General features: G+C 62.4%; 98 protein-coding genes, 1 tRNA gene and 1 other RNA gene (1 of these 100 running past the window's edge). 54 read left to right on the top strand and 46 right to left on the bottom strand.

What is annotated here, in order from left to right; translation table 11 throughout:
• Positions 1-678, top strand: the 3' portion of a protein-coding gene (locus tag ACJO2E_RS09790) for a 16S rRNA (uracil(1498)-N(3))-methyltransferase (protein WP_406963693.1). Its footprint begins 42 nt before the window's first position; only the last 678 of its 720 coding nucleotides appear in the window; its start codon lies beyond the left edge, outside the window; its stop codon occupies positions 676-678.
• Here the strand turns inward: ACJO2E_RS09790 and ACJO2E_RS09785 are convergent.
• Positions 650-1,834 (bottom strand): MFS transporter, encoded by a 1,185-nt coding sequence (locus ACJO2E_RS09785; RefSeq protein WP_406963692.1) that lies wholly within the window; start codon positions 1,832-1,834, stop codon positions 650-652. The two genes, ACJO2E_RS09790 and ACJO2E_RS09785, sit on opposite strands and share 29 nt — an antisense overlap.
• Positions 1,835-1,933: 99 nt before the next feature.
• Between ACJO2E_RS09785 and ACJO2E_RS09780 the strand changes: the two genes are divergently transcribed.
• The 8 genes from ACJO2E_RS09780 to ACJO2E_RS09745 all read left to right on the top strand — a co-directional run bounded on the left by ACJO2E_RS09780 (position 1,934) and on the right by ACJO2E_RS09745 (position 13,786).
• Positions 1,934-3,715 (top strand): IucA/IucC family protein, encoded by a 1,782-nt coding sequence (locus tag ACJO2E_RS09780; RefSeq protein WP_406963691.1) that lies wholly within the window; start codon positions 1,934-1,936, stop codon positions 3,713-3,715.
• Positions 3,693-4,664 carry a GNAT family N-acetyltransferase gene (locus ACJO2E_RS09775; protein ID WP_406963690.1) on the top strand — a complete coding sequence of 324 codons (972 nt, stop codon included), beginning with the start codon at positions 3,693-3,695 and terminating at the stop codon, positions 4,662-4,664. The genes ACJO2E_RS09780 and ACJO2E_RS09775 overlap by 23 nt, the downstream gene beginning before the upstream one ends.
• A 19-nt stretch (positions 4,665-4,683) precedes the next feature.
• Entirely contained in the window at positions 4,684-6,420 is a 1,737-nt protein-coding gene (locus ACJO2E_RS09770) for an IucA/IucC family protein (RefSeq protein WP_406963689.1), read from the top strand.
• Entirely contained in the window at positions 6,413-7,759 is a 1,347-nt protein-coding gene (locus ACJO2E_RS09765; RefSeq protein ID WP_406963688.1) for a lysine N(6)-hydroxylase/L-ornithine N(5)-oxygenase family protein, read from the top strand. The genes ACJO2E_RS09770 and ACJO2E_RS09765 overlap by 8 nt, the downstream gene beginning before the upstream one ends.
• 44 nt (positions 7,760-7,803) lie before the next feature.
• Positions 7,804-9,981 carry a TonB-dependent receptor gene (locus tag ACJO2E_RS09760; protein WP_406963687.1) on the top strand — a complete coding sequence of 726 codons (2,178 nt, stop codon included), beginning with the start codon at positions 7,804-7,806 and terminating at the stop codon, positions 9,979-9,981.
• A 4-nt stretch (positions 9,982-9,985) separates the two neighbouring features.
• Positions 9,986-10,921 carry an ABC transporter substrate-binding protein gene (locus ACJO2E_RS09755; RefSeq protein WP_406963686.1) on the top strand — a complete coding sequence of 312 codons (936 nt, stop codon included), beginning with the start codon at positions 9,986-9,988 and terminating at the stop codon, positions 10,919-10,921.
• Positions 10,918-12,927: a Fe(3+)-hydroxamate ABC transporter permease FhuB gene (gene fhuB / locus ACJO2E_RS09750; protein ID WP_406963685.1), complete on the top strand. Its 2,010-nt coding sequence runs from the start codon at positions 10,918-10,920 to the stop codon at positions 12,925-12,927. Before ACJO2E_RS09755 ends, fhuB begins: the two co-directional genes overlap by 4 nt.
• 91 nt (positions 12,928-13,018) lie before the next feature.
• On the top strand, positions 13,019-13,786 hold the full coding sequence (locus tag ACJO2E_RS09745; RefSeq protein ID WP_406963684.1) for an ABC transporter ATP-binding protein: 768 nt from the start codon (positions 13,019-13,021) through the stop codon (positions 13,784-13,786).
• A 28-nt stretch (positions 13,787-13,814) separates the two neighbouring features.
• Here the strand turns inward: ACJO2E_RS09745 and fhuF are convergent, their stop codons facing one another.
• The 6 genes from fhuF to ACJO2E_RS09715 all read right to left on the bottom strand — a co-directional run bounded on the left by fhuF (position 13,815) and on the right by ACJO2E_RS09715 (position 20,207).
• Complete coding sequence (gene fhuF / locus ACJO2E_RS09740) at positions 13,815-14,576, bottom strand: siderophore-iron reductase FhuF (protein WP_406963683.1); 762 nt, start codon at positions 14,574-14,576, stop codon at positions 13,815-13,817.
• A 151-nt stretch (positions 14,577-14,727) separates the two neighbouring features.
• Positions 14,728-15,630 (bottom strand): DUF808 domain-containing protein, encoded by a 903-nt coding sequence (locus ACJO2E_RS09735; RefSeq protein ID WP_406963682.1) that lies wholly within the window; start codon positions 15,628-15,630, stop codon positions 14,728-14,730.
• 111 nt (positions 15,631-15,741) lie between these two features.
• Positions 15,742-16,965: a UbiH/UbiF/VisC/COQ6 family ubiquinone biosynthesis hydroxylase gene (locus ACJO2E_RS09730; RefSeq protein ID WP_406963681.1), complete on the bottom strand. Its 1,224-nt coding sequence runs from the start codon at positions 16,963-16,965 to the stop codon at positions 15,742-15,744.
• Positions 16,962-18,236, bottom strand: a complete 1,275-nt coding sequence (gene ubiH, locus ACJO2E_RS09725) for a 2-octaprenyl-6-methoxyphenyl hydroxylase (RefSeq protein WP_406963680.1) — start codon at positions 18,234-18,236, stop codon at positions 16,962-16,964. Before ubiH ends, ACJO2E_RS09730 begins: the two co-directional genes overlap by 4 nt.
• 18 nt (positions 18,237-18,254) lie before the next feature.
• Positions 18,255-19,574, bottom strand: coding sequence for a Xaa-Pro aminopeptidase (gene pepP / locus ACJO2E_RS09720; RefSeq protein WP_406963679.1), 1,320 nt, complete (start codon positions 19,572-19,574; stop codon positions 18,255-18,257).
• A 21-nt stretch (positions 19,575-19,595) separates the two neighbouring features.
• Positions 19,596-20,207, bottom strand: a complete 612-nt coding sequence (locus ACJO2E_RS09715; protein ID WP_406963678.1) for a UPF0149 family protein — start codon at positions 20,205-20,207, stop codon at positions 19,596-19,598.
• Between the two features lie 150 nt (positions 20,208-20,357).
• Between ACJO2E_RS09715 and ACJO2E_RS09710 the strand changes: the two genes are divergently transcribed.
• Positions 20,358-20,942 carry a ZrgA family zinc uptake protein gene (locus tag ACJO2E_RS09710; RefSeq protein ID WP_406963677.1) on the top strand — a complete coding sequence of 195 codons (585 nt, stop codon included), beginning with the start codon at positions 20,358-20,360 and terminating at the stop codon, positions 20,940-20,942.
• 56 nt (positions 20,943-20,998) lie between these two features.
• On the opposite strand, the gene ACJO2E_RS09705 is transcribed toward ACJO2E_RS09710, so the two are convergent.
• Complete coding sequence (locus tag ACJO2E_RS09705; protein WP_406963676.1) at positions 20,999-21,520, bottom strand: DUF3299 domain-containing protein; 522 nt, start codon at positions 21,518-21,520, stop codon at positions 20,999-21,001.
• A gap of 182 nt (positions 21,521-21,702) precedes the next feature.
• Between ACJO2E_RS09705 and ACJO2E_RS09700 the strand changes: the two genes are divergently transcribed.
• From ACJO2E_RS09700 to ACJO2E_RS09675, 6 genes are all read left to right on the top strand, one after another.
• On the top strand, positions 21,703-22,377 hold the full coding sequence (locus tag ACJO2E_RS09700; RefSeq protein ID WP_406963675.1) for an ATP-binding cassette domain-containing protein: 675 nt from the start codon (positions 21,703-21,705) through the stop codon (positions 22,375-22,377).
• Positions 22,374-23,657, top strand: coding sequence for an ABC transporter permease (locus tag ACJO2E_RS09695; protein WP_406963674.1), 1,284 nt, complete (start codon positions 22,374-22,376; stop codon positions 23,655-23,657). The genes ACJO2E_RS09700 and ACJO2E_RS09695 overlap by 4 nt, the downstream gene beginning before the upstream one ends.
• 434 nt (positions 23,658-24,091) lie before the next feature.
• Positions 24,092-24,298, top strand: a complete 207-nt coding sequence (locus ACJO2E_RS09690) for a TIGR02449 family protein (RefSeq protein WP_328187523.1) — start codon at positions 24,092-24,094, stop codon at positions 24,296-24,298.
• The gene (locus ACJO2E_RS09685; protein ID WP_406963673.1) at positions 24,298-24,618 is read left to right on the top strand and encodes a cell division protein ZapA; all 321 of its coding nucleotides are present in this window, start codon (positions 24,298-24,300) and stop codon (positions 24,616-24,618) included. Before ACJO2E_RS09690 ends, ACJO2E_RS09685 begins: the two co-directional genes overlap by 1 nt.
• A gap of 58 nt (positions 24,619-24,676) precedes the next feature.
• Positions 24,677-24,857, top strand: a non-coding RNA gene (ssrS, locus tag ACJO2E_RS09680) — 6S RNA.
• 24 nt (positions 24,858-24,881) lie between these two features.
• Positions 24,882-25,514, top strand: coding sequence for a 5-formyltetrahydrofolate cyclo-ligase (locus ACJO2E_RS09675; protein ID WP_406963672.1), 633 nt, complete (start codon positions 24,882-24,884; stop codon positions 25,512-25,514).
• A 417-nt stretch (positions 25,515-25,931) separates the two neighbouring features.
• On the opposite strand, the gene ilvA is transcribed toward ACJO2E_RS09675, so the two are convergent.
• Positions 25,932-27,461: a threonine ammonia-lyase, biosynthetic gene (gene ilvA / locus ACJO2E_RS09670; protein WP_406963671.1), complete on the bottom strand. Its 1,530-nt coding sequence runs from the start codon at positions 27,459-27,461 to the stop codon at positions 25,932-25,934.
• A gap of 203 nt (positions 27,462-27,664) precedes the next feature.
• On the opposite strand from ilvA, the gene rpiA reads away from it, so the two are divergent.
• Both rpiA and ppa read left to right on the top strand, forming a co-directional pair.
• Positions 27,665-28,342, top strand: coding sequence for a ribose-5-phosphate isomerase RpiA (rpiA, locus tag ACJO2E_RS09665; RefSeq protein ID WP_406963670.1), 678 nt, complete (start codon positions 27,665-27,667; stop codon positions 28,340-28,342).
• A 120-nt stretch (positions 28,343-28,462) separates the two neighbouring features.
• On the top strand, positions 28,463-28,993 hold the full coding sequence (gene ppa, locus ACJO2E_RS09660) for an inorganic diphosphatase (protein WP_328187513.1): 531 nt from the start codon (positions 28,463-28,465) through the stop codon (positions 28,991-28,993).
• A gap of 66 nt (positions 28,994-29,059) precedes the next feature.
• Here the strand turns inward: ppa and ACJO2E_RS09655 are convergent, their stop codons facing one another.
• On the bottom strand, positions 29,060-30,121 hold the full coding sequence (locus ACJO2E_RS09655) for a DUF2333 family protein (RefSeq protein WP_406963669.1): 1,062 nt from the start codon (positions 30,119-30,121) through the stop codon (positions 29,060-29,062).
• Between the two features lie 82 nt (positions 30,122-30,203).
• A complete protein-coding gene (locus ACJO2E_RS09650; protein WP_406963668.1) occupies positions 30,204-32,171 on the bottom strand; it encodes a bifunctional diguanylate cyclase/phosphodiesterase in 1,968 nt (655 codons plus the stop codon).
• Positions 32,172-32,462: 291 nt separating this feature from the next.
• Here ACJO2E_RS09650 and ACJO2E_RS09645 point away from each other — a divergent pair, with 291 nt between their 5' ends.
• From ACJO2E_RS09645 to ACJO2E_RS09595, 11 genes are all read left to right on the top strand, one after another.
• Entirely contained in the window at positions 32,463-34,097 is a 1,635-nt protein-coding gene (locus tag ACJO2E_RS09645) for a diguanylate cyclase (RefSeq protein ID WP_406963667.1), read from the top strand.
• Positions 34,098-34,394: 297 nt separating this feature from the next.
• Entirely contained in the window at positions 34,395-34,838 is a 444-nt protein-coding gene (gene aroQ, locus ACJO2E_RS09640; RefSeq protein WP_406963666.1) for a type II 3-dehydroquinate dehydratase, read from the top strand.
• Positions 34,839-34,865: 27 nt separating this feature from the next.
• Positions 34,866-35,324, top strand: coding sequence for an acetyl-CoA carboxylase biotin carboxyl carrier protein (accB, locus tag ACJO2E_RS09635; protein WP_406963665.1), 459 nt, complete (start codon positions 34,866-34,868; stop codon positions 35,322-35,324).
• Positions 35,325-35,341: 17 nt separating this feature from the next.
• The gene (gene accC / locus ACJO2E_RS09630; RefSeq protein ID WP_504362694.1) at positions 35,342-36,691 is read left to right on the top strand and encodes an acetyl-CoA carboxylase biotin carboxylase subunit; all 1,350 of its coding nucleotides are present in this window, start codon (positions 35,342-35,344) and stop codon (positions 36,689-36,691) included.
• A gap of 1 nt (position 36,692) precedes the next feature.
• Positions 36,693-37,589: a 50S ribosomal protein L11 methyltransferase gene (prmA, locus tag ACJO2E_RS09625; protein WP_406963663.1), complete on the top strand. Its 897-nt coding sequence runs from the start codon at positions 36,693-36,695 to the stop codon at positions 37,587-37,589.
• 57 nt (positions 37,590-37,646) lie between these two features.
• Positions 37,647-38,897, top strand: a complete 1,251-nt coding sequence (locus ACJO2E_RS09620; protein ID WP_406963662.1) for a DUF3426 domain-containing protein — start codon at positions 37,647-37,649, stop codon at positions 38,895-38,897.
• Positions 38,898-39,135: 238 nt separating this feature from the next.
• On the top strand, positions 39,136-40,131 hold the full coding sequence (dusB, locus tag ACJO2E_RS09615) for a tRNA dihydrouridine synthase DusB (RefSeq protein ID WP_406964126.1): 996 nt from the start codon (positions 39,136-39,138) through the stop codon (positions 40,129-40,131).
• Positions 40,128-40,445 (top strand): DNA-binding transcriptional regulator Fis, encoded by a 318-nt coding sequence (gene fis, locus ACJO2E_RS09610; RefSeq protein ID WP_328187498.1) that lies wholly within the window; start codon positions 40,128-40,130, stop codon positions 40,443-40,445. The genes dusB and fis overlap by 4 nt, the downstream gene beginning before the upstream one ends.
• A gap of 70 nt (positions 40,446-40,515) precedes the next feature.
• Positions 40,516-42,096 carry a bifunctional phosphoribosylaminoimidazolecarboxamide formyltransferase/IMP cyclohydrolase gene (purH, locus tag ACJO2E_RS09605; RefSeq protein ID WP_406963661.1) on the top strand — a complete coding sequence of 527 codons (1,581 nt, stop codon included), beginning with the start codon at positions 40,516-40,518 and terminating at the stop codon, positions 42,094-42,096.
• A gap of 42 nt (positions 42,097-42,138) precedes the next feature.
• A complete protein-coding gene (purD, locus tag ACJO2E_RS09600; protein ID WP_406963660.1) occupies positions 42,139-43,425 on the top strand; it encodes a phosphoribosylamine--glycine ligase in 1,287 nt (428 codons plus the stop codon).
• 103 nt (positions 43,426-43,528) lie between these two features.
• On the top strand, positions 43,529-45,088 hold the full coding sequence (locus ACJO2E_RS09595) for a cation:proton antiporter domain-containing protein (RefSeq protein ID WP_406963659.1): 1,560 nt from the start codon (positions 43,529-43,531) through the stop codon (positions 45,086-45,088).
• A gap of 52 nt (positions 45,089-45,140) precedes the next feature.
• Here ACJO2E_RS09595 and ACJO2E_RS09590 read toward each other — a convergent pair whose 3' ends face one another.
• The 3 genes from ACJO2E_RS09590 to rho form a co-directional block, all read right to left on the bottom strand.
• On the bottom strand, positions 45,141-46,142 hold the full coding sequence (locus ACJO2E_RS09590) for a 2Fe-2S iron-sulfur cluster-binding protein (RefSeq protein ID WP_406963658.1): 1,002 nt from the start codon (positions 46,140-46,142) through the stop codon (positions 45,141-45,143).
• A 1-nt stretch (position 46,143) separates the two neighbouring features.
• The gene (ubiD, locus tag ACJO2E_RS09585; protein ID WP_406963657.1) at positions 46,144-47,631 is read right to left on the bottom strand and encodes a 4-hydroxy-3-polyprenylbenzoate decarboxylase; all 1,488 of its coding nucleotides are present in this window, start codon (positions 47,629-47,631) and stop codon (positions 46,144-46,146) included.
• Between the two features lie 305 nt (positions 47,632-47,936).
• Positions 47,937-49,199, bottom strand: a complete 1,263-nt coding sequence (rho, locus tag ACJO2E_RS09580; RefSeq protein WP_328187491.1) for a transcription termination factor Rho — start codon at positions 49,197-49,199, stop codon at positions 47,937-47,939.
• 401 nt (positions 49,200-49,600) lie between these two features.
• Between rho and moaB the strand changes: the two genes are divergently transcribed.
• From moaB to moaE, 4 genes are read left to right on the top strand one after another with little or no spacing between them, the layout of a single operon-like run.
• Positions 49,601-50,173, top strand: coding sequence for a molybdenum cofactor biosynthesis protein B (gene moaB, locus ACJO2E_RS09575; RefSeq protein ID WP_406963656.1), 573 nt, complete (start codon positions 49,601-49,603; stop codon positions 50,171-50,173).
• Positions 50,173-51,387 (top strand): molybdopterin molybdotransferase MoeA, encoded by a 1,215-nt coding sequence (locus ACJO2E_RS09570; RefSeq protein WP_406963655.1) that lies wholly within the window; start codon positions 50,173-50,175, stop codon positions 51,385-51,387. The genes moaB and ACJO2E_RS09570 overlap by 1 nt, the downstream gene beginning before the upstream one ends.
• A gap of 4 nt (positions 51,388-51,391) precedes the next feature.
• Positions 51,392-51,652, top strand: a complete 261-nt coding sequence (gene moaD, locus ACJO2E_RS09565; RefSeq protein ID WP_406963654.1) for a molybdopterin converting factor subunit 1 — start codon at positions 51,392-51,394, stop codon at positions 51,650-51,652.
• A 2-nt stretch (positions 51,653-51,654) separates the two neighbouring features.
• Positions 51,655-52,113 (top strand): molybdopterin synthase catalytic subunit MoaE, encoded by a 459-nt coding sequence (gene moaE, locus ACJO2E_RS09560; RefSeq protein ID WP_406963653.1) that lies wholly within the window; start codon positions 51,655-51,657, stop codon positions 52,111-52,113.
• Positions 52,114-52,264: 151 nt separating this feature from the next.
• On the opposite strand, the gene mobA is transcribed toward moaE, so the two are convergent.
• Both mobA and trxA read right to left on the bottom strand, forming a co-directional pair.
• Positions 52,265-52,849 carry a molybdenum cofactor guanylyltransferase MobA gene (gene mobA, locus ACJO2E_RS09555; protein ID WP_406963652.1) on the bottom strand — a complete coding sequence of 195 codons (585 nt, stop codon included), beginning with the start codon at positions 52,847-52,849 and terminating at the stop codon, positions 52,265-52,267.
• A 98-nt stretch (positions 52,850-52,947) separates the two neighbouring features.
• Complete coding sequence (gene trxA, locus ACJO2E_RS09550) at positions 52,948-53,274, bottom strand: thioredoxin TrxA (protein ID WP_328187483.1); 327 nt, start codon at positions 53,272-53,274, stop codon at positions 52,948-52,950.
• Between the two features lie 362 nt (positions 53,275-53,636).
• On the opposite strand from trxA, the gene ppx reads away from it, so the two are divergent.
• Positions 53,637-55,151 carry an exopolyphosphatase gene (gene ppx, locus ACJO2E_RS09545; protein WP_406963651.1) on the top strand — a complete coding sequence of 505 codons (1,515 nt, stop codon included), beginning with the start codon at positions 53,637-53,639 and terminating at the stop codon, positions 55,149-55,151.
• 15 nt (positions 55,152-55,166) lie between these two features.
• Here ppx and ACJO2E_RS09540 read toward each other — a convergent pair whose 3' ends face one another.
• Positions 55,167-57,098 (bottom strand): ATP-binding cassette domain-containing protein, encoded by a 1,932-nt coding sequence (locus ACJO2E_RS09540; protein WP_406963650.1) that lies wholly within the window; start codon positions 57,096-57,098, stop codon positions 55,167-55,169.
• An 85-nt stretch (positions 57,099-57,183) separates the two neighbouring features.
• On the opposite strand from ACJO2E_RS09540, the gene ACJO2E_RS09535 reads away from it, so the two are divergent.
• From ACJO2E_RS09535 to bamJ, 3 genes are all read left to right on the top strand, one after another.
• Positions 57,184-57,729 (top strand): DUF2390 domain-containing protein, encoded by a 546-nt coding sequence (locus ACJO2E_RS09535; protein ID WP_406963649.1) that lies wholly within the window; start codon positions 57,184-57,186, stop codon positions 57,727-57,729.
• Positions 57,726-58,115 carry a DUF4124 domain-containing protein gene (locus tag ACJO2E_RS09530; RefSeq protein ID WP_406963648.1) on the top strand — a complete coding sequence of 130 codons (390 nt, stop codon included), beginning with the start codon at positions 57,726-57,728 and terminating at the stop codon, positions 58,113-58,115. Before ACJO2E_RS09535 ends, ACJO2E_RS09530 begins: the two co-directional genes overlap by 4 nt.
• Positions 58,116-58,244: 129 nt before the next feature.
• The gene (gene bamJ, locus ACJO2E_RS09525) at positions 58,245-58,967 is read left to right on the top strand and encodes a BamJ family beta-barrel-assembly machinery protein (protein ID WP_406963647.1); all 723 of its coding nucleotides are present in this window, start codon (positions 58,245-58,247) and stop codon (positions 58,965-58,967) included.
• A 103-nt stretch (positions 58,968-59,070) separates the two neighbouring features.
• On the opposite strand, the gene rsd is transcribed toward bamJ, so the two are convergent.
• Together rsd and ACJO2E_RS09515 are read right to left on the bottom strand one after the other, a co-directional pair.
• Positions 59,071-59,553 (bottom strand): sigma D regulator, encoded by a 483-nt coding sequence (gene rsd, locus ACJO2E_RS09520; RefSeq protein WP_406963646.1) that lies wholly within the window; start codon positions 59,551-59,553, stop codon positions 59,071-59,073.
• A gap of 179 nt (positions 59,554-59,732) precedes the next feature.
• A complete protein-coding gene (locus tag ACJO2E_RS09515) occupies positions 59,733-60,233 on the bottom strand; it encodes a disulfide bond formation protein B (protein ID WP_406963645.1) in 501 nt (166 codons plus the stop codon).
• Positions 60,234-60,347: 114 nt separating this feature from the next.
• Here ACJO2E_RS09515 and ACJO2E_RS09510 point away from each other — a divergent pair, with 114 nt between their 5' ends.
• The gene (locus tag ACJO2E_RS09510) at positions 60,348-60,791 is read left to right on the top strand and encodes a flagellar basal body-associated FliL family protein (RefSeq protein WP_406963644.1); all 444 of its coding nucleotides are present in this window, start codon (positions 60,348-60,350) and stop codon (positions 60,789-60,791) included.
• Between the two features lie 15 nt (positions 60,792-60,806).
• On the opposite strand, the gene gshA is transcribed toward ACJO2E_RS09510, so the two are convergent.
• The 3 genes from gshA to ACJO2E_RS09495 form a co-directional block, all read right to left on the bottom strand.
• Positions 60,807-62,360 (bottom strand): glutamate--cysteine ligase, encoded by a 1,554-nt coding sequence (gene gshA / locus ACJO2E_RS09505; protein WP_406963643.1) that lies wholly within the window; start codon positions 62,358-62,360, stop codon positions 60,807-60,809.
• 164 nt (positions 62,361-62,524) lie between these two features.
• A complete protein-coding gene (locus tag ACJO2E_RS09500; RefSeq protein ID WP_406963642.1) occupies positions 62,525-64,855 on the bottom strand; it encodes a Tex family protein in 2,331 nt (776 codons plus the stop codon).
• Between the two features lie 90 nt (positions 64,856-64,945).
• Positions 64,946-66,661, bottom strand: coding sequence for an EAL domain-containing protein (locus tag ACJO2E_RS09495; RefSeq protein ID WP_406963641.1), 1,716 nt, complete (start codon positions 66,659-66,661; stop codon positions 64,946-64,948).
• Between the two features lie 377 nt (positions 66,662-67,038).
• Here ACJO2E_RS09495 and rep point away from each other — a divergent pair, with 377 nt between their 5' ends.
• A complete protein-coding gene (rep, locus tag ACJO2E_RS09490) occupies positions 67,039-69,057 on the top strand; it encodes a DNA helicase Rep (protein ID WP_406963640.1) in 2,019 nt (672 codons plus the stop codon).
• Between the two features lie 52 nt (positions 69,058-69,109).
• Here rep and ACJO2E_RS09485 read toward each other — a convergent pair whose 3' ends face one another.
• Complete coding sequence (locus ACJO2E_RS09485; RefSeq protein WP_406964125.1) at positions 69,110-69,520, bottom strand: c-type cytochrome; 411 nt, start codon at positions 69,518-69,520, stop codon at positions 69,110-69,112.
• Between the two features lie 188 nt (positions 69,521-69,708).
• On the opposite strand from ACJO2E_RS09485, the gene ACJO2E_RS09480 reads away from it, so the two are divergent.
• Both ACJO2E_RS09480 and ACJO2E_RS09475 read left to right on the top strand, forming a co-directional pair.
• On the top strand, positions 69,709-70,041 hold the full coding sequence (locus ACJO2E_RS09480; protein WP_406963639.1) for a hypothetical protein: 333 nt from the start codon (positions 69,709-69,711) through the stop codon (positions 70,039-70,041).
• 106 nt (positions 70,042-70,147) lie between these two features.
• Positions 70,148-71,134, top strand: a complete 987-nt coding sequence (locus ACJO2E_RS09475) for a phospholipase A (RefSeq protein WP_406963638.1) — start codon at positions 70,148-70,150, stop codon at positions 71,132-71,134.
• 70 nt (positions 71,135-71,204) lie between these two features.
• Here ACJO2E_RS09475 and ACJO2E_RS09470 read toward each other — a convergent pair whose 3' ends face one another.
• The 3 genes from ACJO2E_RS09470 to ACJO2E_RS09460 all read right to left on the bottom strand — a co-directional run bounded on the left by ACJO2E_RS09470 (position 71,205) and on the right by ACJO2E_RS09460 (position 73,620).
• Positions 71,205-72,557 carry a phosphohexomutase domain-containing protein gene (locus ACJO2E_RS09470; RefSeq protein ID WP_406963637.1) on the bottom strand — a complete coding sequence of 451 codons (1,353 nt, stop codon included), beginning with the start codon at positions 72,555-72,557 and terminating at the stop codon, positions 71,205-71,207.
• A 227-nt stretch (positions 72,558-72,784) separates the two neighbouring features.
• A complete protein-coding gene (gene bfr, locus ACJO2E_RS09465; RefSeq protein ID WP_406963636.1) occupies positions 72,785-73,261 on the bottom strand; it encodes a bacterioferritin in 477 nt (158 codons plus the stop codon).
• Positions 73,262-73,413: 152 nt separating this feature from the next.
• Positions 73,414-73,620: a bacterioferritin-associated ferredoxin gene (locus ACJO2E_RS09460; RefSeq protein WP_328187455.1), complete on the bottom strand. Its 207-nt coding sequence runs from the start codon at positions 73,618-73,620 to the stop codon at positions 73,414-73,416.
• Between the two features lie 162 nt (positions 73,621-73,782).
• On the opposite strand from ACJO2E_RS09460, the gene ACJO2E_RS09455 reads away from it, so the two are divergent.
• Positions 73,783-74,325: a YaeQ family protein gene (locus tag ACJO2E_RS09455; protein ID WP_406963635.1), complete on the top strand. Its 543-nt coding sequence runs from the start codon at positions 73,783-73,785 to the stop codon at positions 74,323-74,325.
• Between the two features lie 24 nt (positions 74,326-74,349).
• On the opposite strand, the gene ACJO2E_RS09450 is transcribed toward ACJO2E_RS09455, so the two are convergent.
• Positions 74,350-74,859 (bottom strand): DUF2244 domain-containing protein, encoded by a 510-nt coding sequence (locus tag ACJO2E_RS09450; protein ID WP_406963634.1) that lies wholly within the window; start codon positions 74,857-74,859, stop codon positions 74,350-74,352.
• A gap of 149 nt (positions 74,860-75,008) precedes the next feature.
• Here ACJO2E_RS09450 and ACJO2E_RS09445 point away from each other — a divergent pair.
• From ACJO2E_RS09445 to ACJO2E_RS09430, 4 genes are all read left to right on the top strand, one after another.
• Positions 75,009-75,085, top strand: a tRNA-Arg gene (locus tag ACJO2E_RS09445).
• Positions 75,086-75,622: 537 nt separating this feature from the next.
• Positions 75,623-76,576 (top strand): cyclase family protein, encoded by a 954-nt coding sequence (locus ACJO2E_RS09440; RefSeq protein ID WP_406963633.1) that lies wholly within the window; start codon positions 75,623-75,625, stop codon positions 76,574-76,576.
• A 259-nt stretch (positions 76,577-76,835) separates the two neighbouring features.
• A complete protein-coding gene (locus tag ACJO2E_RS09435; RefSeq protein ID WP_406963632.1) occupies positions 76,836-77,240 on the top strand; it encodes a PilZ domain-containing protein in 405 nt (134 codons plus the stop codon).
• A 243-nt stretch (positions 77,241-77,483) separates the two neighbouring features.
• Complete coding sequence (locus ACJO2E_RS09430) at positions 77,484-78,857, top strand: sodium:solute symporter family transporter (RefSeq protein ID WP_406963631.1); 1,374 nt, start codon at positions 77,484-77,486, stop codon at positions 78,855-78,857.
• Here ACJO2E_RS09430 and ACJO2E_RS09425 read toward each other — a convergent pair.
• From ACJO2E_RS09425 to ACJO2E_RS09400, 6 genes are all read right to left on the bottom strand, one after another.
• Positions 78,854-80,587, bottom strand: coding sequence for an AMP-binding protein (locus ACJO2E_RS09425; RefSeq protein ID WP_406963630.1), 1,734 nt, complete (start codon positions 80,585-80,587; stop codon positions 78,854-78,856). The genes ACJO2E_RS09430 and ACJO2E_RS09425 overlap by 4 nt on opposite strands.
• A 57-nt stretch (positions 80,588-80,644) precedes the next feature.
• The gene (locus ACJO2E_RS09420) at positions 80,645-81,436 is read right to left on the bottom strand and encodes an enoyl-CoA hydratase-related protein (RefSeq protein WP_406963629.1); all 792 of its coding nucleotides are present in this window, start codon (positions 81,434-81,436) and stop codon (positions 80,645-80,647) included.
• Positions 81,437-81,482: 46 nt separating this feature from the next.
• Positions 81,483-82,229 (bottom strand): GntR family transcriptional regulator, encoded by a 747-nt coding sequence (locus ACJO2E_RS09415; RefSeq protein WP_406963628.1) that lies wholly within the window; start codon positions 82,227-82,229, stop codon positions 81,483-81,485.
• 176 nt (positions 82,230-82,405) lie between these two features.
• Positions 82,406-83,602 (bottom strand): acyl-CoA dehydrogenase family protein, encoded by a 1,197-nt coding sequence (locus ACJO2E_RS09410; RefSeq protein WP_406963627.1) that lies wholly within the window; start codon positions 83,600-83,602, stop codon positions 82,406-82,408.
• Between the two features lie 9 nt (positions 83,603-83,611).
• Positions 83,612-84,751: an acyl-CoA dehydrogenase family protein gene (locus ACJO2E_RS09405; protein WP_406963626.1), complete on the bottom strand. Its 1,140-nt coding sequence runs from the start codon at positions 84,749-84,751 to the stop codon at positions 83,612-83,614.
• A gap of 11 nt (positions 84,752-84,762) precedes the next feature.
• Positions 84,763-85,533 carry a VOC family protein gene (locus tag ACJO2E_RS09400; protein WP_406963625.1) on the bottom strand — a complete coding sequence of 257 codons (771 nt, stop codon included), beginning with the start codon at positions 85,531-85,533 and terminating at the stop codon, positions 84,763-84,765.
• 294 nt (positions 85,534-85,827) lie between these two features.
• Here ACJO2E_RS09400 and ACJO2E_RS09395 point away from each other — a divergent pair, with 294 nt between their 5' ends.
• A complete protein-coding gene (locus tag ACJO2E_RS09395) occupies positions 85,828-86,976 on the top strand; it encodes a C4-dicarboxylate TRAP transporter substrate-binding protein (protein WP_406963624.1) in 1,149 nt (382 codons plus the stop codon).
• A gap of 74 nt (positions 86,977-87,050) precedes the next feature.
• Here ACJO2E_RS09395 and ACJO2E_RS09390 read toward each other — a convergent pair whose 3' ends face one another.
• The 4 genes from ACJO2E_RS09390 to ACJO2E_RS09375 all read right to left on the bottom strand — a co-directional run bounded on the left by ACJO2E_RS09390 (position 87,051) and on the right by ACJO2E_RS09375 (position 91,153).
• On the bottom strand, positions 87,051-88,220 hold the full coding sequence (locus ACJO2E_RS09390) for an acyl-CoA dehydrogenase family protein (RefSeq protein WP_406963623.1): 1,170 nt from the start codon (positions 88,218-88,220) through the stop codon (positions 87,051-87,053).
• Positions 88,217-89,401, bottom strand: a complete 1,185-nt coding sequence (locus tag ACJO2E_RS09385) for an acyl-CoA dehydrogenase family protein (RefSeq protein ID WP_406963622.1) — start codon at positions 89,399-89,401, stop codon at positions 88,217-88,219. Before ACJO2E_RS09385 ends, ACJO2E_RS09390 begins: the two co-directional genes overlap by 4 nt.
• 77 nt (positions 89,402-89,478) lie before the next feature.
• Positions 89,479-90,303 (bottom strand): enoyl-CoA hydratase, encoded by an 825-nt coding sequence (locus ACJO2E_RS09380; protein WP_406963621.1) that lies wholly within the window; start codon positions 90,301-90,303, stop codon positions 89,479-89,481.
• Positions 90,304-90,358: 55 nt separating this feature from the next.
• Positions 90,359-91,153, bottom strand: a complete 795-nt coding sequence (locus tag ACJO2E_RS09375; RefSeq protein WP_406963620.1) for an enoyl-CoA hydratase — start codon at positions 91,151-91,153, stop codon at positions 90,359-90,361.
• Positions 91,154-91,404: 251 nt separating this feature from the next.
• Here ACJO2E_RS09375 and ACJO2E_RS09370 point away from each other — a divergent pair, with 251 nt between their 5' ends.
• Positions 91,405-92,100 carry a GntR family transcriptional regulator gene (locus ACJO2E_RS09370; protein WP_406963619.1) on the top strand — a complete coding sequence of 232 codons (696 nt, stop codon included), beginning with the start codon at positions 91,405-91,407 and terminating at the stop codon, positions 92,098-92,100.
• Between the two features lie 39 nt (positions 92,101-92,139).
• Positions 92,140-93,216, top strand: coding sequence for a phosphotransferase family protein (locus tag ACJO2E_RS09365; protein WP_406963618.1), 1,077 nt, complete (start codon positions 92,140-92,142; stop codon positions 93,214-93,216).
• Positions 93,217-93,243: 27 nt separating this feature from the next.
• On the opposite strand, the gene ACJO2E_RS09360 is transcribed toward ACJO2E_RS09365, so the two are convergent.
• From ACJO2E_RS09360 to ACJO2E_RS09325, 8 genes are all read right to left on the bottom strand, one after another.
• Positions 93,244-94,899 carry an AMP-binding protein gene (locus ACJO2E_RS09360; protein ID WP_406963617.1) on the bottom strand — a complete coding sequence of 552 codons (1,656 nt, stop codon included), beginning with the start codon at positions 94,897-94,899 and terminating at the stop codon, positions 93,244-93,246.
• Between the two features lie 7 nt (positions 94,900-94,906).
• The gene (locus ACJO2E_RS09355; protein ID WP_406963616.1) at positions 94,907-96,553 is read right to left on the bottom strand and encodes an AMP-binding protein; all 1,647 of its coding nucleotides are present in this window, start codon (positions 96,551-96,553) and stop codon (positions 94,907-94,909) included.
• Positions 96,554-96,588: 35 nt separating this feature from the next.
• Complete coding sequence (locus tag ACJO2E_RS09350) at positions 96,589-97,479, bottom strand: ABC transporter permease (RefSeq protein WP_406963615.1); 891 nt, start codon at positions 97,477-97,479, stop codon at positions 96,589-96,591.
• Complete coding sequence (locus ACJO2E_RS09345) at positions 97,476-98,411, bottom strand: ABC transporter permease (protein ID WP_406963614.1); 936 nt, start codon at positions 98,409-98,411, stop codon at positions 97,476-97,478. The genes ACJO2E_RS09350 and ACJO2E_RS09345 overlap by 4 nt, the downstream gene beginning before the upstream one ends.
• A 119-nt stretch (positions 98,412-98,530) precedes the next feature.
• A complete protein-coding gene (locus tag ACJO2E_RS09340; RefSeq protein WP_406963613.1) occupies positions 98,531-100,114 on the bottom strand; it encodes an ABC transporter substrate-binding protein in 1,584 nt (527 codons plus the stop codon).
• Between the two features lie 75 nt (positions 100,115-100,189).
• Positions 100,190-101,194 carry an ABC transporter ATP-binding protein gene (locus ACJO2E_RS09335; protein WP_406963612.1) on the bottom strand — a complete coding sequence of 335 codons (1,005 nt, stop codon included), beginning with the start codon at positions 101,192-101,194 and terminating at the stop codon, positions 100,190-100,192.
• On the bottom strand, positions 101,191-102,264 hold the full coding sequence (locus tag ACJO2E_RS09330; protein ID WP_406963611.1) for an ABC transporter ATP-binding protein: 1,074 nt from the start codon (positions 102,262-102,264) through the stop codon (positions 101,191-101,193). The genes ACJO2E_RS09335 and ACJO2E_RS09330 overlap by 4 nt, the downstream gene beginning before the upstream one ends.
• Before the next feature lie 68 nt (positions 102,265-102,332).
• A complete protein-coding gene (locus ACJO2E_RS09325; RefSeq protein ID WP_406963610.1) occupies positions 102,333-102,983 on the bottom strand; it encodes a TetR/AcrR family transcriptional regulator in 651 nt (216 codons plus the stop codon).
• Between the two features lie 224 nt (positions 102,984-103,207).
• Between ACJO2E_RS09325 and ACJO2E_RS09320 the strand changes: the two genes are divergently transcribed.
• The 5 genes from ACJO2E_RS09320 to ACJO2E_RS09300 all read left to right on the top strand — a co-directional run bounded on the left by ACJO2E_RS09320 (position 103,208) and on the right by ACJO2E_RS09300 (position 113,035).
• Positions 103,208-106,504 carry a carboxyl transferase domain-containing protein gene (locus ACJO2E_RS09320; RefSeq protein ID WP_406963609.1) on the top strand — a complete coding sequence of 1,099 codons (3,297 nt, stop codon included), beginning with the start codon at positions 103,208-103,210 and terminating at the stop codon, positions 106,502-106,504.
• 47 nt (positions 106,505-106,551) lie between these two features.
• Positions 106,552-108,270, top strand: coding sequence for an AMP-binding protein (locus ACJO2E_RS09315; protein ID WP_406963608.1), 1,719 nt, complete (start codon positions 106,552-106,554; stop codon positions 108,268-108,270).
• 78 nt (positions 108,271-108,348) lie between these two features.
• Entirely contained in the window at positions 108,349-111,639 is a 3,291-nt protein-coding gene (locus ACJO2E_RS09310; RefSeq protein ID WP_406963607.1) for an acetyl-CoA carboxylase family protein, read from the top strand.
• Positions 111,640-111,720: 81 nt separating this feature from the next.
• Positions 111,721-112,185, top strand: a complete 465-nt coding sequence (locus tag ACJO2E_RS09305) for an acyl-CoA thioesterase (RefSeq protein ID WP_406963606.1) — start codon at positions 111,721-111,723, stop codon at positions 112,183-112,185.
• A gap of 79 nt (positions 112,186-112,264) precedes the next feature.
• Positions 112,265-113,035, top strand: a complete 771-nt coding sequence (locus ACJO2E_RS09300) for a VOC family protein (RefSeq protein WP_406963605.1) — start codon at positions 112,265-112,267, stop codon at positions 113,033-113,035.
• Positions 113,036-113,183: 148 nt separating this feature from the next.
• Here ACJO2E_RS09300 and ACJO2E_RS09295 read toward each other — a convergent pair whose 3' ends face one another.
• Positions 113,184-114,491 carry a TRAP transporter large permease gene (locus tag ACJO2E_RS09295; protein ID WP_406963604.1) on the bottom strand — a complete coding sequence of 436 codons (1,308 nt, stop codon included), beginning with the start codon at positions 114,489-114,491 and terminating at the stop codon, positions 113,184-113,186.
• Positions 114,492-114,674: the final 183 nt, after the last annotated feature.

The raw sequence follows: 114,674 nt of genomic DNA, 5'->3' as shown, positions 1-114,674 counted from the left end.
AATCACGCAAAACTCACGGGCCGGCGTCGGGATCACCTGGTCTCGGTACTCCGTGCCGGCGAGGGTGACACCCTGCCGGTCGGGCTGGAAGACGGCCCCATGGGCACCGGCACGGTGACCCGCCTGACTGATACCGTCGCGGAACTCCACCTGGAACTGGACCGGTCGCCGCCCTCCCCCCTGCCACTGACACTGGTCCTCGCCATGCCCCGCCCCAAGATGTTCCGCCGTGTCCTGCAGACGGTTGCGGCCCTGGGCGTGAAGGACATCTGGCTGATCAACAGCTACAAGGTGGAGAAGAGCTTCTGGCAGACACCCTGGCTACAACCGGAGCACCTGCGGGAGAACCTGACCCTGGGCCTGGAGCAAGCCATGGATACCCGCATGCCCCGGGTCACCATCCGCCAGCTTTTCAAACCCTTCGTGGAAGACGAGCTGCCGTCACTGCTGCAGGACCGGCCCGGCCTGGTGGCCCACCCGGGTACGAACACCCCGTGCCCGACGCATATCCGGAACCCGGCCACCCTCTGCATCGGCCCCGAAGGCGGCTTCATTCCCTACGAAGTGGACAAACTGGTGGAAGCCGGATGTCAGTCGGTCCATCTGGGGCCCCGCATCCTCAGGGTGGAGACCGCAGTACCCGTGCTGATCAGCCGACTTTACGATCTCTGCGGGTAAAGCCGCCAGCCCGCCATGCCAGCATGACCAGAGCGGGTGCAATCAGTAGCAGAGCGAGCAGCGGTTGCCCCGGGCTGGTCTCCAGCAGCCAGCCACCGGCCAGGGTCCCGATGATGTACCCCAGGGTATGGGTGCTGGTCAGCCTGCCCGCCACCTCGCCCTGTGCATCGGGATGGCACTGGCGTAGCAGACTGCCATACCAGGGCGTTAGCACCGCCGCCCCAAAGGCCAGCGCCGCAATACCGCCAAACATCGCCGACAGATTCTGAGCGTAGGCCAGCAGGGTTCCGCCCACAAGAAGGGAACTCCCCCAGATGGCCCCCAGTATCGGACTTCCCCGGACCCGCGAATGAACCAGGGGCCCGAACACAAGCCCGATCAAGGAAGCCAGGATCAGTGCCGCTGCCGTCAGGGAAGCACCGACTTCCGCAGAGACGCCCGCCAAAGCCGTGAGCCGGGGCCCCAGTACAAACTGAACAGCCCCCACCGCCACCGTCAGCACCAGCGCCATCAGATAGTAGGGCCACCCGGCCCGCCACGGCGGACGGCGATCACCACCGGAATCGCCCCCAGCCGCAAACTCACCCTCCGGTTGCTGCCCCCTCTGCCAGCGAAGGCCGGACACCAGTAGCAAGGCCAACACACCGGTCAGCGTAAGTACCGTCATCATGCCCAGCCAGACCGCCAGTGCGATCAGGGTCGGGCCAGCCAGACGCCCCGCATGAACCGACATCTGCAGACGGGACAGGCGATAGCTCCATTCCCCGGGATCGGCATCCGCCACCGCCAGCCGCTGGGCCGCGGGGAAAACGCCTCCTGCGCCAATGCCATGGGCCAACCGGGCTACCAGCAAACAGCCAAGGCCAATCGCTCCCTGCAGGCCGGCCCCAAGCGCCAGCAAAAACAGCCCGAAGCCAGCCAGCACCATCGCAGAGGCAATAAGGGACACCCGTTGGGCGCCCCTTCGATCCACCAACTGCCCCCATAGCGGGGCCCCCAGAAGAACCGGAATCATGCCGGCTGACAGGATCATCGACCAGAGTCCGGCGGAAAGTCCCGTACGCTCAATCAACCACGGCAGGGCGGCCACCATGGCCGACTGCAGCACCCCCATCATCAATACCGGGCCCCAGGCCTCCCTTCCCCGAATCGTCATCCTGTTCAGATTTCCTGATCTGCGTCACACGAAATGTAATTGCGAATCATTATTATTTATTTTACAGTTATTTGCAATTCGCCGACAAAGGATATTGCCATGATTCCAGTGATGGAAGCGTTAGACCCGTCAGTGAACGCCTATTTCAATGCCCTGTTGCGGGAAACCGGCCCCTGGCCATGGCACCCCGTACCAGGCCACTACTCGATCACCCATGACATAACCGGGGAAATCCTGCTGATTCCCTGCCGGTTTCACAGTCGGGGTGGCCGGCACCTGCTGGGACCGGACCTCTGGCTTGATCGGGGTGACGGCCTGCACCGGATGAACTTTCTGGCGGCCGTGGAATGGACCCTGTCGCTGCCCGAGATCGTCAGCCAGTCATCGGTGCAGGATCGGGAGAATCTGCTTAAGCGCGTGCGAAACAGTCATGACAACCTCCAGCTTGCCGTAGCCTATCGCTCCACATATCAGGCCCCGGCGGGGCTGGCGCCACAGACTTTTATCGACTCGGAGCAGGCCCTGATCAATGGGCACTCCATCCACCCCTGCCCCAAGGACCGCGGCAACATGACGGCTGAAGAAGCCGCCGCCTTTGCCCCGGAATTCACCGGTCGGTTTCCACTGATCTGGTACAGCGTGGCCCGTGACCAGCTGCAATGTCATGGATCCGCTCTCACCTCCCTGTCCGGCGCCATTGAGACACTGCTGCAGCAGGAGTCTCCCACCGTGCGACAGGCTGCGGAGGCCGCTGCCGCAACTGGCCATACCGTGCTCCCCTGCCATCCGTTCCAGCACCGTCACTGGCAGGCCCATCCTGAGTTGCGGGAACTGCAGTCAACGGGACGGCTGCGCCGGCTGGGCATGGGGGCCAGCCGATGGCGAGCCACGTCGTCATTGCGGGCAATCTGGGCGGAAGATCAGGACTGGATGCTGAAGTTTTCCCTGTCCGTGCGCCTCACCAATTCCCTGAGGCACCTGCAGCCCCGGGAAGCCGTCCGCGGGCCGGGACTGGCCGACCTGCTGACCACCACACCGGCCCGGGACTGGCTGAATCGTCACCGGAATTTCCGCATTCTCAATGAACCGGTGACCGTCGCCATCCGCGACCGCCAGGGGCAGCCACTGGCCGAAAGCACGGTGGTCTTCCGCGACAATCCGTTCCGCAACCAAACCGGCCATAATTGTGAGCTACTGGCGTCACTCCTTCAGGACGCACCGGAAACAGGACTTTCACGCCTGGCCACCTGCCTTCGGGCCCGGAGCGCCAGCGAGACAGACGCGGCTGACTGGTTCCACGCCTACCTGGAGCTGGCGGTCAAGCCACTACTGGACGCCCAGAGCAACCTGGGACTGCTGTTCGGGGCCCACCAGCAAAACCTGATCCTGCGGCTGGACGACCATTTCCAGCCGGTGTCCGCCTGGTTCCGGGACTGCCAGGGCACCGGCTTCTCTTCCCTGGCCCACCACCGCTTCGGCCCCGGGCTGGCAACATCGATACAGGCGGGGGAGAACGAGCTGCCTGAGACCCTGGGCGTGCGGCTGTTCTGCTATTACCTGTTCATCAACAGCACCTTCAATGTCATCACCTCGCTGGCAGCCGCCGGGCTGTGTCCGGAAAACCGGCTATGGCACCAACTGCGGCAATGGCTGCAGCAACAACTCAGGCAGGAACCGGCAGACACCAGCGCCTTCCGCTACCTGCTGGGCAGCCCGTCACTGTATGCCAAGAACAACTTTCTGTGCTCCCTGCGAGCCCTGAACGAGAACACCCTCGAGGATCTCGAATCCATCTATCACCCCATGCCCAACCCATTGCGGATTGAACAGCCAGAGACACACAAGGACAGCAACCACCATGAAACACTTGTCTCCCATTGAACTGACACCGTCATCAGACCACCAGCAGTTACAGATCACCCTGGACCGTGAGCATTGGCAGACGAAACGGCAGAGCAGTCCCGCCGGCGAACGACTGCTGGAGTGGGAGGGACCGACCCTCGACCCGACCACCAGCCAGCGCCTGCTCGATACCCTTTTTCATGAACTGGATACGCCACGGATCGAACTGGGGAGGAACGCCTGCGAAGCCTTTGACACCCACCATCCCGCCTGGGAGCACACGGCAGACGGCATCGCCATCGAGCGGGTCGCCTTCTACCAGATCCGCGAGCACTGGCTGGATCCCGGCCTGTGGCCGGTCATGCCCGAGATCTCCGTGCGGACAGACGACGTGCGCCATCCCCGTCGTCCGTCGGTAGGCGACCAGATCCTTTACTGCCGGTTCGCGCCGAGTACGGGCAAGACCATCACGCTGCGCCAGGCGACGGTGGACCAGGATGGCGAACGTTTTCACCGATGGCAGAACGATCCCCGAGTGGCCAGGTTCTGGGAGTACCCCTGGAGTCGCGAGCGGCTGGACGCAATGCTGGAGGACCGCCGGGCCGACCCGCACTCGCTGCCGCTGATCCTTGAAGCCGATGGCGAGGCCGTTGGCTATTTCGAAACCTACTACGTGCAGGAAGACCGACTGGGCCCCTACTGCAAGGCCGGGCCTTTCGATCAGGGCATGCATGTACTGATCGGCGAACGGCGGTTCCTCGGTGAAGGCCTGACCAACTTGTGGCTCAACACCGTCAGCCACTTCCTGTTTCTGTCGGAACCACGAACCCGCTGCCTGTGGGGCGAGCCAAGGTCGGATAACCGGGCGATGCTGCGCTATCTCCGGACCACCACCTGGGAAAACCATGGTGAGTTCGACTTTCCCCACAAGCGCTCAGCGCTGTTGTGCAATCCCCGCCACCGGTTCTTCGCCGACACCCGACTGTAAACCAACAGGAATGACCGAGATGGAACATGCCAACCACTGGCAACTCGTCAACCAGCGGCTGATGGCCCGGATACTGGCTGAATGCAGCTATGAAGGGCTGATTACGCCTCAGAACAAGGGCCAGGACCGGTTCGAGCTGGACACCGGCGAGCACCGTTATCAGTTCCAGGCGCGCCGGACACCCTGGGACTTCCTGTGGATACGCCCGCAGACCCTGCTCCGCAACGGTTTTCCCAGCAGTGACGCCATCCAGCTTGTGCTGGACTGCCGCCAGGCCTTTGCCATGGGCGATATCACCCTGGGTAACTTCATCGAGGAACTGAACAATACCCTCGCCGGTGATCTGCTTCGCCAGCGGGCCCTGGCGGGCCGGACAGCCGCACAACTCCTCGACCTGCCACCCGTCAGGCTGGAGACGCTGCTGGACGGCCACCCGAAAGTACTGGCCAATCGCGGTCGCCTTGGCTGGGGCATGGATGACCTGCACCGTTACAGCCCGGAGGCCAGCCAACCGGTAAGCCTGCACTGGCTGGCCGCGCACCGGGCCACCGGGTTAAGGGTTTATGGTCAACCTGCCCCCGAGCAGTGCCTGACGACCGACGACCGGGAGGAACTGGCACCCTACCTGCAGTCCCGGGACTGGCAACTGGTACCGGTTCATCCCTGGCAATGGCAGCACCATATCCAGCCGCAGTATGCCGCCATGCTGGAGGGCGGCAACCTGGTGGACCTGGGACCCCGGGGGCACCATTACCTGCCCCAGCAGTCGATCCGAACGCTGTCGGATCTCGATGCCCCCGGAGCCTGCGACCTGAAACTGTCGCTGACCATCCTGAACACCTCCTGTTACCGGGGTATTCCGCCGGAACCCATGGCGCTGGCACCGGAACTGTCCGCCTGGCTGGCAACCACCGCCAGCACTGACCCGCTCCTTGCCGCCACCGGACTGACGGTGCAGCGGGAACTGGGTGGGGTGCATCTGCCCCACCCTCACCAACAGCAGGTTGCCGGCACGCCCTATCGCTACCGGGAAATGCTCGGGGCAGTATGGCGCGAGAGCCTGGCCGGCAAGAGCGCCGAAGGTGAACAGGCCTGGATCTTCGCCATGCTGATGCAAACCGATGCGGACGGCACCCCCCTGGTCGCCGAGATGATCCGCCGCTCGGGCTGGTCCGTGGAACGCTGGCTGACCCGGCTGTTCGACCGGGTCACCATACCGCTCTACCACCTGCTTTGTCGCTATGGCGTCGGTCTGGTGGCCCACGGCCAGAACCTGGGCGTCATCTTCCGTCAGTGGCAACCGGAACGGGTGGTGGTCAAGGATTTCCACGGAGACCTGCGCCTGGTGGAGGGCGACCACCCCATGCAGGCCGGGATGCCGGACTCCCTGGCCGGCGCACTACCACGACTGCCGGCCGCCCATCTGTTTCATGACCTGTATACCGGCCACCTGGTCACCGGTCTTCGCTTCCTGTCGCCGTTGCTTGAAGACTACCTTGGCTATCCGGAACGGGATTTCTACCGGCTACTCCACGACCGGATTGTCCAGTACCAGAAGGCGTACCCGGACCTTGCGCATCAGTTCCGCACATTCGACCTGTTTCGGCCCGTGATGGAACGGGTCTGCCTCAACCGCGTGCGCTTCCGGATCGGCTATGGCGATGATGCGGCCCGCCCCACCCCAACCCTGGGGCCGGAATTGCCCAACCCCCTTCACCCGACGAATCATCAGACCCTGGAGACCTGCGATGAGTAAGGATATTCTCGACCTGGCCGGCATCGGTATTGGCCCCTTCAACCTGAGCGTGGCGGCCCTGCTGGACCAGCACCAGGACGTGGACTCTGCCTTTTTTGACAGCAAACCCCGGTTCGACTGGCACCCCGGCATGCAGTTGCCGGGGGCACGGCTGCAGACCTCCTGCCTCAAGGACCTGGTCACCGGGGCGGATCCCTGCAACCCCCACAGTTTCCTGAACTATCTGGTGCAGCACCGGCGCTTCTACCCGTTCCTGAGTGCCGGGATGACGGCCATCAGCCGCCGTGAGTTCGCCGATTACCTAGGTTGGGTCGCGGGTCGCCTTTCCAGCCTGCATTTCGGCCATGGCGTGGAGTCGGTGACCTTTGAGGACGGCCTGTTCCGGCTGACTTTTGAGACGGGACAGAATCCGGTCCGTGCCCGTAACCTCTGCATTGGCACGGGCATCCAGCCTCACATTCCACCCGCCTGCGAGGCGCTCCCATCCACCCGCAGCCTGCACTGCATCCACCTTATGCAAAAGGACAGGGATTTCACCGGCCAGCAGGTAGCAGTAATCGGCGGCGGCCAGTCCGGTGCCGAGGTAGTACTGGGCCTACTCGACGGTCTCTGGGGGCAGCCCGCCAGCATCCGCTGGTTCTCCCGCCGCCCCAACTTCGAACCTCTGGACGAGACCCCCTTTACCAACCTGTATTTCTCTCCCGGTTATGTGGATACCTTCCGCAAACTGCCGGAGCAACGTCGCCGGGAGCTGGTTCACTATCAGAAGCTGGCGTCCGACGGCATTTCCCCGGACACCCTGCAGGCGCTCTATCAGCGGCTGTACGAATACCCACTGGAAAACCCCGGGCACCCGTTGCCCGAGCTGTTGCCGGGGCGGTCCGTCTATGCGGTCACCGATGGCACGCCCATGAACCTGTTGACCCGCAACCGTATGGATGACCAGTTTGAAGAGTTCCAGGCTGACCGGCTGCTGCTGTGTACCGGGTTTGATCACGGCCTTCCACCCTGCCTGACCCCCATCAAAAACCGGCTCCGCGAGGACAGCACCGGTCGTCCACGGCTTCAGGCGGCATTCAATCTGGACTGGGACGGCCCCGATGACCGCGCCATCTACACCGTCAATCAGGGCCGTTTCAGTCACGGCATTGCCGAATCCCAGCTCAGCCTGACCTGCTGGCGCTCTGCCGTGATCGTCAACCACCTGCTCGGCCAAGAGCACTACCCGGTTTCAGAGGAGGGCCTGTCGGTCCACTGGGGCAGCAGCACAACCCGAAAAATCTCACATAACCGGGAGGCTCCCCGCAAAATGGCTCAAACGGGAATTGAATCATTTTGATAATCGTTTACACTTTCGCCTTATTTTCATAGGGAGAAACACCGATGGCAGTTCGAACGCGCTTTCCAGGAGCCCTGTTTTCACTGGCGCTGGCCGCCCCGCTGGCAGCAAACGCAGCCTCGCAGTCACTGGATGAGCTGGTAGTGGTCGGCAGTCGTGCACCAGCCCAGATCAGCCAGATCCCGGGTACCGTCTGGATTCTGGACGGTGAAGAACTGGAGCAGCAGTTCCAGTCCGGGCAGGATCTGAAAACGGTGATCGGGAAGCTGGTTCCGAGTATGGACCTGGCCCCGGAGACCCGCACCAACTACGGCCAGAACATGCGCGGTCGCAGCGTGCTGGTCATGATCGACGGCGTTTCCCTGAATGGTTCCCGGGGGCTGAGCCGTCAGTTCGACTCCATTGACCCGTTCAATATCGAGCGCATTGAAGTGCTGTCCGGCGCAACCGCCATCTATGGCGGCGGCAGTACCGGCGGCATCGTCAATATCATCACCAAGAAAGGCCAGGAAGGCGACGCCCGGTTCAGTACCGAATTGGGCGCCTCCAGTGGTTTCAACAACACCGAAGACCGCACCTTCCGGGTCGGCCAGTCCATCGCAGGCGGCAATGACACCATCAAGGGACGGCTGGCCATCGCCGCCCAGGACAACGGCGCCATGTACGATGGCAATGGCGATCGCATCATGATCGACATTTCCCAGACCGACCTGCAGTACAACCGAAGTGTCGACGTGCTGGGCAGTACCCAGATCCGCATTGATGACAACCAGAGCCTGGACCTCACGGCACAGTACTACCGGTCCCGCTACGAGGGCGATGAGGGCGTCTGGCTCGGCCCCTTCCTCACCGAACTTGATAATCCGGAAGTTCGTGACGGTTACTCCAGTGACCGGGATCCCGCAACCGAACGCTATATGTTCAACCTCGCCTACCAACACCGGGACTTACTGGGACATACCGCCTATCTGCAGGCGTCGATGCGTAACGAGGAGTCCAGTTTTCACCCTTACCCCTACCAGCGCGCGACCATACCGCAAAGTTACTTCGGCGCCTCCCGCCAGGATACCCGCCAGTACCTGATCAAGGGACTTCTGGCCAAGGACTTCGGCAGTGTCAACCTGAACTACGGCATCGACCTGGACCGGGAGGATTTCTCCGCCAGCCAGATGATCTTCGACAACAACACATCCCTGCCCAGCGGCGGCCTGGTCTTTGATGAGGAATTCGTGGTGCCCCGCTACCCGGACTACCGTGTGGAAGGGGTCGCCGCGTTCATCCAGGCTGGCTGGCAGGTCACTGACCGACTCCAGCTCAATGCCGGCATCCGACAGCGCTATGCCCGCCTGGAAATGGAAGACTTTGTGGGCACCCAGCAGGCGGTTGAATCCGGACGCGGCCTGGTGACCGGCGCGGACGCCATTCCCGGCGGTGAAAGCGACTACGACGTGACCCTGGTGAACGCTGGCGCCATCTACAAGCTCACCGATGACCACCAGATCTGGGCGAACTTCAGCCAGGGTTTTGAAATCCCGGACCCGGGCAAGGCGGCCGGGCGCGGCAATTACGAGCTGGACGGCGGACGCTACGTCCTGACAGACTCCCTGAACATTGACGACAACCCCATTCCCGGTCTGGAGACCAACCAGGTGGAACTCGGCTGGCGTACCTATCAACCGACATGGGATGCCCAGGTAGCCGCCTACTACACCTGGTCCGACAAGGAAGCCCAGACCAATCGTGAAAGCCTGACGGTCGACGTTGTGGACCGCAAGAGCCGGGACTACGGCCTCGAGGGCGCCCTGACCTGGTACGCCAATGATCAGTGGTCCCTGGGTGGCACCGGCCACTACGTGCGCTCGGAAGTGGAAGACGACGATGGCGACTGGCAGAAGAACGTGGTCACCGCGGCCAGCCTGCCCAACGCAACCGCTTTCGTCCGCTGGCAGGACCGCCTGACATCCGTACGCCTGCAAGGCTCCAAGGCGTTTGATATTGATGACGACGCCGGTGATGAAATCGAGGGTTACACCACCTTTGATCTGATGGCCGCACGCAACCTGCCCCTGGGTCGACTCAACTTTGCCGTGACCAACCTGCTGGACGAGCAGTACGACACGGTGTGGGGCCAACGCGCCCAGCTGTTCTATGGCTACGAAGAACTGTTCGACTTCAAGGGCCAGGGCCGCACCTACTCCCTGACCTACTCCGTGGACTACTGATGGCATGCTGACACGCTATCGACCAGGGCCTGCACTGCGGGCCCTGGTGCTCTTCCTGTTCTGCAGCACAGGCAGCGCCGGCACCGTGGTCACCCACGATGCCGGCGAACTGCGTTTTGAGGAGCCGCCCCAACGGATTGTGGCGCTGAACTGGTGGCAGGTGGAGCATCTGCTCGCCCTCGGCGTAATCCCGGTCGGGGTGGCGGATGCGGAAGGTTACCGGGAATGGGTAGCACAACCGCCCCTGCCGGATACCGTGAAATCCGTCGGTGCCCGGCAGTCCCCAAACCTGGAAGCCATCCGCTCCCTGAACCCCGACCTTATCCTGGTCAGTGGGCACCTGATGGCGGCGGTCCCGGCCCTGGAAACCATTGCACCGACCCTGGCACAGACCATCTACGAAGCTGACTCAAACCCCTGGGTCCGCGCTCGCCAACACCTGATCACCCTGGGCAGGGTACTCGACCGGGAAGAACGGGCCGAAAACGTCCTACAGCAGGCTGAGCAGGAACTGGCCGACACCCGACGCCGGCTTGCGGACGCCGGTCTGGAAAACCAGAACGCCTTTCTCGTCCGCTTCCTGGACGATCGCCGTCTGCGCATTCATGGCAACAACTCCATGCTCCACCAGGCCCTGGAGCAGGCCGGGCTCAACAATGCCTGGCAGCGCTCCACCAACCTGTGGGGCTTCACACCCGGCACCCTGGCAGACCTGGGCGGCCACCCTGATGCATGGCTGATCTATATCCGGCCATGGCCCGAGGCCGACCGGCAACGGCTGCTGGCCAGCAATCTCTGGCCTTACCTGCCCATGGCCCAAAGTGGCCGTATCACAGGCGTGGGGCCGGTATGGACCTTTGGCGGCGTACTGAGTGTTCCGCTCATGGCCCGCATGCTGGCGGACCAGCTGACTAACGTCGACGGGGAGGCCACTGAATGAGTCAGTTCATGGCACATCAGCACCCCTGGGCACGGCTGACACTACTGGCCCTGCTACTGCTGGCCACCGGCCTGTTCCTATCACCTCTCGCCAGTCCGGACAGCCTCGCCCGTTTGCCTGGTGCTCTGTGGCTGTCCGCATCTGCCAGCTTCGAACAGGCGGTACTGCATTACACGCAACTGCCGCGACTGACCATGGCCCTGCTGACCGGGGCGGCCCTGGGTTTTGCCGGCACGCTGGTGCAACAGGTCCTGCGCAACCCCCTGGCCGCGCCCACTACCCTGGGTGTTGCCGCCGGGGCCCAACTGGTGCTCGGCCTGGTGATGCTGCTGGCTCCTGCCCTGCTCGCCTGGCGAGAGGCCTGGGCCATGGTCGGTGGCATGGCCGCCCTTGGCCTGGTCCTGCTGATGGGTGCCCGCCGTGGTTTTGACCCGCTGACACTGACCCTTTGCGGGTTGATCGTGAGCCTCTACCTCGGCGCCATCAACACCGTCATCCTGCTGTTCAATCAGGAGCAACTGGCCGGGTTATTTATCTGGGGGGCCGGTGAACTCAGCCAGAACGACTGGCGCAGCACCCTGGAGCTGCTGCCCCGACTGCTGGCAGCCACCGGCGTCACCCTGCTGCTATGGCGCCCCCTTCAGGCCCTGGACCTAGGCACCGAAAGTGCCCGTTCCCTGGGCCTGTCGCCGGGTGTCACACGGGTGCTGGCCCTGTCGCTGGCGGTCTACCTGACCGCACTGACGGTCAGCCATGTCGGCGTGGTGGGCTTTATCGGCCTGGCTGCGCCCGCCATTGTGCGACTGCTGGGCGCACGCACCCTGCGTCAGCGCCTGCTGGCCAGCGCCCTTTCCGGTGCCCTGCTCTGCCTGGTGGCCGACGGCATTGCGCAACAGCTGACCATGGCCTTTGGTTACCTGCTGTTCCCCACCGGCGCGGCGTCCGCATTGATTGGGGGCCCGGTTCTGCTCTGGGTACTGACCCGCACCCGCCTGATCCCCGCCCGTCCGTCTGAAACCCTGTCGGTAAGTTCAGCGCGACGGAAAACCGGGGTACCGCTCATCGGATTGGCCGTTCTATGCCTGGCGACCCTGGCCAGCCTCACCGTCACCCTGAACCTGGGCCCCACCTGGGATGGCTGGCAATGGACCGGCCTCAGCGGGGACCCGGCAATAATGGCCATGCGACTGCCACGCATGGTCACCGCCTTGCTCGCTGGCGGCCTGTTGGCGGGCGCCGGTGTGATCGTGCAGAGACTGACCCGCAATCCCATGGCAAGCCCCGAACTTCTGGGCATCAGCACCGGTGCCGCCCTGGGCATGGTGATACTGGTGCTGACCCTGGGCACCAGCAGTCGACCGTTGCAGATCCTGGCCGGTGGACTGGGCGGCACTCTGGTGTTGCTGACGCTACTGTTACTGAGCCGACGCAACGGCTTTTCTCCCCAGCGGCTGCTGCTGGGAGGGATTGCCCTGTCAGCCTTGCTGGATGCGGGTATCCGCATGGTGCTTGCCATGGGCGATGCCCAGTCGGTCACCCTGCTGAACTGGCTGTCCGGCTCCACCTGGCTGTCCGGAGACACCGATGCGCTGGTGCTGCTGGTGGTGACACCACTGCTCATGCTGCTGACACTGTTGTCGATACGGTGGCTCGACCTGCTCCCTCTGGGCGACAGCACCTCACAGTCACTGGGATTACCGCTTGCCCCGGTACGCCTCGCGCTATTACTGCTGGCGGCCCTGATGACGGCAGCTGCCACACTGGTGGTGGGACCGTTGTCGTTCGTTGGTCTTATGGCGCCACACCTGGCTCGACTGCTGGGCTACCAGCGAGCACTGCCACAGTTGCTGGCGGCCTTTGTGATCGGCAGTCTGCTCATGCTATGGGCGGACTGGCTGGCCCGCTCTGTCGTGTATCCCTATGAACTGCCCGCCGGCCTGGTCGCCACACTGATTGGCGGGGGCTATTTCCTGGTGCGGATGATGCGACTGCCGGCAGCCCGTTAGCCGGCCCTGGCTGCGACCCGGCAACGGCGGTTATTGATAACCATTTACACTTGAATTAGTATCTGATCTTTCAAACAACAGGTCTGCTTCCATGTTCACACTGGACGCCGTCAGCTATCGGCTACCGGAGAAAACCCTTCTGCATCCCATTGATCTCACCATTGAGCATGGTCAGGTCGTGGGACTGATCGGCCACAACGGTTCCGGCAAATCGACGTTACTGAAACTGCTGGCCCGCCAGCTACACCCCTCCGCCGGTCGGATCTTCCTGGAGGGCAAGGACCTGCACCGCTGGGGGGACCGCCCCCTGGCCAGGCAGGTCGCCTATCTGCCCCAACAACCACCGGCCACTGACGGCCTGACGGCCCGGGAACTGGTGAGTTTTGGGCGCTACCCCTGGCACGGAGCCCTGGGTCGATTCTCCCGGGAGGACCAGGAACAGGTGGAGCGGGCCATGGCCCTGACAGACACCGAACGCTTTGCCGACCGCAGCGTGGATGAGCTGTCGGGCGGCGAGCGTCAGCGTGTATGGCTCGCCATGCTGCTTGCCCAGAACGCCCGTTACCTGCTACTGGATGAACCGACATCGGCGCTGGACGTCGCCCATCAGGTGGAGGTCCTATCGCTGGTGCGCAAACTGGGCAAGGAACTGAAAATGGGCGTGGTCGTGGTACTCCACGACATCAACATGGCCGCCAGCTACTGTGATCACCTGGTCGCACTCCACAGCGGACGACTGTTGACTGAGGGCACCCCCGACCAGTTGATGAACCAGGATACCCTGAAAGATATTTACGGCATCCCCATGTCGATCCTGGCTCACCCGAGGCAGGATGGTGCCCGAATCGCGGTGGTCTGAGCCTCGAGAAACGGTGTGACTACAGGCGCTATGCCTCTTCAGGTAACCGCGCGCCCTTGGGGGGCCGGTCAATGTGGGGACAGTTCCTGCACAGGGGAAGATCGGGCAGGCGGTAGCGGATACAGCAGTGGCGTCGTTGCCGCAGGGGCTCACAGCCTTCCCCGCGCTCCACGTAACGTACCGGATTGGCCATGGGGTTGGGCCCGCCATCGGGGCGTCGCTCCCGCTCAATGATCCCACGCCCATCCACGAGCATTGCCTCTGGCACGCCGCCCGCAGCCATGGTTTCAATGAGCCAGTCAAAGTAATTGGCGGCGTTGTTCCAAAGCACCCGACGCGACAGCTTGACCTGACCACACCAGCCCTCGATCAGCGGCTCGAAGTTGCCCTCCAGCAATTCCCGGAAACGCTCGAACGGCCCCGCCGGAGACACCTCGAAGGGGTGCCCTTCGTCTGGCAGGCGGAAGGCCTCCGGCACCCCGCCCTCGCCCAGGATGACCTCGATACGGTCGAGGGCAACCGGCAACTCCCGCCCCAGCACCAGATTGGCGGCGACCACCGGCACGGTGAGTTTCACGAAGTAATACCGGGACCAGAGTGACAGCAGGGCCCGATCGTCATCACCGGACTGGGATCGTCGATACTCGGACAGCAGCCACGACAGGCCGTCGCCGGAAATCAGGTCCCTGGCCGGTATGCCCGGGCGCTGGTCCTGGCCCGGCAGAACCAGCATATCCCGATAGTATTCGAAATCCCCGATAAACAGGGGAGCAAGGGCAGGAATCGTCATGAGGTATCCGCACCGTGGTTCGTTCAGGCTCCGGCATGAACCCAGTATGAGTACCGGCAATCCTGGTGAAAACGGTTCTCATTATACGCAACACAACACAGATAACGAGGGTATCCGGCCACCGACGGTGAGGCCGATACCCCGGACAGAATCAGGCTCTCAACCGCTGGGCCCCGGATATCACCGCCACCAGCACCGCCCCGGCCAGCACCCCAATCAGGCCATCAATCAACATTGGGCCCACGGTCGCCATTATGGAACCCAGGCCAGCAGTGAACTCACGGATCCATTCGTACAGGGGATGGATACCGTGCACCAGGATTCCACCGCCCACCAGGAACATGGCGGCGGTACCGACGATGGACAGGGTTTTCATCAACCAGGGAGCGGCCCGCAGTATGCCGGCGCCCATTGACTGGGAGAATGACGACTCGCGCTCTGTAAGGTGCACGCCCAGGTCATCCAGTTTGACGATGGCCGCCACCATGCCATACACGCCCACCGTCACCGCCACCGCGATCACCACCAGTACCGCCAGTTGCATTGTGATGGGCTCGGCACTCACGGTGCCCAGGGTGATGGCGATGATCTCGGCGGAGAGGATAAAGTCGGTGCGGATGGCCCCCTTGATTTTGTCCTTCTCCAGCGCCTTGAGGTCCTTCTGCGGGTCCGCCATGGCCTGTCGCAGGTCCTCACGATGGGCCTCCTCCTGTTCCCGGTGCAGCCACTTGTGGACCAGCTTCTCGAAGCCCTCATAACAGAGGAAGGCGCCCCCCAGCATCAGCAGGGGCGTGATCAGCCATGGCAGGAAATAACTGATGGCCAGGGCCAGGGGTACCAGGATCACCTTGTTGATGGCCGAGCCCTTCGCCACCGCCCACACCACTGGCAGCTCCCGGGCCGGCCTGACGCCGGTCACCTGCTGGGCGTTCAGGGCCAGGTCATCCCCCAGGACACCGGCGGTTTTCTTGGCCGCCACCTTGGTCATCACCGAAACGTCGTCAAGAACGACACTGATATCATCAAGCAGGGTAAGCAGGCTGGCGCCGGCCATGGCATAGGACTCCTATTCAACAACTTCCGGGACAGTGAAAACTATCGGGCACTATATAGCGTCCCGGGACGAATGTAATGGCTTTTGCCCACGGTTACTCTGGCGAACCGGTCACAGCCCCATTGCCTGTGCGGCTACCCGGTTCTTGAGCGGAGTAGCCCGGTCCAGCCAGCGCATGCCGGTGCTGCGCAGCCATTTCAGTGGCAGTTCATCCCGGGCAAAGAGTTGTCTGAATCCTTCCATGGCGGCCATCATCGACAGGTTCTCACCCTTGCGTCGGCGCTGGTAGCGCTGGAGGAGCAGCAGGTCGCCCGGTGACTGCCCTCGCTGGAAGGCGGTTTCCAGTTCCGCCAGCAGGGCTGAGACATCGCCATACCCGAGATTGGCCCCCTGCCCCGCCAGGGGATGGATGGTGTGGGCCGCATCCCCCACCAGGGCCAGACCTGGCTGGACGTACTGCTTGCTGTGACGCTGCCGCAGGGGGAACGAGAAGCGGCGGGAGACGGCTTCCACGGGGCCCAGTCGTCCCTCCAGGGCACTGGTCAGCTCCGCCATGAAGGCATCGGCATCCAGGGCCAGCAGGCGGCGGGCCTCCGGCGTATCCTGGGACCAGACAATGGAGCAGAACCGTTCGCCCTGCTCACCCTCTTCACCAGGGTCAGGCTGCAGCGGCAGGAAGGCCAGGGGCCCGGTGGCGGTAAAACGCTGCCAGGCGGTGTGCTGGTGGGACTGCGCGGCCTGCACGGTGCAGACGATGGCTTCCTGGTCATAGTCCCACTCCCGGGTGGGCAGGCCCACCCACTGGCGGATACGGGAATGGCCACCGTCGGCGCCCACCACCAGGGAGGCGGTAAACTTCTCGCCACCGGACAGGGTCAGTTGCCAGCCTTCCCCGTCCTGTTCCAGGGCATCCACCGACTGGCCATCCAGGCAGGTAAGGTCGCTGTCCCGGACCGCCTCGAACAGGCTGCGGACCAGGTGACGGTTCTCGATGATGGTGCCCAGGGCAGGCACCCCCAGCTCGGCGGCGTCGAAACGGATGCGGCCGATGGCCTCACCGTCCCAGACATCCATGGCGATGTAGGGGCAATGGCGGGATTGCGTCGCCCGCTGCCAGGCCCCGAGGCGCTCCAGCAAGCGCTGGCTGGCCACGGAGATGGCACTGACCCGGGGCTCGAAATCATCCACCGTGCGGGCCGGTAATGGCGACTCCACCAGTTTCGCCACCGGCGCGGCTTCCACCAGCGCGACCCGCCAGCCCTGTTGAGCGGCCCCAAGGGCCAGGGCGCTTCCGGTCATGCCACCACCAACCACGACAATATCAAAATCACTCATTGCCAATACTCCCGGTCGCGGTCCGATGGCTGCCTGGGCGTGCCCCCCGTCACCATCCCCATGGCCCGTCGGGCAAACCACTGCTTGGCACCGGGCATGATGTCCAGCCCCGCCAGTCCGGCGTTGCGGGCCGGCCCCAGGGCGGGGTAGCCGCCACCAAACAGGCGCACCAGGGAATCGGAGAACCCGATGGTCTGCCGCTGATCCGGGGCATGCTGCCGCCGGTAACGCTCCAGCACCCGCAGATCCCCCGGGGACAGGTCGTTGTCATGGGCATACCGGAAGGCATCCACCAGCGCCATCAGCCCCCGCAGGGCCAGGTTGAACCCCTGCCCGGCCACCGGATGGAGGGCATGGGCAGCATTGCCCACCAGGGCCACACCGGGACGAATGCACTCGTTGGCGGTGGTCAGCGCCAGGGGATAATGGTGGCTCTCACCAAACCGGGTGAACCGCCCCAGGCGCCAGCCGAATACCCGCTGCAGACGGGCACAACGGCCAGCCTCGTCCAGGGCCAGCACGTCATCCAGGTCGTCCGGCGACAGGGTCCATACCAGGGCGGAGCGATGACCGTCCTCCGGACCGCCCACCTGTGGCAGCAGGGCCATGGGCCCCCGCTCGGTGAAGCGCTCCCAGGCGATACCCTGGTGGGGCTGTTCGGTACTGACATTGGCGATCAGCGCGTACTGGCCGTAATCCTCCTGCCGGACGCCGATCCCCAGGGCCTCCCTCAAGCCGGAACGGCCTCCGTCCGCCACCACCAGGCAACGGCTGGTGAGGCTGTGTTCCTCGCCATCCTGCCGGATCGCCACGCGCACGCCGCCCCGCAGGCTGGTCACGCCCTCGGCCCGGGCCGGTGCCAGCCAGCGGATGTTCGGCTGCCGTGCCAGGGACTCCATCAGGCACAGGCCCAGCCAGCGGTTGTCGGCGACATAACCCAATGCTGGCTGCTGGTGCTCCGATGCATCCAGGCGGGTAACGCCGAAACGGCCTCTCTCGGAGACGTGGATATGCCGGATAGCCGCCGCCTGCCCACTGATGGACGACCACAGGCCCAGGCGTTCGAAGATCTGGCGGGAGCCCCAGGACAGGGCCGTGGAGCGGGCATCGTAGCTGGGCTGGTAGTCGCTGGGGGCGGGGTCACCGGACAGGGGGAAAGCCTCCACCACGGTCACGCGGTAGCCGGGCACCAGCCGGCAGATGGCCAGGGCCAGGGTCGCCCCCGCCAGTCCACCACCGGCAATCAGTATGTCCGTGTCCCACGCCTGCATGTCAGCCACCTGTCCGGGTCATTCCGCCATTAAGGCTTCCACCTCGGCGATGTTCTTGGGCACCGCGTCCGTAAGCACCTTGCAGCCCTCTTTGGTGACCACCACATCGTCCTCGATGCGCACGCCAATGCCCCGCCACTTCGGGTCCACATCCATGTTATCCGGAGCGATGTAGAGCCCCGGCTCCACGGTCATCACCATGCCCGGTTCCAGCACCCGCCAGGCGTCGCCCACCTTGTAGTCGCCCACATCGTGGACATCCATGCCCAGCCAGTGGCCGGTGCGGTGCATGAAGAAGGGGCGGTAGGCTTCCGTCTCCAGGGCCCGGGTCAGAGGCCCCTCTATTATACCCAGATCGATCAGCCCCTCGGTCAGCACTTCCAGCGCCGCCTCGTGGGGCATGTTCCAGTGGTGGCCGGGCTGCACCGCGTCGATGGCGGCGTACTGGGCCTCCAGCACCACTTCATAGATGGCCCGCTGGGCCTCGCTGAAGCGACCACTGACCGGGAAGGTACGGGTGATGTCGGAGGCGTAGCAGTCCACCTCGCAACCGGCGTCAATCAGTACCAGGTCCCCTTCCCGCAGCGGCGCACTGTTCTCGATGTAGTGCAGCACGCAGGCATTGGCGCCGCTGCCCACGATGGAGGGATAGGCGGTATTACGGGCACCGTGCTCCATGAAGGTGTGGATCAGCTCCGCCTCGAGCTGGTACTCGTAGCCCCCCTTACGGGCCCGTTTCATGGCCCGGCAGTGGGCCTCGGCACTGATTCGGCCGGCCTCGGCCATGACCTTGATTTCCTTCGGGCTCTTGTACAGGCGCAGGTCGTGGAGCAGGTGCTCCAGGGCCACGAACTCGCCGGGGGGCTGGGCACCCGCCCGCACCTTGCTGCGGATCAGCTTGACCCAGTCCATAACCCGGGCATCGAAGGCCTGGTCGCGGCCCAGGGGATAGTATACCCGGCTGCGGCCCTCGATCATCCCCGGCAGGATGTCGTCGATATCCGCGATGGGAAAAGCGTCGTCCAGCCCGTAGGTTTCAATCGCCCCTTCCGGGCCGGTGATGGAACCGTCCCACTGCTCCTTCTCCGGGTTCCGTTCACGGCAGAACAGTACCGATTCACCATGTTCCCGGCCGGGAATCAGCACCACCACGGCTTCCGGCTCATTGAAACCGGTCAGGTACTGGAAGTCACTGTCCTGCCGGAACGGGTAGAGCACATCCCGGTTGCGGGTGCGTTCCGGGGCCGCGGGCAGGATGGCAATGCTGTCCTTTGCCATCACATCCATCAGCCGGCGACGGCGCTCGGCGTGTTCACTCATCGGAATCCACGGGCTCATAGGGTCTCCTGATCATCAAACTCAGTGCAGGGTCTGGCCTGCGGAAGGTGTCGGCGGCTCCGGGGGATTGAATTCCGTGAATACGGAAATCACGCCCAGGCGGACGTACTCGGTAATGTCGATAAGCTGCACTTCCGCTGCCTCGTCACCCTCATCGGATTCTTCCACCTGACTGATGGCCACCATGTCCTCGATCAGTTCCCGGATCTCATCCGGAGCCTGACCCAGTTTCTCGCCGGCCGCCAGCGCCATGCCCTCGAGGAAGCCACGCACCCAGGCCGCCAGGGCCTGCAGGCGTTGCTCGAACGCATAGTCATCTTCCGGCAGCAGGGGCTCGAAGGCCATGTCAGAGGCCCGCAACTGGTCCAGGGTCTGCTGGTAGGCCTCGGCCATGAACTCCGGCAGTTCCGCCGGCAGGTCGTCGCCCTGTTCCAGGGTTTCCGGCGCGATGCCGATATGCTCGCACACCACTTCCAGCCATTGCTGCTGGTTCAGGCGGGCGCCGGCGGCAAGCCGGCCACAGAGTCCGCCGTGTAGCTCGGAGGGATGACTGAACGCCCGGCAGCGGGTAAACAGGTTCGCCCAGCCCTCGAAATCACCAGCGCTGGCACCGGGTTCTGCGTTGTCGGTCATGAAGTCGCTGTACCTGTCAGTTGAATGGGCCTCCAATCCTAGCATTTCCGGCGTGGCAGCGGCATATCCATCCGCCGAAAGACATCATGCTTGACCTGGCAACGGATTCAGGTAACTTACGTTATAACATATCAAAAGGAGATCAATTCCATGGCTACTCCAGGCATCTACAGAGCCTCCCTGCTCGCCCTGGCCTGCGCGGGGTTTGCTACTACCGCTACTGGTGACGAGCACGGGCACCATCAACAGGCCCATGTCCATGGCGATGCAAAACTCCAGGTCGCTGTCGATGGCCGGACCGCCGAACTGATCCTGCAATCACCGGCAGCCAACCTGCTGGGGTTCGAGCACAAGCCAAAGAACGCCGAACAGGAAGCCGCGGTCATGGAAACCCGGGAGTGGCTGACCGCGAATCCGCTGGTGCAGACCACCAGCAACGATTGCACCGTGACCGCTGGCAGCATCCATCACAAGGGGGGCGTTGAGGGTGAGCACGAGCACGAGCACGAGCACGAGCACGAGCACGAGCACGAGCACGAAGAAGAGGGTAACCACAGCGATTTCGAAGTCACCCAGAGAATCGAGTGCGACAGCGAACTGACCGATCCCCTGGCCACCTCCCTGATGACCCGGTTCCCCGGTATCGAACACCTGTCCGTGGACTGGCTGGGTTCCGGCGGCCAGGGGCATACCGAGCTGCACGCGGGGGAGGACGAGATCCATCTCGACCACTGACCGGGACAAACCATGGGGCGGCGTGACGGAACCTTGGATCCCGTCGCGTCGGCCCATCAGCCCTCGTAGGGCTCCACGTTCTCGCTGATAAGGGTATAGGAGGCGGCACCGATATCGTTCTCCACCGACTCCGTCTTCAGGGTGCCCTGGACCCAGACAGGTTCGTAGAGGGCGTTCAGGGTGAAGCCGGGCTTGTAGGTCACATGGATAATCTGGTTCGGCGGCGGTGGCGGCACGTGGATGCAGGCACCGTAGTAGGGCACCAGGAAGAATTCGACAATGCGCTGATCACCCACCGTCTTCAGGGGTACCACGAAGCCGGGGATCCTGGCCCGGGTGCCATCCATTTCCGGCACCACCCGACCGGTGAGGATCTCATCCGGCAATGCGGCGGGGCCACTGCCCTCATGCTCCACCTCCGGCAGGTTCTCAAGCAGTCGCAGATCCTCCTCGGGCATCAGTTCCAGCCAGTCCAGCTCGCGCCATTGTTCGTCGGCAAGGCTGGTGCTGGCGATCATCACCAACAGGCAGGCCACCAGGACCTGTTTTGTCGGCGCACGAAGGGATGTTATGGACATTGATGGTCTCCAGGTATTCGGGGAGGCACCTGACGGACGATAGCCGGGGCCGGTCACGATGATTCAGGTTATCATGCCACGACCCGAATCGGCTTCACAGACTACGACGATTACCATTTTGACGCACACTACAGCTCCCATAGCCCGATACTCCGGACATCCATCACAGGCACGATCAGACCATGGTGATTCATACGACAAACCTGAGCTGGCACTGGCCCGACCAGGGTGGCAGCCTCCACTTTCCAGACATCCGGCTGCAGGCGGGGGACCACCTGTTTATCCGCGGCCCCAGCGGCAGCGGCAAGAGCACCCTGCTCAGCCTTCTGAGCGGCCTCAACCGAGCGGTGGACGGGCACATTGAAGTCCACGGCCAGGACTTGAAACGGCTGGGCGGCGGCGCCCGGGACCGACTGCGGGCCGACTGCACCGGCGTTATCTTCCAGCAGTTCAACCTGGTGCCCTACCTCAGTGCCCTGGACAACGTAACGCTGCCATGTCGCCTCTCCACCACCCGGTGGCGGAATGCCGGACACCCCGAAGACACCGCCCGACGCCTGTTGCGGGCACTGGACCTGCCCGATGACAGCCTGGGGCGCAAACCCGCGGCCCTGAGCACCGGCCAGCAACAACGGGTGGCCGCAGCCCGGGCGCTTATCGGCGCGCCGCCACTGATCCTGGCGGACGAGCCCACCTCCGCCCTGGATACAGATAACCGCGACCGGTTTATCGACCTCCTGCTGGCACGGGCGGCCGACCATGGCACCAGCGTCGTCTTCGTCAGCCATGACCCCGGGCTTGCGGCCCACTTCCCTTATCACCTGGAGCTGGCCGCCGGCGGGGAGGTGCAGCCATGAGACTGCCCCTCGCCCTGTCACTGGCGGCCGCCAGCCTCTGGCACCGCCGCCGGGTCCTGCTGCTGGTCACCCTGACTCTGACTCTGAGTGTCACCCTGCTGCTGGGCGTGCAATACCTGCGCACCGAGGTCCGCCAGTCCTTCAACCAATCGGTGTCCGGCACCGACCTGATCATCGGCGCCCGCAGCGGAGAACTAAACCTGCTGCTCTACTCCGTGTTCCACATTGGCCATGCCACCAACAACCTGCGCTGGTCAACCTTCCAGGATCTTGAACAGGATCAGCGCATCGACTGGCTGGTCCCTCTATCGCTGGGAGACAGCTACCAGGGTTACCGGGTGGTAGGCACCGACCGGCGCTTCCTGGAACATTACCAGTACGGGGATGAACAGGCCCTGGCCATGGACGAAGGCCAATGGTTCAGCGACCTGTTCGATGTGGTGCTCGGATCCCAGGTGGCCCGCAAACTCGAACACGGTATCGGCGACGAGGTCATCCTGTCCCATGGCGGCGGACGTACCAGCTTTGTCAGCCACGACCAGCACCCGTTCCGGGTCAGCGGCGTCCTGGCGCCCACCGGCACGCCGGTGGACCGGGGCGTCTATGTCAGCCTGGAGGGACTGGAGGCCATCCATGTGGGCTGGGAGGCCGGTGTGCCCTCGCCGGGCCGGACACTGTCCGCCGATGCCGCCCGTGAGCGCGGCCTGACACCACAGACCATCACTGCGGCCCTCGCCGGCGTGGAACGACAGATCCTCACCTTCCGCATCCAACGGGATATCAACCAAATGTCAGCGGAACCCCTGTCCGCGATCCTGCCCGGTGTTGCCCTGTCACAGCTCTGGCAGGTGCTGGGCCAGTTCGAGTTCATCCTGCTGGGCATCACCACCTTCGTGGTGATCACCAGCCTGGCGGGGCTGGTCACCGTGCTACTGACCCTGCAATCCCACCGTCACCAGGAAATTGCGGTACTGAGGGCCAACGGCGCCTCCCCCGCCCTGATTGCCGGCCTCTACCTGCTGGAGTGTACCGGGCTGGCCCTGCTGGCGGCGGTGCTGGCCAGCGGCCTGTGGTACCTGGCCGTGGCCATCCTCGCCCCCTGGCTGCTGGAAGTGTGGGGCGTGGCCATCGCCTTGCGGCCACCCACACTGGCGGAATGGGGCCTGCTGGCGGCGGTGCCTGTGGCCGGGCTGCTGGTGGGGCTGATACCCGCCGTCAGGGCCTGGCGAATGGGCAGCCGTCCGGGTGGATGGGGAGCCACGGAGGATATGACAAGCTAGCCCGTCGTCTCCGCCCCCTGGTGCCGGGTGATTGCCAGACGTGTGGCGCCGACTTACCAGGTTGGGACAGGAGTCACAGCAAGATGACAGACTGGCAAATTGACCCTTTCCCATCGCCCACTTATAGTGATTGCAGGCGGTCGCCACGGTGGCCAGTGTGCCGTGCGGCTATCAACGCTCTCAGTGGCTCCCGAAGGGCGCGACGCTGGGGCCTCTGGCCGGTGTTGCCAGCCCTTGATGTGGAACCACCACACCGGCGGACTGGCGCCTTGGCCAGAGGCCCCAGCGTCACGCAGTAGGTCAGCGAATTAACCGCACGGCACACTAGGGTCCTTGCCGACCCGGGCCATTACAAACCAGAGTGCCAGACCGCGAACTGTAAGACCGAAAGGGGCCGCCGGTGTCAGACGGCCCCGCCAAGTACCGGAATGTCTATGGAACAGTCAGAATTGCAGGCCATGGCGGAGAAACTGGACCGCCTGATCGAGCGCTGTCGCAAACTGGAGCAGGACAACGCTGCCATGAGGGAGCTTCAGGACGAATGGAACCGGGAACGGGCCCAGCTACTCCAGCGCAACGACCAGGCCAAGAACCGGATTGAAGCCATGATCGGCCGGCTCAGAGCCCTGGAGCACCACTGATGTCTAGATCCCCCACCACGGTTGAAGTCACCATCCTCGACAAGGACTACCTGGTTGCCTGCCCTGAGGACCAACAGGATGCCCTGCGCCGGGCCGCCCGCCACCTGGACAGCAAGATGCGGGAAATCCGCACGACGGGTAAAGTCCTGGGCACCGAGCGCATTGCAGTCATGGCCGCCCTCAACATCACCCACGAATTGCTGGAGGACAGCAATGTCTCCGGGGCTGCGGACCAGGTGCTCCGCTCGATGGACGACAAACTGGACATGGCCCTGGGCGGCTCGCACCCCGGCCCCGGGAACAGTCAAGGCACCGAGTAACCGAAAAGTCACACACGGCGGTTGCAAAGGCCCCGGCCAATGCCCGTATAATGAAGCCAACTTCCTGGGCTGTTCGCTGGTCGGATACGTCCTCGAGCCGATGCGCAACACCCAGGTGGCTACTTCAGGGCATTGTGAGCAAGTCCCCCGCGAAGGGGAAAGCCTAATGTGTCACAGCGGCCACCACCTTGAACTTTGGGTTCAAGGGCCACATCCGATAACGGCAGCCCGGGAAGCTTATTCCACCTGATCCCTGACCCATCGTGAGTCACACGTTCCAGAATCTCTCAGAATTCGAGCCGGAATCCGCCAGGGACCGTAAGGCCCTCAGACGGAACCTCCGTGACGCCAGGCGGGCGCTCAACCCCGAGCAACAGACCCTCGCCGCCATCAACCTGGCTAACGCCCTGCGCCGACACCCCAGGGTCATGGGTGCCCACAACATTGCGCTCTACCTGCCCAATGACGGCGAAATCGATCCGCGGACGTTCATGGAGCAAAGCCGTCGTCGGGGGGTTCACTTCTACCTGCCGGTCCTGCATCCCATACATTCCGGGCAACTGGCTTTCTGCCGCTATGACGACCACACACCTATGGCGCCCAACCGCTTCGGCATCCCGGAGCCGGTATTCCATCATCGCCTGATACGACCGGCCTGGTCGCTGGATGTGATCCTGATGCCCCTGGTGGGATTCGATGAACAGGGCGGGCGCCTGGGGATGGGCGGGGGATTCTATGACCGCACCCTGGCCTTTACCCGGGTGCGCCCACGGCTGCGCCCCACCCTGATCGGGCTGGCTCACGAACTGCAACGGGTAGAAAGGCTGCCGACGGAGCCCTGGGATGTGCCGCTGGATGCGGTAGTAACGGACAGAAGGATAGTCCGGACCGGCTGACTCAGCCTTCGTTGCGCGGATCCTGACTGCGCTGGGCCTGAAACCACTGGCCCTGGGAACTGATATCGGCGGGCACCGCGCGAGGCTCATCCTCCGACGCCTGGAGTGATGTTAATCCGGTCACCGCCAACCCAATGAAAAATAACAGGACGACCGTCCGAAGTGTATCCGGCCTGCGCCTCATTGCTTCTCCTCCATTGGTAACCCCTGCCGCTTGTTATTTTCGTTTAAAACGATCACTTTGCTTTCAAAAACAGCTGGATGTTGCCGTTTCCCAGAATTGACAAAAAGCGTAACACGTATCTGGCCATTTACAATTTTTTATAATTAAAATTTGTAAAGGCTATGGGCCGCCGCATTACCTTTGGTAACACGGCGTAACCCGGAGGCACCCTGGAAAGACATCCTGACAGGCGATCAGTGCCCGTTGCCCGCCCCCAGGAACAGGCGATAAGCCTCGTTGTCGGTCTCGTTGGTGTAGCTGAATCCCACCTGGTCCAGCATAGCCTCGAAGTCCGCCAACTCCCCGTCCTCCACCTGGGCCCCCATGAGGACCCGGCTGTAAGCAGCGCCGTGGTTGCGGTAGTGGAACATGGAAATGTTCCAGCGTGTTCCCAGGGACAGCAGGAACTTCAGCAGTGCGCCAGGGCGTTCGGGGAACTGGAACTGGAACACCTTCTCGTTATGCACCGACGGCGCATGACCACCCACCATATGCCGGATGTGCTGCTTGGCCAGGTCACTGTCGGTGAGGTCCATCACCTGGTAGCCGGTTTCCCGCAGACTCTGCACCAGGTCCTCGCGGCCATGGCCGCCGGCCTGGATCTGGATGCCCACGAAGATGCTGGCGGATTCCGGGTCGGAGTAGCGGTAATTGAACTCGGTGATGTTGCGCTTGTGCAGAGCGTTGATGAAAGTCTTGAACGCCCCCGGCTTCTCGGGGATGGTCACCGCCAGGATGGCCTCACGCTTCTCCCCGATCTCAGTGCGTTCGGAGATGTAGCGCAACCGGTCGAAGTTCATGTTGGCACCACTGAGGATACCCGCCAGGTTCTCCCCTTCCAGTTGTTCCCGCTCCACGTACTTCTTGATACCGGCCACGGACAGGGCCCCGGCAGGCTCGCAGATGGAACGGGTATCCTCGAAGATATCCTTGATGGCCGCGCAGATCTCGTCGGTGCTGACGGTGATCACCTCATCCACATGGTCCTTGCAGATCTCCCAGGGCGCTTCCCCGATCTGTTTCACGGCGACACCGTCGGCGAAGATGCCCACCTGGTCCAGCACCACCCGCTCACCGGCCGCCATGGCCGCCTGCAGGCAGTTGGAATCCGCCGGCTCCACCCCGATCACCCGGATCTCCGGGCGCAGGTACTTGATATAGGCCGCCATGCCGGCAATCAGGCCACCACCGCCCACGGGGATGAACACCGCATGCAGGTTATGGGAGCATTGCCACATGAGCTCCATGGCCACGGTGCCCTGGCCGGCGATCACGTCCGGGTCGTCATAGGGCGGGATATAGGTGTAACCGTGTTTGGCAATCAGTTCCTGGGCATGGGCGGCGGCCTCATCGAAGGCATCGCCCCGGAGCACCACCTTCGCGCCCCGGTCCCGCACCGACTTCACCTTGATGTCCGGTGTGGTCTGGGGCATGACGATGACCGCCTTGATGCCCAGCTTCTTCGACGCCAGCGCCACGCCCTGGGCATGGTTGCCGGCTGAGGCGCAAATCACGCCTTTTGCCTTCTGCTCATCGGAGAGCTGGGCAATCCGGTTGTAAGCACCACGAATCTTGAAGGAAAACACCGGCTGCAGGTCTTCACGCTTGAGCAGGATGTTATTGCCCAGGCGTTTGGTGAGACTGCGTGCTTCGGTCAGCGGGGATTCGATGGCCACATCGTATACCCGCGCATCAAGAATCTTTTTGATGTAGCGTTGCGGCATGGTGCTGGAGTCCAGTTCTGGGTGATTGGGCTAGTGTTCCGTCTGGGCATTGACCGCCCCGGTGTGCGAGGCAAACGCACAGTGTAGAAAGTTTGCACGGTCCGCGTCTATAACTGGGCTCCGCAGGAAGGGTATAATACGTCGTCTCGCGCCGCCCAGGCGCCTTCCTTTTACGACCAATGACGACCTAACCGGAGGCCAGCATGACGCAGGACGAACTCAAGCAGGCGGTGGCCAGGGCCGCCCTGGATCATGTTGCCCCCCGCCTGGACCGGGACAGCGTGATCGGCGTGGGCACGGGCAGCACCGCCAATTTCTTTATCGACTACCTGGCCGACATCCGCAATGACTTCGACGGCGCCGTGGCCAGTTCCGATGCCACGGCCGAACGGCTGAAGCAGCACGGCATTCCGGTGTACGACCTGAACAGCGTCAACGAGCTGGAATTCTATGTGGACGGCGCCGACGAGACCAACGATCACCTGGAACTGATCAAGGGCGGGGGCGCCGCGCTGACCCGGGAAAAAATCGTCGCCGCCGTGGCCCGGACCTTTATCTGCATTGCCGACGACTCCAAGCGAGTGGACATCCTCGGTGACTTCCCGCTGCCGGTGGAGGTGATTCCCATGGCCCGCAGCCACGTCGGTCGCGAGATCGTCAAGCTGGGCGGCGACCCTGTCTACCGGGAGGGGGTCACTACCGATAATGGCAACATCATCATCGACATCCACCACATGGACCTGTCGCGCCCCATCGAGATGGAAGAGCGCCTCAACCAGATTGTCGGCGTGGTCACCAACGGCCTGTTTGCCCGCCGGCCTGCGGACCTGCTGCTGCTTGGCACGAGCGACGGCGTGCGGACCATCGAGCGGCCGGCATAGGCCAACGTTACGGACGGGCAACTCACCCGACGTTGGTTGAGTTTCGGATGTGGCCGCTTGCCCGTATAATAGCGCGCACTTTTTCCGAGTTACTCCAATTACCGCAGAAAAGGAACCGCCATGAACTTTGATCATATCCCGGCCGGCAAGAACCCGCCCGAAGACATCTACGTGGCCATCGAGATCCCGGCCAACAGCTCGCCGGTCAAGTACGAGATCGACAAGGACATGGGCGCCGTCATGGTGGACCGCTTCATGACCGCTCCCATGTTCTACCCGGCCAACTACGGCTTCATCCCCCACACCCTGGCGGATGACGGCGACCCCCTGGACGTACTGGTAGTCACCCCGTACCCGGTGCAACCCGGCTCGGTTATCCGCTGCCGCCCGGTGGGCATCCTGAACATGGAAGACGAAGCCGGCGGCGACGCCAAGCTGGTGGCCGTTCCCCATGACAAGCTCACCAAGGCCTACACCGACATCAAGGATGTCGACGACCTGCCGCAACTGCTGCGGGACCAGATCCAGCATTTCTTCGAGAACTACAAGACCCTGGAGCCCGGCAAGTGGGTGAAGGTCCAGGACTGGGCCAACGCCGATGCCGCCCGCAAGGCCATCGAGGATTCCGTGGCCAACTACCAGGGCAAGTGATCTCGCCCTGAAACAGAAAACCGGGCTCAAGGGCCCGGTTTTTTGTGTCTGACGATCAGCCACGCCCTACCCCTGGGACAGCAGCTCCCGCAGATCCGAGATGGCCGAGTTGGCCCTCGCCAGGTACGCCGCCATGGTCAGGGAGTGGTTGGCCAGCACCCCGAAACCACTGCCGTTCAGGATGACGGGGCTCCACATCTGGGCCTGGGATTCCTCCAGTTCGATAATGATCTGCCGCACGCTGGCCTGGGCATTCTTATCCATCAGCACCTTGCGGAAATCCACCTCAATGGCCCGGAAGATATGCAGCAGGGCCCAGGAGGTACCACGGGCCTCGTAGAACACGTTGTCGATCTGGGTCCAGGGAGTCTTCACATCCGCCCCCCGCTCTTCCTCTTTTAACGGGTCAAGGTCGTCGATACCGGCCAGGGCCTCGGTGACCTCCGGCTTGCCGACGCTTTCACTCAGGGTCCGTGACAGGCTGCCCAGACGGGTCTCCAGATCCGCCAGCCAGTTGTTCAGGTTATCGGCACGGGCGTAGAAGTGCGCCTCCGGGCCCTCCGGGGCGGACAGACGGTCAAGGTAGCTTTCCAGTGCCCGGATGCCACGGCGATATTCGCCCTCGGTGGAGGGCAGCGCCCAACTGTCGCTGTTGAAGTGGAACTGGGGCTCCGCCACCGTCAGGTCCGGATCTTCCGCGGACTGGCTCTGGGAGCGGCTGATGTTCTGGCGCATGGCCCGGGACAGGTCCCGGAGCTGAACCAGTACGCCGTATTCCCAGGCCGGCATATTGTCCATCCACAGCCCCGGGGGAAAGATATCGTTGGAGATGTAACCACCGGGTTTATCCAGCAGGGTCTCTGCGACCCGGATCATGGTCGCCGTGGTGGCGAAGCCGGTGACCGGCTCCCGTCCCATGTCCTGCGCCACGGTGCGGGTATGTTCACGCACGGAGAACGTATCCGGCTCACTGCTCCAGATCATGCCCAGGATGATGGTGACCAGCAGGTAGAGCAACACCACAACTGCAATAATCCTGCCGATGGGGCGGGATTTTCCGGAGCTGGCCGATGAACCCTGGTAGCCGGATCCGCTACCGGAGAAAACGGATTTGAGTCGGTTAAACATATGCGCCTGTCCTTTGCCGATAAACCGGAAGCCGGTCTCAAAGATGAATGATTTGTCAGATTTATGCAACGCCGCCAGTAGCTTAACTGGTTGGCGGATCGCCAACCGGGCCCGGCCTGCCCAGGTGATAGCCGGTGGCCCCATCAATGCCGATGGACTGGAGGACCTGCCATTCCGACTCCGTTTCCACGCCGGCGGCCAGCACCTTCACACCACGACCATGGGCGATGGTGATCACGGATTCCAGGTAGAAGCGGTTTTCATCGTGCCGGTCAATACCATGGATAAAGCTGGAATCAATACGCAACGCCTGGATAGACAGATTCTTCAGGTAACTGAAGGGAATCCCCCCCACCCCGAAACGATCCACCAGCAGGCGAGCACCGGTCCGCCGTAGCTGCCGGATAAAAGTCTGGGCCTCCTGCCGATGGTAGTGCAATGCCTGTTCCGGAACACCGATCCAGAGCCGTCGCATATCGGTGCCGGCCGCCCCGGCCAGCTCCAGGATATGCTCCGGAACCCCCGGCAACACCACGGAGGAAGCTCCCAGTGAGAACCCGATCTCCACCGTGGGGTCCTCCCTCAGCCTCTGCAGTGCCCGCTGGAGCACCATCAGATCCAGCCTTCCGATCAGCCCGAAGCGCTCGGCCAGGGGCGCAAAGACATTACCACGCACCCAGTCCCGTTCGATCAGTAGACGGGAGAACACCTGATGGTATAGCGGGGAACCGGTCGCTGCGGTCATGACCGGCTGCTCCCACAACCACACTGCCTCCCGGTCCAGGGCATGTTCCAGCAATCGCCGCCAGTCTTCGGCACCGTGATGGACATCGGCACCGCTGTCCGCCAGCTCACAATGGGGCACGCCCTCGGTCTGGGCGCGCCGGAGGGCGGCATCCGCATATTCGAACAGGGTCCGCACCGAGATCCCTTCACCTGTGCCCGCCACACCACCGTGGACCGCCATTTCCACCAGGGCATCGCTGCCCTCACCGGCAAACTCGGCACAGATGGACTGCAGGGCATCCACCAGTTCCCGCCCCCAGATCAGGGCATCGGCCGGCGCCCCACCAGGAATGAAGAGGGCAAACTCGGCACCACTGCGCCGACCGGCAAAACTGCCGGCATGAATATCCACAAACTCATGCAAATCTTTCGACAGCCGCACCAACAGGGCATCGGCCTCCAGCCGCCCTGCCCTCTGGTTAAAGTCGGCAAAGCCGGTTATCTGCACCAGTATCAGCCCCCCCGGGCGGCGACCTTCCTCGGTGACAGCTTCCACCGCCAGCCGCTGGTCAAAGGCACTGCGGCTGGCCAGGCCGGTCAGGGCATCCTCGTTGTTCAGCTTGCGGAGGTGGGCAATCAGTGCCGCCTGGCCCGCAAACAGCTGCTCCAGGTCATCAGTCATCTGGTTCATGGCCCCGGTGACCTCGTTCACTTCACGGGTCGAACGGACATGGGTACGCATACGGAAATCCCGGCGACCGATAGCCTTGGCCTGTAGCTCCAGGGCCTGCAACGGACGCAACAGCCGTCCCAGCAGAAAATAGAGCACCAGTATGGCAACAACACCAATCGCCACGGAGGCCAGGGTCAGCCACTGGGTTATCCGCCACAGGTCCTGGTAGGCATTGCCCGGGTGGCCCACCACCCGCACCTCTCCCAACCACTGCCAGCCGCTCATAACGGACGCCGTACCCACCGGCCGGGGCAGATCAACGGCGCGCACGAACCACAACGGCACATCCAGATCGGTCAGGGCCTGGGAGCGGCCGGCCACCTGGCTGCCATCGTGGTCCAGAAACTCCACCACCAGGTACTCTCCACTATCGAATACCGAGTCGATCAGGGAGCTCACCGCCACGGTGTCAGTGGCATCAACGGCATTGGACAGGGACAGCCCGATGGCAGTGGCCGCATCCCGGGTCCGGCCCTCCAGTTCCTCCACCAGGTAGTGGTGGAATCGACTGAAACTGATCGACATGCTGACCACCAGCAACAGCAACACCAGGCCGCCGGTGAAGATCAGCAACAGGGTGCGCAGTGTCACGGCGCGGTCTGGACGGTTCTTTTGGCTTTCCTGCTGCATCCGTGCCATACCTTGGGCTTGGAACGTTTTAGCCACCAAATTCCCGGCCTGGATCGTACCCAGGTCTCAGGTTCACAAAGATTTACAGTTCGCTGCCTGCGTCTTCGGTTACAAACACTATAGACTGCAGCAACAGAGACATCCTGCATTCCATGGCAAAGGAGCCAGAAAAACAGGCCGATTCTTCCGCCAGGGAGGCTCGGTGCGGTTCTTTTCGGCATTCCAGAAAAATCAGGACAGACTGACAACACCATGACTGACGAGTCCCAAAAAGAAAAACTGCGCCAGCACTTCGCCCGACGGGTGACCAACCAGGCCCGGGTCGTGCTGGACACCTGGCAGAAAATCCATGCCGACCCGGCAGCCTCGGCGCCTTTCCGCGATGACCTCTATTCCGCCGCAGACAAGCTTGCGCGTTATGCCGGCCGCTTTGAAATGACCGCCTACGTGGAGGCCGGCAAGGCCATCATGAACGCCATCCGGCAATGGCCGGAGGGACAGGCGCCGGACAGCGACGCCATACAGGCCCTCCGGGAAGCGGTCATATCCCTGGAACAGAGCACCCAGCGCCGATCCGACCGCCAGAGCAGCGAACCTCCCCGGGTCTATCGCAAAACCCCGATCTACGTGGCCCTGAGCAGTAACGAGCTGGCAACCCGACTGGTCCGGCAACTGGAGTTTTTCGGCTTCCGGGCGGAGGCCTTCGACACCCCCGAAGGCCTGATGGACGCCTGTGGCCTGCACAAACCGGAAACCATCCTCATGGATATCGCCTTCGGGGGCGAGCCGGACAGCGGCCTGGCCACGGTCGAGACCCTGCAGCAGCGCCACGACACCCCCATCCCCATCATCTTCGTCAGTGATGAGGACGGCACCATCGAAACCCGCCTGCGGGCATCCCGCTGTGGCGGCGAAGAATTCTTCTACCCGGCGGTGGATCCGGGCCAACTGATCGAGAAGATCGAGACCTACACCCACAACAACGCGGTGGAACCCTACCGGGTACTGGTGCTGGACGATTCCCGGGCCCAGGCCAAGTTCATGGAAACGGTGCTCAAGAAGGCGGGCATGACCGCCCACATCATCACCGACCCGATGCAGATCATCATGGCGCTGGAAGAGTTCAACCCGGAAATCATCATCCTGGACATGTACATGCCCGGCTGCACCGGCATGGAAATCGCCCGGGTGATCCGCCAGCAGGACCGTTTCCACAGCGTTCCCATTATCTACCTGTCCGCCGAGGACGACGTCCAGAAGCAGCTCCATGCCATGAGCCTGGGGGGCGACGACTTCCTGACCAAGCCCATCGACCCCAAGCACCTGGTGGCCACTATCCACAACCGGGGACGACGGGCCCGCTCATTGCTGGCCCTGATGATTCGCGACAGCCTTACCGGCCTGTACAACCACACCCACACCCTGTACCTGCTGGAACAGGAAATCATGAAGGCGCAGCAGAAGGATCAGCCCCTGTGCTTCGCCATGATTGACGTGGACTATTTCAAGAAGGTGAACGACACCTTCGGCCACCCCATCGGCGACCGCATCCTGCGGGCGCTGTCCATGTTCCTGAAGCAGCGGCTGCGCAAGACCGACCATATCGGTCGTTACGGTGGCGAGGAGTTTGCCATCATTATGCCTGACACCCGGGAAAGCGACGCCCGTGCGGTGATCAACGATATCCGGGAACGCTTTTCGGAACTCACCCAGTCCGCGGGCGACCGGGAATTCCACGTCACCTTCAGTTGCGGGGTCGCCCACTGGCGGGGGGAAGCGGCATCCGCCTTCTGCGAACGGGCCGACCAGGCCCTGTACCAGGCCAAGGCATCAGGCCGCAACTGCGTGATCGGAGCCGAGGATTACGACACGTCACGTTCCCTCTGACCTATAGTAAGGGAGGAGGGAAACCCCGGCATCGGAGTCCGTTGCGTAACCGTCATCCGCGCGCTGCGAACTGGCTGGCATTTTTCTCCTTTCGTCGATGAAACCATCGTCTTATGGACGGATCTCCCGCCAACATCGAGAATATGGCGCAAGACGCAACGAATCCTGCCCGCGGCCCGGAATTCATACGGTCGTTTGTCAAAAACTGTTGAACCAACAGCGTTCAAGACGCATTATGGGCACAAAATTCGACAAAATACGGCATTTTTACAAAACACCAGCAAGGCAAGACTGAACATGGCCACCATACTCGTTCTCCACGGGCCCAACCTGAATATGCTCGGCGTCCGCGAGCCTGACGTCTATGGTCATGAAACCCTCCAGGACATCAATGACCGGCTGCATGCCACCGCATCCGATCGTGGTCACCACCTGCTGCACCTGCAATCCAATGCCGAATATGAACTGATCGAGCGACTCCACGATGCCCGGGCAGAGGGCATCGACTACCTGATTTTCAATCCTGCGGCCTTCACCCACACCAGTGTGGCCCTGAGGGACGCGGTACTGGCCTCGGGCATTCCGTTCATCGAGGTGCACCTGTCCAACGTGCACTCCCGGGAGCCCTTCCGGCACCATTCCTATTTTTCCGATATCGCCGACGGCGTTATCTGCGGTCTTGGCAGTCAGGGATACGACCTGGCGCTTGACGCCGCCCTGCGAAGAATCAACTCCAACTGATACCGATAAGACGGGACGTTAAACACCATGGATATTCGCAAAATCAAGAAGCTGATCGAACTCCTCGAGGAATCCGATGTTGAAGAACTGGAGATTCAGGAGGGTGACGATTCCGTTCGTATTTCCCGCCGTCGCGAGCACGCCGGTGTAACCTACGCCGCGCAACCCATGCCGGCACCCCAGCCCCAGGCAGCCGCCCCGGCGCCGCAGGCTGCGCCGGAAGCCGCGCCGGCTGAACCCGAGGCACCCAAGGGCCATGCCGTGAAATCGCCCATGGTCGGCACCTTCTACCGTGCGCCATCCCCAAGCGCTGCCGCCTTCGTTGAAGTTGGCCAGACCGTCAAGGCCGGGGATGTTGTCTGCATCGTCGAAGCCATGAAGATGATGAACCAGATCGAAGCCGACAAGAGCGGTACCGTTTCCGAGATTCTGGTGGAAAACGGTCAGCCCGTGGAATTCGACCAGCCACTGGTAATCATTTCCTGAGCAACAGGTGACACGACATCATGGCCATGATTGAAAAAGTTCTGATCGCCAACCGCGGCGAGATTGCCCTGCGGGTGCTCAGGGCCTGCAAGGAGCTGGGCATCCGGACGGTTGCCGTGCACTCCCAGGTCGACCGCGACCTGATGCATGTGCGACTGGCGGATGAGTCCGTCTGCATCGGCCCCAACAGCGCCTCCGACAGCTACCTGAACATTCCCACCATCATCAGCGCGGCGGAAGTGACCGACAGCGTCGGCATCCACCCGGGCTACGGCTTCCTGGCTGAGAACGCCGACTTCGCCGAGCAGGTGGAGAAAAGCGGCTTTACCTTTATCGGCCCCCGGGCGGACACCATCCGCCTGATGGGCAACAAGGTCTCCGCCATCAACGCGATGATAAAGGCCGGTGTGCCCACTGTACCCGGCTCCGACGGCCCCATCGACAACGACGATGAACGGACGCTACGCATCGCCCGTGAAATCGGCTACCCGGTGATTATCAAGGCCGCCTCCGGTGGTGGAGGCCGTGGCATGCAGGTGGTTCACTCCGAAGCCGCTCTGCTCAAGGGTATCCAGGTCACCCAGAGTGAGGCCAGGAACTCTTTCGGCGACGCCACCGTGTACCTGGAGAAATATCTGGAGCGCCCGCGCCACGTGGAAGTCCAGGTGCTGGCGGACACCCACGGCAATGTTATCCACCTGGGGGACCGGGACTGCTCGATGCAGCGCCGTCATCAGAAGGTTCTGGAAGAAGCCCCGGCGCCGAACATTGACCCGGAAGCCCGGGAAAAGACCCTGAAGGCCTGTGTCGACGCCTGCAAGGAAATCGGCTACGTGGGTGCCGGCACCTTCGAGTTCCTGTACCAGGACGGTGCCTTCTACTTCATCGAGATGAACACCCGGGTCCAGGTGGAGCACCCGGTCTCCGAGATGGTGACCGGTGTCGATATCGTCCGCGAGCAGCTTCGTATCGCCAGCGGTCTGCCCCTGCAATACAGCCAGGATGACATCCGCATTTCCGGTCATGCCCTGGAGTGCCGGATCAACGCCGAAGACCCGAAAACCTTCGTGCCCAGCCCCGGCAAGGTGAAGCATTTCCACGCCCCCGGCGGCAACGGCATCCGCGTGGACTCCCACCTGTACAGCGGCTACACGGTTCCGCCCTACTACGACTCCCTGGTGGCCAAGCTGATCACCTGGGGCGACGACCGGGAAATCGCCCGCCGGCGCATGAAAAATGCCCTGGACGAGCTGGTCGTGGAAGGCATCAAGACCAATCAGCCCCTGCACCGTAACCTGGTGCGGGACGGCGGCTTCAAGAGCGTGGATTTCACCATCCATTACCTCGAAAAGCTGATGCGGGACTGACATGCCCTGGATCCAACTGCAGATCCCGGCTGATCCGGATAACGCGGATCAGCTGGAAGATCTTCTCATGGAGATGGGCGCCGATGCCGTCTCCATGGAAGATGCCGCCGACCAGCCCATCTTCGAACCGGACCCGGGCACAACGCCCCTGTGGAGCGACACCCGGGTGACCGGCCTGTTCGATGCCGACCAGGATATCGAACGCATCTGTGCCGATATCCGCGATGCGTGGCACCAGCAGACCCAGCAGGAGTTACCCGGCATTGAGGTCACCCTGGTGGAGGACAAGGACTGGGAACGGGCCTGGATGGACGATTTCAAGCCTCTGAAGTTCGGCGAGCGCCTGTGGATTGTCCCCAGCTGGCATGACGCCCCCGCCCCCGATGCCGCCAACCTGCTTCTGGACCCGGGCCTGGCCTTCGGCACCGGCACCCACCCCACCACGGCCCTGTGCCTGGAGTGGCTGGACGGCGCCCGGGTGGAAGGCACGCAGGTCATCGACTATGGCTGCGGCTCCGGCATCCTGGCCCTGGCGGCCCTGTTGCTGGGTGCCGACCATGCCATTGGCGTCGACACCGATGCTCAGGCCCTGGAGGCCAGCCGCGACAACGCCCGTCGCAACCAGGTGGAAGACCGTCATCTGGACCTGTACCTGCCAGGGGACGATCCGGACACCCGCGCGGATATCCTGCTGGCCAACATCCTCGCCGGACCACTGGTGGAACTGGCACCCACGCTGGCGGGCAAGGTCAGGCCCGGTGGCCACCTGGTACTGTCCGGCATCCTGGCCCAGCAGGCCCGCGAAGTGATGGCCGCCTACGAGCCCTGGTTTGTCATGGATGAGCCGGAACAACGCGAAGAGTGGATACGCCTCACAGGTCGCCGGATTGACGGATGACGAACGACACCCGTGTCGCTAAACTGCTGAGAGTCTGACACCTTACAGGATTTAGGGATGGCCGATACCTCCAGTCTGTTGACCCGCTGCCCGCACTGCGATACCCGCTTTCGGGTAACCGATGGACAGCTCAGTATAGCCAACGGCAGGGTGCGTTGTGGCCACTGCATGGAAGTGTTCGATGCACGCTCTCATGCCGATTCCGGCGAGGGGCCGGACACCGCTCCCGATACCGCCGAAACCCATGAGAGTTTCAGTGCCTCGGCGCCGGAAGACGACCTGATCTTCCAGGACAACCCCGAAGAAGATGCCGCCGAAGGCCACTATGCCGGCCAGAAGACCAGCTTCGCCGACGACGAGCTCAGCGACAGCTTCCGGGATGCTGGCATCCACGACGGCAGCCTGGATCCCATGGATGAGGACGAGGACAGCGAGGTGGACGAAAGCTGGGCCGAGGCCATGCTCCAGGAGGAGTTGCCCGATACCACCCCCGCTCGCACCAAATCCCGCTCCCCCGATCATGGAACCGGACCGGAAACCCCGCAGGAACCACCGACCTACCCCACACGCCCGGAACCAGAGCCGGAGCGGGGCAACCCGGCTGAGGTGCCTGACCGAGACCATCATGCCACGCCATATTCCACCGACGACCTGGAAATGACCGAGATCACCGCTGCACCACCTCCCAACGAGGCTCCGGCGGGACCGGGCCGCCAGCAGGATGGCGTTACCGGTGGCACCTTCCCGCCGCTGGATGACCTGTCACCCTATGAGCAGCTATCCCGGGAACCGGTGGCGGTGCAGCCCACCCGCGGAGGCAGCCTGCGTGGCTGGCTGTGGACTCTGGTCATCCTGGCCCTGATTGGCGGCCTGGTGTCCCAGGTGGCCTGGTTCCAGTTTGACCGCCTGGCGGCAATCCCCGAACTCCGTCCCTGGTATGAGCAGGCCTGTGAGTATGCCGGCTGCGAACTGGAACCGCTGGTGGCCATGGACCGCATCCAGAGCCGCAAGCTGGTGGTACGCACGGATCCGGAGAACCGCAGTGCCCTGCTGGTGGATGCGGTAATCATCAACCAGGCCGAATTCGAGCAGCCGTTCCCGTCCATCGCCCTGACCTTCTCCAACCTGAACGGCGACGTGGTGGCACAGAGCGTGTTTCCGCCGGAAGACTACCTGGCCGGGGACGGCACCGACCTGGAGGCCATGCCCCCGGGGACGCCGGTCCGCATCGCCATCAGCATCCGCGACCCGGGCCGGGACGCGGTTAACTATAACCTGCGCTTTGTTAACCGCCGTAACGACTCCTGAGGCAGCCTGATCCTGTCCCGGTTCAGGGACAGCAGGCTGCCTGAAAGTCAACCAGACAGAACGAAAAATAATCAATTTTTTCCATGCTCCCGGCCTTCAATACCCTTGCCCCTGGCGGTATCATTGTCGCCCCCTGAATTTACCGCCCCGAACTGACCGACTCCCCGCCGGAGTCCGCCGGTGAGGTATGGTAGTTTCAGACGGAACGCTGGTAACCGACGACGGACACTGACGTATGCTGCCCACGGTGAAGATCGGGCCCTACACCCTGCCCAACTCCCTGGTGGTCGCGCCCATGGCCGGCGTGACAGACCGCCCGTTCCGGCTACTCTGCCGGCGCATGGGGGCGGGGCTGGCCGTGTCCGAGATGGTGATTGCCGACTCGTCCCTGTGGCATACTCGAAAATCGCGCCTGCGCCTGGACCATACCGGCGAGCCGGAACCCCGGTCGGTCCAGATTGCCGGCGGTGACGCCGACATGCTGGCCAACGCCGCCCGCATGAACGCCGCCCACGGCGCCCAGATCATCGACATCAACATGGGCTGCCCGGCGAAAAAGGTCTGCAACAAGGCGGCCGGCTCCGCCCTGATGCGGGACGAGGCACTGGTAAAGGAGATCCTCCACGCCGTCGTCCAGGCGGTGGAGGTTCCGGTGACCCTGAAGATGCGCACCGGCTGGGACCGGGACAACCGCAATGCCGTCACCATCGCCCGCATGGCCGAGGATGCCGGCATCCAGGCCCTGGCGGTGCATGGCCGCACGCGGGCCGATGCCTACAAGGGCGACGCCGAGTACGACACCATCGCCGAGGTGAAGTCCGCCGTGGGCATTCCGGTATTCGCCAACGGCGACATCACCTCGCCGCAGAAGGCGCAGGAGGTGCTCCGGCATACCGGTGCCGACGGCCTGCTGATCGGCCGGGCGGCCCAGGGGCGACCGTGGATCTTCCATGAGATCCACCACTTCCTGGCCACTGGCGAACCGGTAGCGCCACCGCCGCTGGATGAGGTGGAGAGCATCCTGCTGGAGCACCTGGAGCAACTGCACCAGTTCTACGGTGACCCCATGGGCGTACGCATCGCCCGCAAGCATGTGGGCTGGTACCTGCAGTCCCACGATGCCGGCAAACAGTTCAGAAAGCGTTTCAATACGCTGGAGTGTGCCCAGGCACAGTCCGACAGTATCCAACAGTATTTTGCAGCCTTACGAAATGGAGAGGTATTCGCAGCATGAGCGCTGAAACCCTGGCAAACGACAACCTGGCGTCTTCCGCCAACGACGACCAGCCCACCCTTCAGACGGTCAGCAGCACGGGCAACTCCGTGACCCTGCGTGACAGCGTTGAAGTGGCCCTGAAGAACTACTTTGCCCAACTCGACGGTGCCCCCGTCACCGAGGTCTACCAGCTGGTGCTGTCGGAAGTGGAAGCGCCCCTTCTGGAACAGGTGATGAAGTACACTCGCAACAACCAGACCAAGGCGTCCACCATGCTCGGGCTGAACCGCGGCACGCTGCGGAAGAAGCTCAAGCAGTACGGTCTGCTATAATCCGTTCGTCATCCCAAGGCCTCCCGGACATCCTTCGCGAGGCCTTTCCTGTTTCAAGAAGGCATCGAAAATGGCACACCCGTCTAGCACCCCTGTTCGTCGCGCCCTGATCAGCGTTTCCGACAAGACCGGCATTGTGGAGTTCGGTCGCAAGCTGGCCGACGCCGGCGTTGAACTCCTCTCCACCGGTGGCACCTTCCGGCTGCTGAAGGAAAACCAGGTGCCCGTCACCGAAGTCAGCGACTACACCGGCTTCCCGGAAATGATGGATGGTCGGGTCAAAACCCTGCATCCGAAGATCCACGGCGGCATCCTCGGACGCCGGGGCACCGACGACGGGGTCATGGGCGACCATGGCATCAACCCCATCGACATGGTGGTGGTCAACCTCTACCCCTTCGAGGAAACCGTCGCCAACCCGGACTGCGACCTGGCCACTGCCATCGAGAACATCGATATCGGCGGCCCCACCATGGTCCGTGCCGCCGCCAAGAACCATAACGACGTGGCCATCGTGGTCAACGCCTCCGACTACAGCCGGGTGCTGAAGGAACTGGCTGACAATGACGGCCACCTCACTCACGCCACCCGTTTCGACCTGGCGGTCAAAGCTTTTGAACATACCGCCGGTTACGACGGTGCCATCGCCAACTACCTGGGTGGACGCACACCGGACAACGACAACGCGGACTTCCCCCGCACCTTCAATGCCCAGTACGTGAAGGTCCAGGACATGCGCTACGGCGAGAACCCACATCAGCGCGCCGCGTTCTATGCCGAACGCCACCCGAAGGAAGCCTCGGTGGCCACCGCGAAACAGCTCCAGGGTAAGGCACTGTCGTTCAACAACGTCGCCGACACCGACGCCGCCCTGGAATGCGTCAAGCCCTTTGCCGACCCGGCCTGTGTTATCGTCAAGCACGCCAACCCCTGCGGCGTGGCCATCGGTGCCGACATCCGCCAGGCCTACGACCTGGCCTTTGCCACCGACCCCACCTCTGCCTTCGGCGGCATCATCGCCTTCAACCGTGAGCTGGACAGCGAAACCGCCCAGGCCATTATCGACCGCCAGTTCGTGGAAGTGATCATCGCCCCCACCATTGCCCCGGAGGCCGTGGAACTGGTGGCCGCCAAGAAGAATGTACGCCTGCTGGCCTGCGGCGAGTTCGATGGTGAACGGGCGAAAGCCATGGACTACAAGCGAGTCACCGGCGGTCTGCTGGTACAGGACCGTGACCTGGGTATGGTATCCATGGATGACGTCAAGGTGGTCACCAACCGCCAGCCCTCCGAGGACGAGCTCAATGACATGCTGTTTGCCTGGGAAGTAGCCAAGTACGTCAAGTCCAACGCCATCGTCTATGCCCGCGCCGGTCGCACCATTGGCATCGGCGCCGGCCAGATGAGCCGGGTCTACAGCGCGAAGATCGCCGGCATCAAGGCCGCGGACGAAAACCTGGAAGTGAAGGGCTCGGTGATGGCCTCTGACGCCTTCTTCCCGTTCCGGGACGGTATCGACGCCGCCGCTGCGGCGGGCATCACCGCCGTCATCCAGCCCGGCGGCTCCATGCGCGACCAGGAAGTGATCGACGCCGCCAACGAACACGGCATTGCCATGGTCTTCACCGGCATGCGTCATTTCCGCCACTAATCATTTCCGCCACACAAGGTTTCAGCCAGAGGACACAACAAGATGAATATCCTGATCATCGGCAGCGGCGGACGTGAACACGCCCTGGCCTGGAAAGCCGCCCAGTCACCGGACGCCGACCGGGTGTTCGTGGCCCCGGGCAACGCCGGCACCGCCCTGGAGCCTCGCCTGGAGAACGTCTCCATCGACGTGATGGACCTGGACGCCCTGGCGGACTTTGCCGCCACCCACGAGGTGGGCCTGACCATCGTCGGCCCGGAGGCGCCCTTGGTCGCGGGCATCGTCGACCGGTTCGAAGCCCGCAACCTGCGGGTGTTTGGGCCCACTGAAGGCGCGGCGCAACTGGAAGGCTCCAAGGCCTTCACCAAGGACTTCCTGGACCGCCAGAAGATTCCCACCGCCGCCTACGCCAACTTCACCGAGGTGGACCAGGCACTGGCCTATGTCCGTGAACAGGGCGCGCCCATCGTGATCAAGGCCGATGGCCTGGCCGCGGGTAAGGGCGTGATCGTAGCCATGACCCTGGAAGAGGCCGAAGAGGCCGTGCGCGACATGCTCGCCGGCAATGCCTTCGGCGACGCCGGCAGCCGCGTGGTGGTCGAGGAATTCCTGGATGGCGAAGAAGCCAGCTTCATTGTCATGGTGGACGGAGAGAACGTACTGCCCATGGCCACCTCCCAGGACCACAAAAGAGTGGGCGATGGTGATACCGGCCCCAACACCGGCGGCATGGGCGCCTATTCCCCGGCACCGGTGGTCACCGCCAATGTACACCAGCGCATCATGGACGAGGTGATCTATCCCACCGTTCGTGGCATGGCAGCGGAAGGGCACCCCTACAAGGGGTTCCTGTACGCCGGCCTGATGATCGACGCTGCCGGCGCCCCCAAGGTGATCGAGTTCAACTGCCGCTTCGGCGATCCGGAAACCCAGCCCATCATGCTGCGCATGCAGTCCGACCTGGTTGAGCTGTGTAACGCCGCTATCGATGGCAGGCTTGATCAGTGCGACTCCCGTTGGGATGACCGCGCTTCCGTTGGCATTGTCCTGGCTGCGGGCGGCTACCCGGGCAGCTACAACAAGGGCGACGCCATTACCGGCCTGCCGGAGCAGGAAACCGAAGGCGAGAAGGTCTTCCACGCCGGCACCCGTATGCAGGGTGAGCAGGTGCTTACCAACGGTGGCCGTGTCCTCTGCGCCACGGCCCTGGGAGGCTCTGTCACCGAGGCCCAGCAACGTGCCTATGCACTGGCGGCCCGCATCCACTGGGACGGCGCTTTCTACCGAAAGGACATCGCCTTCCGGGCCATTGCCCGGGAATCCACCTGAAACTTGAGCCGACTCAAGGCCCGGTGGCTGCACCGGGCCGTGGTTCACGCTAGACTCGGTAGGTAAGTCACTGCCCAGTTTTCAGTCAGGACCCTTCCTTTACATGTCAGAAGCCCTCTGGATCACTTTTGCCTTTTCACTGGGCCTGCTCGTCAAGGGCATCGGCCTGCCACCCCTGGTGGGCTACCTGGCGGCCGGCTTCGTGCTCAGCGGTCTGTCGGAATTCACTCCCCTGGTGGTGGAGGACACGGACGTCCTGGCTCATATCGCACACCTGGGTGTCCTGCTGCTGCTTTTCACCGTGGGCCTCAAGCTGAAGCTCAAGTCTGTCATCAGCCCGGAAGTCATTGGTGGCAGCCTGCTGCACTTTGGTATTACCTGCACCATCTTCGCACCCGGGCTCTACTACATCGCCGGGCTCGACTGGAAAACCGCTATCCTGCTGGCCATCGCCCTGTCGTTCTCGAGCACGGTGCTCGCAGCCAAGGTACTGGAGGCAAAGCGGGAGTTAAGGGCTTTCCACGGTCGCGTCGCTATCGGCATCCTGATTATGCAGGACCTGATCGCCCTGGCAGTAATGAGCGTGGCGGCGGGCAAAACGCCCTCCGCCTGGGCATTGGTGGTGTTCGGGCTCCCCCTGCTGCGACCTTTCCTTCACCGCCTGCTGGACGTCAGCGGCCATGACGAGCTGCTGGTCCTGCTGGGGCTGCTGCTGGCGCTGGTCATCGGTGGCCTCGGCTTCGAAGCGGTCGGCCTGAGCTCGGAGCTGGGCGCGCTGATCTTTGGCGCCATGCTGGCCAGCCATCCCCGCGCCCAGGAGTTGTCCAAGTCCCTGTGGAGCGTGAAGGAGGTCTTCCTGGTGGGGTTCTTCCTGCAGATCGGCATCGCCGGCCTGCCGGATGGCACAGCCCTGGGCTATGCCCTGCTGGCCACCCTGGTGCTGCCACTCAAGGGCATCCTGTTCTTCTTCGTGTTGCTGCTGTTCCGGCTGCGCTCCCGCAGCAGCTTCCTTTCCAGCCTGGCACTGACCAACTACAGCGAGTTCGGGCTGATCGTCGCCAGCGTGGCCCTGCCGGATTGGCTGGTCCCACTGGCCATTGCCGTCTCCATCTCGTTTATTGTGTCGGCCCCGCTCAATCGCCTGGCCCACCCGATCTACGAGCGCCTGGCTCATCGCCTGACACCACTGGAGGGCAGTCGTCGCCATCCCGACGAACAACCCATTTCACTGGGTAATACCCGTTTCCTGGTGATGGGTATGGGGCGTACCGGTACCGCCGCCTATGACGAGCTGGCCCGATACGAGCCGGACGTGATGGGGCTGGACTCGGACCCGGCCAAGGCCGAAAAGCATGCGGCCGAAGGGCGCAACGTGGTGTTTTCGGACGCTGAGGATGTCACCTTCTGGGAGGGGCTGCACATGCCGAAACTGGAAGGGGTAATCCTTGCCATGAGCGATCTGGAGGGCAAGCTCATTGCCGCACGGATGCTGCGCAAGAAAGGCTTTACCGGCCATGTGGTGGCACACACCGGCTTTGTGGAGGAAGCGGAGAAGATCCGCGAGGCCGGCGCCGACGAGGCCTTCCTGACCATGAACGAGACTGGCGTGGCGCTGGCCAGTCACCTTCACGACCAGCACGGGCCGGCGGCGGAACGCGCCTAGTAGTAGCGCCTGACACAGCCTCTGAAATGCTGCGAACTTAGGTTAAGGGACACTAGCGAGGGGCGTACTCCAGCACATCGGAATGGAAGTCGCCTTCGGGCAACCCAGCTCCCACCAGTGCATCCATCAGGGTATAGACCATGACCGGTGAGCCGCTGGCCATGACCTGGACGTTCCGCCAGTCGAAGCCGGAACGCAGCACCGCATCCACCAACTGGTCATGGTGGCCACTCCAGTCGTTGTCCTCGTCATCCCCCACCACCGGCACAAAGGTGAAGGGCTCCCACTCCCGCTGCCAGGTTTCCGCCAGTTCCCGCAGGTACATGTCTTCTGGCCGGCGCACGCCCCAGTACAGGGCCACGGGCTGGTCAAAACGGGTCTCGCGGAGGTAGTCCACCATGCTCTTGACCTGGGCAAAGCCAGTGCCGGCCGCCACGAACAGCAGGGGCTTCTCGGGGGCGGCCGCCAGGCAGGCCTTGCCGTGGGGCATCTCCACCGTCACTTCCGGCCCCTGGATCAGGGCATCGATCACCTTCTGGGCCGAGACCCACTCCGGCGTCGCCTGGATATGCAGCTCGACGGCCTGGGCCAGGGGGCTGCTGGCAATGGAAAAGTAGCAGGGATCAGTATCCGGCAGGTTGACGGAAAGATACTGGCCGGCGTGGAAGGAAAGCTCCCGGCGACGGTTCAGTTGCAGCTCCACACGATAGACATCGTGACTGATGGCACGTACATCGGCGACTTTGGCCTGAAAGGTCTTGGGCGGGTTCTGTCCAGCGGCCATAACGGCGTCTATCTCCAGTTCCAGGTCGGTGAGTGCCTTGGTGCGGCACATCATCAGGGATTCACCGACCATGATGGTCTGTTGGTTTCGGGTATTGAGGGCGCTGCCCGAGAGCAGGCGAGCCTCGCAGATTTCACACACACCATTGCGGCACGAGGCGGGTACGGCAATGCCGGCCCGGGCGGCGGCGGTCAGCAGATCGTCGGCGGAATGACAGTCAAAGGACAATCCGGCGGGCTGCAGTAGCGCCTGTTTTACACCCGTGGCCATATCAGTCGGGGCGGTGACCGGGAAGTTCAATCCCCAGGCTGTCCCACTTTTCGTCCACCCGGCGCTTCACCTCGTCGTCCATGGTGATGGGCGTACCCCACTCCCGGTCGGTCTCACCGGGCCATTTGCTGGTGGCATCCAGCCCCATCTTGGACCCCAGCCCCGATACCGGCGAGGCAAAATCCAGGTAGTCGATGGGAGTGTTCTCCACCATGGTGGTGTCCCGCAGCGGGTCCATGCGGGTGGTCATCGCCCAGATCACGTCGTGCCAGTCCCGGGCGTTGACGTCGTCATCGGTCACGATCACGAACTTGGTGTACATGAACTGTCGCAGGAAGGACCACACGCCCATCATCACCCGCTTGGCGTGGCCGGGATACTGTTTTTTCATGGTCACCACCGCCAGCCGGTAAGAGCAACCTTCCGGCGGCAGGTAGAAATCGACGATTTCCGGGAACTGCTTCTGCAGGATCGGAATGAACACTTCGTTCAGCGCCACGCCCAGGATGGCCGGCTCATCCGGTGGCCGACCAGTGTAGGTGCTGTGGTAGATCGGGTCCTTGCGATGGGTGATTCGCTCCACGGTGAACACCGGGAACTGCTCCACTTCGTTGTAGTAACCGGTGTGGTCGCCGAAGGGGCCTTCCGGCGCGGTATCATCCGGATAGATAAAACCTTCCAGTACAATCTCGGCACTGGCGGGCACCTGCAGGTCACTCAGGCCGGCCTTGACCAGCTCCGTGCGCCCGCCCCGAAGCAGCCCGGCAAAGGCGTATTCCGACAGGGTGTCCGGCACCGGCGTGACCGCCCCCAGGATGGTGGCCGGATCGGCACCCAATGCCACCGCGATGGGGAAGGGTTCCCCCGGATGGGCCCGCTGCCACTCCTGGAAGTCCAAGGCGCCGCCGCGATGACTGAGCCAGCGCATGATCAGGCGGTTCCTTCCGATCACCTGCTGCCGGTAGATGCCCAGGTTCTGCCGTTCCTTGTGGGGGCCGCGGCTGATCACCAGGGGCCAGGTGATCAGCGGACCGGCATCCCCGGGCCAGCATTGCTGGACCGGAATGGTGGACAGGTCCACGTCGTCCTTGTCGATCACCACGTCCTGGCAGGGTGCGGAGCGCAGGACCTTGGGGTTCATCCGCATGACCTGCCGGAACAGGGGCAGCTTCTCGATGGCGTCCCGGAAGCCCTTGGGGGGATCCGGTTCCTTGAGGTAGGCCAGCAGTTTGCCGATGTCCCGCAGCGCGGTGACACTATCCTGTCCCATGCCCATGGCCACCCGTTTGGGCGTGCCGAACAGGTTGCCCAGCACCGGCATGTCATAGCCCTTCGGGTTTTCAAACAACAGTGCCGGACCGCCGGCCCGCAGGGTACGGTCGCAAATTTCGGTCATTTCCAGGTGGGGGTCCACCTCGGCGGAAATACGCTTCAGCTCACCCATTTGTTCCAACTGGGTGATGAAGTCTCTCAGGTCATTGTACTTCATGCCGGGCTCCGTTGGTTGCTCACCGCGATGTCAGCCGGTTCTGGTACGGTCGCGCCTGCTGATTGCGGAGTATGGAACAAGATGGGGGACGGCTTGTTCTGCAAACCTCGAGCAACTGCCTGAATACAGGTGCGCGTATAGGGCTGGTGGCCAGTGCCGGGGAGCCCCTCCCCGGACCGTTAAATTTTGCCATGGATGGCAAAACCGAGCCTACAGGGACGTATTAACGGCGTGTCCGGGGAGGGGCTCCCCGGTGCTGGCCCTCTCACAAGTTCCTGCGCCTGGAGCCCCCACACTGACCGGGATCAGCGACGCTTCATGGACTGGAAGAACTCGTCGTTGGTCTTGGTGTCCTTGAGCTTGTCCAGCAGGAACTCGATGGCGGCGGTGTCGTCGTCCATGGAATGCAGCAGCTTACGCAGGATCCAGATTCGCTGGATGTCGGCTTCGCTCATCAGCAGGTCTTCGCGGCGAGTACCGGAGCTACGGATATTGAGGGCCGGGTAAACCCGCTTCTCGGCAATCTTGCGATCCAGGTGCACCTCCATGTTACCGGTGCCCTTGAATTCCTCGTAGATCACCTCGTCCATCTTGGAACCGGTATTCACCAGCGCCGTGGCCAGGATGGTCAGGCTGCCACCCTCTTCCACGTTACGGGCAGCACCGAAGAAGCGCTTGGGCTTTTCCAGGGCGTGGGCGTCCACACCACCGGTCAGCACCTTGCCGGAGGACGGAATCACGGTGTTGTAGGCCCGGGCCAGACGGGTGATGGAGTCCAGCAGGATAACCACATCCTTCTTGTGCTCCACCAGGCGCTTGGCTTTCTCGATGACCATTTCCGCCACCTGCACATGACGGGCCGGCGGCTCGTCGAAGGTGGAGGCGATCACTTCACCACGGACGGTACGCTGCATCTCCGTCACTTCCTCCGGACGCTCGTCAATGAGCAGCACCATCACATGGCACTCGGGGTTGTTACGGGTGATGGACTGGGCAATGCCCTGCATCAGCAGCGTCTTACCGGCCTTGGGCGGGGAGACAATCAGACCGCGCTGGCCCTTGCCGATGGGGGCCACCAGATCCAGCACGCGGGACGTCAGGTCTTCGGTGCTGCCGTTGCCCGCCTCGAGCATCAGTCGCTCTTCCGGGAACAGCGGCGTCAGGTTTTCAAACAGAATCTTGTTGCGGGCGTTGTCCGGCTTGTCGAAGTTGATCTCATTGACCTTGAGCAACGCGAAGTAGCGTTCGCCGTCCTTCGGAGGCCGGATCTTGCCGGCGATGGTGTCGCCGGTACGGAGGTTGAAGCGGCGGATCTGACTCGGGGACACGTAGATGTCGTCCGGGCCCGCCAGGTAGGATGCATCAGCGGACCGGAGGAAGCCGAAGCCGTCCTGCAGGATTTCCAGTACGCCGTCGCCGTATATGTCCTCGCCGCTCTTCGCATGCTTCTTCAGGATCGTGAAAATCACGTCCTGCTTGCGCGAACGGGCGAGGTTTTCCAGGCCCATTTCCTGCGCAATATCGAGCAATTCGGGCATGGACTTCTGCTTGAGTTCAGTAAGATTCATAGTTTGTTGATTTTCAGGAATGGAAGTAAGCGATAGTTGGGATGACAGGGAAGCCCCTGAACGGATTGATCAGAAAACGCTAGTAAATATTGATGCTGGCCAGATGGAGCAACCGGTAGTGATGGAATCCGGAAAAGTATTGAGGCCAGGGACAGGGAGAACAACCGTTCGCCAGGCAAACAGGATAATCGTCCAGACCCCGCACCCGTGTCAAGTGCCACCAACCAGTTTTTCAACAGTTTTTGAACTTTGGCGCCTGATTCCCGACGAATTCCCGGTGGCACCCCGCGTGCCCCCTATTCCTGTTGGGGTATTCCCTTCCCTTGCCCGGCGCCAATACGGATACTGTAGTGCATCATCCTATTTGGCACATACAGACAGTTTTCGACGCGGAGATCGCCATGAGCAGCACACCCACCGGTGACCTGACCCCTCTCAATATTGCCCTGCTGACCGTATCCGACACCCGGGGCCCGGGCGAGGACACCTCCGGGCAGTACCTGGAGGATCAGTTGCTGGAGACGGGGCACCGGCTGGCGGCCCGGCGCCTGCTGCCCGACGACATCTACCTGGTACGGGCCCTGATGGCCCGCTGGATTGCCGACCCGGCGATCCATGCCATTATCATTACCGGCGGCACCGGCTTCCATGAACGCGACAGCACCCCGGAAGCGGTGGCGCCACTGCTGGACAAGACCATCGACGGCTTTGGCGAGGAGTTCCGGCGCCTGTCCCAGCAGGATATCGGCACCTCCACCATCCAGTCCCGGGCTTTCGGCGGCCTGGCCAACCACACCGTGATCTTCTGCCTGCCAGGCTCCACCGGTGCCTGTCGCACTGGCTGGGAAGGCATCCTCAGTACGCAACTGGACAGCCGCCACGGACCATGCAATTTCTCGGCACTGGTACAACGTAAGCCGGACCGCCCCCTGCACCGGGTTGACGAAAAGATCGGCGACAGGGCGCAGCACTGATGGCAGGCCAGAACCTGACGTCCCTCGACGACGCCCTGGACCACCTGATGGCCCGGGCCCGTACAGTGACGGAAACCCAGACCCTGCCCCTGCACCGGACCCTGGGCCGCGTGCTCGCTGAAGATATCACCGTGCCGGCGGATGTCCCTCCGGCGGACAACAGTGCGGTGGACGGATACGCCGTACGCGCTGCGGACCTGTCCGCGAATACGGTACTTCCCGTGTCCGCCCGGGTAGCCGCCGGGGAAGCACCCGGTGTACTGGAGCCCGATACGGCGGTGCGCATCTTTACCGGCTCGGAGATCCCGGCCGGGGCGGATTCCGTGGTGATGCAGGAGCGGACTGAGTCGAAGGATGGCGGTATCGCGATTACGGCCGAGGTAGAGACTGGCCAGAATATCCGTCGCCAGGGGCAGGACCTGTCGAAGGGAGCCATTGCCCTGAGTGCCGGCACACCGATCCGCCCGCAGGAAATGGGGCTGCTGGGGTCCATGGGTATCGGCGAGGTCACGGTACTGCGTCGCCTGAAAGTGGCGGTGTTCTCCACCGGTGATGAACTGGTGGAACCGGGCCGCCCGCTCCAACCCGGCCAGATCTACAACACCAATCGCTTCACCCTGAACGGCCTGCTGGAGGCAGCCGGCTGCGAGGTCACCCTTTGCGAAACGCTCCGGGATCGCCGGGAGGCCACCCGCGCCAGCCTGGAGGCCGCGGCGGACAAGGCCGATCTCATTATCACCAGCGGTGGCGTATCCGTGGGTGAGGAGGACCATGTCCGTGCCGTACTGGAAGAGGCCGGCGAACTGTCCCTGTGGCGGCTGGCCATCAAGCCTGGTAAGCCCCTGGCCTTCGGGACCATCGGCGGCACACCGGTACTGGGCTTGCCCGGCAATCCCGCCGCCGTACTGGTGACCTTCCTGGTGGCGGGCATGCCCTATATCCGCCGGTGCCAGGGTAACCACCGTTACCGCCCCCTGGGCGAGCCGCTGCCAGCCGCCTTCCCGGTGGATAAACCGTCCATTCGCCGGGAATTCATGAGGGCACGAAAAGAACCGGGCGACAAGGGCGTAACCATCACCGCCTACCCCAACCAGAGTTCCGGGGTGCTCAGCTCCGCCTGCTGGGGCGATGGCCTGGCGGTGGTACCCGAGAACACCACCATTGCCACGGGTGATATCATTCACTATTACTCATTCAGCGAACTGCTCGGGTAGCACCATGGCCGACGATACCCTCACCATCCGTTTCTTTGCGCGTCTTCGGGAAGAGCTGGATACCGACTGCGAAACCCTGCCCTGCACCGGTGCCCAGACCGCCGGCGACCTGCTGGCGCAACTGGCCGGTCGAGGTGGCCCCTGGCAACAACTGGTGGATGGTCAGCCGGTGATGATTGCCGTGAACCAGACCATAGCCAACCCGCGGACCCCGGTGCACCCCGGGGACGAGGTGGCCTTCTTCCCGCCGGTGACAGGGGGCTGATCATGGGCGATGAGGTACGCGTAGGCGAAGCAGACTTTGATCCATCAGAGGAATATGCCCGACTGCGTAACAGCGGCGCCGGTACCGGCGCCATTGCCACCTTTACCGGGCTGGTGCGGGACAGCGGCGACCTGAGCGGGGTGACCGGCCTGTATCTGGAACACTACCCCGGCATGACCGAGCAGGTTATCGAAGACCTGATTCGCCAGGCACGGGAGCGGTGGAACCTGCGGTCCGTAAGGGTCATCCACCGGGTCGGCACCCTGAAACTGACGGACCAGATTGTGTTCGTGGGGGTCGCCAGCGCCCACCGGGAAGACGCCTTTGCCGCCTGCCAGTTCCTGATGGATATCCTCAAGACCAGTGCGCCCTTCTGGAAGAAGGAACTGACCGAGGAGGGTGAGCATTGGGTGGAGCAGAAGGATGCGGATGTTCAGCTTGGGGATCGTTGGTCCTCGTAGCCTTCCGACTTTGGGGGCTGATCCTGGGGCGGGGAGGCCTTTCTTCTGGGAAAAGAACTCGCTTCGCTCAGACACCTTTTCCCGGCAGAAAGACCTCCCCACCCCGGGACCGGTCAGCTCGCTGGTTATCTCTGGTTTAGTGATATTGCTTTCAGCTTTCCAGCCGGTTGATGTTATCCAGCAGCACTTCCGGCCCGACCATAACCGGTTTTGCACCCGCCGCTTCGGCAAAGGCCATGACCTTTCTCTCGCCGTTTTCCAGTCTCTGCTCCAGCATCGGCACCAGGGTGACCGGGTAGACACCGTGTAACGGGTGCTGTCGGCCCCCGCACTGGGCAATAACCGGTTCGCCGGGGTTGTTGCGGTAGGCGCCCAGGAGCTGGCGGAAAAAGTCGGTAGTCACGTTGGGGGTATCGCAGGGTGACACCAGCACGGCATCGGCGCCCTCTTCCGCCGCAGCCCGCAGGCCCGCCAGCAAACCGGCCAGGGGGCCCTGCCACCGGAACGCTTCCGGGTCGCTGACCAGTTGGGGACTGTAGTGACGGTACGGTTCCAAGGACCGGTTGGCGCTAATCCATACTGGCGAGACGACCGGCGCCATGGCATCCAGCACCCAGGCCACCAGTGGACGGCCCCCCCAGTCCACCAGGCCCTTGTCGACACCACCCATACGGCGGCCTTCGCCACCGGCCAGGATCAGGCCGGCGATGCGGGGTGCGCGGTTTCCGTCAGCCATAAAAAAACCGCCCGTGAACCTGACGTCCAGGGGCGGCCTGGTGTCCGGTCCGGAAAATCCACGAATTCACCGGACGGTACACGGGGACCAGCAACCGATCAGAGGTTGCTGTCCAGGAAGGCGGCCAGTTGGCTCTTGGACAGCGCGCCCACCTTGGTGGCATCCACGTTGCCGTTCTTGAACAGCATCAGGGTGGGAATGCCCCGGATGTTGAACTTGGGCGGCGTCTGCTCGTTCTCGTCGATGTTCAGCTTGCAGACCTTGAGCTTGCCCTCATACTCCTCGGCAATTTCTTCCAGTACCGGCGCAATCATCTTGCACGGGCCACACCATTCCGCCCAGTAGTCCACCAGTACGGGGGTGTCGGCGCCCAGAACGTCCTGGTCAAAGGAATCGTCGGTTACGTTTACGATATTTCCGCTCATTGCTGTTTCCTGTGCTTTCATCGGGCTCCCACCAGCCAGGGGAAGGACTCGGCCCGATGCTCTGGATCTTTTGACGGTGGCAACACCGCCGCGAATAAAACGTTGGCTGTTATGAAATGACGTTGCTCATTACTTTACGCGATTTCTCCTCCACCTGTGAAGCTCTGGCAAGCGTATAGGTATGAGTCACTACCCGTTACTGACAGGCCCGTCGCGTTTCGCTTATAGTACCGGCAGCGACGTTCCACGGGCAATGCCGACTAGTGTCCCGTCTGGGTAATTCGTCAACCTACTGAGCCACTGAGGCTAACGAATTACCCAGACGGGACACTAAACAGGCTGGCAATAGGATTTCAAGACACGTGACGGCTTCAGACAATGCCAATCCTCCCGAGCTGCTTGCAGCCATCGATATGGGCTCCAACAGCTTCCACATGGTTGTTGCCCGTCAGGTCCACGGAGAAATACGCACCCTCGAGAAAATGGGCGAGAAGGTCCAGCTTGGTGCCGGACTGGATGAGAACAACTACCTCACCGAAGACGCACAACAACGGGCCCTGGACTGCCTGAGCCGGTTTGCCCAGCGCCTCAGCGGCATGCCCCAGGAAGCGGTGCAGATTGTCGGCACCAATGCCCTGAGGGTGGCCCGCAATGCCAGTTCGTTTATCGCCCGGGCCGAGGAGGTACTGGGCTACCCGGTGGAGATCATTGCCGGCCGGGAAGAGGCGCGGCTGATCTACCTGGGGGTGTCCCACACCCTGTCCGATGATACCGGGCGACGGCTGGTGGTGGACATCGGCGGCGGCAGTACCGAGTTCATCATCGGTGAGCGCTTCGAGACCCAGGCCCTGGAAAGCCTTCACATGGGCTGTGTGTCCTTCCGCAACCGCTACTTCCCGGACGGCAAGATCAGCCGCCGGCAGATGGACCAGGCGGTCACCCACGCTTCCCAGGAACTGCTCAACATCCGCTCCCGTTACCGGGAACTGGGCTGGCACAGCTCGGTGGGCTCGTCCGGCTCCATCAAGGCGGTGGCCAGCGTACTGTCCAACCTGCGCATCACCGACGGACAGATCGACCTCAAGAGCATGCGGGAGCTTCGCCGGCGGCTGATCGACATGGGCCATGTGCGACGGCTGGCGGACCTGGGCGTCCGCACCGATCGCCAGAGCATCTTTCCAGCGGGCTTCGCCATTCTGCTGGCGGCGTTCGAATCCCTGGGTATCGAAAGCATGACGTACGCCGACGGAGCCCTGCGGGAGGGCCTGCTGTACGACATCCTGGGCCGGATCCAGCACGAGGATGTGCGGGAACGCACCATCACCGCCCTGCAGGAGCGATATCACCTGGACCAGCGCCACGGCGAGGCGGTGGAAGCCTCCGCCATTGCCCTCTGGCAATCGGTGTGCCGGGACTGGGATATCGACACGCTCGCGGACGAGGAACTGCTGCGCTGGGCCTCCCGGCTCCACGAGATCGGCCTGACCATTTCCCACAGCCAGTACCACAAGCATGGCGCCTACCTGTTGCGCTATTCCGACCTGCCCGGCTTCACCCAGCAATTCCAACTGGAGCTGGCCACCCTGGTGCGCGGCCACCGCCGCAAGTTCAACGCCTCGATCTTCGAGGATTTCTCCCCGGACGACGCCACCCGACTCAAACGCCTGTGCGTGCTTGTCCGCCTGGGTGTCCTGCTGCAACACGCACGCAACTACGATGCCCCACCGGTGGTTGTGGCCCAGGCCTCCGGGAAACGCTTGCAGCTCACCTTCGAGGAAGACTGGCTGAGTGAGCGCCCGCTGACCCTGGCGGACTTCGAAAACGAGCGGGAATACCTCGCCCGACAGGGCTTTGACCTGGTCATCCAGACCCGCTGACACACGCCCTGCGAGTTACCGTTCGAGCTGGGCCTCCAACTCCTCCAGCTTTTCACCGGTTTCCAGCCAGGTGGCTTCCGCTTCTTCCAGGGCCGCCCTGGTGGAGGCCTGCTCCGCCAGCAGCTCCCTGAGGCGGCCCTTGCTGGTCTCCTCATAGAGGGAGGCGTCGGACAGCGCCTGCTCCAGCTCCGCCAGCCTGGCCTGGCTGGTTTCCATGGTCTTTTCTGCCCGGGCGAGTTGTTTCCTCCAGGGACTGAGTTGTTGCCTCAGTTCCGCCTGCTCCCGCTTGCGGGCCTTGCGCTGGTCGGCGGTGAGTCCCGCACCGGCGGCCATGACCGTGGCCTGACTGTCCCGTCGCGGCGGCTGGTCGTCGTCCTTACGGCGGTCCGCCAGCCAGCGTTCGTAATCCTCCAGATCACCCTCATAAGCGGTAACCGAGCCATCGTTCACCAGCCAGAACTCGTCCACCGTGTTCCGCAGCAGGTGACGGTCGTGGGAGACCACCACCATGGCACCGTCAAAGTTCTGCAGCGCCATGGTCAGGGCCTGGCGCATCTCCAGATCCAGATGGTTGGTGGGCTCGTCCAGCAGCAACAGGTTGGGTTTCTGCCAGGCAATCACCGCCAGGGCGACCCGGGCCTTCTCGCCCCCGGAGAAGGAATGGATCGGCGACAGGGCCTCATCACCGTGGAAATCAAAGCCCCCCAGGAAGTTGCGGATGCTCTGCTCGGAGGCCCTCGGCGACAGACGCTGCAGGTGCAGGAACGGGCTGGCATCCAGGTCCAGGGATTCGAGCTGGTGCTGGGCAAAGTAACCGATGGCCAGGTGCTCACCGCCGGTGCGCTCGCCGCCCAGCAGGGTAGCTTCCCCCCGCAGGGCATCCATCAGTGTGGACTTGCCGGCACCATTGGGGCCCAGCAGGCCGATACGGCTGCCAGGCAGCAGGGTCAGGTTCAGCCCCGTCAGGATCACCGCCTCTCCATGACCAGCCTGGCCATTGCGGATGGCCAGCAACGGGTTGGACACCTTGTCCGCCACCGGGAAGGTAAAGCTGAAGGGCGAGTCGATATGGGCCGGCGCAATCTGCTCCATACGCTCCAGGGCCTTGACCCGGCTCTGGGCCTGCCGGGCCTTGGTGGCCTTGGCCCGGAAACGGTCGATAAAGCGCTGGATCTCCGCCACCCGGGCCTGCTGCTTCTCGTAGTTGGCCTGCTGCTGGGCCAGGCGCTCCCGGCGCTGGTCCTCGAAGGCGGAGTAGTTACCGGTGTACTGCACCAGCTTGTTGCGATCGAAGTGGATCACCTGGGTGGCCACCCGGTCCATGAAATCCCGGTCGTGGGAGATAAACAGCAGGGTACCGGAATAACCCGCCAGCCAGTTCTCCAGCCACAGGCAGGCGTCCAGGTCCAGGTGGTTGGTGGGTTCGTCCAGCAGCAACAGGTCCGATGGCTTCATCAGGGCCTGGGCCAGGTTCAGGCGGATCCGCCAGCCGCCGGAGAAGGAGGCCACCGGGCGGTCGGCATCCCCGTCGGCAAAACCCAGCCCGCGGATCAGGGCTTCGGCCCGCCGGGACGCGGACCAGGCTTCGTGCAGGTCCAGGTCACCGTGAATCCGAGCCATGGCGAGGTCATCGCCGTTGGCCTCGGCCTGCGCCAGTTCCGCCTCCAGCTCCCGCAGGCGGGTGTCGCCGTCAAGCACGAAATCCCGGGCACTGCGGGGAGAAGCTTCCACCTCCTGGGCCATATGGGCAATCCGGCAGCCCCCGGGCAGGCTTGCCTCCCCCTGCTCGGGACTCAATTGCCCCAATAAAAGCTGGAACAGACTGGATTTGCCGGCGCCGTTGGCACCCACAATGGCAGCACGCTGGCCGGGCTGAATCGTGACGCTGGTGGAGTCTAGCAACCAGACACCGCCGCGTTGTAAACTGAGATTGGTTATCGTAAGCATCGCGGGATTATAACGTCCTAGCGTTCCGTTTAGTGAATTCGTTGACCTACTGCGGGACACCAGCCCGACCAACGACGAGCAAAGAATGCCAGAGAACGACGACCATGACACGACAGCGGGGACAGACACGCCGCTCTGGCGCTTTGCCCTTGCACTCTGGCAACAGGACGCCGCCCGCGACCTCTGTCTGCAACTGCAGGAACAGGGCTGGAGTGTGACCCGGCTGCTCTGTGCGGGCTGGATGGCCCGCCAGGGGCGACACTACTCCGGTGCCGAGCCCGAGTCGCTTCAACAGTGGCGCCGGAATGTGACGGAGTCGATACGAAGCCTGAAGAAATCCCTGGGCAAATCGGATAGTCTGCTCGCCCCCCTGAGGGAGAGCCTGGCCAGGGCCGAACTGGAGGCCGAGCGCATCGAACTCTACCGGGCATGGCAGGCCCTGCGGGACAGCGACCCTGCCGACAGAACCCGCCCGGGGCATTCGATAACGGAGTCCAACCTCCGGCAGGCAGCCCCGGCAACCAACGGCAGCATCAACAGCATGACGGAGCCCATGATCAGACAACTGGCAAAGCTTATAGGCACCGTTCCCGCCGGGCAAAGTCAGCCACCAGGGAGTACGGAGCCATGACCCGCTGGCTGATCCGGCTTGCCTTTCCCGCACTGGGTCTGTTGGTGGCGCTGATCGTATACGGTGTCAGGGCACCTGAGTCCGCCCCCGAAAAGCCCGAGGAACCCAGGCAATCCAGGGCCATGCCGTCCTTCGAGGAACTGGTGCCGGCACCGGTGGTGCCGGAGGGGCCCGACATTGTCTTCAAGTGGCAGGATGACGATGGCAGCTGGCACTACGCCGACCAGCCCCCGAAGGAAGGGCCCTGGTATACCCTCGCGATCGAGTCCGGCCGGAAAACCCAGCCGGTCACCCCCGACAGCCCGGATCCGGCGGAAGAAGACCTGACGTCCCCCTACTCCGCCCCGTTTGCCCTGGAACCCCATTATCCGGAGAACGGTAGCTGATATTCCCACAAGCCGCCCCGACCGGTTTCAGGATTAAGACACCGTCAGTGGTATCAAAGCCTTAAAGGGGTTACCTTTGGCCTTCGTTATGACTCTTCAGACAACACAACCACTGCGACAGGAACCATCATGAAGAAATCGCTTATCGCCCTCTCTGTTGCCGGTATTCTTGCCGGATGCTCGGCAGGCACCCAGACGCCGGAAGTCACCCAGGCGCCGCTGGAAACCAACGGCGAGAAAGTCAGCTACGGCATGGGCATGGTATTCGCCGAACGCATGAAGAACGACCTGCCTGACCTGGAGCTGGACCAGTTCATCGAAGGCTTCCGCCAGGGTCACTCCGGCGAGGGCGAGCCCCGTCTCAGTCGGGAAGAGATCCAGCAGGCCATGATGGCCTACCAGCAGGAGCTGCAGGCAAAACAGCAGCAGGAAATGGATCAGGCCGCCACCGACAATCTGGAGAAAGGCGAAGCCTTCCTGGCGGAGAATGCCGAGCGGGAGGAGGTCATGACCACCGACTCCGGGCTGCAGTACGAGGTACTGGAAGAAGGCGATGGTGAAAAGCCCACCCCTGAGGATGAAGTGAAAGTTCACTACACCGGCGAGTTGCTTTCCGGCGAGGTGTTCGACAGCTCCCGTGAACGGGGCGACCCGGTCACCTTCCGCCTCAACCAGGTCATCGAGGGCTGGACCGAAGGGCTGCAGCTGATGAGCGAAGGCAGTCGCTACAAACTCTACATTCCCTCCGACCTGGCCTATGGCCCCGGCGGCAACATGAGCATCGGCCCCAACGAAACACTGGTATTTGATGTGGAACTGCTGGAAGTCAACCCGGAAGCAGCCGCGGAGTAATCCGCACGGGATTGAAGATACAAAAAAGGGGCAGCGAAGAACGCTGCCCCTTTTTTATGTTCGCTGTCCCGTCCGGTCAACTATCCGGTCACGGTCAACACGGTCAGGCCGAGGACGGCACCTTGCCGGCATGAACATTGTGCAGGTGCTCAATCAGGAAGTCCTCCAGCTCGAAACGGGTCTCCAGGGCCTCGCCCAGCCGGGACAGCTCCGCCATCAGATCATCCATTTCCGACTCGGAAGGCCGCTTGCCGTCCACCCGCTCGTTGAAGTCCAGTACCACCTCGGTGGTCTCGCTGATGCGGGGATAGACTCGACCGGCCAGTTCAATGCCGCCATCGTCAAATTCCCTGGCTTCCTGGATTAACTGCTCGTAGACCTCGAAATGCCCCGCCGAGGTGTAGTCCACCAGGATCTCGCAAAGCCGCTCAAGCTTGTTGCCCAGGTCCTCGGATGGTGTACTCCTGGCCGTATCCGAAAGGTCACAGTAATGGACCAGCAGTTCCTGGCGCTCCTTCAACCAGCGGTCAATCAGCTGATGGACGCCTCCCCAGCGTTCCTTCGCGTCGCGGCAATTGTCTAACATGGTGCCTCCCGGGCAGATTTATTATTGGCCTGTACAGCCGATGTTGACGTAGTGTCCCGTGTCCACGTGAACCAAGTTACCCCAATTCCGATCAGCCGGGCAAGCATCAAAAAACACGCCATAAACGACAACGCCCCGCGGGTGTGGCGGGGCGCTGGTACCTAGCCTGGCAGCATGGATCAGCGGGCGGTGGAACCCACCCTGATCAGGCCGAACAGGATGCCCAGGGAGGCCACCACGATCAGGGTGAAGAACATCGCGGTCCACCCCGGGATGCTGATGCCCAGGAAGGTCCACGCCACCTTGGCGCAGTCGCCGGTACCCTTGATCGCCATGGCCAGAACATCCATCAGCGGGAACATCTCCAACATGAAATCCACGGATCCGCCACAGGCAGGCACCTGGTCCGCCGGCAGGCTCTGGAGCCACAACTGGCGGCTGGCCAGACCAATCCCCGCCCCCGCCGACAGGGCCAGCAGAAAACCGTAGAGTCGACCGCCTATGTCGCCGGGATTATGGACCACCGCGACCAGGCTCACCGCTGCCACCGCCATGAACGCAAAACGCTGCAGCCAGCACAGGGGGCAGGGCTCCAGGCCCATGACATATTCCATATAGAAGGCCACAGCCAGCAGCCCGGCGGACACCAGGAACGCAAAGAGAAACACCAACCTGCGCATACAACTCCTTCCTCCTGTCAAAGACCGGTTCCGCGCCCGCCAATGGCTGCATCAACCGGCGGGGCCTGCTATTCTGCGGACCAGACTTCCAATTAAAGTGAACCAAGAACGCCGATGATGAATCGACCCTTTGCCCTCTGGACAACCCTGCTGCTGACCTGTGCCCTGTCATTCCCGGCCCTGGCCGCCGATGAACCCGCGGATGGGGATGAAGCCACCACAGAGTCCTTCACCGAGTACGTGGAAATGACACCACCGTTCGTCACCCATGTTGGCGAACCCACTGAGAGCCCTGCCTACCTCAAGGCCGAGGTCAGCCTTCGGGTTGGTACCGAAACCGCCAGGGATGCCATTGAAACCCACATGCCGCGCCTGCGCCATGAACTGGTCATCCTTTTTGGCGAACAGGCCGACCTCGACACACTGGCCAGCACCGAGGGCCAGAGTGCCGTGCGGCAGGAAGCCCTCAAGCGTCTGAACCAGGTGCTCGCAGACCAGCAGACCGGCGAGGAGATCGTGGACGTACTGTTCACGTCTTTTGTGATTCAGAGACGCTAACGGCAACTGGGACCGTCAACTAGCCAGATAGTTCTCCAGGAATCCGGCAAACGTGCCGGTATCCTCCCGCTCCATGGCCCGCTGGTCGTCCAGGGAGGCCCGGGTCATGCGCTCGAATTCCGCCCTGACCTGCTCGTCCGGCACTGCATCCCGCAGCGACTTCTGGTGCCCGGCGGACAGCGCGAGGGTCCATTCCCGGTGCCCCTGCCCGGTCTCTTCCATGGCGCCCAGGACCCGGGCCGATGGCAGCAGTGCCGGCTGTTCCAGCTTCTGGCGCTGGACGTCCAGGGCTTCCCGGTACACCTTGCCCCCCTGCCAGTGATCAAGCTTTTCCGCCAGCCACTGCAGTTCGTCCAGGGCCTCGGCGGCCGCCGCCATGATGGGTGTTGAGCGATCACAACGATTGATCCGCAGCTCCGGATTACGGCCCTCGTTGACCACATCCTTGTAGTTGTCGTCCAGCCGCTCGCACTCGGCGTCACCAATGCGCGGGCTGTCCTTGAGCAGGCAGCCCAGCAGGAACAGGTCCAGGAAATCCACCTGGGGGGCATTCAGACCCACGGGCGAGAACGGGTCCAGGTCCAGGCAGCGCACCTCGATGTATTCCACGCCCCGGGTATCCAGGGCCTGGATGGGCTTCTCCCCCCGCTCCGTGGTGCGCTTGGGCCGCACGGCACTGTAATACTCGTTCTCGATCTGGAGGATGCTGGTGTTGATCTGGATGAACTGGTCGCCCCGGCGGGTACCGATCTTCTGGTATTCCGGCCAGTCGGTGTGGATGGCCCGGTCCAGGGTCTCGGTGTAGGTCTTCAGTTCGTTGAAACAGATGTTCAGGGACGACTGGGCATTGTTGTGGTACCCCAGGTCCCCCATGCGCAGGGAAGTGGCATGGCGACCGAACCAGGAGTCGTTACCCAGGGGCGCGAGCTGGTGCTTCACGTCCCTCACGAAGCTGGCATCCAGGGCCGGAGAGGCGCCGAAGAGCAGCATCAATAGCCAGCTTTGGCGGCGGAAGTTGCGGATCAGCCAGAAGTACTGGTCCGACTTGAAGTCCTTGAGAGACTGGCGGTTTTCCAGAACATCCTGCCAAGTCTGCCAGAAGCTGTCCGGCAGCGACAGGTTGTAGTGGGCCCCGGCGATGCTCTGCATCATGCGACCGTAACGCACCGCCAGGCCCTGACGGTAGACGTGCTTGAGCTGGCCGATATGGGAGCTGCCATACTCGGCAATGGGAATGCTGGGATCGCCGTCCAGGCCACAGGGCATGCTGGCGGACCAGAGCACCTCGTCCCCCAGGTGCTGGTGCACGAACCAGTGAATATCCCGCAGCGAGGCCAGCATCTCTTCGGTGCTGCGACACACCGGCGTGATCAGCTCCAGCAACGACTCGGAATAGTCGGTGGTAATGCGGGGGTGGGTCAGCGCCGAGCCCAGTGCTTCAGGGTGCGGCGTCTGGGCGATAAACCCGTTGCGGTCAACCCGCAGTCCTTCCTTCTCGGCTCCCTTCAGGAAACCGTCCCAGTCACTGGCCGTCAGCTGTGAAAACAGCGCCTGGCGTGATGCACCCATGGTTGACTCCTCTGATCACCAGGTAAACGGCCTGCTTGCCGTTCCGGACAACGTTTCGGAGCTTCTGGAAAGGGCCCGGACCATTTGATGGGCCCAGGACGTTTTCGGAAGCTTCAGGGCATATGGGGGCAATTGCCCCCAACTCAATAGTTAGCGCTTGATAGTCAGCGCTTGTCCTTGGCTGACGCCAGTGCCTGTGCCAGCGCACCGGCCATGGCTCCCTGGGGCTGTTGCTGCGGCTTGCCGCGACCATTCTGGCGGTTGCCGGCCTGCCTCGGCTTGCGGTCGCCCTGCCCCCGTTGCGGCCGGTTGCTCTCGCCAGGCTTGTCATCCAGCCGCATGGACAGGCCAATGCGCTTGCGGGGGATATCCACTTCCATCACCTTGACCTTGACGATATCGCCAGCCTTGACCACCTCGCGGGGGTCCTTGACGAAGTCATGGGACAGGGCCGAGATATGCACCAGGCCGTCCTGGTGGACACCGATATCCACGAACGCCCCGAAATTGGTGACGTTGGTTACCGAGCCTTCCAGGGTCATGCCCGGCTTCAGGTCGTTCAGGGTTTCCACCCCTTCCTGGAAACTGGCAAAACGGAACTCCGGACGCGGGTCCCGACCCGGCTTCTCCAGCTCCGCGATGATATCGCGGATGGTGGGAACACCGAACTGGTCGGTCACGTAATCATTCGGATCCAGGGAACGCAGGAAGCTGACATCACCGACCAGGTCGGCCACCTTACGGTTGTTCCTCGCGGCAATGGCTTCCACCACGCCGTAGGCTTCCGGATGCACGGCGGACCGGTCCAGCGGGTTCTCCCCCTGGCTGATCCGCAGGAAGCCGGCGGCCTGCTCGAAGGTCTTCGGCCCCAGGCGCGGCACCTCCAGCAACTGCTGGCGGCTGCGGAAGCCACCGTTGCGACTGCGGAAATCAATGATGTTCTCGGCGGTGCCGGGATTAAGGCCGGATACCCGGGCCAGCAGTGGTGCGGAGGCGGTGTTCAGGTCCACCCCGACGCCGTTGACACAGTCTTCCACCACCGCGTCCAGGCTGCGGGCCAGTTGCACCTGGGAGACATCGTGCTGGTACTGACCCACGCCGATGGACTTGGGCTCGATCTTGACCAGTTCCGCCAGCGGGTCCTGCAGGCGGCGGGCGATGGACACGGCACCGCGGATGGTCACGTCCAGGTCCGGCAGTTCACGGGAGGCGAACTCGGAGGCGGAATAGATCGAGGCACCGGATTCACTGACCACAATGCGGTTGAGCTTCAGCTCCGGGTAACGTTTGCACAGGTCCGCCACCAGCTTCTCGGTTTCCCGGGAGGCGGTGCCGTTGCCGATGGCCACCAGCTCTATGTTGTACTTGCGGCACCATTTCGCCATCTGCTCGATGGACGGGTCCCACTGATTCTTCGGGGCGTGGGGATAGATGGCGCCATGCCCCGCTACCTGCCCGGTACCGTCGATGATGGCCACCTTGACCCCGGTACGCAGCCCCGGGTCCAGGCCCAGGGTGGCCCGCGGGCCGGCGGGAGCCAGCAGGAGCAGGTCTTTCAGGTTATTGGCGAACACCTGGATGGCCTCGGCTTCGGCGGCTTCGCGCACCTGGGCCATCAGATCGGTTTCCAGTTGGGTGGACAGCTTGACCCGCCAGGTCCAGCGCACCACCTCTGCCAGCCAGCGGTCCGCCGGGCGACCGTTGTCGCGGATGTGCCAGTGGGCGGCAATCTTCGCTTCCGCCGGATGCGGCACGCGGCGATCCTCGCTTTCTCCCTCCACGGCGATACCGTAGGTGAGGATGCCCTCGTTGCGGCCCCGGAGCACGGCCAGGGCCCGGTGGGACGGCATCTTCTTGAGGGGTTCCCGGTGGTCGAAGTAGTCCCGGAACTTGGCCCCCTCGCTCTCCTTACCCTCGATAACGGAGACTTTCAGCTCACCGTCGTTCCACAGGTAATCCCGCAGCCGGCCCAGCAGTTCGGCATCCTCGGCGAAACGTTCCATCAGGATATTGCGGGCACCTTCCAGGGCGGCCTTGGTGTCTTCCACGCCGGCTTCCGGGTTGAGGTAACCGGCGGCCACCGCCTCCGGATCCTGGGTCGGATCGTCGTACAGGGTATCCGCCAGGGGTTCCAGCCCCGCCTCGCGGGCAATCTGGGCCTTGGTGCGGCGCTTGGGCTTGTAGGGCAGGTAGAGATCTTCCAGGCGGTTCTTGGTGTCCGCCTCATCAATGGCCGCCTTGAGCTCATCGGTCAGTTTACCCTGCTCGTCGATGCTCTTGAGGATGGTATCCCGGCGCTCCTCCAGCTCCCGCAGGTACCTCAGGCGCTCCTCCAGGTTACGCAACTGGCTGTCATCCAGGGCGCCCGTCACCTCCTTACGGTAGCGGGCGATGAAAGGCACGGTGGCGCCTTCGTCCAGCAGGGCAATAGTGGCGTTTACCTGTTGTTCACGGACACCGAGTTCTTCGGCAATACGAGCGGGGATACGGATCATTCTGTGTTACCTGAAAGGGGGAATCCCTGGCTGCCACGGCAGTGGGAGATCCCTGACTGTTTTGGATCAAGGGGCAAAAGGTACAGGGCCTTACTCCGGCAGGCAAGCCAGGCGATTACGGTCGTGCAGGAAAGTGATCAGGTCGGACCAGGGCATGGGGCGAGCGTAGTAGTAGCCCTGCACCTCATCGCAGTGCTGATTCCGCAGGAACTCGAGCTGACCCTCGGTTTCCACACCTTCCGCCACCACACTCATCTGCAGGCTGTGGGCCAGGCTGATGATGGCGCGGATGATGTGTTCCGAATCCCCGGACTGGCCCAGGGCCTGCACGAACGACTTGTCGATCTTCACCAGCGAGATGGGCAAATGCTGGAGGTTGGTGAGTGACGAATAACCGGTGCCGAAGTCATCCAGGGCAAAGCTGATACCGAGCTGGCTCAGTTCCCGCAGGCAGCGCTGGGCATAGTCCGGGTCATGCATCATGGCGCTTTCGGTGAGTTCCAGCTCCAGCAGCGTGGTGTCCACATTGGCATTGAAGATGATGCGGAAGATGGTTTCGGTCATCTTGCGGTCGTGGAACTGCCGGAACGACAGGTTAACCGCGACCACCAGACCCGGGAAGCCAAGATCGGCGGCTTCCCGCAGGCGCTGGCAGGCCTGTTCGATCACCCAGTAACCGATGGGCACGATCAGGCCGCTGCGCTCGGCGGCGGGAATGAACTCGTCGGGCATGACCAGGCCCCGGGTGGGGTGGTTCCAGCGGATCAGGCACTCCACACCGCGCACCTCAGCGGTGATCAGGTCAATGCGGGGCTGGTAGTAGAGCTCCAGCTCCCCGGCCCGGAGGGCGTTACGCAGGTCTCCTTCCAGCTTGAGCTGGTGGCCGGCGGAAATGTGCAACTGGCGATTGTAGAAACGGTAGCTGGTACCGGCGTCGCGCTTGGCCTCGAACATGGCACGGTTGGCCCGGCGTAGCAGGGTCTCCGGGGTATCGCCGGCTTCCGGGAAGGTGGACACCCCCAGGCTGGCGGTCACCCCCACCATATTGCCGCCCACATTCACCGGCTCACCCAACACACCCACCAGCTTGCGGACGATGTGGGACAGGTCCAGGGAGTCATCCACATTCTCGGCGATCACCGCCAGTTCGTCACCGCCGATGCGCATCAGCGAGTCCACCCGGCGCATAACCTGGCGCAGGCGCTCCGCCAGCTTGAGCACGAGTTCGTCGCCCCGCCGATAGCCCAGGGATTCGTTCACCGTACGGAAGTCATCAATGTTGATATGGATCAGCGCCAGTCGGTGATCACCCCGCTCCGCCCGCAGGATGGCCTGCTGTAACCGGTCGAAGAACAGGTTGCGGTTGATGAAGCCGCTGGCCACCTCCCGGCCAAGCTGGCCTCCGGCACTGTCCTCCAGTTGCCGGCGGAACCAGACACAGCGCACCGCACGCCCCAGGGCCCATCGGTCCAGGCGGCCCTTGCTCAGGTAATCGGCGGCGCCACTGGCCAGCAGTTCCGCAGTGACGTCATCCTCGCTGGCTGCGCCGAGGGCAATCACCGGCTTTTCATTACCCGCCACGGACAGGTATTGCAGGAACCCGGCGCCGGAACCGGCATGGAAAGTGGCATCCCAGAGCAACACATCAAAATGGGCATTGTTGAGCAGGTCTCCCACGGCGTCGGGGTCCGGACACCAGGTCAGTTCCGGTACAAAGTCTCCGTGGCCACGGAGCATGCTGCCGTACCAGAGATAGTCGGTTTGTTCCCCGGTCAGGACCAGGATTCGCAGGTTATCGGACTGCATGAAGATTCAGGTGCTCTCTTGATCCGGAGCGTCGCCGCTGCAGGCTCCCGAGGAAACCGTCACGGCCATCATCCGGGAGGTGTCATATCGCCCCACACCAGTCTCCTTAACACTGGTGTCAGCGACTCCGTCCCGCATTTCCATGATTCAGACTAAAAGATAGCCGAAAGCCAGGGAAGATACAGGTTTTACTCTCAGGTAGAATACGCCTTTATGCTATAGGAGCCTCTGACCAGCTCCTGAATCGCCTCTGCTCGCCGCAACGTTCCGAAAGGTGGACGCTTCCGTCAAGTCACGCCCTGATTGTGCATGGCCCCGGAAGCCAGAGGCAATCGCTGAATTGTGCAGAGGCCCCATCATCCCGCGCCAGGTGAAATGTGTCACAACTGAACCCGCGTCAACGCGAAGCCGTCCACTACATCGATGGCCCCCTGCTGGTACTGGCCGGGGCCGGCAGTGGCAAGACCAGCGTGATCACCCGCAAAATCGCCTACCTCATCGAGCAGGCAGGCATCCCGGGGCGACATATTGCCGCAGTGACCTTTACCAACAAGGCGGCCCGGGAGATGAAGGAACGGGTCGGCAAGCTGGTGGACCGCAAGCTGACCCGGGGCCTGACGGTTTCCACCTTCCATAACCTGGGCATGCACATCATCCGTGAGGAGCTGGCCCACCTGGGCTACCACCCGGGCTTCTCCATTTTCGATGCGGAAGACGCCAAGGCCCTGCTGCAGGACCTGATGCTGCGTGAAGCCAGCGCCGATGCCGGTGACGAGCTGGCTGACATCCAGAACACCATCTCCACCTGGAAGAACGACATGAAGGGTCCGCAGGACGCCTGGAGCAAGGCGGCGGACGAGCGTGAGCAACGTATCGCGCTGATCTACAAGAGTTACCAGCAGTACCTGAAGGCCTACAACGCGGTGGATTTCGATGACCTGATCCTGCTGCCGGTGCAGTTGTTCCGCACCGTGCCCGAGGCCCTGGCCAAGTGGCGCCGCAAGATCCGCTACATGCTGGTGGACGAGTACCAGGACACCAACCTGTGCCAGTACGAACTGGTCAAGCTGCTGGTGGCGGAACGGGCCGCCTTTACCGTGGTGGGCGATGATGACCAGTCCATCTATGCCTGGCGCGGGGCGCGACCGGAAAACCTGGTCCAGCTCAAGGAGGACTTCCCCAGCCTGAAGATCGTCAAGCTGGAGCAGAACTACCGCTCCACCTCCCGTATCCTGCGCTGTGCCAACGAGGTCATTGCCAATAACCCCCACGTGTTCGAGAAGGCCCTGTGGAGTGACCACACCATTGGCGACGAACTGCGCATCGTGCGCTGCCGCAACGAGGATGCCGAGGCCCAACGGGTAGCCTCCGAGATTATCGATCAGAAGCTGAAGAAAGGTCTGCAGTTCCGGGATTTTGCCGTGCTCTACCGGGGTAACCATCAGGCCCGGCTGCTGGAGATGAAACTGCAGGCATTCCAGATTCCTTACCGCATTTCCGGCGGCCAGTCGTTCTTCTCCAAGAACGAGATCCGCGATGCCATGGCCTACCTGCGGCTGCTGATCAACCCGGATGACGATGCCGCCTTCCTGCGGGTGGTCAACGTGCCCCGGCGGGAGATTGGCCCGCGCACCCTGGAACAACTGAGCCACTACTCGCGATCCCGTGACATCAGCATGCACCGGGCCCTGGACGAAATGGGCGTGGAAACCCATGTCACCGAGAAGGGCCTGGACCGACTGCGGCGCTTCCGCCACTGGGTGGAAGCCACCTGCCGCCGGCTCTATGAAGAGGACCCGATACCGGTTCTGAAGCAGCTATTCACCGATATTGAGTATGAGGAATGGCTGCACCAGCACGCCAGCAGCCCCAAGGCCGCCGAGCGGCGGATGGAGAATATCTGGTACCTGATCGAGTCGGTCCAGCGCATGCTCGACAATGACAAGGGCACCGCCAATGAAACCACCATCGAGGACGCCATCAGCCGCCTGATCCTGCGGGACCTGATGGAGCAGCAGGAGGAAGAGGACGACAGCGACAAGGTGCAGCTGCTGACCCTGCATGCCTCCAAGGGGCTGGAGTTTCCCCACGTCTTCATCATGGGCCTGGAGGAGGAAATCCTGCCCCACCGCTCCAGCATTGAGGAAGGCAACATAGAGGAAGAGCGTCGGCTGATGTACGTAGGTATCACCCGGGCCCGGGAAACGCTCACACTGACGTTTGCGGCCCAACGTCGCCAGTACGGCGAGAAGATCGAGACCATTCCCAGCCGGTTCCTGGACGAACTGCCGGAGGGCGATGTCCTGCGGGAAGGGATGGGCGACCTGGACCAGGAAGCCAACCAGCAGAAGGGCAAGGCCACGCTGAGTGCGCTATTGGGAGACCTGGAAGGGTAAGCGGAGTAAGGCAGAAAACGGGCCAGCGCATGGCGCCGGCCCGTGAATGATGTTACTGGACTTCGTTCACCATATGCTCAACGGCAGCCTGGATTTCCTCATCGGAACAGCCGCTGCAACCACCCTTCGGCGGCATGGCATTGAAGCCGTTGATAGCATGATCAACCAGGGTTTCCAGGCCCTTGTCGACCCGGGCGCCCCAGGCATCGGCATCACCGAATACCGGCGCACCCGCCACACCGGAAGCGTGGCAACTCTGGCAGGAAGAACTGTAGACCTCTTCACCGGAACGGGGCCCATCACTGGATGCGGCAGCCGGCGCCGCGGTGCCACATTCCTCACCTTGGAGGCAGACTTTGCCAACCGGCGCGATGCGCTCGCGGATCTGATCCTCGACACTCGCCATTACAGCGCCAGCGGTCAGGCCGAATGCAACCAGTACGGCCGCCAGAACTTTCGTTATTTTCACAGTGCACCTCTCATCAGAGCCTATTGGGAAGCCAGACGTTGTACAGGGCGGATATCCAGAGGCCCCCAAAGTTATATGTGGGCGCATTATAGCGGGTGAAGCCGGGCAAAAAAACCAACAAACCGCTAAGATGGGTCGGAGTATCCCGGTAGCCGCTTCCAACAGACAACCACAGGACCTCCATGACAGACAGACCTTCCCAGGAAACCCATCCGTGGCGTAAACCACTTGTTGTCATCGAGACGCTCGCCCTGGTCGTGCTGATTGGCTCGATGGCGCTGCTGGGCCGCCAGGGATCGGAAGGCGATCCGGTTCACGCGGCCTGGCTACTGTTGCCCGCCGTCGCCAGCCTGGTGGTGTTCCTGTGCTTCCTGGGGCTGATGTACCTTCGCTGGATCGCGTCTGCCGGAGGCACTGCAGGCCGTCGCCAGAAACTGCTATTCTCACTACTGGCGCTGACCCTGCTGGGATTGTGGGCCTATGCCATTGCCCAGACATGGCATAGCCTGCCCTAGTTTTCCGTCTGTGAACTCAATAACCCGGACACTTGGTAATGCCCGGTTCATACCCCCTTCACACCATGACGTCCATACTCCAGATTCATTGCCGAAAGGATCCCACATGATAGAACGCACACTGGCGGCAGTCGTGATCACCATGATCGGCGCCGGATGGCCCCCGGAGGCATCGGCCCAGGAAAACGAGAAAAAGCCCGGGGAAAACCTGCCGGAACTGGCCCAGGACGTGGAGCAGAAAAAGGAAGAAGTCGACAGGAACACCACTGGCGACAGGGCAATGAAGCAGGAGGTGGAAGAGTACGAGGCCCGGGAAAAACTGATCGGCAGCCTGATTGGCGGCTTCGTGCCCTACAAGCCCACTTATATCCTGCCCTACACCTACGTGGATAACCCGAACCAGAACCCCACCAGCCCGACCCTGGGGGAGGCAAGCTATGATGCCCGCCTGCAGAGCGAGGAAGCCAAGTATCAGATCAGTTTCCGGGTGCCCCTGTTCACCGGAATACTGGATGACAGCACCACACTCTGGTTCGGCTATAGCCAGAAGTCATTCTGGCAGGTCTATAACACCGAGGATTCCGCCCCCTTCCGGGAGACCAACTACGAGCCCGAGATCTTCCTGCGCCAGCGGCTGGGCTGGGACATCGGTCCCGGCGAGGTCACCAGCGTCGCCCTTGGCCTCAACCATCAGTCCAACGGCCAGTCGGAACCCCGCTCAAGGAGCTGGAACCGCATCAGGGGCAGCGTCGCCTATGCCTACGATCGCTGGCTGTTCATGGTCAGCCCCTGGTACCGATTGCCGGAAGACGAGAGCGACGACGACAATCCGGATATCGAGGAGTACCTGGGCTACGCCGACTACCTTGCGGTGTATAAATGGAATGACAACCATGTGCTCTCTGCCAGGCTGATGAACAACCTGCAGGAGGATGACAACCGGACCTCCGTGGAGCTGGGCTACAGCTTCCCCATGGGCAACACCATCAAGGGCTACATCCAGTACTACAACGGCTATGGCGAGAGCCTGATTGACTACAACGAACGCACCCACCGGATCGGTATCGGCATTATGCTGAACGACTGGCTGTAAGGAGAGAGGGGCAAATTCAGTGTCGGCCCCAACAGTCCCCCTCCCTTGGCGGGAGAGGGACTTTAGAAGGTCAGCTGTTCAGCCGGTCCATCTCCGCCAGCAATTCGGCGGTCTTCTGCTCCATCAGCGCCTTGTCAGCCCGTGACTCCACGTTAAGCCTCACCACCGGCTCGGTGTTGGACATGCGCAGGTTAAAGCGCCATTCCGGAAACTCGATGCTGACCCCATCCACATGATTCACAGACACGGCATCACCCGCGTAGGCCTCCTCGATGGCCTGGATCACCTTTGCCGGATCATGGATGGTCCGATTGATCTCGCCGCTGGCCGGGTAGGCCTCGATCCGGGCATCGATCAGTGACGACAGGGGCTGTCCCGACTGACACAGGCGCTCCGCCACCAGCAGCCAGGGAATCATGCCACTGTCGCAGTAGGCGAAGTCACGGAAATAGTGGTGGGCGCTCATCTCGCCGCCGTAGACGGCATCCTCGTCCCGCATGCGTTGCTTGATGAAGGCGTGGCCGGTCTTGCTCTGCACCGCCTCGCCACCGGCGGCCTTCACCAGATCCAGGGTATTCCAGGTCAGCCGTGGGTCATGGATCACCTTCCCGCCACCGGTCTTGCGCAGGAACTGGTCCGCCAGCAGGCCGACGATATAGTACCCCTCAATGAATCGGGCATTCTCGTCGAAGAAGAAACAGCGGTCGAAATCACCGTCCCAGGCAATGCCCATGGCCGCCTTGTGTTCCAGCACCGCCTCGGCGGTCACCGCCCGATTCTCCTGCAGGATGGGGTTGGGCACACCATTGGGAAAGCTGCCATCCGGCTCGTGGTGGAGTTTGATGAATTCGAACGGCAGGTGTTCCTCCAGGGCATCCACTACCAGGCCAGCGCCGCCATTGCCCGCATTCACCACGATTTTCAGGGGTTTCAGGGAGCCGGCATCGATATAACCCAGCAGGTGGTCCACGTAAGGCGCCATGACCTCCAGGGGCTCATGGCTGCCCTGCTCCGGCGCATCGGCGAAGGGTTCCAGCACCCGGTCACGGATCTCGTTAAGACCATTGTCGGAACTGATAGGACGGGACTCCGGCCCCACCATTTTCATACCATTGTGGTCCTTGGGGTTGTGGCTGGCCGTCACCATGATGCCGCCGTCCATCCCGAAATGGCTGGTGGCAAAGTAGACATGCTCGGTACCACACAGACCGATATCAAAGACATCCGCCCCGGCGGCCATCAGGCCGGAACTGAGGGCATCGGCAATTTCCGGGCTGGACTCCCGGATATCGTAACCAACGATTACCTTGCGGGCGCCGGTCACCTCCACATAGGCCCGACCGATCTTTTCAGCCAGGGTGGCATTGAGCTGGTCCGGTACGCGCCCGCGCAGGTCGTAGGCTTTAAAACAGGACAGGTCCATGGCGACTGTTTCTCCCAGTTGGTCTGCGGTATGGATTCGAGTGATCGCCCGTTACTCGGGTATAAGAACATCAGGCAACAACCGGGCCCATTCTAGCCCCTTACCTGTGACAGCGGCAGGAAATAGCTGAAAAATGAAGAAATAGAAACCCGGCGGATGCTGCCGGACGGGGATAGTAGGGCCATTGGCGCGCATTGCGCACGCCAATGGTGCCCGGTGGCAGCGGCTTACTCCGCGGCGCCGGACTGAAGCTGGATATAGTTCTGGATGCCCATCTGGTCGATCTGCTCCAGTTGGGTTTCCAGCCAGTCGATATGCTCTTCCTCGCTATCGAGGATGCTGCGAAACAGCATACGGCTGGTGTAGTCCTGGACCTGCTCACAGTAGACAATGGCTTCTTTCAGGTCCTTGTGAGCGGTCATCTCCAGCTTGAGGTCGCACTCAATCATTTCCTGGACATTCTCGCCGATCAGCAGCTTGTTCAGGTCCTGCAGGTTGGGCAGGCCCTCCAGGAACAGGATCCGCTCGATAAGCTGATCCGCATGCTTCATCTCGTCGATGGACTCCTCATATTCCTTGTCCGCGAGCTTGCTGATGCCCCAATCCTTGTACATGCGGGAATGCAGGAAATACTGGTTAATGGCGGTCAGCTCGTTCCCCAACACCTTGTTCAGATGCTGAATGACTTTCTTGTCACCTTTCACGGCCGGGGTCTCCTCATCCTGTTATCGGTTATCCACTGTCAGGCAGCGGACTTTGGATAAGGATAACCCCTATTCCGGAGAGAAAAAATCGCGTAAGAGAATGGTTTACGTTTGATACAGGGCATCGACAACGCCCGGAAGGGAGCGTTGTTTCAGGCCGGCTGGGCGAGCATATCCGCCAGGGCGAGGTAATCGGATGACCGGCTTTCCCGAAGGATTTCCCGGGCGGTGCAGGCACAGCGTCCGCACTGGCGCCCCACTCCCAGCTCCTTGCCCAGTTGTCGCATGGAACTGATGCCATTTTCAGCCGCTTCGCGGATTTCCCGATCGGTCACACCGGTGCAGAGGCAGACGTACATAGATAGAAACTCACACGCCGATTAAAGTTAGTGATAATTATTGTTATTCGCAGGAGAGATTGCAACCCAATTGAGAAAATTTGTACAAATCGTCACAGAACGGTGCCCGCTCCGGAAATCCGCTACACTCTGCTCCATCCAGAGACCCGACCGGAGCATGCCATGGCCCTCAAAGCCACCGTATTCAAGGCAACCCTGAGCATTGCCGACATGGACCGCCACTACTACGCGGACCACCACCTCACCATCGCCCGGCACCCGTCGGAGACCGATGAACGCATGATGGTGCGACTGCTGGCCTTTGCCCTGAACGCCGACGAGCACCTGGAATTCACCCGTGGCCTGAGCACCGATGATGAACCCGACCTGTGGCGCAAGCACCTGACCGGGGACATCGAACACTGGATAGAAGTGGGGCTGCCGGAGGAAGACCGGATCCGCAAGGCCTGCAACCGTGCCGACCGGGTGACCATCTACGTCTATGGCGGACGTGCCATGCCCGTATGGTGGGAGAAACACCACAACCGCCTGGGCCGTTTCGGGCACCTCCAGGTCATCGCCCTGGAACAGGACAGCACCGACGCCCTGGCGGAACTGGCTGACCGATCCATGACATTGCAGGTGAATATCCAGGACGGCGAGGTCACGATCAGTGACGAGTCCCGGGTGGTAAGCCTTGAACCCAGGACACTCAAACGGGTGTAACTCCGAGACCAACGGAAATCGCGGTCAGAAGTGAATGCCCACCATCTCCCGGGACCGGCGCCGAACGGGAAAACCCTGGCTTTCCAGCAGGGTCACCAGCTCCCGGGAGTCCCGGGGATTGAGGAAATCCGCCAGCGGCACCTCCTCCCCGTTGCAGCACAGACAGATCCGCTCCCGAAGCCAGGGATGGGGCTTCTCATCCAGCAGGATACGGACCGACGGACGCGGCCAGTCCCACTGCTGCTCGCAGTGCTCGTGCCCCTTTTCGAGCCGCACCCGGGACGGCCCAAAGGTAATGACCTCCTGACGACAACACTTGCGGGCGGTATACCAAAGCCCGGCCCCCACCGCGACCAGCTCCATCCCGGCAAAGGGAATGACCAGCCAGGCGCCCGCCAGACTCATGCCCACCACCACGATGGACGTCAGCAACACCAGCCCGAGCCACACCCGCACCAATGCCGGCCAACTGATGGAGCGGTTGGGGGTGAGGCGGTAACGCATGCCGTCGCTGTCGGATAAGCGCTCAATCATGGGAAAACCCACCGGGGCTTCGCCCGAACGATTGCCTTTTATCAAGTATACGCGATGACGACAAAACGGTTTCAAGGAGGGCTGGACAGAGTAACGCTGCGCAAGTAAGATTGCGCACTCGAAATTGACGCATACAGCGCCCGTTTCTTCCGCCCGTAGCTCAGCTGGATAGAGCGTTGCCCTCCGGAGGCAAAGGTCTCAGGTTCGAATCCTGACGGGCGGGCCATCTTATACAAAAGGGCCCCGCCAAGTGCGGGGCTTTTTTGTGGGATATGGATCGCCCGTTAGTCTTGGTGAGAACCTCCGTTCGACAAACGGCAATAGCCGTTTGGGTGCCGCAGCGTAGGCGGGGCGAAGCCCCAAAGGCAATCTGAGTCCATCCTGCCCCCTCAGGCAACTGAGGTGCATTGTATAAACCCCTTTTGTTCAAGTTGCTCCGCTCCCAATTTGCTGGGGCCATTGTTCCCAAATGGCCTGTGTGAGAACGCAGGCCTTTTATTTGGCTCTGTCCAAATTGTGCCCGTGGTTTGTCCACGTAATTAGCGGCATTTCCTTCAACACAACACGCTGACCCTTGCACTGAATGCCTGCCATTTACCTGAACACAACAGAAAAAGGTAAATGGCAGGCATTTCTATGGCTCCGGCTGCAAAGAGGAAAATCATTATTAGCCAGCTATAGTTAAGGTCTTGGCGGGATGACTATTGAGTCAATCCCATCAACAGTCAGCATCTCGATAAAAACAACTTAAGGAACGCATTCCATGAAACGAACAACAACGCCCCTCATGGCAACAATTCTCGCAGGCGCTTTACTAGGCGCAAACGCACCAACCGGGTTCGCAAACGAAGACTGGCAGAACTCAAAGTGGGGCAAAGACGATACGATTGGCGCCGCCAATTACCTGTCCGCAGACCATATCCTGGAAGCGACAAGTTTGGTCACTGAGGGCAAGGCCTACTCTCTGGGTGTGGAACTGAATCGTGACTTCCCAGCGTATGGCACGCGTTTCTTCGACATTACCGTGATGGAACCCAGGGCCGGCGGCCAGGCTATCGGACCCACCAAGCTGACCAGTACTGATGACATTCTGCATACCTGGTTGGGCATTGGCAGTCAGATTGACGGCTTTGGCCATATTGGTATCGATCACAAACACTACAACGGACTGGCAGCCGAAGACATCGTGGCTGTTGATGGCCTGAAAAAACTGGGCACCGAGGGTATTCCGCCGATTGTCACCCGTGGCGTGCTTCTGGACATGGCCGAGCACTTCGGCCAGGACATGTTGACAGAGGGACAGGGTTTCAACAGCGAAGAAATACGCGCTGCAGCGGAAGCCCAGGGTGTGACGATTCAGGAGGGAGACGTGGTGCTTTTCCATACCGGCTGGCTCAGCCTGGTGGGTAACGACAATGAGCGATTTGGAAAGGCTGAGCCGGGCCTCGGTGTCGATGGAGCGAAATACCTGGCTGGCCAGGGCGTCGTTGCCGTCGGGGCCGATACCTGGGGCCTTGAGGTCATTCCTTTCGAAGACGGCACTGGCGTGTTCGAAGTCCATCAAACACTGTTGGCCAAGAACGGTGTCTACATCCTCGAGAACATGAACACCGCTGAGCTAGCCAAGGATAATGTGCATGAATTCATGTTTGTCCTGGGCCAACCCAAGGTAAAAGGCGCCGTACAGATGATGGTGAACCCGATCGCCATCAAGTGACCGCTGACAGATAACACATTTGACATTGGCCCCGTTCTTCAAAAAAGGACGCGGGCCGCTTATCCGTGACTCAGAAAGGTTACACCTGCGCTTTCCTGTCCTGCCCCGGGGGTGCCGTCATAGATGTCCTGCAGAACGCCACCGGGCCAATCAATCATTTGACACTCTTTTACGGTTCACACCAATCTGCGCATTGCAACTGTCAATTATTGTGACATGATTCACATTACGTTTTCAGGCATCCAAAAGGAAGTGAACGATGCGTCCACCACAAAGGGACTATCTCCGTCCTGACCTTATCAGTGTCGAGGAACATTCAGATCTGCGCCGATCCCTCCGGATATCACCCGCAGGACTGCATGCCGAAGTTGCCTTTGAATCCTCTCCCCAGCCGAGGGAATGTCACTGCCTTAACATCAGCCACCACGGTATTGCCCTGCTCTGCGACCTGACGGACGTGATTCCGGGGGAAAGGGCCCTCCTGACTCTCTGGAACCGCGCCACTATGCTCAGGGACGTGCCGGGAACGGTCATTCGTGTCGAAGTCGCCCGGCAGTTTACCAGGCTTGCCGTCAGCTTTGATGAACAGTTCGTGGCCAATCCCGCGCTAAAGGCCCTGACCCGACCTTATTTCCCGGAACTGTTGAAGTCCGGCAATGGGTAGTGGGTCGGACGGGCTCTGGCCGGTTTCGTTTGCCTGTGTCCTGGCTGTGGCCTTACAGTGCCCATCTGTGGCTAACCGAACCCACTGAAAACATCACAAACCCATAATCCAGTCGACAGGGGAGTCCTGACCGTAGCGGTCGGGACTGAGAGTGTCCCAGTGTCCCGTCAGCGAATGCATCAGACGGAATACCAGACAGACCCTGGAACCTGATCCGGATCATTCCGGCGGAGGAAGCGCGACATGATGATGACCCACCTGGCCGCCATTGTGGCGGCACTGTGCCTTTTCGGCTGGCTGGGGCTGCGTGCCCGTAAAACCGCTAACGGCCTTGACGACTACATGACCGCCCGCAACAGTCAGGGCGCCACCACCATCGGCCTCTCTTTCCTGGCCTCCGGCATGGGTGCCTGGATACTGTTTGCACCGCCGGAGGTGGGCGCGTTTGTCGGCCCGGTCGCCCTTGCCGGCTATGCCCTCGGCGCGGCACTGCCGTTTATCGTCTTCGCCATGCTCGGCCCGCTGATCCGCAGGCAACTGCCCCAGGGGCGCAGTATCAGCGAGTTTGCGGAGAAACGGTTCGGTAAAGGCATACGCCGGTGGGTATCGCTGATTTCCGTGCTCTATATGCTCTGCTTCCTGGCGGCGGAGTTGACAGCCATTGGTGCGATTACCGGGCTGCTCTCGGACCTGAACGGCCAGATCGTGATCATTGCCGTGGCGCTGACCACCCTGATCTACACCACTTGGGGCGGGTTACGGGCCAGCCTCGCCACCGACCGCTGGCAGGCGTTGCTGCTGATGGCCTTGCTGGCCGCGGTCCTGTTTGTGGACTGGAAACACCTGCCCGCCGCGGCGCAGTCTGCCGAGCTCCCCGGCATTCCCTTCTGGAGCGCGGTCAGTGTGGCCGTTACGTTGGTGCTTGCGGTGACCGCAGCCAACCTTTTCCACCAGGGATACTGGCAGCGGGTGTGGGCCGCGCGGGACAGCGCATCGCTCTGGAAGGGGGCGATCCTCGGAGGGGGAACCACCATTGTGGTGGTCGCGGTGGTGGGCGGCCTTGGCATCAGTGCTGCCATGGCGGGGCTTGAACTGGGCACACCGCCGATCCCGTTCTTTGCACTGCTCAGTGAGGCGCCACAATGGCTGGGAGCGGTCGCCCTGGTGCTGGCCGTTACGCTGGTCGCTTCGTCGGTGGACACCCTGCAGAATGGCATCGCCTCCCTCGCGGTGGCCGAGAAAGAGGGGTTGACGCTGGCCTCCGCCCGCTGGGTGACGGTGGCCCTGATGGTGCCGGTGATTGCCGTGGCGTTGCAGGGTGTTTCGGTTCTGCGGCTGTTCCTGATCGCCGATCTGCTGTGCGCGACGGCCATTATCCCGATCCTGATGGGGCTGTGGTCCCGGGTAACGACGAGTGCGGCGATGGGCGGTGTGCTGGCGGGCCTGGTCGGTGCGATCCTGCCCGACTGGATCATGACCGGTAGCCTCTCCGAGGCTCTCTTTATCGCCAGCTTTCCTGGAGGAGCGCCGACGCTGGCGCCGTTTGCCGGCGCGTTGCTGGCGTCGGGGGGCGTCACGCTGGTATGGACCGCTGTGCACGGTCGCTCTGGGGACTAGTGTCCCCGGGGCACATCGAGCTCCTCAAGAATGCTTTTCTTCAACAGGTACTTCTGAACCTTGTTGGTCGGCGTGATGGGGAGCGCCTCAATAAACCGGACATACGCGGGCTGCATGTATTTCGGCATCTGTTTTTCGGCATAGGCACGGAGTTCAGGCTCGGACATGTCCTGATCGTCGGAAAGTTCCACGAACACCGCAATATCGTCTTCACTGCCGACCCGGGCAGGTACGGGAACAGCCGCCACCGCCCGGATTTTCGGGTGGGTGTTGAGCACACTTTCCACCTCGAACGACGAAACGTTTTCGCCCCGCACCCGGAAGTACCCGCCAATTCGATCAACAAACCGATAGGTGCCATCCGCGTCCCGGACGCCGGCATCGCCGGTGTGGAACCAGAGGTTGCGCCAGGCTTTCAGCGTGGCGTCCGGCTTGTTCAGGTACTGCTGCATGATGCCACCCGGGGTACGGGGGCGGAAGGCGATCTGCCCCACCTCTCCCACAGGCAGCGGATTGTCATTGTCATCCATGATGGCAACTTCAAGAAACGGATTTGCCAGGCCCATGAATCCTTTCGGTATGAGCCCGGTGCCTTCCACCACCATGCCACCGAGATACTCGATGCGTTCGCGCAGTGCCTGCTTGGGCATGCCCCGATACAGCTCCGGCGGCGTGCCATGCTCATCGCCAAACTGGTCAATGATCGCCAGGAAGCCACACCCCGACTCCGTTTGCCCGAAGCCGCAGCTGACAAAATCGAATCCGAACCGACGGGCGACCTCATGATGGCTCGCCGCCAGCGGCTGCATGTGGACCTTATAGAGTGTGTTGGCACGGTCATCCGGTCGGGCCGGCGCCCCCATGAGCCAGGGCACCATCACATCCATCAGTATGCAGGACGTGGCTCCACAACTGGCGATCCGGTTCCAGAAGTCGTTGGGACTGAAGCGGTTCCAGAGACCGACGGTGTTGCCCTTCCACAGGGCCCGGATCAGCAGTGCGTAGACGCCGCCCACATGGTAAAGCGGCAAATCGCAGTAAAGTACCTCGTCATCCCCGTCCATGTTGCGCAGGGGGAAGGAATACTGATTGATCCAGCGATGCCCCAATACTACGCCCTTGGCGGGCCCCGTGGTGCCGGAGGTGTAGATAATGGTGGCCGGATCGTGGGGATCCAGCGGGACATCGGGGATCGCGGTCCCGTTCTCCAGTAGCCGGGAGAGCGGATGGCAGGCGGTGCGCTTCCATGCCACGCCCAGGTCTTCATTGCCCGGGCTCTGCGAGCCGTAACCCTCCGGGAAGACGACGATATGGTCCAGATCCAGCCCATCTCCGATCTCGGAAAGCGGCTCTTCGAAAGACGGATCCGTGATCAGCACAGCCGGCCCCGTGTCGTTGATCTGGTAGCTCAGCAGCTGCCCGCGAAGATTGAAGTTATGGGGGGCGTACAGTGCACCGAGCCGCCACGCAGCGAACATCGAAATCGTCGCCACCAGCGAGTTGCTGCTGAGCACGCTGACGCGGTCGCCCTTCGCCACACCCAATGAAGCCAGGCCGGCCGCCAGGGCATCGCTTCTCTGCCGGACCTCCGCAAAGCTCAGGCCAAGGCCGGTCTCGCCATAGTAAATGAACGTTTTATCCGGCGTCTCGCCAGCCCATTCGTCGAGTTTATGAAGGGCAATGTCCCCTTCTTCGAGCAGGTGTTCGAAAAGATCGGATCTTTCCATCATCTTATTGTCTCCAATCCTGAGTCATGAATGCCCCGGACGAACGGGCCTCAGGGAACGTCAGACGCCGATGAATCCCGGTGATCGTCGCTCCCGGAAGGCCATGCTGGCTTCCCGGTGATCCGAGGTCAGTGTGCACAAGACATGGTTCTCAGCCTCGATATCCAGCGTCTCACTGATTGAAGCCTGCTCGGCCATGTTCACATTCTGCTTGATACACCCAAAGGACGTGGTCGGACCGTTGGCGAGCCCCATGGCAAGCTCAAACGCCTTTGATTCCAGGTCGCTGGAAGGGACAACGTAGCTCACCAGCCCCATATTGAGCCCTTCCCGGGCATCAAGGCACGGTGACATCAACAGCAGCTCCCGCGCCTTGGCACTGCCCAGCAACCGGGTCAGGAAGTAGACACCGCCGTAGCCACCGGAGAGACCGAACCGGGCAAAACCGGTGGTAAGGCGGGTCGACTCCGCCGCAATCCGGATATCGGATGCCAGCGCCAGAGCCAGCCCCGGGCCGCTGACCTTGCCATGCAGGGCCGAAACCACCGGAATGGGAATGTCGTGGATGATCCGGGATACTTCCATCAGTCTGCGCAGGGAAGATACCCGATGGGAGAAGTCAAAGGCCCACTCGTATTCGTCGGCCATTGCCTCGATGTCCGGGCCGATACAGAAGTGCTCGCCCGCCCCGCGGATCAGGATGGCCCGCACCCGCTCGTCGCTCCGGGCATGGGATACGGCCTCCAGCAACGCTTCGGCAAGCGCCATGTTGAGCGCGTTTCTCTGCGCTGGCCGGTTAAGGGTGAGAGTGAGAAGCCCCCTGGTGAGTGATGACTGTAGAATGCAGCCCATATCTGGCCCCTTCTTGTTCTGGTTTACTCATGGAGTTGAGCCAATCTCAGCCGGAGTGGCTGTCGTGCATAATCCGGCTTGGATCTACTTCCTGGCCACGTAACTTCCTGATGATTCGCATCCCTTCATCCCGGGATGCAAACACGATTTCCCGCAGTAACCACTCCGCCCGTTCATCCTGACCGGCGGAGATCGCCTCCAGAAGTGCCCGTGAGTTCAACGCCATCTGCTGACGACGCTCCCGGGTCAGGTAATCCAGCGGCTGGCTTCCCCATAACACGCCCCAGAGGGAGTGTTTGAACAGGTCCCGCATCATCCGGCGCAGGTGTTCATTGCCACAGTTGGCGGCAACGATGCTGAGCAGTCGCCAGCATGGGGTCACGAAGACGATCGGCTCCACGTCCTGCTGTTCCGCCAGTTTCTCCAGTTCCCCGATAACTTCCGCCAGGTAGCCTATGGCCTCCGGTGTCCCGCAGCGGGCCATGTAGCGTGCCGCCAGCCCGGCCATCGCAGCCTGGACATTGAAGACATCCGCAATGGTGTTGATGGTCGGCTCAATGACATAAGCGCCCCTGCGCGGCAGTATCTCTAGCAAACCCCGCCGTTCGAGCTCCTGGATCGCGTCCCTTATCGGCCCCCGGCTCACGCCGTAGTAGGAGGCCAGCTCCTGTTCCCGGAGGGGACAACCATCCTTGAACTCACCGTCGACGATGCGCCTGGCTATCTGATCGGCAATCTGCTGTGGAACGGTTTTTGTGAGGTTACTGCGCCCTTCAAGTGCCACGTTGTTCATCAAGTCCCCTGTTCTGAAGCGCGATGGTGGTTATCAAATGCTCAGTCTAGACCAGCATCACGCTTAGTCAACAGTTAATTGTTAACAATTTTAAAGGAAAAAAAACGGCCTCCCCATGGCGATCTCGGATGACCATTGGCAATGGCTACATTGCCAGGCCATACCGCCTGACGGGTTTACAGTTCGAGCATGTGTTTCGCGATGATATTACGCTGAATCTCGTTGGAACCGCCGTAGATCGACATGCTGCGCCGCCACAGATAGTTATTGGCCGCCGTCGCGGCATGGGCCGGCCCCACCGGTTCTTCCGCGCCCTCGTCCCGGAGGTACCCGGGCTGGAACGGCAGGGCGTAGTGCCCGACGGCCTGGGACGTCAGTTCGCTGATCCGTTGGGCGATCTCGGTCCCCCGAATCTTCAGCAATGACGCCACCGGCCCGGGCGCTTGCCCCGACGCCACCTGGGACAGCACCCGCAACGCCGTCACCTCCAGGGCCTGGAGTTGCGCTTCCACGCCGATCACCCGGGCATGGAACAGGGGATCATCAAGCAATGGCCGCTCATCCGAGCGCTCCTGGCTCGCAATGGCCTTCAGTCGTCGCATGGCGGCCTTGGTTACGCCAATGGCGGCGTTGTCCACCCGCTCATGTTCCAGCAGGAACTTGGCGTACGACCACCCTTTGTCCTGCTCACCAATGAGGTTTTCCTTGGGCACTTTGACGTTATCCAGGAACACCGTGTTGAAGGAGTGCGTGCCTTCCATCATCAGGATGGGCTGCACTTCGATGCCCGGGCTGTTCATGTCGATCAGCAGGAAGGAAATGCCTTCCTGGGGCCGGCCATCGCCACGGGTACGGACCAGGCAGAACATCCAGTCCGCGTAATGGGCGTAGGAAGTCCAGATCTTCTGCCCGTTGACCAGGTAATGATCCCCATGGTCCTCGGCCTGGGTACTCAACGAAGCCAGGTCAGATCCGGACTGTGGTTCCGAGTAACCCTGACACCACCACACCGTGGAGTCGCGAATACCCGGCAGGAACCGGTCCTTCTGCTCTTCCGTGCCAAAGGTATAGATGACCGGGCCCGCCATACGGGGCCCGAAGGGCTGGATGATCGGGCAGTCCATCTCTGCGGAGATCACCTCGAACAGGTAACTCTGGATGACATTCCAGCCCGGCCCACCGTATTCCTCCGGCCAGTTGAAGGTGTGCCACCCTTTCTGTCCCAGGATCTGCTGCCAGCGCATATAGTCGTCCCGGGACAGGTGCTGATCACGCCTCACCTTGCGGGCGATATCCTCGGGCAGATGCGCCCGGATGAATTCACGTACCTCGTCGGCGAACGCCTGTTGTTCCTGATTCAACCTGAATTCCATGCTCGTTCCTCACTTCTGGTGATCGCATTGCGCAATGCGATGCAGGTGCCAGTCGCTGTCGCCAAAAGTGGCGTTGATGGCGGTCAGTCGCTTGAAGTAATGGCCTACGGACAGCTCGTCCGTCACCCCCATGGCGCCATGAAGCTGGACAGCCTCCTGCGCCACGTGGCGGGCGGTGCGGGCAATCTCGACCTTGGTCAGCGAAAGCGCCCGTTTGCGGGCAACAGGATCCGGCTCCTCCATCATCATGGCGCCATAAAGCGCGATGGATCTTGTCTCCTCCTGGGCAATGAACATATCCACCATGCGGTGTTGCAGGGCCTGATTGGCGCCAAGGGGTTTACCGAACTGCCTGCGATTGCGCAGATACTCCAGGGTGGCCTGACAAAGTGCGGATACGGCGCCCACGGCTTCAGACGCCACACAGGCTATGGCCAGATCCAGCATGTACTCGATTTCGGGCAACGCCTCGCCCCGGACGCCCAACAGGGCACTGGCCGGCAGTCGCACACCGTTGAAGTGCATATCCACGGCGCCCAGGCCATCATTGGTCTGATAATCCCGCCGCTCGATACCTGGTAACTCCCTGTCCACCAGCACCAGACTGAGCCCGTCCGGCGATTTCTGATCGCCACCGCTGCGGGCCACCACAACGGTCATGTCCGCATGCTGACCGCCCAGAACCAGGGATTTACCCCCCTCCAGAACCATGCCATCGTCCTGAACCTCAAGACGGGTCGCACAGTCGTCCAGTTGATATCGCGCCTGGGGCTCGGTGAACGCCACCGCCATTTGCAGCTGCCCCTCGGCAAGCGGTGTCAGATACCGGGCTTTCTGTTCATCGGTTCCCGCCCTGGCAATCAGGGCTGACGCCAGCACGGTCGGCAAATACGGTTCAAGCGCCAGGGCCTGTCCCAGCCCTTCCATGACAATCGCGGTGTCCGCAACCGAGCCTCCGATACCGCCATCCTCTTCCGGTAACGAAATCGTCAACCAGCCCAGTTCAGCCATCTGCTGCCACAACTCCCGGGAGCAACCACGGCCTTCGGCCAGCCGCTTCTGCCGGTCGGGAAAGGCATAGTGCCGGCGCACGAAACGCTCGACGCTTTCACGGAGCATCTGCTGCTCCTCGCTGTAGTTCAGATCCATTACACGCCCCTTCAGTCACCCGTTCCAAGATAGAACCGCACACCGCCCACCAGGACACCCCCGTCGACCAGCGGCAGGTCGTTCCGGCGGCAACGTTCCCTCACCACCTCCGCATCGGGAACCAGGAGATCGATGCCTCCCAGCCCCTCCCCGCGACCATCCCGAGCCCGGACGAATCGCAGGCGGGCATTATCAAGCTCGATACTGAAACCGGATTCGCCGGCCACAACCGGCCTCTCCAGGATGTTTCCCCACCGATTGGCCAACGCTTCAGGCTCATCACTCTGGAGTTCGGCGCCCACCACTGCAGTGACAACATCGGTGCAAACGTGGGACTGCCAGTCCGGGCCGGCGGGGTGGTAAGCGCCCTCAAGGGGGCCGCCCTCACCAGTCTGATTGATTTCCAGCAACGCTCCGCCGGTGTCCCTGGGGTGCAGTTGCAGGCCACGGTACTCATCCACCTCCAGGGTGGCCGCGATACGGACACCAAGCGTGTTCATGCGGGCTTCCCATTGCCGGATCTCGTCCGTGTCGTGAATCACCATGTAGCCACCATCCCCATTGCGGCGCTGGAGGTACCGCCCCGCGGCGGTCCCCTCTTCCACCGGCGCCACCACCTCAATGAATGAATGCCCGATCGGCAGCAGCGCATTTTCCAGACCAAACTGCCCAACGCCTGGATCACGATGGCACACCTCGATACCAAAGACCGACCGCAGGTCTTCAACGACTGGCTCAAGTTTCCCGGCCACCAGGCACAGTTGACGCAGTCTCAGGAACATCGCTTCTTCTCCTCTTCTCATGGATCCCGGGCCCGCCGGCGGCACGGTGGACAGCACCACTCGGTGCCAGCCCTTCCCAGCACCTGGCGTTGTCGGGGTCATGTCGTTTAATTTTATTTTTTATAAAATATATACTATACCTTATAGCATTCTTGACAAACTTGTCCAAGAACAATCCGGGTTGGATATCGACCAACGACTTGCCATAACAACAATCATCAGCCCCACACAGAAGACGCGTTCCGGTGACGCCCGTCACCAGAACCCTCATGGGGCCTGAAGGGAGGACGAACAATGCACAGGTCCAGCTTTCACGCGGCACTGGCCGCCACCATTTTCATCGGTACGGGCACGACGGCCATGGCGGAACAGATCCGCTATGCCGTCGGCGCCCCGCCAACGGCGCCTCAGGTCCAGGCGATTGAGAAGTACGCGGCGGCTGTCGAGGACAACACCAATGGCGAGCTCAGCATGAAGATCTATGCCCTCTCCCTGCTCAGCTTCGCGGAGATGTCAGATGGTATCCGGGACGGCATGGCCGATGCCGGCTGGGTGCTGACGCCATACCATTCAACGGAATACCCGCACACCAATTTCGTGGCCGAAAGTTCCATGATGCTGGAACCCTTATCCGGTCAATCGGAAGGCAAGGAGGGATGGGCGTTCGGGGGCGCGCTGACAGAATATATCCTCCAGGACTGTCCACGGTGCCTGGAGGAATTCGCTGATCAGAACCAGGTACCGACGGCGATTGTTGGTGGCACCTGGTACGGCCTGATCTGCACGTCACCCGTGAAATCCCTGGCGGATCTGGACGGAGCGCGCATCCGGACCGGTGCGGCAAACCAGGCCCGGTGGGCTGAAGCCCTGAATGCCGTCCCCGTACAGATGTCCGCCAATGAAATGCATGAGGCCCTGGACCGGAACGTTGTTGACTGCTCCACCCTGGCCGTCTCGGACATACAGAATTACGGCGTCGAAGAGACCGTCACGGATATCACCCCCGCCGTTCCCGGTGGCCTGTTCCCCTCTTCAGTCTTCCAGTACAACCGTGACAGGTGGAGCAGCTTCTCCACCGGGCAACGCGAGGCCCTGTTAAGAGCCGCGGCGATCGGCGCTGCCGCCATTCTGACCCGGTACAGAAGCGACCTGAAAGAGGCCCAGAGCCTCATGGCGGAACTTGGTGCCTCCTTCCACCAGGCAGACGACGAGGTCCTGGAGGCGACCGATGCCTTTATCGAGCAGGACATCAAGGACGCGGCCGATGTCTACGCACAGGAGCAAGGCAATGAAAACGGGGAACAGATACTCAGCGATTTCCGGCAGCGGTTGAGTAAATGGCGGGGGCTGGTTCAGGACGTTGAAAGCGAGGAAGCCCTGGCGGAGCTCTACTGGAAGGAGATCTTCTCCAGAGTCGACCCGGAAACCTACGGAGTGAAATAGCGAGGGTGCCACCGAAGGGAGCCGGGTTACCGCCCGCTCCCTTCGGTGCTACAGACTATTGATGTTGCGGGGGTTCAGTACAGAGCCGCCACCAGGTCATAGTCCACCGGACGTGCCGAACGGTACCGCTCAAGATGCTGCCGCGCATCGCCCCACGCCAGATCAAGGGCGGTCACCTTCCGGAAGTAGTGACTGATGGGTGCCTCATCTGTTACGCCAATACCGCCATGCAGTTGCACCGCCTCGCTGACAAGGTAACGGGCACACCCAAGGATTTTGCTCCGAATACCTGAAATAAAGGTGCCGCGCTCGCCCTGGGGCAGGCGGTCCATTCCGGACGACAGCAACTGGAGCATGGCCCGGGAATACTCAAGCTCGATGGCCATATTCGCCAGACGGTGCTGTATCGCCTGGAAAGACGCTATCGCCTGACCGAACTGTTTTCGGGTCTGGGTATAGTCCACGGTCAGCTCAAGGGCGGCACTCATCGCACCAACGGCTTCTGCACAGGTTAACGCAGCGGCCTGGTCCAGCCCGGCCCGCACCATGGCCAGCCCGTCCCCGGCGTTGCCGACAAGCGACTCACAGCCAACGTCCACCTCGTTGAAGCGGATATCCGCAGCCCTCTGACCATCCAGGGTCTGGTACCCAACCGATTCAATACCGGCCGTTTCCTTTGGAACCAGAAAGACGGATGGCCCGTCTTCCGTCGCGACCGACACAAGCAATGTCTCGGCCATCGGAGCGGCCAGTACTGTCGACTTTCGACCGCTCAGCCTCCAGCCCCCACCGGTTTTCGAGGCACGGACATGGACCGGTGAGGGATCAAAGCGCTGATCCGGTTCCGTCCAGGCCAGCGCCAGCAACTGCTCGCCACTCATCAGCCCGGCAAACACGTCGGCAAATCTTTCGCGCTCGCCGGAGGCCGCCAGCACAGCACCGGGCGCCAGCACACCGCTGACCAGTGGTTCGACCACAAGCCCGTGGCCAAACTGCTCGAGAATCAGGAAGGGCTCCTTCCCGGATTGGGCATAGCCCTGCCAGCCCTCGGGAAAGCACGCACCGATCAGCCCCAGATCCGCCACCTGACGCCAGAACTCCCGATTCATGGACTGACGCTCTCTAACCGTCCGGCGATAGTGCTCGAAGGGGTATTCCCTGGAGACAAAGCGTTCAACACTTGCCTGCAGCTGGGACTCGTCCTCTGTAAGCGTCAGACCTGAGGTATCCGTAGCGTCATTCATAGGTTCAGCCCCCGCTTGGCAATAATGTTGTACTGGATCTCGTTGGTCCCGCCGTAGATGGAGACGGCCCGACGGATCAGGTACTGGGACATGGCCCCCGGAGACAGATCGAGGCCATAACCACCCGACTCATGCGCCCCGGAGCCAAACAGCGGCAGGGCATGGGGGCCCAGCGCTTCAACCCAGAGGGAGGAGATCCGTTGCTGGAGTTCCGCCCCGCGCGCCTTGATCATGGACGCGGCCGCATTGGGGTCGATGCGGTAGGCGCCTTCGATAATGCGATACATCATCATTTCATGGGCGGCGAGATCGATCTCCGTCCGGGCCACCTCCAGGTCCAGCACCGTGTCGTGCGTCAGGTCATCACCCTGTTCCCTGAGCTGGCCAAGCAGCTCTCGAAGGCGCCTCAGATCCCGTTTGGACTGGGGAAGATAGGCGCTGGCGGTGCGTTCGTTCGCCAGCAGGAACTTGGAATAACGCCACCCCTGATTCTCCTCGCCAACCAGGTTCTCGACCGGAACCTTAACGTCTTCCAGAAAGACCTCATTCACATAGTGGGACATGTCCTGGGTGATGATCGGCCGCACGGTAACGCCCGGGCTGTTCATATCGATCAGCAGCATGCTGATGCCGCCCTGGTTGCTGCCGCTGCTATCGGTCCTGACCAGGCAGAACATCATATCCGCGTACTGGGCTTCACTGGTCCAGATTTTCTGGCCATTGACCACGTAATGCTCGCCGTCCGATATGGCCGTGGTTCGCAGCGAGGCCAGGTCAGAGCCCGAATTCGGTTCCGAATACCCCTGGCACCAGAACTGGGACCCATCCAGAATGGCCGGCAGATACCGCGCCTTCTGTTCTTCACTGCCAAAGGTGTAAATGACCGGCCCAATCAGATGCAGCCCGAAAGGACTCAGGCCCGGAGCCTCGGCATTGGCCATCTCAATCTCGAATACCATTCGCTTGAGTGGCGACCACCCCGCGCCTCCGTATTCCCGGGGCCAGCCCGGGGCGGACCAGCCACGCTCATGCAGGATGGCTGCCCACCGCCGCATGTCTTCCTTCGTCGGATGAAAGCCCTGCCTGGTACGCTCTTTCATATCATCGGGAAGCTTTTCCGCAACGAACTCGCGGATCTCCTCCCTGAACGGCTGGAATTCAGATAAAAAACTGTCGGGCATGAAGCCTCCGTTCTCTTCTTGTTCTCTCTTTTTTGTTCCCGAGCCTGGTTTCCTGTGGCGACAGGCACATCAGATGCCTAGCGCCCTGAGAACCTCGGTTCCCTTTTTTCCAGGAAATGCGCAACACCTTCCTTGAAATCCTCGCAGGAGAACGACTTCACCATTTCCCGGTCCGCCATCTCCCAGGAGTCGGAAAGGTCCTGGAACAGTGAGTCGAAGACCTGCCGCTTCATGACCCGGATAGATCTCGGAGAGGACTCGGTCACCAACTGTGCCGCCCAGCTCTGCACTTTCTCCAGGAAGCCCTCTTCCGGTAGCTTCCGGACCAGTCCCATCTGTTCCGCTTCAGTGGCGTCAACGGAACGCCCCGAGTAGAGCAGGTCCAACGCATTCATGGGGCCCACCAGACGCGGCAGCATCCAGGCAATGCCATGCTCCGCCACCAGTCCGCGCCGGGAGAAGGCGGTGGTCAGCTTGGTATGGTCCGCCATGAACCGCATATCGCAGAACAATGTCATGCACAGCCCCATGCCGGCGCAGGGGCCGTTAATGGCCGCCACAACAGGTTTGGTGACCCGAAGCAGATAGCTGAACCGCTGCTGGTAGTTCCTTTCGACCGGGTCGCTGTCGGCATTGCCAGGAGAGGAATCCGACGGGTGGTCCGCGTCATTACCCCGGGTCATGGCGGAGCTCAGCAGGTTCATGTCGGCGCCCGCACAGAAGCCACGCCCTTCCCCGGTAATGATGATGATCCGGATCTCTTCATTGGCGTCGGCGGTCTCCACGGCGGTTCGCACTTCCGCTTCCATGGTTGTGGTCCAGGCGTTCAGCTTGTCGGGACGGTTCAGGGCGATGGTTGCCACATGACGATCCTGACGGTAGTTAATCTCTTCAAAGTTCATCGTGCATTTCCTTCAAAAGCGGGAAAACGGGGAGGGAACATCGGACGCAGCCGGCCTACCGGTTACGAAACACCGGCGTTCGCTTCTCTACGAAGGCACTGGCCGCCTCATGATGGTCGTCGGTCTCGCCGCAACGTATGTGGCGAATCGCTTCATGGTCCAGCAGCTGCGCGAGCGTCGCACCCTGCTCGACAAAGTTGAGGTTGGCCTTGATGTGCCCCTGGGTGATACCAGGACCTTCAGCAAGCCTGGTGGCCAGCCTGTTGGTTTCCGCCTGGAGCTCGTCATCCGGCACCACACGGTTGACCAAACCCAGCTCCTTCGCCTCGTCCGCCTTGATGACAGGAGAGAGCAGCGCGAATTCCCGGGCCCGGTGGCCAAGGCGATGGACCAGGAAATAGGTACTTCCGAAATCTCCGGAGAGGGCGACATTGATGAACGCTGACGTCATCTTGAGCGTATCGGAGGCAATGATCAGGTCGCAGGCCAGGGCCAGGGACAGGCCGGCGCCGGCAACCGCCCCCCGGGTCATCGCGATGGTGGGCTTGGGCATTTCGTACAGCAACCTGGCGCTTTCCATACCCAGCCTCAGTTGCTGGGCTCTCACTTCAAGAGATGCCGGTTCAACGTCCTCCTCCGCCATCGACTGGACATCACCGCCCGCACAGAAGCCCCGGCCCGCCCCGAGCAGAACCACGACCCGGACCTCTTCGTTGACCGAAGCCCTTTCAAGCGATGTGCGTAACCTGCTGATCATGGTGGTGGTCAGTGCATTGAGTTTCTCGGGGCGATTCAGCGTAATCCAGAGGATGCCATTCTCGAGATGTTCGACGAGTTCATCCGTGGCCATAACGGTCTACCTTTTATTGTGATTGATATGAAGATTCAGGGTCAGTCCCGGGGTTTCCGATGACAAGGGACACGACGGTCGCTGTGCGCGGCGGCAGCATTTATTCTTCATTTTTTATAAAATATATAATATATTGTGTCAAGGTAACCGCTTTATAAATATCAGGGGCGCTCGTATAGTTAGCGATTGGCCAGAAAGGCAGTACCCGGAAACTGGCGAATAATCCCTGGAGCTAGGAGCTGACTGGAACCATGTTTATCAATAATGAGGAAGGCGTCAGATCAGAAAGCCTGACTCTGCAGGCATACCGGTATTTCCGCCATGCGCTTATGAGCGGTCGGTTCAGGCCGGGCGACAAAATAAAGCTCAAGGAAATCGCGGATGACCTGGGCATCAGTCAGACGCCTGTCCGGGAAGCGCTTGGCCGTCTGGTATCGGAACAGATTCTCTCCCAGGTGGACCGTCGCTCTGTCCAGGTCCCCCGCCTGTCACCGGAACGCTACACCGAAATAAGGGATCTCTGCTGGACCCTGGAAGGGCAGGCCGCCAGCCGCGCGGCAACGCTGGCGTCCGCATCGGACGTCCAGCAGCTCAAGGCGTTGCACGAGCAGTACCGTCAGGCCTGCGAAGCCGACGACCAGGCCAGGGCGACGGTGGCCAACGCCAACCTCCACCTGTTCCTGTGCGAGCTGGCTGATATGCCCATGCTCTCGCGGATCGTCCGCAACCTGTGGCTGCAGTCCGGGCCGCTCATGAACGCCATTGCCGGTGAATCATCCATCACCGCAGGGGCGCCCCATCCCCATCTTGACGTTATCCGGGGCCTGGAAAACCATGACCCGGAGCTCGCAAAACAAGGCATCCAGGCGGACATTATTGCCCTTTCCGATCCGATCATCAGAGGCCTGGGCGGACAGCCATCCGCCGAGGAACTCGCCGTGCAGTAACGACCGGGCATAATGCAGTGCCCCGATTCAGGAGCGTCAATGAACCATCAGCACAACGATTCATCACCCGTCATTGTTGATCCGCTTCCGGCACACCGGATCGACGCCGGAGCACTTGCCGACTGGCTGCGGCGGGAAGCGCCTGAAGTGGGGGCCGGTCTGACAGTGCAGCAGTTCCAGGGCGGGATGTCGAACCCGACCTACCTGCTCACCAATGCCACGGGAACCCGCTACGTTCTGCGGAAAAAACCTCCCGGAGACCTGCTGCCCAAGGCCCATGCCGTCGATCGCGAATACCGGGTCATGCAGACCCTCGGCGATACCGATGTACCAGTGCCCGGGATGGTGGCCTATTGCGACGACCCCGACGTCATCGGGGCGGAGTTTTTTGTGATGCGCCATGTTGAAGGCCGGATCATCCCGTCCGACGATATGGGCTCGGCCTCACTGGATGAGCGGGCCGCCCTGTCGCGCTCACTGATCGACACGCTGGCGTCGTTGCACCGGGTGGACTGGCACCAGGCCGGTCTGGCCTCCTACGGCCGCCCCGAGGGTTACCTGGCCCGCCAGACTTCCCGCTGGTCTTCCCAGTACGAAGCGGCCAAAAGCGATCTGCCGGCAGACTTTGATTACTCGGAAATGGACTGGCTGCGGGACTGGCTGATGGATCACAGCCAGGTTCCCGATGAGAGCGCGATCGTGCACGGGGACTACCGGATCGGAAACACCATCGTTCACCCCGAGAAGCCGGAAGTCGTCGCCGTTCTCGACTGGGAACTGTCAACCATTGGCCATCCCATCGCCGACCTTGCCTACCTGTGCCTGCATTATCACCTGCCCGGCGATTTGGGCGGCACCGCTGACCGGCCCCGGTCGGGGCTGCCAACGGAAGAGGAAATGCTTGCCCGTTACTGCGAAAAGACCGGACGCCCGGGGATTCCTGACTGGACGGTATTCCTTGCCTTCGCGTTCTTCCGGGGGGCCGCCATCGGCCAGGGTGTGGCCGCCCGGGCGGCCCGGGGCAATGTCAGCACCGGAAGTGCGGACCCTACAACCGTTGGTGCCCGGGCCCGTCGGCTGGCAGAGACGGGCGCCCGCATCGCACACGGCCTTTAACAGGTTCCGGCGGGGCCCGCTGCCATCTCAGTCCTTCAGTAACCGCCGCAACACCTTGCCCGCCCCGGTGGCGGGCAGGGAATCCCGGAACTCAATCATCCGTGGGTACTTGTAGGCGGCCATGTTGTCCCTGGCCCAGTCGATCAGTTCCTGTTCCGTGATGCCATCGGCATGATCCGGATGGGGCACCACCACAAGTTTCACGGTTTCACCCCGTTTTTCATCGGGCACGCCGATGGCCGCGCACTGGCTAATGGCCGGATGACGCAGCATCAGCGCTTCCACATCCTCCGGGAACACGCTGTAGCCGGAGCACTTGATCATCTCCTTGATGCGACCGGTAAAGAACAGGTAGCCGTCCTCATCGAAATAGCCCACGTCACCGGTGTGCACCCAGCCGTCCCGCAGGGTTTCCGCGGTGGCGTCCGGGCGCTTCCAGTAGCCCTTGAACACACCCTGGTTGCGAATGGCGATCTGACCACTCTCGCCGTCAGGCAAGGGCTCACCGGTTTCGATATTCAGGATGCGGATCTCGTTCTCCGGCATGGGAATGCCGCAACTGCCCCACTTGATCCTTTCCTTGGGCATGAAGGTGTCCGAGGTGTGGGTCTCACTGAGGCCGAAGGCGGCCTCGTGGATCTGGCAGCCGGTCAGGGCTTTCCATTCCTCCGCCAGTTGTTCCGTGACCGGTATGCCGAAGCTGGTGGCGGGGTTGTTGCGGATGCAGCGCAGATCCCGCTGCTCGATGCCCGGCATATCCAGGATCGCCCTCAGCATGGGGGCAATGCTGTACCACATGTCACAGCGGTACCTCTCAAACGCCCGTACCACCGACTCGGGATCAAACCGGGGCAGGATAACCGTGGTCCGTTGCGCGTACACCGGCATGTAGACGCCCGAGTTCATTCCGGCAATATGGCAGAAGGGGGCGATGGCCAGCGAGCTGCCGTCGGGCTCAATCTGATTGGCCATCATGGAGGCCGCCGTCTTGTAGAGCGAGCTTCCGAAGGAGAGCATGGCGCCCTTGGGACGACCGGTGGTGCCGGAGGTGAACGTCATCAGGGAGATATCGTTCCACAGGTCAACCGGCTCGGCCTCCGCCAGCGGCTGGTAGCGTTCCAGGATCGATGACAGGTCCACCACTGCGCCCTCAACGGGATACCGCTCCCGCAGGAAGTCCGGTACGTCCAGAGTCGGCTCGTCCGGCAGGTAATCGGCGTAGGCCGCCGAGACCACAATCTCCAGCCCGGGTACGTTGGGCTGCACCCGCTGTACCGTCGCCAGCAGGTCCTCACCCACAATCACCGCACGGGTTTCGGCGTTGCTGAGCTGGTACTCCACTTCCGCATCCTTGTACTGCGGGTTCAGCGGCGACACGATGGCCCCGAGCATCTGAACCGCGTAGTGGGCCATGGGATACTGGGGGCAGTTCTGCAGATAGAGCCCTACCCGGTCGCCCTTGCCCACGCCCTGCTCCTTCAGGAAGGCCGCCAGCCTGCGGACGGATTGCCCCAGTTCCCGCCAGGTCACATCCCGCCCATAGAAAATATAGGCCGGCCGATCCGGAATCCGGCGCTCGTTATCAAACAGGTACTCGTGGATGGGCTTCTCGCCGGCACGATAATCCACCTTCCGGGGCAGTCCGGGAGGCCAGTAACCAGTGTGTGTTGATGCGTGGTTCATGAGTTCCTCATTCATCTTTCAGCAAGCGGCGAAGCACCTTGCCGGCGCCGGTGGCGGGCAGCGAATCCCGGAACTCAACGTAACGGGGGTACTTATAGGCCGCCATGTTGTCCTTCGCCCAGTCGATAATGTCCTGTTCACTTACCCTGCCGTCATAGTCCGGTTTGAGGACCACGAAGAGCTTGACGCTCTCGCCCCGGTTTTCGTCCGGCACCCCGACGGCGGCAGACTGGGCAACAGCGGGGTGGTTCAGCATCAGTGCCTCCACATCTTCCGGGAACACGCTGTAGCCGGAGCACTTGATCATCTCCTTGATGCGGCCGGTGAAGAACAGGTAGCCGTCCTCATCGAAATAACCCACATCGCCGGTATATACCCAGCCGTTGCGCAGGGTCTGGTCGGTGGCTTCCGGCCGCTGCCAGTACCCCTTGAAGACATGGGCGTTGCCGACGACGATCTCGCCGGTCTGGCCGGTGGGCTGCTGTTCACCGGTTTCCAGATTGATGATGCGGATGTCGTTGCCCGGCATGGGCTTCCCGCAGCTTCCCCAGTGAATGGCCTCCCGGGGCATGTAGGTGTCCATGGTGTGGGTTTCACTCAGGCCATAGGAGGCTTCGTGCATCTGGCAACCGGTCAGGGCCTTCCATTCCTCCGCCAGACTCTCGGTCACCGGAATGCCGAAGCTGGTGGCGGGGTTGAAACGCAAAGACTTCAGGTTCCGTTGGTCGATGCCGGGCAGACTTAGAATGGCCCGGTTCATGGGCGCGATGCTGTACCACATGTCCACCTGGTAGGTTTCGATGGCCTTGACCGTGGTTTCCGGGTCAAACCGGGGCAGGATCACCGTGGTCCAGCGACCGTAGACGCCCGCGTATACACCCAGGCACATGCCGGCAATGTGGCAGAACGGGGCAATGGCCAGGGAAGTACTCCCCAGTTCCAGCTCGTTGGCCTGGAACAGCGCCGCCGTCTTGAAGGTCGCCGCCCCCACCGGCAGCATGGCGCCCTTGGGGCGGCCGGTGGTGCCGGAGGTAAAGGTCATCAGGGCGATGTCGTTGTCGAAGTCCACCGGCTCCGGTTGGTCAATCGGCCGGGACTGGTTGATGGCCGTCACCAGGTCCACGGTTCCCTTGGGGGTGGCGGGGCCGCCAGCCATGTCCTCCGGCACTGGCAGCGTCGGCGACTGTGGCAGGTAATCGGCATAACGGGTGGTCATCACCAGGTCCAGCCTGCCGAGCCGGTCCCGCACGGCCTCCACCATGGGATAGAGGTCGGTACCGCAGATGACCGCCTTCGCTTCGGCGTTATCCAGCTGGTACTCCACCTCCGCCGCCTTGTACTGCGGGTTCAGCGGGGTGATCACGGCACCCAGCATCTGGATAGCGTAGTGGGCAATCACATATTGCGGGCAGTTCTGCAGGTAGAGCCCGACATGATCACCCTTGCCAATACCCTGCTCCCTGAGGAAACCCGCCAGTCGCCGGGTCGACTCCGCCAGTTCCCGCCAGCTGATTTCCCGGCCGTAGAAAATGTAGGCGGCCTGGTCCGGGGCCTCCTCGGCGTTGAGCAGCAGGTAGTCATGCATCGGCACCGGACCATGGCGATAGGTCACCTGTTCCGCCGCTTCTGGAAAATGTGCGTTGGAAAGCGTCATTCATTGCTCCTTGTTCTTATGCGTTTTCCCCGGGGTCAGAGGCCCTTCATGGTGGGGTCCAGGGCCACGCGCAGTGACTCGCCCAGGGTGTTGAACGTCAGGGCGGTGACCATGATCGCCAGGCCCGGGGCGTACATCTGCTCCGGTACAATCTCCATGTTCATATAGGCCCGGGCGAGCATCTGGCCCCAACTGGGGTCCGGGGGCTGCACGCCCAGCCCCAGGAAACTGAGGCTGGCCTCGGCGAGCAGGGCCACCGCCAACAGCAGGGTGCATTGCACGATCACCGGTTGGATGGCGTTCGGGGTCACGTGCCGGATCAGTATCCGGGAGACCGGGGCGCCGAAGCAGCGGGCGGCATCCACATAGAGCTCCTCCCGCACCACCAGCGTCCGGGCGCGTATCAGCCGAGCCAGATGGGGAGAGAACACGATACCGACAGAGATCATGGCGTTGGTCAGACCGATGCCCATGGCTCCGGTGACGGCAACCGCCAGCACGATGGCGGGGAACGACAGCAGGGTATCGATGATACGGCTGATGCCCGCATCAACCCAGCCACCCAGGAAACCGGCCAGCAGGCCCACGGGCACCCCGATCAGCAGGGCCACACCTACCGCCAGGAAGGCGGCGTAGACCGACTTCGAGGCACCGTGGATCAACCGGCTCAGCACGTCCCGGCCCAGGTCATCAGTGCCCAGCCAGTGGGCCATACTGGGTTCCAGCAGGATCTTGCTGTAGTCCTGCTCGGTCGGCGAATAGGGGGCGATCCAGGGCGCAAAAATGGCAATCGCGATGATCAGCAGCAGTACCACAAGGCTGGTCGCTCCGCGTTTGTCGCGTCGGCACCACTGGCCAAACTTGCGGAACAGCGAATCTTCCTCGACCACCATTTCAGGTGCGGAGGCATGTGCATGGCTAGTCATACCTGTTTAATCCTCGGATCCAGTACGGTGTAGAGCAGGTCAGTCAGCAGGTTTACCAGTATCACGGTCACCACCATGGCCAGCACGGCCCCCTGGACCACCGGGAAGTCCGATTCCAGCACGGCCTTGACGATGGTGTTCCCCATACCGGGAATGGCGAACACGGTTTCAACCACCACGGTGGCCGCCAGCGCCTTGTTGAACAGCAGGCTGATGACCGTCAGCAGGTTGACGCTGACGTTCTTGAGGCCGTGCTTCCACAGGATGACGGCGGGTGACAGCCCCTTGGCATGCAGGGTGCGGACATACTGGGAGCCGTGAATCTCCACCAGGGAACTCCTGAGCTGTCGGGTCACCTCGGCAACACCGTTGGTGCACAGGGCGATGGCCGGCAGGGTGGCGAACCAGATCGCCGACGACAGGCTCTCACTGGGCGCGGTAAAGCCGGTGGCCGGGAACCAGTTCCAGCCGAGGGCAAACACGGACACCAGCACCATACCCAGCCAGAAGTTGGGAACGGCCACGCCGAGGGAGGTGACGCCCATGATGGAGCCATCCAGCCGGGAGTTCGGCCGGCTTGAGGCGAGGATGCCCAGGGGCACCCCGACGACGACCGACAGAAGCACCCCGTAGACAACGATAAACAGGGTGTTCGGGAACACCCGGGCAATGGTATCAAGCACCGGCTCGCCACTGAGCAGGGATTCACCGAAATCCCCCTGCACCGCGTTCATTAGCCAGTTGCCATACTGCACAAGGAAGGGCTGATTCAGGCCATACAGCTCCCGGATTTCCTCGATCCGCTCCTCGCTGGCGTTCTCCCCGGCAATGGTGATGGCAATATCCCCGGGCACCAGTTGCAGCAGGGAAAACACCAGGAAGGTGGCAAGAATCATGATAGGAATCGCCTGCACCAGGCGATTCAGCAACATGAGCTGTTTACTCCGAGACATGGTAATCGGTCCGTTGTGGATGGTGACAGACACAGACACCGGCCAGGCAGGGCCCGCGACACCCGGTCACGAGACTCCCACCCTTCCGGTCAACGGCTTCAGCCTTGCAGGTAGACGTGTTCGAACTTGGGCTTGCCCAGCAGGTTCGTCTGCAGGTTCCGCACCTTGGGCGCCGATGCCATGATGTCCTCCCGGAATGCCAGGGGCACCACCAGGGCGTTCTCCATCACGATGCGCTGGATCGTCGAGAAAGCCTGCTTCCGTTCTTCCAGATCGTCGGTGCTACGCGATGCCCGGATGGCGTCCATCAGGCCGTCGGGAGGGGTAACCTTGCCCGCGTTGAAGTAGGAATCGCCTGCGTACAACAGGGCATAGGTCAGTGACGGATCAGGGCGCCCCGTCCAGGCCGATACCAGGAAATCGCCTTCCCCGCGGGCGAAGTAGGCGGCGGACATGTCCGAAATGGTGCCTGTGGTGAAGCGTCCACGTATGCCGGCTTCGGCCAGCATGCCCATGATGATTTCCTGACGCTGGACCGACCCCTGGTCGTTGTAGCCTCGCATATCCAGTTCGATGCCATCCGGGTAGCCCGCCTCTTCGAGCAGTTTGCGGGCCTTCTCCGGGTCATGGGGATAGAGCTCGGCCACCTCGGCGTCATAGGCCCAGTGGGAGGACGGCAGGTTCATGTAGGCAGGCTCGCCGGCCCCACGCATGGAAGCGCGCACCAGCGCCTCACGGTTGATGGCGTGGTTCAGGGCCTGGCGAACCTTGACGTTGCTCAGGGGGCCGCTGGCGTGGTTCAGGTAGATCTGGTAGCAGTAGACGGTGGGGCCAAAGGTGCCTTCAACACCACCGCCACGCTCGATCATGGCCTTCTGGCGGCCATCGAGATGATAGGCCAGGTCATTCTGGCCGGACCTGACGGAGCGCAGGCGGGTGGCACTGTCGGTGATGATGCGGAACGTAATGCCATCTACAAGGGGCCGTTCCTGGTCCCAGAACTCCGGGTTGCGCTCCAGTACGACGCGGTCGCCGTCGTTCCACTCGACAAACTTCATCGGACCGGCACCCACCGGATTCCGGTCATGATCTTCGCCCAGCTTCTCCAGCGCGGTTGGCGACACCATCATGCCGGCACGGTCGGACAGCACCAGCGGCAGGGAGGTGTCCGGATTCTTGAGATGAACCGTAACCTGGTAGTCACCGGTCACTTCAACGCTCTCTACCGATGCCAGGTCCGAGCGGATGTTGGATCTTGAATCCGTGCGGTTGCGGTCCAGGTTGAACTTCACCGCTTCTGCGTCCAGGCGGGTGCCGTCATGGAATTTGACACCCTCCCGGAGGTTGAGAACAAGCGTCTGTGGATTCGGAAATTCCCAGCTTTCGGCGAGGCCGGGGCGGGGCTCCAGGGTGTCGTACTCCCACTCCACCAGGGTGGCGAACACCGGGAACAGGAAGATGTGATCCGAACCGGAGCCACCCGTGGCCGGGTCCATGCTCGACGGGTTGGCCGCCGCGCCAACGCGCAGCACGCCACCATTGTCCTTGACCTTGGCCATCAGCGCAGACGGCCCGGCCATCGCGGCCACCGCCGCCACGCCGGTCAGCATGCCCAGGAACTCACGGCGACGGAAGGTAAAGCCGTCGGCTTCTGAAACGATGGGGTTCTCGTTGTTTTTCATGGGGGCGCTCCCTTGTTTTGGTGTTTGTGATTGTTTTTTGTGTATGCAGGCAGCCCGTTCCGGGTATCCCGGGAATCAGGCCACCTGCCCTTCAGGGGTTGCGTAATGGCAGGCGACCCAGTGATCAGGCACGATTTCCCGCCACTCGGGGGGTTCCGCTGCGCACTTCTCAGTAGCAAAAGGACAACGGGTACGGAAACGGCACCCGGATGGCGGCGCCACCGGGCTGGGGATCTCACCCTCCAGGCGGATCCTGCGGTCCTCCCTAATGTCACTGGGCACGGGCCGCGGCTCGGCGGACAGCAACGCCTGGGTATAGGGGTGCAGGGGCTGGTCGATCACGGCTCCGGTGGGGCCCAGCTCCATCATGTTGCCAAGGTACATGACACCCACCCGCTGGCTGACATGGGCCACCACCGAGATGTCATGGGTAATGAAGGCATAGGTCAGGCCGAGTTCGTCCTGGAGGTCCGCAAACAGGTTGAGGATGGAACCCCGCACGGACACATCCAGGGCCGCCACCACCTCATCACAGACGATAAACCGGGGATGCACCGTCAGTGCCCGGGCGATATTGATCCGCTGCTTCTGGCCACCAGAGAGTTCATGGGGGTAGCGCAGTGCAATCTCCGGCGCCAGCCCTGCCCGTTCCAGCGCGGCCAGGGCGGTCTTGCGGCGGGATTCCCGGGTGCCCTCCTTCTGGATTTCCATGGGCTCCACCAGGCTCTGGAGGATGGTCATCCTGGGATTCAGGGCCGCATGGGGGTCCTGGAAGATGATCTGGTAGTTCTTCCGCAGGCGCTTGTACTCGGCCGCCGACAGCTCTGATATATCAGTCTCGCCATAGCGCAGTGTGCCCTCGGTTGGCTTCAGCAGGCCCACCAGGGCTCGCCCCACCGTTGACTTGCCGGAACCGGACTCACCGATAATACCCAGGGTCTCTCCGGCACGGATCTGGAAGCTGACACCGTCAACGGCCTTGACCGTCTCGCCGCCCTTGAGCGGGAAATGGATCTTCAGGTTGTCGACGGTGACGATATTCTCGTTTTCCGTGACCCTGGGCTGGTTTGCGGTACTCATTCCACGGCTCCCTCAAGCTTCAGTTCGAGTGCCCTGCGGCACCTGGCATGACGCCCCGGCGCAATGCTGACCATGGGCTGATAATGGTCACACCCCCCGCTGGCGTGGGGGCAGCGTTGCTGGAACCGGCACCCTTCCGGCATGGCGCCGGGCGACGGAACACGGCCGGGGATAAAAGGCAGGCGCCCGCCGCGATGTCCCAGTCGTGGCAATGACTGCAGTAATCCGGAGGTATAGGGGTGCCCCGGACGGCGGAGCACGTCGTCGACCGGCGCACTCTCAACTACCTCGCCGGCGTACATGGTGATCATGCGACTGCAGGTCTCCGCGATCACCCCGAGGTCGTGGGTAATAAACAACAGGGCCGCCCCGGTGCGCTCACTCAGGTCCTTGAGCAGGTCGATAATTTGAGCCTGGACGGTGACATCCAGGGCGGTGGTGGGCTCATCGGCAATGATCAGTTTGGGCTTGCAGATCAGCGCCATGGCGATCATCACACGCTGTCGCATGCCGCCTGAGAACTGGTGGGGATATTCCTCCATACGCCGTTCCGGAGAGGGGATACCCACCTCCTTCAGGGCCTCGATGGCCCGCTCACGGGCCTCGGCAGCCGGCATGGGGTAGTGGGTGCGGAGTGTTTCCATCAACTGCTGACCGACCGTGAACACCGGATCCAGCGCCGTCATGGGCTCCTGGAAGATCATGCTGATGTCCCGCCCCCGGATGGCCCGGATCTCCCTGGGTCGCATCTTCCTCAGGTCCCGGCCATCGAAGTGGATTCCACCTTCGATCACAGCGGTTCGTTCAGGCAACAGCCCCATGAGCGAAAGCCCGGTAACGGACTTGCCGCAACCGCTTTCACCCACCACACCCACACGCTCGCCCGGGGCGACCGTGAATGACACGTCCCGGGTGACATGGGTTATGCCGTCACGTCCCCTGAATGAAATGCTCAGGCCACGGACATCCAGCACCGGTGTGGTTTCCGCTGAGGTATCCGGCGGGACGCTGGCGGTATTGCCAGCCAGGGTGGCCACATCGCCCCCCTGCTCGCTTTTCGCAACTAACATGTTTCCTCCACGTACCCGGCGTTGTCCGGGCTGTTTGTTCTTGTTTCGCAGAGTTCTGGGATCCGGGCTTATCCGGACTGAGTACCATAAGCCGCCCTGATCAGTCTCTTGGTGGCCTCGTAGTGGTTCCGCAGGCGCTTGATGCCCGAGAACTGGGTAATGGGCGACCCGAAGTACCAGAGTGGCGTGATAATCAGCACCACGTCCCTGACCGGCGTGTCACTGCGGAACTCGCCGGACCCGATGGCCAGTTGGACTGCATGGGTGACGCATTCCTCGAAGTACCGGGACATCTCGCCGATGCCCTCAACCACCTCGGTATCCACCGCGCTGAAGTCGAACCGGACCCGTGACGACAGACTCCAGGGCGTACGTTCTCCTCCCGGTTCGTTAAATTCCTCGAAACGAACCCGCGCGTCCTCGAACAGCAGATCGATGCGGTCCTCGAGGGACAGACCCGGCTTGAGCCAGATCGCATCGAGTGTGGCCCGAACTTCCTCAAAGGTGTCCTGGAACACCTCCTTCACCAGCTCGGACTTGTTACCGAAGTGGTAGTGGAGGTTGGCCCTTGTCGAACCCACTTCCTTGGCAATATCGCCATAGCTGACCGCATCCACCCCCTTGGTGATGAAAAGGTACCGGGCCACCTCGAGCACTCGGGCTCGGGTGTCGCCGGACTTCCGGCGGGCGGGGCTTGATGAGGCTGAAGCCAGGGCCATGGACTCTCCTGAGGCAGTGATCGTTTCGTGCTTATCATTGCCAATTACTGACTTACTTGCAAGTCAGTTTTTTTTGGATAAAACTGACTGACCTGTAAGTAAGTGCAAGCATGGTAGCTCACGGCCGTGGCGTCAAGCCGTCCGTAGCCGGACATCGGCGCCGCCATAGGCCACCCGGAGCACCAGCGCTACCGGATTGATAACAAAGCCAAAAAGAGGCGCCCGTGAATTTCAACAAGTTACTGATTGCCAACCGTGGGGAAATTGCCGTCCGTATCGCCCGTGCAGCGGGGGAGATGGGTCTGGCGTGTGTTGCCGTATATTCCGAAGACGACAGCGCTTCCCTCCATGTCAGTCACGCCGACCAGGCCGTACAGCTGCCGGGCAAGGGTGCCAATGCCTACCTGGATATCGACGGAATTATCGCCGCCGCGAAGGAAGCCGGAGCCGATGCCCTGCACCCCGGCTATGGCTTCCTCAGTGAGAACACCGAACTGGCGCGCCGTTGTGCCGACCAGGGCATCACCTTCATCGGCCCTGATCCGGATACCCTGGCCCTGCTGGGCGACAAGGCCGCGGCTCGGGAGCTGGCGGAACGCTGTGATGTGCCGGTGGTGCCCGGCACCCGGGGCCATACATCCCTGGAACAGACCGAGACATTCGCCGCCAGTCTGGGCGACGATGCCGCCGTGGTGATCAAGGCCATTTCCGGCGGTGGCGGCCGGGGCATGCGCATTGTCCAGCCCGGCGAGGATGTGGGCGACGCCTACCAGGCCTGTGCCCGGGAAGCCAAGGCGGCCTTCGGCGACGACCGCCTGTACGCGGAACGGCTGGTACGGCAGGCCCGCCATATCGAGGTGCAGGTCCTCGGGGACGGTCAGGGCGGCGCGGTACACCTGTGGGAACGGGAGTGCAGCCTGCAGCGTCGCAACCAGAAACTGATCGAGATCGCCCCCAGCCCTACCCTCGCTGACAACACCCGGGGCCGCTTGCTGGAATCGGCCCTGCGCATGGCCAGGGAGGTCAACTACGCCGGCCTGGGCACCTTCGAATTCCTGGTGGACGCCAACGGCACCGACTACTTCTTTATCGAAGCCAACCCCCGCCTCCAGGTGGAGCACACCATCACCGAGGAAATCACCGGGGTTGACCTGGTGCAGTCACAGATCGCGGTGCTCGGCGGCGCAAGCCTGGAGGACCTGAACCTTGGCCAGGATCAGATTCCCGCCGCCAGCGGCTACGCCATCCAGTGCCGGGTCAACATGGAAACCATGGACGCCACCGGCAGCACCCGACCCAGCGGCGGCACCCTCGCGGCCTTCGAACCACCCACCGGCCCCGGGGTCCGCGTGGATACGTTCGGCTACAGCGGCTACACCACCAGCCCCCATTTTGATTCGCTGCTGGCCAAAGTGATCGTGCATAACCGCTCCAACGACTATGCCCAGGCCGTTCGCAAAGCCTACCGGGCCCTGTGCCAGTTCCGGGTTGAGGGATTGAAAACCAACACCTCCTTCCTGCAGGCCCTGCTTTCCCGGGAAGATGTGGCCAGCAACCGGGTCTATACCCGTTATGTGGACGACCAGATGGCGGGCCTGGTAGCCGAAAGCGAGAGGGAACACCCACGGCTGTTCCGCACCGGCCAGGCCGCCAACAGCAGCACAACGACGGCGGCGACCGCAGCACCGGAAGGCACTGAACCCGCCTCCGCCCCCATGCAGGGCCAGTTGGTGACAACCCTGGTGTCTGAGGGGGAGGCTATCGCCAAAGGCCAGACCCTGGCGATCCTCGAAGCCATGAAAATGGAGCACGAGATCAAGGCCCCCACCGCCGGCCTGATCCGCGCCCTGCCCCTGGCGGAAGGCGACTATGTCAGCGAAGGTCAGGCCATTGCCTTTATCGAGCCCGGCGACAGCGGCCTGGAGGACGAGACCACGGAGCAACAGGTGGACCTGGACCATATCCGCCCGGACCTGGCGGAATCCATCGAACGCCATCGCCTGACCATGGACGAGGCCCGCCCGGATGCTATCGCCAAGCGCCACAAACTGGGCATGCTCACCGCCCGGGAGAACATCGACAATATCTGCGACCCGGGCAGCTTCATGGAATATGGCGCCCTCACCTTTGCCGCCCAGCGTCGCCGCCGGGAGGTGGACGACCTGATCCGGTCGACACCGGCGGATGGTCTGGTGGCCGGTGTTGGCGCCGTCAACGGCGACACCTTTGATGAAGACCAGGCCCGCTGCGCCATATTGGCCTACGACTACACGGTACTGGCCGGCACCCAGGGCACCATGAACCACAAGAAGACCGACCGGGTGCTGCAGGTGGCCGAGGAACAGCAACTGCCGGTGATCTTCTTTACCGAAGGCGGTGGCGGTCGCCCCGGCGATACCGACAACGCCACCAAGGTTGCCGGCCTCGATCAGCCCAGCTTCCTGCAATACGCCCGCCTGACCGCCCTGGCGCCCCGCATTGGCATCGTGTCCGGCCGCTGCTTTGCCGGTAACGCGGTCTTTGCCGGCTCCAGCGACCTGCTGATCGCCACCCGCAACGCCAGCCTGGGTATGGCCGGCCCGGCCATGATCGAAGGTGGCGGGCTGGGTGTGTACGCGCCGGAAGAGGTTGGCCCCATGTCGGTCCAGGTGGCCAACGGCGTGGTCGACTGCCTGGTGGAGGACGAGCAGGAAGCCGCCGGGGTGGCCCGCAAGCTGATGTCCTATTTCCAGGGCACGCAGCCGGAGTGGACCAACGCCGACCAGCGCCTGCTGCGTTCCGCCATCCCCGAGAACCGCCTGCGCTCCTACGATATCCGGGCCCTGATCCGGACCCTGGTGGATACCGACAGTTACCTGGAGCTGCGCCCGGCGTTCGCCCCCGGCATGGTCACCGCCTTCGCCCGCATCGAGGGCCGCCCCATCGGCCTGATCGCCAACGATCCCCGCCACCTGGGCGGCGCCATTGATGCCAACGGTGCTGACAAGGCCTCCCGTTTCATGCAACTGTGCGACGCCTTCGACGTGCCCCTGGTCAGCCTGTGCGACACCCCCGGGTTTATGGTGGGCCCCGAGGCCGAGAAAACCGGACTGGTACGCCACACCACCCGCATGTTCGTCACCGCCGCCAGCCTGCAGATTCCGGTCATGTCGATTGTGCTTCGCAAGGGTTACGGCCTGGGCGCCATGGGCATGACCGCCGGGTCCTTCCACGCCCCCTTCTTCAATGTAGCCTGGCCCACCGGCGAGTTCGGCGGCATGGGCCTGGAAGGGGCCGTTCGCCTGGGCTATCGCAACGAGATTGCCAACGCCGGTGACGAGGCCGCCCAGAAGGCGCTGTTCGAGAAACTGGTGGCGGAACAGTACGAGAAGGGCAAGGCCCTGAGTATGGCGGTGTCACTGGAGATCGATGCGGTTATCGACCCGGCAGAAACCCGCAGCTGGATTCTCCGGGGGCTGAAATCAGTGAAAAAGGCGGGGCCCCGCCAGGGTCGGCGCCGCCCCATGGTGGACACCTGGTAACACGCCGATCGTCCCCAAAAGCCAACAAGAACAAAAGGATCATCGCCATGAAGCAACCACAGGACATCTTCGAACAGATGGTAAATGAGGGTGATGTTGCCCTCTATCAGCTGGAGCGACACGCCAGGGAAAACGGCGACAAGGTGTACATCCACTACGGCGAAACCGGCGAGGACCTGACGTTCCGGGAAATGCACGACCGCAGCCGGGAGATGGCGAAGGTACTCAAATCCCTCGGTGCCGGGCGGGGGCAGCCGGTCAGCGTACTGACCAGCAATTCCCTGCTGGCCGCCATTGCCATGTTCGCCTGCTGGCAACTGGGGGCCATCTACGCCCCCATCAACTTCAACCTGCGGGGCAAGCTGCTCAGCTATCAGATCAATGATACCGGCGCTGACCTGCTGGTCACCGATCCCACCTTCAAGGAACCCCTGGAATCTATCGGTGGCGACATACACCCGGCCCATGTGGTGCTTGGTCCTGCCGGCACCGGGGACACACCAGACGAGACCGGGTTCCAATTGCCCCACTCCCGGACACACTCCCTCGATGCCATCGATGCCTCAGACGTGACCCTGGACGATCCCGAACTGGGCCCGTTTGACCCCGCCACCATCATCTACACCTCCGGCACCACCGGCCCGGCCAAGGGTGTGCTGCTGCCATTTCGCTGGATCAACCAGTATGCCTTTGCCGGCCGCAGCCAGTGGACATCCGAAGATGTGGTCTATTGCGACCTGCCCATGTACCACGTGGGCGGCGCCTTCGCCCTGCTGGTGAAAGCGGTCTGGAAAGGCAACACCGTGGGCCTGTGGAACCGCTTCAGCCCCTCGGCGTTCTGGACCCGCATTCGCGAGTGTGGTGCCAGCGCCGCCATCCTGCTGGATGTAATGATTCCCTGGCTGATGTCCGCACCGCCGTCACCGGAGGATCGCAACAACACCCTCAACAAGGTTCACATGCAACCGCTGCCGGCGAACCATCATGAGGTGGCCCGGCGCTTCGGCTTCGACTTTGTGACCTGTGGATTCGGCCAGACCGAATCCGGTGCCGGCTTCATGGCCATTATCGACCAGTTTGGTGACGATACGGGCACCCCACCCGAACAGTACAAGGGGATGCCCAGGGATGAACTCCGGGCGTCGGCGGAGGCCTCCGGTCGCCTGGTTGTCAGCGGTGACAGCCCCCTGCCCCCTGGTTTCATGGGCCGACCATCGCCGCTGGTGGATGTGGCCATCCTGGATGAGGACGACAACCGGTTGCCTCCGGGCACGGTAGGGCAACTGGCCTTCCGGCCACGGTTCCCGGGGTTGCTCCTCCAGCAGTACCTGAACAAGCCGGAAGCCACCCTCAAGGCCTGGCGCAACCTCTGGTTCCACACCGGCGATGCCGTTGTGGAGGGAGCCGACGGCAACTTCCGCTTCGTGGACCGCATGGGCGGCTATTTCCGGGTTCGAGGCGAAAACGTCTCCTCCTACGAGGTGGAATCACTGCTGGCGGATCATCCGGAGGTTCGCGCGGTGGCCGCTGTCCCGGTACCGGCCAGGGAAGGCAACGAGGATGACATCGCCGTATTCGTGGAACTCAGGAAAGCGGGGAGTTGCACGGAAAGCGACATTGCTGCCTATGCTGCAGACCAGATGCCGAAGTACATGCGCCCGCACCATATCCGTATTGTGGATGCGCTGCCGGTCACCCCCACCAACAAGATCGAGAAATACAAGCTGCGCCGCATGCTGACGGAAGAGTCCGCCTTTCGTCCATGACCTGCGGGGTCAGGCAGAACTGATAGATCGCCGGCCGCCCATGGCGGCCACACAAACAGAACAACAGAGGTGAAAACAATGGAGAGGATCCTGGTCGCCAATCGCGGCGAAATTGCCATCCGGATCATTCGGGCGGCACGGCAGATGGGAAGGGAGACCGTCTCGGTATACGCTGGCGATGACGCCTCCTCCCTCCATGTGGGCTACGCCGACCAGGCCTGCGAACTGCCCGGGAATGGCGCGGCCGCCTACCTGGATTCACAGGCGCTGGTGGACGTGGCCATCAGCACCGGCTGTACGGCGGTTCATCCGGGGTACGGCTTCCTTAGCGAGAACGCCGACTTTGCACGCCTGTGTGCCGCCGAAGGCATTCGCTTCATCGGGCCGGCGCCGGCACTCCTGGACCTGTTCGGCAGCAAGGTCCGGGCGCTGCAACTGGCCCGGGACGCCGGGGTGCCAGTGATGCCCGGCACCTCGGAGCCCACCAGTCTGGAGGACGCCAGGGCCTTTGCCCGGGAACACGGCGCCGTCATGCTCAAGGCCATGGCCGGCGGTGGTGGCCGGGGCATGAGGGCGGTTCGGGATGCCGCCGAGCTTGATGAGGCGTTCGAGCGTTGCCGGTCGGAGGCCCAGCAGGCGTTCGGCAACGGCGACCTGTACGTCGAGAAATTGCTGCTGGATGCCCGGCACATCGAAGTGCAGGTGGTGGGCGACGGCTCCGGCCAGGCCATTCACCTGTGGGAGCGGGACTGCACCGTCCAGCGGCGCCACCAGAAACTGCTGGAGATCGCCCCCAGCCCGGTACTGGACAACAGCCTGCGGGACCAGATCCTGGACGCGGCCCTGCGGCTGGCCTCCCACGTGAACTACGACAACATCGGCACCTTTGAATTCCTGGTGTCCGGCGACGGCTTCTGGTTCATGGAAGCCAACCCCCGCCTGCAGGTGGAACACACCGTGACCGAGGAGATCACCGGGGTCGACCTGGTGCAGACCCAGATCCAGCTTGCTGCAGGCCACTCACTGGCGGACCTTGGCCTGCAGGCGCCGCCGGCGCCCAAGGGGTTTGCGCTACAGGCCCGGGTCAACCTGGAAGAGCTTTCCGACGACGGTAGCACGGTGCCCAGGGCTGGTCTGCTACGGGCCTTCGCGCCCCCCTCCGGACCGGGCATCCGGGTGGACACGTACGGCTATGCCGGCTACCAAAGCAGCCATCGCTACGACTCGCTGATTGCCAAGGTGATCGCCCGTGGCCATGACTTCCCGGCCGCCGCTGGCGCCCTGTCCTCGGCCCTCCGTGAGTTCCATATTGCCGGTGTTCCCACCAACACCCCGCTGCTGAGGGCCATCCTGGAACACCCGGCATTCCTGGGCAACGACTACAGCACATCGTTTATTGGCGACCACATGGCAGCCTTGCGGGAGGCCATGGCGGGACAGAGTACGCTGCTACCGCCGGGAACGTCGGACGTCGGTCACCAGGATGACCAGGCCCGCCAGGAACCGAAGGAACCGAAGGAACCTTTGCCGGCGGACTACGACCCGGCCGATGCCGTTCACGCCCCGATGGAAGGCATGATCGTCTCCGTCGACGTCACTCCCGGCGACCCGGTACGCCAGGGCGAGCCGCTGATGGTGATCGAAGCCATGAAGATGGAGCAGTCGGTCCGCGCTCCCCACAGCGGCATTGTGCGCTCGATATCGGTGGCTACCGGCGACGTCATCCGGGAGCAGGCAATCCTGGCCGTCGTCGAATCCACCGACACCGTGGCATCCACGGCGGATAGCCCCACGAGTGGCCTGTTCAGCGAGGAGGAACAGGGCTGGGGCGACGAAGTTGAGGAGATCCAGCGCCGCCTTCGGATGGCCCAGGAGATGGGCGGTCCCGACAAGGTCGGCAAACAGACGGCGAAAGGCAAACTGACCGCCCGCGAACGTGTGGAAGCGATGGCGGACTCGGGCAGCTTCATCGAAGTGGGCGCCCTGACCGGGTTTGCCGAGTACGGGGAGGACGGTGAGCTGACCCACGTCAAACCCGCCAACTTTATCGGCGGCACCGCCAGGGTCGATGGCCGAAAGGTGACCCTGGGCGTGGACGACTTTACCCTGAGGGCCAGCTCAGGCGATGCCGCCATCCATGGCAAGCAGATCTTCCTGGAGAATTACGCCCGCGAGATGCGGCTGCCTGTGGTGCGTTTGCTGGATGGCGCCTCCGGCGGTGGCAGCGTGAAAATGGCCCTGGAAAACGGCTTTCATTACGTACCCCACAATCCCGGCTGGGATGCGGTAGTGGACAACCTGTCGCTGGCCCCGGTGGTTTCGGCAGCCGTGGGCCCGACCGTCGGACTGGGCGCCGCCAGGCTCGCCATGTCACACCTGGCCATCATGGTCCGGGGCATTGGTCAGGCGTTCACCGCCGGGCCACCCGTGGTCAAGGGCAGTACCGGGGAAGACCTGAGCCTCGAGGGGCTCGGCGGCACCGATATCCATACCGACAGCGGCGTGGTCGAGCGAATGGTGGACTCAGAGCAGGAAGCCTTCGATGTAATTCGGACCTTCCTGTCCTATCTGCCAACGAATGTTGACGAGCTTCCGCCGATACAGGATTGCGATGACCCGGTGGACCGGCGCGACGAATTCCTGCTGAAAGCCATCCCCCGCAATTCCCGCAAGCCCTATGATATCGGCGCCATCCTGGAATCCATCTTTGACCAGGGTTCTGTGTTCACCTATGCGGAATATGGCGGCTCCACCGTCACCGCCCTGGCCCGACTTAATGGCTACCCCGTCGGGGTGCTGGCCACGAACCCGCTGAAGGGAGTCACCATGTCCGTGGAGGGCGCACAGGCGGCTACCCGGCTGGTGGATCTGTGCGAGACCTTCCATCTGCCCATTGTCAGTCTGACCGACCAGGGTGGCGTGTCCATCGGCTCCGCCGCGGAACGGCGAGGCACCATCCGCCACGGCGTGCGAGCCCTGTCCGCCATCTACCAGGCCCGGGCACCCCAGGCGGAACTGATCCTGCGCCGGATCTATGGGGTGGGTGGTGCCGGCATCGTTAACCGGCACCGGGCGGCGCCAAGCTGGTCCTGGCCATCCGGCAGTTGGGGTTCGCTGCCCTCCCGTGGCGGTATCGAGGCCGCATTCAGCGCCCAGCTCAACCAGGCGGAAAACCGCGAGCAGGAAATGGAGCGCCTCAGCCAGGAGATGGAGAAGATCGCGTCGCCGTTCCGCACCGCCGAGAAGTTCGGTGTCCAGAACCTGATCGACCCAAGGCAAAGTCGACAGCTGCTGTGCGACTGGGTGGAGGATGCCTACCGTCGGCTGCCACAGTTACTGGGCAGACCGGCTTTCGGCACGCGCCCGTGATACAACGCTCCCGGCGCCCCCATGCCGGGAGCGCCTGAAGGATGACCAGAAATACCAATCAGCAACCGAACCGGAGTCCCTATGAACCAGCCATTCCGATACTACATGCAGGTCCGCTACGGCGAATGCGATGCCCAGAAGGTGGTCTTCAATGCCCGCTACGGCGATTATATCGATCTGGCCGCCACCGAATTCCTGCATCACATCTGTGACCAGGAGCAACTGCCCGGTGGTGGCTTCGACTACCAGGTGGTCAAGCTGACCATAGAATGGAAGGCGCCCGCACGCTACCGCGACCCGTTGGAGATCTCCGTACACGCCAGCCACATCGGCAATACCTCCTTCACCCTGACCATGGACATCCTGAATGCCCGCACCGGCCAGTTCCTCGCCCGGGGTGAGATGATCGGCGTCGCCGCTCACCCGGAAACCGTGGAAAAAATGCCGATTCCCGATGCCATGCGAGAGGCGCTGCAACACGGCAGCCCGGGTGAGTTTATCGACCATGCTGGCCTCTATACTGCCCGACAGGCGATTGATGCATAGAATCGCCTGATTAACGAACAACCAACAAGCATGAACAACCAACCACCATACGCCAGACAACAACACACAGGGAGTTGCCATGCCTATCCACCTTCGCCAGGTCTGTCTGGTCGCCGACAAGCTGGAGCCCTGCCTGCAGGATATCGAAGCCGTTTTCCAGACACCCGTTTGCCACCGCGATCCGGAGGTGGCAGCCTTCGGGCTGGAGAATGCCCTGATGGCATTCGGCAGCCAGTTCCTGGAAGTGGTGGCGCCGGTTCGCAGCGGCACGGCGGCCGGGCGTTTCCTGGAACGCAAGGGGGGTGATGGCGGCTATATGGTGATCTGCCAGGTGCCGATGCTGGAGGAGCAGGCACAGCTTCGAGCCCGGGCGGCAGAAAACAACGTCCGGGTAGCCTACGAGTCCGACCGTGGCACCTGGAATATCATGCAGTTGCACCCCAGGGACATGGGCGCCGCGTTCCTGGAAGTGGACTGGGACCAAAAGGCGGACATGCAGGGCAACTGGCAACCCGCCGGGGGACTGGACTGGGTCGACAGCGCCCGCGGCACTGCCATAAGCGGAATCATCGGGCTGGAGCTATCCGGCACTGACCCGCAGCGCCTGGCGGACCATTGGTCTCGGGTCCTGGGGCAGCCGGTCCAGTCCCATAATGGCCTGCCCGCCATTCCCCTTGCCAATGCGCTGCTGCGCTTTTCCTATGGGGAAGCTTCCAGGGACCACGGCCTGACGGGGATCGACCTGGCGGTGTCAGATCCAGCCGATATCGTTGGCAGGGCGTCCGACCGGGGGCTACCGTCGTGGCACAACGGATTCCGGCTGGGTGGGGTCCGGTTCACCTGCGAGTAGCCATGCCCCGGCGCGCCAGTTCAAACCCTGGTGCCCCGTTTGGTTAGTTCGCTGAGCTACTGAGCCACTGGGAGCCTTGCTCTCAAGGCTCCCAGTGGCTCCCGAAGAACGGGACGCCTGGCCTGCGCGGAAGCATTGCCTTGGTCTCCTACTTACCCAGCTCCGGCAGGAACAGGATGATGTCCGGGAAGGCCATCAGCAGGAACAGCACGAACAGGTCCATCACCAGGAACCAGAAGATCCCCCGGAAGACCTGCGCGGTGCTTACCAGCTTGCCCACCACACTCTTGATCACGAACACGTTCATGCCAATGGGCGGGGTGATCATGCCCACCTCCAGCAACTTGGTCAGTACCACGCCAAACCACAGCAGGCTCAGGCCCAGGTTATCGATGATCGGCAACACGATGGGCAGCGTCAGCAGCATGGCGCCAATGGGCTCCAGGAACATGCCCAGCAGGATGTAGATCAGCACGATGGCCAGCAGGATCACCACGGTGGAAGCATCCAGGCCGATGATCCACTCGGACAGGAAATCACCGGCACCGGACAGGGCCAGGAAGCGGGTCAGCAGGCTGGCCCCCACGGCGATGATGATCAGCGCGCTGGTGGTCAGCAGGGTTTCCAGGATCGCATCCCGGAACCGCCCCCAGGTCAGGCTGCCCTTGATGGCCGCCACCACCAGCGACAGGAAGGCCCCCACCGCGCCCGCCTCGGTGGGCGTGAAGATGCCGCCAAACAGGCCGCCGAAGATACCGATCATGATCAGGATCACCGGCCAGGTGTCCTTCAGCGCCCACACCTTGTCGGCGAAGGGAATCTGTTCATTGGTGTCCGGGGCCAGCTCCGGGTTCAGCTTGACCCGCACCAGCACCACGGTGATGTAACCGATGGCGGTGAGGATACCGGCGGAGATCCCCCCCAGGAACAGCCCGGTGATGGACTCCTGGGCGATGATGCCGTACAGGATCATGATGATGGACGGCGGAATCAGCGCCCCGATGGTGCCCGCCACCGCCACGGTGCCGGTGGCCAGTTCCGGGTTGTAGCGGTACTTCACCATTTCCGGCACGGCAATCCGCCCCATGGCCGCGGAACAGGCCACCGACGAACCGGACACCGCCGCAAACCCGGCGGAGCCGAAGATGGCGGCAATGGCCAGGCCCCCGGGAATGCCGGACAGCCACATCCGCGCCGCCCGGAACATGCCCTGGGTGAGCTGGGTGTGGTAGCAGATAAAGCCCAGCAGCAGGAACATGGGCACCGAACTGAGCACCCAGTTGGTGGCAAACTGGTAGGGAATGATGCCCAGGGATCCCCAGGCCACGTTGAAGCCCATCAGGTACCACAGGCCACCAAAGGACACCCCCACCAGCGTGACGCCGATGGGGATACGCAGGGCAATCAGGAAGATGATCAGGCCAAGACCGGTCAGGCCAATCTGTACGTCACTCATTATTATTGTCTCTCGTCAGTCCGGGTCGAGTTCGTCGGCTTTGGCACGCTCGGTATCCAGGCCACTCTCCTGGGGCAGGAAACTCATGATCAGCTTGTACAGCACCACCAGCACCATCAGCCCGCAGCCCAGGGGCAGCATGTAGTAGGTCACCCAGATGGAGATGTCCGAGTTGCCCTGCAC

Source organism: Marinobacter shunpengi, from assembly GCF_045449695.1.
GTDB lineage: Bacteria > Pseudomonadota > Gammaproteobacteria > Pseudomonadales > Oleiphilaceae > Marinobacter.
Note: the sequence above shows the minus strand (reverse complement) of the source record. Positions and strands in the feature narration are given on the sequence as shown.

What these genes read in the sequence shown, in the direction of transcription:
- ACJO2E_RS09785 (WP_406963692.1), bottom strand. Translation starts at nt 1,834, where the DNA reads ATGACGATTCGGGGAAGGGAGGCCTGGGGCCCGGTATTGATGATGGGG.
- ACJO2E_RS09780 (WP_406963691.1), top strand. Translation starts at nt 1,934, where the DNA reads ATGATTCCAGTGATGGAAGCGTTAGACCCGTCAGTGAACGCCTATTTC.
- ACJO2E_RS09775 (WP_406963690.1), top strand. Translation starts at nt 3,693, where the DNA reads ATGAAACACTTGTCTCCCATTGAACTGACACCGTCATCAGACCACCAG.
- ACJO2E_RS09770 (WP_406963689.1), top strand. Translation starts at nt 4,684, where the DNA reads ATGGAACATGCCAACCACTGGCAACTCGTCAACCAGCGGCTGATGGCC.
- ACJO2E_RS09765 (WP_406963688.1), top strand. Translation starts at nt 6,413, where the DNA reads ATGAGTAAGGATATTCTCGACCTGGCCGGCATCGGTATTGGCCCCTTC.
- ACJO2E_RS09760 (WP_406963687.1), top strand. Translation starts at nt 7,804, where the DNA reads ATGGCAGTTCGAACGCGCTTTCCAGGAGCCCTGTTTTCACTGGCGCTG.
- ACJO2E_RS09755 (WP_406963686.1), top strand. Translation starts at nt 9,986, where the DNA reads ATGCTGACACGCTATCGACCAGGGCCTGCACTGCGGGCCCTGGTGCTC.
- fhuB (WP_406963685.1), top strand. Translation starts at nt 10,918, where the DNA reads ATGAGTCAGTTCATGGCACATCAGCACCCCTGGGCACGGCTGACACTA.
- ACJO2E_RS09745 (WP_406963684.1), top strand. Translation starts at nt 13,019, where the DNA reads ATGTTCACACTGGACGCCGTCAGCTATCGGCTACCGGAGAAAACCCTT.
- fhuF (WP_406963683.1), bottom strand. Translation starts at nt 14,576, where the DNA reads ATGACGATTCCTGCCCTTGCTCCCCTGTTTATCGGGGATTTCGAATAC.
- ACJO2E_RS09735 (WP_406963682.1), bottom strand. Translation starts at nt 15,630, where the DNA reads ATGGCCGGCGCCAGCCTGCTTACCCTGCTTGATGATATCAGTGTCGTT.
- ACJO2E_RS09730 (WP_406963681.1), bottom strand. Translation starts at nt 16,965, where the DNA reads ATGAGTGATTTTGATATTGTCGTGGTTGGTGGTGGCATGACCGGAAGC.
- ubiH (WP_406963680.1), bottom strand. Translation starts at nt 18,236, where the DNA reads ATGCAGGCGTGGGACACGGACATACTGATTGCCGGTGGTGGACTGGCG.
- pepP (WP_406963679.1), bottom strand. Translation starts at nt 19,574, where the DNA reads ATGAGCCCGTGGATTCCGATGAGTGAACACGCCGAGCGCCGTCGCCGG.
- ACJO2E_RS09715 (WP_406963678.1), bottom strand. Translation starts at nt 20,207, where the DNA reads ATGACCGACAACGCAGAACCCGGTGCCAGCGCTGGTGATTTCGAGGGC.
- ACJO2E_RS09710 (WP_406963677.1), top strand. Translation starts at nt 20,358, where the DNA reads ATGGCTACTCCAGGCATCTACAGAGCCTCCCTGCTCGCCCTGGCCTGC.
- ACJO2E_RS09705 (WP_406963676.1), bottom strand. Translation starts at nt 21,520, where the DNA reads ATGTCCATAACATCCCTTCGTGCGCCGACAAAACAGGTCCTGGTGGCC.
- ACJO2E_RS09700 (WP_406963675.1), top strand. Translation starts at nt 21,703, where the DNA reads ATGGTGATTCATACGACAAACCTGAGCTGGCACTGGCCCGACCAGGGT.
- ACJO2E_RS09695 (WP_406963674.1), top strand. Translation starts at nt 22,374, where the DNA reads ATGAGACTGCCCCTCGCCCTGTCACTGGCGGCCGCCAGCCTCTGGCAC.
- ACJO2E_RS09690 (WP_328187523.1), top strand. Translation starts at nt 24,092, where the DNA reads ATGGAACAGTCAGAATTGCAGGCCATGGCGGAGAAACTGGACCGCCTG.
- ACJO2E_RS09685 (WP_406963673.1), top strand. Translation starts at nt 24,298, where the DNA reads ATGTCTAGATCCCCCACCACGGTTGAAGTCACCATCCTCGACAAGGAC.
- ilvA (WP_406963671.1), bottom strand. Translation starts at nt 27,461, where the DNA reads ATGCCGCAACGCTACATCAAAAAGATTCTTGATGCGCGGGTATACGAT.
- rpiA (WP_406963670.1), top strand. Translation starts at nt 27,665, where the DNA reads ATGACGCAGGACGAACTCAAGCAGGCGGTGGCCAGGGCCGCCCTGGAT.
- ppa (WP_328187513.1), top strand. Translation starts at nt 28,463, where the DNA reads ATGAACTTTGATCATATCCCGGCCGGCAAGAACCCGCCCGAAGACATC.
- ACJO2E_RS09655 (WP_406963669.1), bottom strand. Translation starts at nt 30,121, where the DNA reads ATGTTTAACCGACTCAAATCCGTTTTCTCCGGTAGCGGATCCGGCTAC.
- ACJO2E_RS09645 (WP_406963667.1), top strand. Translation starts at nt 32,463, where the DNA reads ATGACTGACGAGTCCCAAAAAGAAAAACTGCGCCAGCACTTCGCCCGA.
- aroQ (WP_406963666.1), top strand. Translation starts at nt 34,395, where the DNA reads ATGGCCACCATACTCGTTCTCCACGGGCCCAACCTGAATATGCTCGGC.
- accB (WP_406963665.1), top strand. Translation starts at nt 34,866, where the DNA reads ATGGATATTCGCAAAATCAAGAAGCTGATCGAACTCCTCGAGGAATCC.
- prmA (WP_406963663.1), top strand. Translation starts at nt 36,693, where the DNA reads ATGCCCTGGATCCAACTGCAGATCCCGGCTGATCCGGATAACGCGGAT.
- ACJO2E_RS09620 (WP_406963662.1), top strand. Translation starts at nt 37,647, where the DNA reads ATGGCCGATACCTCCAGTCTGTTGACCCGCTGCCCGCACTGCGATACC.
- fis (WP_328187498.1), top strand. Translation starts at nt 40,128, where the DNA reads ATGAGCGCTGAAACCCTGGCAAACGACAACCTGGCGTCTTCCGCCAAC.
- purH (WP_406963661.1), top strand. Translation starts at nt 40,516, where the DNA reads ATGGCACACCCGTCTAGCACCCCTGTTCGTCGCGCCCTGATCAGCGTT.
- purD (WP_406963660.1), top strand. Translation starts at nt 42,139, where the DNA reads ATGAATATCCTGATCATCGGCAGCGGCGGACGTGAACACGCCCTGGCC.
- ACJO2E_RS09595 (WP_406963659.1), top strand. Translation starts at nt 43,529, where the DNA reads ATGTCAGAAGCCCTCTGGATCACTTTTGCCTTTTCACTGGGCCTGCTC.
- ACJO2E_RS09590 (WP_406963658.1), bottom strand. Translation starts at nt 46,142, where the DNA reads ATGGCCACGGGTGTAAAACAGGCGCTACTGCAGCCCGCCGGATTGTCC.
- ubiD (WP_406963657.1), bottom strand. Translation starts at nt 47,631, where the DNA reads ATGAAGTACAATGACCTGAGAGACTTCATCACCCAGTTGGAACAAATG.
- rho (WP_328187491.1), bottom strand. Translation starts at nt 49,199, where the DNA reads ATGAATCTTACTGAACTCAAGCAGAAGTCCATGCCCGAATTGCTCGAT.
- moaB (WP_406963656.1), top strand. Translation starts at nt 49,601, where the DNA reads ATGAGCAGCACACCCACCGGTGACCTGACCCCTCTCAATATTGCCCTG.
- ACJO2E_RS09570 (WP_406963655.1), top strand. Translation starts at nt 50,173, where the DNA reads ATGGCAGGCCAGAACCTGACGTCCCTCGACGACGCCCTGGACCACCTG.
- moaD (WP_406963654.1), top strand. Translation starts at nt 51,392, where the DNA reads ATGGCCGACGATACCCTCACCATCCGTTTCTTTGCGCGTCTTCGGGAA.
- moaE (WP_406963653.1), top strand. Translation starts at nt 51,655, where the DNA reads ATGGGCGATGAGGTACGCGTAGGCGAAGCAGACTTTGATCCATCAGAG.
- mobA (WP_406963652.1), bottom strand. Translation starts at nt 52,849, where the DNA reads ATGGCTGACGGAAACCGCGCACCCCGCATCGCCGGCCTGATCCTGGCC.
- trxA (WP_328187483.1), bottom strand. Translation starts at nt 53,274, where the DNA reads ATGAGCGGAAATATCGTAAACGTAACCGACGATTCCTTTGACCAGGAC.
- ACJO2E_RS09540 (WP_406963650.1), bottom strand. Translation starts at nt 57,098, where the DNA reads ATGCTTACGATAACCAATCTCAGTTTACAACGCGGCGGTGTCTGGTTG.
- ACJO2E_RS09535 (WP_406963649.1), top strand. Translation starts at nt 57,184, where the DNA reads ATGCCAGAGAACGACGACCATGACACGACAGCGGGGACAGACACGCCG.
- ACJO2E_RS09530 (WP_406963648.1), top strand. Translation starts at nt 57,726, where the DNA reads ATGACCCGCTGGCTGATCCGGCTTGCCTTTCCCGCACTGGGTCTGTTG.
- bamJ (WP_406963647.1), top strand. Translation starts at nt 58,245, where the DNA reads ATGAAGAAATCGCTTATCGCCCTCTCTGTTGCCGGTATTCTTGCCGGA.
- rsd (WP_406963646.1), bottom strand. Translation starts at nt 59,553, where the DNA reads ATGTTAGACAATTGCCGCGACGCGAAGGAACGCTGGGGAGGCGTCCAT.
- ACJO2E_RS09515 (WP_406963645.1), bottom strand. Translation starts at nt 60,233, where the DNA reads ATGCGCAGGTTGGTGTTTCTCTTTGCGTTCCTGGTGTCCGCCGGGCTG.
- ACJO2E_RS09510 (WP_406963644.1), top strand. Translation starts at nt 60,348, where the DNA reads ATGATGAATCGACCCTTTGCCCTCTGGACAACCCTGCTGCTGACCTGT.
- gshA (WP_406963643.1), bottom strand. Translation starts at nt 62,360, where the DNA reads ATGGGTGCATCACGCCAGGCGCTGTTTTCACAGCTGACGGCCAGTGAC.
- ACJO2E_RS09500 (WP_406963642.1), bottom strand. Translation starts at nt 64,855, where the DNA reads ATGATCCGTATCCCCGCTCGTATTGCCGAAGAACTCGGTGTCCGTGAA.
- ACJO2E_RS09495 (WP_406963641.1), bottom strand. Translation starts at nt 66,661, where the DNA reads ATGCAGTCCGATAACCTGCGAATCCTGGTCCTGACCGGGGAACAAACC.
- ACJO2E_RS09480 (WP_406963639.1), top strand. Translation starts at nt 69,709, where the DNA reads ATGACAGACAGACCTTCCCAGGAAACCCATCCGTGGCGTAAACCACTT.
- ACJO2E_RS09475 (WP_406963638.1), top strand. Translation starts at nt 70,148, where the DNA reads ATGATAGAACGCACACTGGCGGCAGTCGTGATCACCATGATCGGCGCC.
- ACJO2E_RS09470 (WP_406963637.1), bottom strand. Translation starts at nt 72,557, where the DNA reads ATGGACCTGTCCTGTTTTAAAGCCTACGACCTGCGCGGGCGCGTACCG.
- ACJO2E_RS09460 (WP_328187455.1), bottom strand. Translation starts at nt 73,620, where the DNA reads ATGTACGTCTGCCTCTGCACCGGTGTGACCGATCGGGAAATCCGCGAA.
- ACJO2E_RS09455 (WP_406963635.1), top strand. Translation starts at nt 73,783, where the DNA reads ATGGCCCTCAAAGCCACCGTATTCAAGGCAACCCTGAGCATTGCCGAC.
- ACJO2E_RS09450 (WP_406963634.1), bottom strand. Translation starts at nt 74,859, where the DNA reads ATGATTGAGCGCTTATCCGACAGCGACGGCATGCGTTACCGCCTCACC.
- ACJO2E_RS09440 (WP_406963633.1), top strand. Translation starts at nt 75,623, where the DNA reads ATGAAACGAACAACAACGCCCCTCATGGCAACAATTCTCGCAGGCGCT.
- ACJO2E_RS09435 (WP_406963632.1), top strand. Translation starts at nt 76,836, where the DNA reads ATGCGTCCACCACAAAGGGACTATCTCCGTCCTGACCTTATCAGTGTC.
- ACJO2E_RS09430 (WP_406963631.1), top strand. Translation starts at nt 77,484, where the DNA reads ATGATGATGACCCACCTGGCCGCCATTGTGGCGGCACTGTGCCTTTTC.
- ACJO2E_RS09425 (WP_406963630.1), bottom strand. Translation starts at nt 80,587, where the DNA reads ATGATGGAAAGATCCGATCTTTTCGAACACCTGCTCGAAGAAGGGGAC.
- ACJO2E_RS09420 (WP_406963629.1), bottom strand. Translation starts at nt 81,436, where the DNA reads ATGGGCTGCATTCTACAGTCATCACTCACCAGGGGGCTTCTCACTCTC.
- ACJO2E_RS09415 (WP_406963628.1), bottom strand. Translation starts at nt 82,229, where the DNA reads ATGAACAACGTGGCACTTGAAGGGCGCAGTAACCTCACAAAAACCGTT.
- ACJO2E_RS09410 (WP_406963627.1), bottom strand. Translation starts at nt 83,602, where the DNA reads ATGGAATTCAGGTTGAATCAGGAACAACAGGCGTTCGCCGACGAGGTA.
- ACJO2E_RS09405 (WP_406963626.1), bottom strand. Translation starts at nt 84,751, where the DNA reads ATGGATCTGAACTACAGCGAGGAGCAGCAGATGCTCCGTGAAAGCGTC.
- ACJO2E_RS09400 (WP_406963625.1), bottom strand. Translation starts at nt 85,533, where the DNA reads ATGTTCCTGAGACTGCGTCAACTGTGCCTGGTGGCCGGGAAACTTGAG.
- ACJO2E_RS09395 (WP_406963624.1), top strand. Translation starts at nt 85,828, where the DNA reads ATGCACAGGTCCAGCTTTCACGCGGCACTGGCCGCCACCATTTTCATC.
- ACJO2E_RS09390 (WP_406963623.1), bottom strand. Translation starts at nt 88,220, where the DNA reads ATGAATGACGCTACGGATACCTCAGGTCTGACGCTTACAGAGGACGAG.
- ACJO2E_RS09385 (WP_406963622.1), bottom strand. Translation starts at nt 89,401, where the DNA reads ATGCCCGACAGTTTTTTATCTGAATTCCAGCCGTTCAGGGAGGAGATC.
- ACJO2E_RS09380 (WP_406963621.1), bottom strand. Translation starts at nt 90,303, where the DNA reads ATGAACTTTGAAGAGATTAACTACCGTCAGGATCGTCATGTGGCAACC.
- ACJO2E_RS09375 (WP_406963620.1), bottom strand. Translation starts at nt 91,153, where the DNA reads ATGGCCACGGATGAACTCGTCGAACATCTCGAGAATGGCATCCTCTGG.
- ACJO2E_RS09370 (WP_406963619.1), top strand. Translation starts at nt 91,405, where the DNA reads ATGTTTATCAATAATGAGGAAGGCGTCAGATCAGAAAGCCTGACTCTG.
- ACJO2E_RS09365 (WP_406963618.1), top strand. Translation starts at nt 92,140, where the DNA reads ATGAACCATCAGCACAACGATTCATCACCCGTCATTGTTGATCCGCTT.
- ACJO2E_RS09360 (WP_406963617.1), bottom strand. Translation starts at nt 94,899, where the DNA reads ATGAACCACGCATCAACACACACTGGTTACTGGCCTCCCGGACTGCCC.
- ACJO2E_RS09355 (WP_406963616.1), bottom strand. Translation starts at nt 96,553, where the DNA reads ATGACGCTTTCCAACGCACATTTTCCAGAAGCGGCGGAACAGGTGACC.
- ACJO2E_RS09350 (WP_406963615.1), bottom strand. Translation starts at nt 97,479, where the DNA reads ATGACTAGCCATGCACATGCCTCCGCACCTGAAATGGTGGTCGAGGAA.
- ACJO2E_RS09345 (WP_406963614.1), bottom strand. Translation starts at nt 98,411, where the DNA reads ATGTTGCTGAATCGCCTGGTGCAGGCGATTCCTATCATGATTCTTGCC.
- ACJO2E_RS09340 (WP_406963613.1), bottom strand. Translation starts at nt 100,114, where the DNA reads ATGAAAAACAACGAGAACCCCATCGTTTCAGAAGCCGACGGCTTTACC.
- ACJO2E_RS09335 (WP_406963612.1), bottom strand. Translation starts at nt 101,194, where the DNA reads ATGAGTACCGCAAACCAGCCCAGGGTCACGGAAAACGAGAATATCGTC.
- ACJO2E_RS09330 (WP_406963611.1), bottom strand. Translation starts at nt 102,264, where the DNA reads ATGTTAGTTGCGAAAAGCGAGCAGGGGGGCGATGTGGCCACCCTGGCT.
- ACJO2E_RS09325 (WP_406963610.1), bottom strand. Translation starts at nt 102,983, where the DNA reads ATGGCCCTGGCTTCAGCCTCATCAAGCCCCGCCCGCCGGAAGTCCGGC.
- ACJO2E_RS09315 (WP_406963608.1), top strand. Translation starts at nt 106,552, where the DNA reads ATGAAGCAACCACAGGACATCTTCGAACAGATGGTAAATGAGGGTGAT.
- ACJO2E_RS09310 (WP_406963607.1), top strand. Translation starts at nt 108,349, where the DNA reads ATGGAGAGGATCCTGGTCGCCAATCGCGGCGAAATTGCCATCCGGATC.
- ACJO2E_RS09305 (WP_406963606.1), top strand. Translation starts at nt 111,721, where the DNA reads ATGAACCAGCCATTCCGATACTACATGCAGGTCCGCTACGGCGAATGC.
- ACJO2E_RS09300 (WP_406963605.1), top strand. Translation starts at nt 112,265, where the DNA reads ATGCCTATCCACCTTCGCCAGGTCTGTCTGGTCGCCGACAAGCTGGAG.
- ACJO2E_RS09295 (WP_406963604.1), bottom strand. Translation starts at nt 114,491, where the DNA reads ATGAGTGACGTACAGATTGGCCTGACCGGTCTTGGCCTGATCATCTTC.